Raw genomic sequence first — 107,183 nt, forward strand, 5'->3', positions numbered from 1 at the left:
GTCACTGTCCCCGATTCACCGTTGGACGCCGACGGCATCGATAGCTGGACCCGGGAACGCTTGTCCGCCTACAAGATTCCGCGGATCGTGAAGTTCACCGACGCCCTTCCGAAGGGCGCGACGGGCAAGATCCTCAAGCGATCCATCGACCGCGAATCGCTGCGCGGCGAATCTCGTCGGTGATCGCGCGCCTCGTTCACACCGGCGGCGCGCCGTGGACCAGGCCGATGCCACGCACCCACAGCGTGGACAGGGTGGCCGCGGCCGCGTCGGTGTCGATCTCGGCGTCGGTCTTGGCCCACTGGGCACAGAACTCGCGGACCATGCCGCACAGCGCCGTCGCCGCGTAGGCGGCGTCGATATCGACTGCGGCGAGACGGCTTTCCTGCAGCCGGGTGATCATCTGTGTGGCCCGGTCGATGAACAGTGCGATCTCGGCTTGGAGCAGTTCGTCGATCTCGGGGTTGAGCCCGGCGACCTCACCCCACATGAGCATCAGGCGGGCATGATCGCGGAACGCGAGCACGTAGGCGCGCACCGCCGCTTCGATCGCCTCGACGGCCGTGCGGGGCTCGGTGCCCAGCCGTGAGCGCACCTTCTGGCGCATGTCGGCGATGAGATTCAGCACCACCGCCTGAAAGATCGCTTCCTTGGAGTCGAAGTAGACGTAGAAGGTCCCGTGCGCGACGCCGGCCTCGGTGACGACATCGGCGACCCGCGTTTCCACGAACCCGAGCCGCGCGAAGACCAACTCGGCGGCCTCGATCAGTTTCGTGCGGGTCCGCTCCCCGCGGGCCGTCAATGCCGGCGCATGCTTGCCGGTCCGCGCGTTCACCGATTGCGACACGAGATCATCGTCCCAAACAGGTGCGGACGCCGATGACTACGGGCCCCGCGACCGGCCCCCGCCCGTATCCCCGGGGTCAGTCGAATTCGGCCCGGAGCAGATCGGTGAACACGCCGATCGGATCGTGCCAGCACGCGCTCACCCTCATCGCCGCGCTCGTGCACGCGGGCACGCCGCTCACCCCAGAGCACCTTGCCGTCGCGCTGGATCGGCCCCTCGACCAAGTGACTTCGGCGCTGCACGACGCCGACCGCCACCCCGACCTCGCGGACCCGGTCGCAGTGCGCGGCAACAAGTCCGGCGCCTTCTATGTGGCCGCACGGCCCGATCGCCTCACCACCGCCCAGCGGCGAAGACTTGCCCGGAACGCTTCGTAGATCGCGGGGCCCATGCTGTTACCGCAGAGGGGCGCACCACTCGCGGCGGTAGATGGCCCAATCTTCCGGTGTCGCAGCGAAATCGACGTACAGCGCCACACCGAAGGCCGGTCGCCGAGAGTCATTTCGGCTCAATGCCAATCGGATTGCGCGCACCGCGTTGGCGACCGTCTCCGCCGCGCCGTGATGCCCTGGATCGTCCGCCCAGAAAGCGGGCAGCCCCATCAGCAGGTCGACACTCGCCGGGGTGACCTCGAGCGCGAGCGCGGTCTGCTGAGCGACGTACCCGCCATACAGGGAACCCCACGGCATAGAGGTGTCATACGACATCAGCGCTATCTGATCTACGCGGCGCGCCACGTCGGCGAAATACCCTTGAGACCACCACTTTCCGTGATCGAACACAGTGATTCGGACCGAGTGCAGCCCCGGCAGTGGGTCGATCTGCGGAGCCGACACCGACAGCGGTGCGCCTCGGCTCGCGGTGACGGCGCGCACCTGGTCCAGCAATGTCAGGTAGCCGGACGTGCCCGACCGCACCGGCTCCAGATCGAGGTGGACACCGTCGAAACCGAGGTCGACAACCCTGGTGGCGGAGGCGGTGATGCGGTCGCGGACGGCGGCTTCGTCCAGATGCAGACGTCGAATTCGGGGGCGACGACGTCGCCGAGCCAGGACTGCACCCGTATCCCGGGCAGTGCACGATGTACCGCATCGACGAACCACTGTGCCCGCGGGTGTAATTCGCCGCGCAGACTGCCGTTGTGCTCGAGCGGGCCGGTGTGCACGTAAAGGTCCTTGATGCCGGTGCCGGCCAACGTGGTCACCAATCCAGCCACGTCGGTGTCGGTTTTTCGGCCGTCGACCCAGGCGTGGCCGAGCCACACCGCGTCCCGCCCTCTGGTGCGCGCGTCCGCGCTGGGTTCACCGGCGAACTCGAATCGCAGTGCGACCGCGGCCGCTCCCACCGGAAGCAGCAGCATCGCAAGCACCAGCCCCGCGGCTACCGTGGCGCGGCGCCGCCGCGACCAACCCCGCCACCGAATCCCCGCGCTCAGCAACCAGCCCCGCACTTTTGTCCCTCCCCGAGCCACGACCCGAGCCGCCTGTCTTGCCTGCCGCTCGCCTCGGTCGATCCCGACACTACCAATTCGCGTGAGCCACAACGCAGACCCACGATCGACGGCTGCGGGCTTGTCTCACCGCACAAGAGAGGCACCACTCCACTTCCCTCCGACGACAAAGTCGGTAGCCCCCTTAACATCGAGAGCTGTCCCAGTAGACGAGACTGTCGGTAACAATCAATGCTCCCAGCCACGGCAGCCCGGGGTCTGTCGTGCAGCTGCCATACAGCGCAATTCTTCACCAAGGGCACCGGCGGGACCAGCGCCAACCCCGTCGACAGCCGCGTACGAGCACTCGTCGACGCGGACGGAAAACCGCTGAGATCAGCCACACCCCGAGCAGCGGGAAAACGCAAGCAACAAACCGAACATTTGGGATTTCTCCAGAACCCGTTCCGCAAGTTACTCCCCATTACTACCATTCAGTCAGATCGCGTCACTGTCCCAGTCAGCGACGCGCTATGACCGCGAACAAGGAAGTGGGGGATCGCAACGATGCACTCTCTGTCACGATTGCGCCGCATCAGACCGGTCGCACTGCTCACCGCTGCGGTGATCACCGCGATGATGGTGCCCGGCAGCGCCTCGGCCGATCTGCAATCCGATATCGCCACCGCCGTCCAGGAATTCCTGGATGTCGGGCGCAAATCGGTGCCACGCGCGGATTGCGGACCGGGCTCGATGCCGGAACCCGGTCTCCAGGGCGACGTGCCCGCTGCCGATCGCGACAGCGGACGCAGCACGCAGGGCTACCGGTGCAACATGTCGATGATCGGCCAATTCGCCGGGCGCGGAGCGAGTATCATCTCCGCCAGCTTCGACTACTGCGCCTACATGGGCTCGTTCTTTCCCGGCGACCTGATCGGCGAGGGCCGCGGCGTCCAGGTGCTCGACGTCTCGGATCCGGCCAACCCGCGCCCCACGGTCACCCTCGCCGAACCCGCCATGCTCGCGGGCACGTGGGAGAGCCTGAAGGTCAACGCCGAGCGAAAACTGCTGGTAGGAACCGGCGTCCCGGTCGGCACCGGCGTGGGCTACCTGTCCGTCTACGACATCTCCGACTGTGCGCACCCGCGCCTGCTCAACCCGGGCCCCGGCACCAATCTGCTGATGCCCCTCCCGATCACGACCCACGAGGGCGGCTTCTCCCCCGACGGCCGAACCTACTGGGCATCCGGCATCGCCCCCGGTTTCGTCAGCGCGGTCGACCTCACCGATCCGGCGAGTCCGCGCGTCGTCTGGCAGGGCCTCACCGGCATCGAGGCCCACGGCTTCGGCATCAGCCCCGACGGCAATCGCATGTACCTGTCCGCGCTCGGCGGTTTCACCGTGCTCGACATCAGCGCCGTGCAGCGCCGCGACCCGAACCCGCAGGTGCACCACCTCGGCCGCACCTTCTGGACCGACGGCTGGGCGACCCAGCACAGCATCCCCGTCAGCTACGACGGCAAGCCGTACCTGTTCACTGTCGACGAAGGCGGTTCCGGCGGGGTGAAACTCATCGACGTCGCGAACGACAGCGCACCGAAGGTGGCCAACAAGCTGAAGCTCGAGATCAACCTGCCCCAGCACATCGACGCCAATATCGGCTCTTCGATGGGCGGTTCGGCCTTCTCCTACGAATCGCACTACTGCGCCGCCGACCGGCAGGACGATCCCACGGCGCTCGCCTGCGGCTGGACCTCCTCCGGCATCAGGGTCTTCGACGTGCGCGATCCGTTCGCGGTCCGCGAGATCGCCTACTTCAACCCGCCCGCGCGCACCGGACGCAATCTCGAGCTCTGGAACTCCCCGCACGCGCTGTCCTCGATCATCGGCGTTCCGCTGATGAGCGCACCGCCCGCGGCGCGCGCGGTGCTGGAGGGACAGTTCAACCCGGCCGACGCGCTCACCCCGCGCACCGGACGGCTCGCCTTCGGCGACGTCTCCACCGACTGGTGCTTCTCCCCGCCGGAATGGCGCGGCAACGAGCTCTACGTCGCGTGCTCGGACAACGGGTTCATGGTGCTGCGGCTGGACGACGTGGTGTACACCCCGCCCGCCGACCAGCGTTCGATCGTCGGCTCGTGAGAGTGCCGCGCGGGGCGCGGATCGCCGCGTTCGCCTCGGTCGCCCTGCTCCTGCTGGCGATCGGGGCGGCGCTGCGGCCGCTGGCATTGCCCGAGAAACACACCGCCGCACCGGTACTCGACACCGTCGAGATCGGTTTCGCGCAGGACATGACGGCCCATCACCAGCAGGCGCTGCTGATGACCCAGCGCCTCGATCCGGATGCGGAGCCAACCGTCCGCCGCGTCGCCGAGCAGCTGGCCGACACCCAACGGATCGAGATCGGCACCATGCTGGGCTGGTTGCGCTTGGCCGACGCGTCACCCCTGTCGTCGCGACCGATGACGTGGATGACGAATACCACTGCGGCGCATCAGCATTCGACGTACCCATCGGACGCGCCGATGCTGGGGACGGCGAGCACATCCGAACTCGACGCACTGGCCACGGCGCGGGGCCGTGAGGCCGAGATCCTGTTCCTGCAACTCATGATTCGCCATCACCAGGGCGGGATCACGATGGCCATGGCCGCCGATCGGCAGCTCGACGGCGGGCCGGTCAAAGAGACGGCGCGATCGATGGTGCAGTCCCAGGGCCAAGAGGTCGGCGTGATGAGCCTGCTGCTGACCCAGCTCGGGGGTGAGCTGCTTCCGCAGTGATCGCGCGGCCGCCGTCGGCGCCGTTCGGACCCGCCGGTATCGTCGGTGCCGATAGGGCCGGGAGAGGGTTTGGTGCGGTAGATGATTCAGGTGGACGAGATCACTGTTCCCGAGCACGTCCAAGGCTATCCGGACGTCGCCTTCGGCGGGTTCGTCGCCGGCGTCCTCGCGACTCGCTGCTCCGCTCCGACCGCGCGGGTCGACTTCCGCGCCAAGGTGCCGGTCGGCACACCACTCGCGCTGACGCGCACCGCCGTGAACGGCACCTCCCTCACCGACGCGGAGGGGAAGGTCCTCGCCGAGATCGGCGCGGCGACGCTGTCGCTCGACATTCCGCCCGCGCCGAGCTGGGCCGACACCGAGGCCCTCACGGCGGGCGTCCTCGCGTCGGGCGAACGCCCCGTCACCAACTGCTACGGCTGCGGCGCGGCGTGCGCCCCAGGTCGAGGCCTGCGCTTGTTCCCCTGGGTGCTGCCCGGCCGTGATCTCGTTGCCGCCGCGTGGGTCCCAGACCCGGCGCTGGGCGCGGCGGACGGCATCGTCACCACCGAGAACGTGTGGGCCGCGCTCGACTGCCCCGGCGGCCATGCGGGATTCCTGCTGTCCGGCATGCGCCGCGGCGCGGTCACCGCCGCCCTCACCGCGACGCTGCTGCGGCCCATCCGCGCGGGCGAACCACACATCGCCCACGCCTGGCCGATCGAGCAGGACGGCCGCAAATACACCGTGGGCATCGCCCTCTCGACCGCGGCGGGCGAACTGTGCGCGATCTCCGAAGCACTCTGGATCGAGCCGCGCGACCGGTAGTCGACACCGCCCGCGAAAGGAAAACCCCCGGCCGCGGGGGCCAGGGGTTATCGAACTCGATCAGCGCCGTGTCACAGCGGAGGAAAACCCGCCGAGCCGGTGGCCAGCCAGTTCCAGAAGGCCGCGGCGCGGTTGGTGATCAGGGCGACAATGTCGAGAACGGTGCTTCCCATACTTTCCTTACCTCTCACATTTGTAAATGCTCGCCGACCCGGTTCCGTCGAGCCAGGTCAGAAGTAGTTTTCCCACTCCATGCTGAGCGGCGAGCACTGCCAGTGTGCCAACAGTGTGCCAACGTGCGGGAACCCGCCCCCTTCCCCGGGTCGCGACAGCGCTCTACCCGGCCGGTGCCGATTCTCCACCCATACCGTCGGTTTCGGCCACCAAACCGGCGCCTGCCTCCGCTCACCTCATGCGCAGTGGCGCGTGATACCAACGACCCCAGGTGCCCTAATCGGCCACGCCGCGCCATCGGGGCGCTGGCTGATCGGATCCATCTCCGACGGAACTGCCGCCGTCGGCGCGGGGTGAAGCACGGCCGTTCGCTGACCGACCACGGCCGCGGCTCGGCTTGCTGGTGCGGTTCGGTCCGTTCCGACCGAGGCCAGGCTCGATGGCGGTGCCGAGGTAATCGTTTGCGCGGGGCCAGTTCGGATCTAGTCGAAGGATCGGATGACGCGACCTAGACCACCCGCCCCACAGCACCTCCACACAACACCCACGGAGCCCCCACGACCGCGAACTATCGTGAGTCGTCATGATCAAGATCCGCCCAATCCCCGCGGCGCTTCTCTATATCCTCGGCTCAGTCCTCCTCGGCCCCACCATCTTCCTGGCCGGCTACCTCATCACCCCCGCAAACGGCGACTTCTGCGACGTAGGGGTCCATGGCTCTCGTGAACAACGCGATCGCGACTACACCCTGATCGACACAATCCAAACCACCGGCGCGATTGTCATGCTCCTGCTCGGCGCGCTCGCGCTCACCTACTTGTGGCTCAACCTCCGAAGGGTAGGCCCGCTCCCCATCGCAGTGCTCAGCGCTGGGATCGTGATCATCGCGTCCGGCTACCTCCTGATCCTGAGCGCCGCGCAATACGGAAACCCGAGCTGCTCCTGACCGCTCGGCCGATAGCCCCAGGCGCCCCTATGGACCACCGGCGTAACCCCATCAACGACTCCGCCGTCCAGCTATCCTTGGTCAAAGGCTAGGGGGTTCAGGTGGCCGAGCGGGATTCTCTTGCCGAAACCATCAGGCGCCGTATCGATTACGGCCCACAAGGCGCGATCGGATATCTCGATGTAGGCACCGTCGTCGACGGGCTTCGATACGCCGAGATCCTTCGGAGCGAGGGCGGCACAACTGAGGAGTGGGGGCTGCTCGGTACTCTGCACTGGCAGCGGTTCCAGCATCCCGACGGTGGGCTTCAGCACGATCTCGTCAACGCGATTTGGGCGTTCGCCCACTGTTTCGTATGGGGCGCAGTCGATCTGCCCGAGCAACTGCTTCCGATCCTGGCCGATCAGGTCGAGGGTGAGGCACTCGCGTTCCTCGAGTCGGTCATCGGGTCGGCCGCTGATTCCTCCGATTTCACTGAGGCGGTCGAACTTTGGGAACGCATCCTGAGTGCGACGCCGATCGATCACCCAAACCGAGCTGCGCGGCTGAACAGCATGGGTGGCCTGATGCTGACACGATCAAAGCGGACCGGATCCGAGGAAGACTTCCTTCGTGCGCGCACGCTGTTCGAGGAGGCGATCTCGACACTCTCCCCGGACGATCCGCAGCGCGCCTTCATCCGCAACAACCTCGGCGTGGCACTCCACGACAAATTCGAGCTAACTGGATCGCCGGCCGATCTGGAGCTCGCCATCGAATCCCTGCACGAGGCCGAGACAGTCCTCCCGCTCGACGATCCGTATCGCGCCAGGGTCGTTCCCAACCTGGTGGACGCGCTCGACGCACGGTTCGTCCTGCTCGGCGACGAACGAGATCTGGACGCGGCTATCGAGTTCCGGCGGGAGCGGATCGATCGAACAGATCCTGGTGATCCGGACCGATACCGTCAGTTGGGGAATCTGGGTGCCGCGCTGAATCGCCGGTCCATGATCTCCGGGAGCAGCGCCGACCTCGATGAAGCGATCGACCTGCTGAGTACCGTGATGGCGAATTCCGCCCCGAACCCCCGTGCCGCGGGCAGAAGCGCCCTGCTCAACGATCTCGGGGCCGCGCTCGCGACGCGTGCTAGCCGGATCGACGCTCCAGGAGATCTCGATAGGGCCATCGCACTGTTCGACGAGGCCGCCGCGAGCGCCGACTCCGGACAGTTCCAGACTCTCTGCAATATAGGTGAAGCGCGGACCGATCGCTTTCTGAACCGCGGCGAGATCGATGACATCGACACCGCGGTGCGAGCCTTTCGAGACGCCTTCGCGCTGGACCCGGATCCGTTGTCGCACGCGAGCATTGGTTTGTCCATCGCGCTCTGGCACCGTTACGAACGCCTGGGCGCACTGGACGACCTGAACGCCAGCATCGATCTGCTCGATTCTCGGCTCGACAGCCTCCCCGACGACAACTTCCCACCGGTCGAGGAGCTGGCCAATCTGGGCACGATCCTCACAGCGCGGTTCGAGCACTTGGGCACAGTCCCCGACCTCGATCGTGCGATTCGAATCCACCGACAAGCCGAAACCCTTGCACCCATTGGCCATCCCGCGCGACCGAATGTTCTCAACAGCCTCGGAACAGCTCTCAGAGTGCGGCATCGACGGTTGGCTGTCCGATCCGACCTGGACGAAGCGATTCGATATCTCGTCGAGGCGGTGACCCTTGACACCGGATTCTTGAAGGGACAGATACTGCACAATCTCGCCACGGCACTCGTGTCGCGGTTCACGGTCACAGGCGAGATCGCCGACCTCGACGACTCGATCCGCGGCTATCGGGAAGCTCTGCATTCGGTCGCCGACCGGGACAGACCTGGGATTCTGAGCAGTCTGGGACAAGCCCTCGGCGACCGGTTCAAGCACCTGGGCAATCCCGAGGATTTGGATGCGGCGCTGGCCGCTGGCGCCGACGCCTTGGCCGAAGTGCCCGAAGACCATCCGGAACGATCACGCTTCCTCAACCATCTGGGAAATCTCTTCGAGATCCGATTCGAACGACTGCGCGATCTGGCCGATGCGGATGCCGCGATCCTTCGGCACCGGGAGGCGGTCGCCACCACACCCGACGATCATTTCGAGCGCGCGGGATATCTATTGAGCCTCGGGAATGTGCTCCTGAAGCGATATCAAGTGACACACAATCGCGCCGACCTGGACGCCGCTGTGCGTACCGCGCGCGAGGCTGTCGACCTGGTGCCCGAGGACAGCGCCGAGCGCGCAGCTGTACTGAATCTGCTGTGCAGCACCCTGACCAAACAATTCCAGGAGTCGCACCACCGTAAGGACATCGACGAAGCGGTCACCGCCGCCAGCACCGCAGTGGACTGCACTCCACTCGGCCACTACAACCTCACCGCAGAACTCAATACCTATGCCACTGCTCTTCACGCCCGGTTCCAGCAATTCGGTAATCCCGACGACGCTGCGGCTGCGATGACCGCACTCGAGCGGGCCGTCGCGGAACCCTCCGCGGGTACTTGGGTGCGTATTCAGGTGGCCCACACTGGAGCCGATCTCCTTGCTGTGCACGAACCCGCCCGCGCCGCAGAACTTTTGGCCACCGCGGTAAGTCTCCTGACTGACGTCGCACCGCGTCGATTGAAGCGCGCCCATCAGCAACAGCAGATGGCGGAATTCACCTTCGTGGCCTCGGATGCGGCCGCGCTGCTGCTCGCCGACACCTCCCGTCCCGCCCACGAAAGGGCCAGCCGAGCCCTGGAGACGCTGGAGGCCGGCCGGGGTGTACTACTCAGCCAGACCCTCGAGACGCGCAGCGACATCACCGAACTGCGCGCGGCACACCCAACTTTGGCTGCCCGGTTCGAGGAGATGCGGGACGCGCTGGACACACCCGCCGACCCGACCGCGCCCGCGGAGTACCGCGAGTCGCTAGCGTCCGATTTCGCTCTGCTGCTCAACCAGATTCGCGGACTACCACGCTTCGGCTCGTTCGGGCTTCCTCCGACTGCTGCGCAACTGATCCGCGAGGCAGATCACGGCTCGGTAGTGACGATCAATGTGAGCAGATACCGCAGCGACGCCATACTGCTGACCGGTCACGGTATTCACTCACTCGAATTGCCCGCTCTCACACTGGAGGCGGTCTTCGAGCAGGTACGCGCCTTCCATACGGCTCTGGCTGATTCGCTGGGGGCCGAGTCGTCGATCACGGTCCGGCGCACTGCAGAAGCACGGCTACACGAGGTGCTCGCATGGCTGTGGGATGTCGCCGCCGAGCCGATCATGAATGCGCTGGATCTGACGTCCGCCGGCGAACCGCTTCCCCGTCTCTGGTGGGCACTGAGCGGGCTGCTCGGTCTCCTACCCATGCACGCTGCAGGACATCATGGCGAAGGTGACAATCGCACGGTCCTGGATCGGGCTGTCTCGTCCTACATTCCGACGATTCGCGCGCTCGGCTACGCCCGCCGGATGGTGAAACCTGGCACGAACTCCGACCAGTCACTGATCGTGGCCATGCCGAGCACGCCAGGCACCCTCGACGGCGATCTCCCCTCGGCGCTCGACGAGGCAGCCAAGATAGAGCAGTTGCTACCGCTGCCGATCACCCTGTTCGAATCGAACGAGCCCGCCGATCACCAGGATCGGACCCCGACGGTATCGACAGTCCTGCAGCACTTGACGGACTCTGCATACACCCACTTCATCTGCCACGGCTTCAGCAGCCCCGACGATCCGTCACAGAGCGGCCTGCTGCTCCACGACCACCAAGAGCAGCTGCTCACAGTCGGCAGCCTGGCGGGAACCAGACTCGCCAAGGCCCGGCTGGCCTATCTGTCCGCATGCGACACCGCGCTCAACAGCAATCTGAAGCTCCTCGACGAATCGATACATTTGGCCTGCGCCTTCCAACTCGCCGGATTCCCCCATGTCATCGGGGCATTCTGGGCGATCTCGGACGAGTACTCCGTGGCGGTGGCCGAATCCTTCTACCGCGCCTTGTCCACTGGTGAGGCCGGTCGATTGAATGCTGATCACGCCGCCAGGGCGCTACATCGAGTTGTACGCACCGCCCGTGATCGTTCACCGATGGCTGCCTCGAAGTGGGCCGCATACCTCCACACCGGCGCATGAGCTGTAACTGATACTGCGCGAGCGCGATTCGCGCAGCGCAAGCCAGACCGGTCGACGATACTGGTGCCATCGGATCGGGCGAATCGGAGGGCCGGTGGGGGTCGACATCAGAGTCAAGATCTCGGCCTTCTGCCTTCAACTGGCGGACCCGAGTTTGGAGTCACTGGCGCGTGACGCCGGTCAGTTGGAGATATACACGCGTGCGCGCACAGCCTTGGAATCCGGCACCATCGAGCCGACGCTCGAAGCCGATCTCGATGCTCTGCAAGCGATCGTGCTCGCAGCCACCGGACACGGCCTGTACCCAACCACGCAGCGTGGCTTCGGCTTCCTGCCTGGTGCCGCCCGTGGCCACTCGGCGCAGATATGGGTCTGTCCTCGTGCTGCCTGCGCCGGACGCGGACGAGTTCGCCCCGGCCAACACACTCCCACCTGCAATGCCAGCGGAGAGCCCTTGCAGCCGGAACAACTTGCGCCATGAACGGATTCCTCACCGAGGTGGCCAAACGACTGGCCGAGCGATGGGCTGTTCTCCTGGCCTTCCCCGGGCTCCTCTACCTGGCCACCGTCGCGATCGCGTACACGCTGGGTTGGGGGCACGCGCTGGATATGCGCCGATTGAATGATCAGATCGTCAGGTGGGCACAGGATCCCACCCTACGGTCGGTCGGCGGAAGCATCCTCATCATCGTCGCTACTCTGCTCGGCTCTGTCGCCCTCGGGCTTGCCGCGGCGACGCTGGGACGCGCGGTCTCCTTCGTCTGGACCATGCCGGGGCAACGCCCGCCAGCAGTGTGGCTGACCAGATGGCGACGAAATCGGTCCCAACAGGCCAAACGAGATGCCGACGAGCCATTCTCCAACGCCGACCAGATCCGCGCCGCCATCAGCCGAGCCGATCGCATCAGCCCCTTCGAAGCCGACCGGCCGACCTGGATCGGCGACCGGCTGCTGGCCAGTCGCCTCCGCATCGACCGCGTCTACGGCCTCGATCTCGACGCGATCTGGCCGAGGCTCTGGCTGATCGTCCCCGAAACGACCCGAACCGAACTGAACGGAGCACGCGACGCCTACACAGCATCTGCCCGTCTCATGGGTTGGGCGTTGCTCTACGCGGTGTTGACGTTCCGATGGTGGCCCGCGGCCCCACTGGCCCTGATCATTTCGATCACCGCCCAGGTGCGCGCTCGCGAGGCAACCGCGATGCTGGCCGATCTGCTCGAGTCCACAGTCGACCTGCACGCCCGCGAACTAACTACCCAACTCGGCTTCCCCGACCCCGGCGGGCCAGTGACCACAGACGAGGGCCGAACAATCACATTCCACACTCGAAAATCTCGGTGGGACCCTAATTCACCTGTGTCAGAGTAATCTTCGTATCGGCTCCGTCGCCGGGCAGTCCTCAAGCAGGTAACGATCTTGCCCACGGAGACCTCGATCATCGCGATGATCGAGGCGATGAAAGGGCTGTGCGGTCCGAAGATCAAGAAGTGGTTCGGGAAGCCTGCCAAACCAACGACGACCAGGGCCGCCGCACGGATCATCCGGTGGGTGCGCAGGTCGCGGTGTCCTTTTATCTACGCGCGGTGACGCGCTGCGCCGAGGACCTGGTGGACTTCGACCAATTCATGGCCGACTTCGCCGTGCCGACGGAGGTCGGCCAGGACCTGACACTACTCAGCGTCGAGTATCTCCGTGGCGACACCAGCTTCGACGACGAGATCGCCGAGTTTCTCGACGTTGTGGATGCGCGACTCTAACCAGGGCTGGTGTCGTGGCGTAGTACGACCCGGTATTCCCAGGCATCCCATAGCGGGTGAGTCGCTGAATGTCGTTGATCGATCAGGATTTCCTGGCCGTCGATTTTCCATGCGCTCGGCGGCGAGGCCGGTGCCTTCGAGCAACAGCAGAAGATCCGCGGGGGTGTAGCAACGTCCGAACTGGTCCAGCGCCCGCTGGTCCGACTCCCGCATCTGCGGACGGCCCCACCAACCCGACGCGGTGTCGAAGAAGGTCTTCACCCACTCCACGGGCGACCTCCGACACGTTCGGACACCAGCTGCGGGCGCCAGGAGAATACGGACACAAACCGAGATTCTGTGCTGAATTCGATAACAGCGCTGGCGAATTTCGATGTCGTATGAGCTGGCTGGTGAGTGCGTGGAACCTCGCCCGGCCATCGGCAACGGTGCCGTGCCACCCGAACCGGTCTCGCCCGGTACCTACTCCTGTGCCGGGTTCAGGTGTCGTGTCCGGCGCTGTTCGGCACGGTGGGCGAGCGCGTTGACGATGCGTTGCCAGGCCGGTGAGGCCTCGGAGATCCTGGAAGAGATCAGCTTTCGGGTCGTCGGCAGGCCGGTGTGTTGTTCGTGTTCGATCTCCCAGGCGTCGAGGTCGTCGATGAGCTGGTTCAGGCGGGGATCGTGCGGGTCCCAGTCGACGGAGTGATCGACCGCGAGATACAGGCGCGTCGTCTCGGGGTCGTCGAAGTCGGCGTTCTTGTCGCGGATCCGCTGGGGCATCGAGTTCGGATCGAGTGCTTGCCGCAGGATCCAGGAGTCGCGCTCGAGTCGTACCCGCTGTTCGCTGATCCCGAGACCGCGCATGCGGTTCAGGATGGCGACCACCTCGGGCGGCAGGACAAGCCCTTCGCCGCTTGCCAATTCGGCGATCCGGCCGCGGTATTCGGTGAGCTGGTCGATCTTGCGCTGCAATTCGGCGTCGATATCGGTGATGGCCGTGGCGAATTCGGTGGGCTGCGCGTGCAGCAGCGCGTCGATTCGGGCCAGCGGAACACCGGCGTCGGCGAGGGTTCTGATCCGGATGAGATCCACCGCCGCTTGGGCGCTGTAGCGGCGGTAGCCAGAGGCATCGCGCTCGGGCTCGGGCAACAGGCCGACGTGGTGGTAGTGGCGAACGGTGCGCACTGTCACGCCTGCGGTCGCGGCGAGTTGGCCGATCGTGAGCACCGTCCTCCTCGGGTCTACGCCGAACATGATCGCGTCGAGTCTAGGGGCCGGCAGTGTGGGTGAGCTCAGCGGCGAGTCGCCCGGTCGACGACGTCACGGATCGCCTGGACCACGGCATCGGGGCGGTCGAAGCAGAGCCGATGGTGCACGGTGTCGGAGAGAATGCGTTGTTCCCCGTGCGAGACCGCGCTCACCAGCGCCGCGTCCATTCGCCTCCTGCCGTCATGCATCAACTGCTGCGACTCCGCCTGCTGGGCGGGGTCGGTGCCCAGCACGCTGAGAGCGATCACCGGGACATCGGGAAGGTTCGGCCCCGCCCGCAGCTCGGTGGCCAGTCCGGTCACATTGCTGCGCTCGGCGATGCCGACCCGGATCCATTCGTCACTTTCCTTGGCATCGATCAGCGAGTGCCGGATGTGCTCCGGGTAATCCGCGAGCAACTCGGCGCGCATTTCGCGCAGGGCCGGGCGCAGCTGTTCGAGTTGTTCCAGATCAGGCCCCATCTGCTCGGCCGCGGCCAGCTGCATCGCGGGCGGCATGAAGTCGTCCCAGTCGCGGTGCAGGCCGTCCAACCAGACCAGTCCGGCCACGTCCCGCGGGTACAGCTGCGCGAACCGATGCGCGTAGAAGCCGCCGAGAGAGTGTGGCGCGAGAACGTATGGGGCGGGGATGTGCTGGGCGCGCAGCAGCTCGCGCAGTTCCGTGGCGACCGCGGCGGCAGTCCGCGGCAACGGGAGGGGGTCGCTGTAGCCGGTGCCGCCGCGGTCGTACACCACCGCGGTCGTGAATTGCGAAACCTGTTGCTGGACACCGAGATAGTCCAGACCGACCGCGCTCGCGCCCGGCAGGAACACGACGGCAGGTCCGCCGCTGCCCAACCGATGCACGAACATGCGGCGGCCTTCGACTTCCTGGAACCCACCGACCGGCGGAGCGAGCCGAGCCGAGGGAGTGCTGTTGTTCGTCATGCGACAAGCCTCCAACCCTGACGCACGGTCAAGGTCAACCCTCGCCCAACCAGGTCTACACCGCGAACGCGGGTGCCGCGACATGCCTGTCCGGTGGACAGTAGGTACGCCATGCTTCGGCCGGACGATCGACCGTGGCGCCGACCCAGGCCTTCGACGACGCCGAGGCGGAGGAGCTCTGGCGCTTGCGGATCCGGGAGGGAGTCCTCCTCGCCGACACCCCACTGCTTGCCGTGCAACTCGCCTTCGAGGCAGGCAGCCGACTCGTCGACGTAGCATTCCGCCGCGCCCGCACCGGCGACGAGACCACCATCGCGGAAGCGAGTCGCCTCGTCACCGCGTACCTCGCGACCCACTCGGAAGACGGCAAGGCAGACGCCTGACCTCGTTGCGGGCCAGATCGGCAGTGTGGAACCGTCGGAGTGCGGCCGTCAAGCCGGACAGTCCGGCGCCCACGACGACCGCGTCCACGCTCTCGGGGTTGCCTGCCACGACCATCTCCGTCCTCGAGTCGATCCGCTGGGAATCCGCCTCGCCCTCGTTGCGTGAATTCGAACTCAAATCGAAATCGCAATTGAGATCTACGTCACACTGGCGCGGCGCGCTATAAACACTGACCCGCCAAAAATAGGTATGCCCCGGGCCGATCGACCGTCGCGAAAACACCCCCGCGCAGAAGACGCTGGAGAAACCGTCAGCACCATTTCGCGGAGGTCGCCATGTACTCACCTGATCCGGAGAACACCGGCAGCGTCGGCGACGCCAACGGACCGCGCGTGGCGGACACATTGATGATCCGCCGGTGTACGCGCTGCGAGAAGCTGTTCGCGCCGCTGACCGCCGACTGCTCGTTCTGCGCGGCCGACAGTCTCGAGTGGGTGCCATCGTCGGGCGCCGGGTCGATCGTGTCCTGGCGCGTGGTGGAACGCGCCGCCACCGGAGTGCCTGGCGGACTGATGCCGCTGACGATCGCCATAGTCGAACTCGAAGAGGGGCCGTGGGTCTACACCTCCATCGAGGGAGAAGTCCCGGCGCTCGCGAGTCGCCCGGTGCGTGTGCAATTCCAGCCGTGCCCCTGGGAGGACAGGTTCCCGGTCTTCACCGTCGATGCCGATTCCCGAAGCTCCGGGGACCAACGCAGGTCCCATGACCGCATCGGCGCCCGATCGGAGAAGCATGCGCTCGCCTGACCAACCGCACGCAAAGGTTGGCCATAACGCCTCATGGGTTCGCACCGCGTTGCACCAATGCCACACTCTCGAGACCGGCAAGTCGTTCGATCCGCATTCGAAGTCGGTAGTCGTTTTCGCGATCCGATGGGCCCCGTTCGGCGGCGCCACCACCGAGGAAGTGTTCTTGAATTTCGGCGTCAGCCGTCAGCGGTTCCTGCACATGGTGAGCGATGCGCTCAGCCCGCGACGGTCGGACAATCAAAGGAACCGTCAGCTGAAGAAGTATCTACTGCAATCGCTGAACCTGGCGTGGGGCGCCAATCCCATCCTTCCGCCGCCGTCGCGTATCACCACATAGCGACCCGGAAGGACGGCCCGAGCGAGACCGCAGCCGATTCGCGGCGAGCAGGTTCGCCGCTCAACCACATGTGGTGGCGAATCGGCGTCCCGGTAGTCGTTCGAACAGCCGCGAGCTCGAGTGGGGGACGCACAGTTGCCCCGCAGATCCCGGGAATCTGCGGGGCAACCGGTGCGATGTCAGGCCAGGTCGAACCGGTCCAGGTTCATGACCTTGTCCCACGCGGCGACGAAGTCGCGCACGAACTTCGCTTTCGCGTCGTCGGTGGCGTACACCTCGGCCAGCGAGCGCAGTACCGAGTTCGACCCGAAGAGCAGGTCGACGCGACTGCCGGTCCACTTGGTCTGGCCGGTGGCGGTGTCCTTGCCGACGTACGTGCCGTCGTCGGCGGGGCTCGGCTCCCAGCTCACGCCCATGTCCAGCAGGTTCACGAAGAAGTCGTTGGTCAGCGACTCCGGTGCGTCGGTGAAGACTCCCAGCGGGGACTGCTGGTAGTTGGCATCGAGGACGCGCAGGCCGCCGACCAGGACCGTCATCTCCGGGGCGGTCAGCGTCAGCAGGTTCGCCTTGTCGACCAGCAGGTACTCCGCAGGAAGCTGCGGCGCCTTGCCGAGGTAGTTGCGGAACCCGTCGGCCTTCGGCTCGAGCGCGGCGAAAGACTCGGTGTCGGTCCACTCCTGGGTCGCGTCGGTGCGGCCCGGGGTGAACGGCACCTCGATCTCGACACCGGCGTTCGCGGCGGCCCGCTCGACCGCCGCGACACCGCCGAGCACGACCAGATCGGCGAAGGACACCTTCTTGGTTCCGGTCTGCGCCGAATTGAACTGCTCCTGGACGCTCTCCAGCGCGCGGATGACCCGGATCAGCTCGTCGGGCTCGTTGACCTCCCAGCCGAGCTGCGGCTGCAGACGGATGCGGCCGCCGTTGGCGCCGCCGCGCTTGTCGCTGCCGCGGAACGAGGAGGCCGCGGCCCACGCGGTCTTGACCAGCTGCGCGATCGGCACGCCCGTGGCCAGGATCCGGCTCTTGAGGTCGGTGATGTCGGCGGCGTCGACGAGGTCGTGATCGACGGCCGGGATCGGGTCCTGCCACAGCAGTTGCTCGGCGGGTACCTCGGGACCGAGGTAGCGGGCCACCGGGCCCATGTCGCGGTGGGTCAGCTTGAACCAGGCGCGGGCGAAGGCATCGGCGAACTCGGCCGGGTTGTCCTTGAACCGGCGCGAGATGACCTCGAATTCGGGGTCGAAGCGCAGCGACAGGTCAGTGGTGAGCATGGTGGGCAGACGCTTCTTCGACGAGTCGAAGGCGTCGGGGATGATCGCCTCGGCGTCCTTGGCGACCCACTGGTGCGCGCCCGCGGGGCTCTTGGTGAGCTCCCACTCGTAGCCGAAGAGGATCTCGAAGAAGTCGTTGGTCCACTGGGTCGGCTTGGTGGTCCAGGTGACCTCGAGGCCGCTGGTGATCGCGTCGGCGCCCTTACCGGAGCCGAAGGAGCTCTTCCAGCCCAGGCCCTGCTGTTCGATCGTGCCGGCTTCGGGCTCCGCGCCGACCAGGCTCGCGTCGCCCGCGCCGTGGGCCTTGCCGAAGGTGTGGCCGCCCGCGATGAGCGCGACGGTCTCCTCGTGGTTCATCGCCATCCGGCCGAAGGTGTCCTTGATGTCGACCGCGGCCTTGATGGGGTCCGGCTCGCCGTTGGGGCCTTCGGGATTGACGTAGATCAGGCCCATCTGGACCGCACCGAGGGGCTGCTCGAGCTCACGCGCGCCGCTGTATCGCTGGTTGCCACCGAGCCATTCGGCTTCCGGGCCCCAGTACACATCTTCCTCGGGCGCCCACACGTCCTCGCGGCCGCCCGCGAAGCCGAAGGTCTCGAATCCCATCGACTCGAGGGCGACATTGCCTGTCAGGATGAACAGGTCGGCCCAGGAGATGGCCTGGCCGTACTTCTTCTTGACCGGCCACAGCAGGCGGCGGGCCTTGTCGAGGTTGCCGTTGTCGGGCCAGCTGTTGAGCGGAGCGAAGCGCTGCTGTCCGCTGCCCGCGCCGCCGCGGCCGTCGTGGATGCGGTAGGTGCCCGCGCTGTGCCAGGCCATGCGGATCATCAAAGGGCCGTAGTTGCCGAAATCGGCGGGCCACCAGTCCTGCGACGAGGTCAGGAGGTCGGCGATATCGCTCTTGACCGCCGCCAGATCCAGTGCGGAGAAGGCGGCCTTGTAGTCGAAGCCCGAGTCGAGCGGGTTGCCTTCCACGGTGTTCTGCGCCAGCACCTTCAGGTTGAGCTGGTTGGGCCACCACTCGTGGTTTCCGCCGCCTTGCAGCGGGTGCCGCAGACGTCCGGTGACGGGGCAGCCGCTTGCGGTGGGTTCGGTGTTGGCCTCACCGATGGGCGGGTGTTCTACAGACATGCCGGTCCTTTCGGGGATATGGGGTGAGCAGGCTGTACTCGTTCAGGCGGTACGGCCATCGGCCGTCGAACATGCGGGGCAGCGGCCCCAGTAGATGACCTCTGCCTCGTCCAGGACGAAGCCGTGGGCGTCGGACGCGTCGAGGCAGGGCGCCTCGCCGATCGCGCAGTCGACGTCGACGACCACTCCGCAACCGCGACAGACCAGGTGGTGGTGGTTGTCGCCGACCCGGGTCTCGTACCGGGCGACCGAACCCATCGGCTGGATGCGCCGCAGCAGATCCGCTGCGGTCAGCGCCCGCAGGACGTCGTAGACGGCCTGATGCGAAACGGCACCGACGTTTTCGCGCACCCGGAGGAGAATCGAGTCCGTGTCCGAGTGCGGATGGTCGTGCACCACTCGCAGCACCGCGAGGCGCTGCATGGTGACCCGAAGCGAGGCGTCGCGCAGCATGCGCTCGAAGTCAGGTTTTCTGGACACATTCAAAAACTTTACACACTCAAGATATGACAGTGTTTCGAACGAGCGAAATGTGACCTGCGCCACAGAATTCGACCAAGTCGCAACGAGTGAACGTTCGAAGATGCGGCTGGGCGCGCGGCCTTCCTCCGCGGGCCCGGCCGATCCCTGTTACTCACCCCAAGAGCGTCGTCACCCGAGACCGAAGGGCTGACCCCACAGCGTCACCCAGCTGGTGACGCTCTCGGTCACGATCTCGACGCTGACGAAAGCACGCGCCTGCGCGTAACCACCACAACCGGTCAGGCCGATCGTCTGATCCGCCCAGGACACCGACCCGTTTCCGCCGGAGAACACGTTGTAGACCTTGCGATCTTCGGCGCCGAAGTCGTCGGCCTTCTCTCGGTCGAGGATGTAGAACGACTTCGCCTGCCCCGGGCCGAGCGAAAAGCTCACCGCTCGCGCTCGCGCCGACGCTCGCGTTGCCCTCCCAATCGGAGGCGCCTTCCACGCCACCGCCTGCGCCGCCACCGGCGATATCGACCTGACAACCCACGACGTACCCGGGAACGATGAGACCACCGGCTTCCGCGCCGGTGCCTGTGAGCTCGACCTGGGCGGTGGCCGACACCCAAGCATTGCGGTGCACGGGAGTGGAACCCAGGGAAGGATTGATATCGGCCGACTCACCGACGAGCCGCACCGTCACCACGGTGCCGTCGGAAAGCGTCTTCACCACTTCCCACCGGGCAGCGGAACGAAAGTATCGGCCTCGGCCGTGCTGGTGGCGAACAGGCTGAGCGCGAGACTTGCAGCCGCGCCGAAACTTACCCGCGCAACTGAAAGACCTGATCATCCGCGGCGGCTACAACGTCTACGCCGGCGAGGTGGAGGAGGTTCTGTACGAGCACCCCGATATCGTCGAGGCCGCCGTCGTCGGCGTTCCCGATGATCACTACGGCGAAGAGGTCGCCGCACTCGTCGCCGTGCGGCCCGGGACCGTGGTCACCGTGGACGAGATCTCCGCATGGAGCAGGGCGCGGTTGTCCGCATACAAGATTCCGCGCATCATCCGGTTCGTCGACGAGCTCCCGAAAGGCCCCACCGGCAAGATCCTCGAGCGCGGTATCGACCGAGATGCTCTGCGCAACGCACCCGCATGACAAAGGACCTCGAGACACAACTCGGTGGCCGCTGAACCCCCGACCAGACTGGTCGGCAACAACCGATCGGCATCGTGTCCGATGCCGATCGGTTGCGCAGGCTGCTGATCATCTCAGGCTATATCGGAGGCATCTGCGTTGTCTTACAGCGCCTTTCGAAGGCTCACAGCGCCTTCAAGATGTCCTCGACCCGGTCCTTCGCATCGCCGAAGATCATCGCGGAGTTCTCCCGGAAGAACAGCGGATTCTGAACACCGGCGTAACCTGCGGCCATCGATCGCTTGAACACGACGACATTGTCGGCCTTCCAGACCGTGAGGACGGGCATACCGGCGATCGGGCTCTGCGGGTCCTCCGACGCGGCCGGGTTGACGGTGTCGTTGGCCCCGATGACCAGCACGACATCGGTCTCGTCGAAGTCGTCGTTGATCTCGTCCATCTCCAGGACGATCTCGTAAGGCACCTTCGCCTCGGCCAGCAGTACGTTCATGTGGCCAGGAAGACGGCCCGCGACGGGATGCACACCGAAACGCACGTTCACGTCGCGCTCGCGCAGCTTGCGGGTGAGTTCGGCGACGCCGTACTGGGCTTGGGCAACCGCCATACCGTAGCCGGGGGTGATGACCACGGAGCCGGCCTCGGCAAGCAGTTTCGCGACACCCCCTGCGGTGATCTCACGGTGCTCGCCGTAGTCGGTGTCGCCTGCCGGGCCTGCCGCGATGCCGAAGCCGCCTGCGATCACCGAGAGGAAGGACCGGTTCATCGCCTTGCACATGATGTAGGACAGGTAGGCACCCGACGAGCCGACCAGGGCGCCGGTGATGATGAGCAGGTCGTTGCCGAGCAGAAAGCCGGACGCGGCGGCCGCCCAGCCGGAGTAGCTGTTCAACATCGACACCACGACCGGCATGTCGCCACCGCCGATCGAGGCGACCAGATGCCAGCCGAGCAGCAGTGCGAGCACGGTGATCGCGACGAGCGTCCACAGCTGTGGCTCGATGACGAACCACACGACAAGCGCGGCGAACAGCACCAGCGCACCGACATTCAGAATGTTCTTGCCCGGCAGCATCATCGGATTGGACTTCATTCGTGCCGAGAGCTTGAGATTCGCCACGATCGAGCCGGTGAACGTCACCGCGCCGATGAACACGCCGATCGCGACTTCGGCCGAGTGGATGCCCAGAAGCCCGTCGACGCGAAGGAGATCGGCATCGGCGCCCTGTGGATGGCGCTCGATGTGAAGGTAGCCGTTCCAGCCGACCAGGACCGCGGCCAGACCCACGAAGGAGTGCAGCAGGGCGATCAGTTCGGGCATCCCGGTCATCTCGACGATCCGGGCGCGCCACAGACCGATCACTGCGCCCAGCGCCGTGGCGCCGACCAGCAGAACCAGGCCCACCGGCTCGATATCTCGGCTGATCGCGAGCACAACGGTCGCTGTCAGTGCCACCGCCATGCCGACGATGCCGAAGGTGTTGCCTGCCTTGGCCGTCTCGTGTTTGGCCAATCCGGCCAGCGCCAGGATGAACAGCAACGCTGCGACGATATAGGCCGAGGTGGCAACGGTCTCAACGGAAATCATGGGGATCCATTCCGACTTCGTGGGCAGGCTCAGCTGCGGGAGAACATGGCGAGCATGCGGCGGGTCACCGCGAAGCCGCCGAAGACATTGATGCTTGCGAGCAAGATCGCCGCGCAGGACATCACCGTGATCCACCGATCGCCGTGCCCGATCTGGAGCAGCGCGCCGACCACGATGATTCCGGAGATCGCGTTGGTGACCGACATCAGCGGGGTGTGCAGCGCGTGGTGCACATGGCCGATCACGTAGTAGCCGATCACGATCGCCAAGGCGAATACGGTCAGATGTCCCTGCAGCGCTGCCGGGGAAATCGCGACCAAGCCGAACAGCGCCGCCGCAGCGACCAGAGCGATACCCAGTCGGCGGCCTGCCGACATCGGCTGCTTCGTCGGCGCCGCCTCGATCTGTGCGGTGGGCTCGGTGACGGCGGGCTTGGCGGAGACCGACACCGGCGGTGGCGGCCAGGTGATTTCACCGTCACGAACGACGGTGATGGACCGCTGGATCACGTCGTCGAAATCCAGGACGAGCTGCCCGTCTTTCGCCGGCGTCAGCAACGCGAGCAGATTCACCAGATTGGTGCCGTACAGCTGGGACGCCTGAGCGGGCAGTCGCCCGGCCAGGTCCGTGAACCCGATGATCGTGACGCCGTTGTCCGTCACGATCGCCTGGTCCTTGACGGTGCCTTCGACGTTGCCGCCGTTCTGTGCCGCCATGTCGACGATCACGCTGCCCGGCCGCATCGACGCGACCATGTCCGCGGTGATGATCCGCGGCGCTGGACGGCCCGGGATCAGCGCGGTGGTGATGATGATGTCCACGTCCGTGCACTGGTCGGCGTACAGCTGCGTCTCGCGGGCCTTGTAGTCGTCGCTCATTTCCTTGGCGTAGCCGGTGCTCGACACTTCCGCCTCTGCGGACTCGATCGAAAGGTACTCCCCGCCCAAGGATTTGACCTGGTCGGCGACCTCCGGCCGCGGGTCGGTCGCGCGGACCACCGCACCCAGGCTGCCTGCCGCGCCGATCGCCGCCAGGCCGGCCACACCTGCGCCGACCACGAGAACCTTGGCCGGCGGCACCTTCCCGGCGGCGGTGACCTGTCCGGTGAAGAACCGGCCGAAGGCGTGGGCAGCCTCCACGACCGCGCGGTAGCCCGCGATGTTGGCCATCGACGACAGGACGTCCATCGATTGCGCACGTGAGATCCGCGGCACAGCCTCCATCGCCAGTGCGGTGATCGGCCGCTTGCCGAGGTCTTCGACGAGCTCCGGATCGAGTGCGGCCGACAGGATGCCGATCACCGTGGCGCCACGGTTCATCTCGTCGAGCTGGTAGGTCGCGGGCGCATTGACACCGAGGACGATGTCGGCGCCGCGGGCGTTCCCGATGGAGGCCCCCGCCTCGACGTATGCGTCGTCGGAGAAGGACGCCGCTGCTCCGGCGCCGGCGTCGACGACTACGTCGTATCCGAGCCCGATCAGCCGAGCGACGGTCTCCGGCGTCGCAGACACGCGTGTTTCGCGCGGGCGAGCTTCCCGCAGAACACCGATGATCACCTTGTCAGCTCCCGTCGTGTGCAGGTGAAGAAAGAGAGTGCGGCCCCGGTACCGCGACCAGTTCGGCCAGGCGCGATCGGTGATCGCCACCGGTGCCGAAGGCGAGTTGGTCGGCTTTCGCTCGCTTGAGGTACAGATGCGCAGGGTGCTCCCAGGTCATCCCCATACCGCCGTGCAGCTGGATCGCCTCTTCAGCCGCGTGCACTGCCGCGTCGCTGCAGAACGCTTGCGCCACACTCGCGGCAACAGGTGCGTCGCTGTCTGCCGCGGCGAGCGTGGCGGCGGCGTATCGCGCGGCGGCGTTGGCGGACTCGACCTCCGTGTAGAGATCGGCGAGCCGGTGCTTGAGCGCTTGGAAGCCGCCGACGACGCGACCGAACTGGCGCCGCTCCTTCAGGTAGGCCACGGTCTCGTCGAGGCACCAACGGGCGATGCCGTATTGCTCGGAGGCGAGCAGGGCGGCGCCTGCCGCGAGACCCCGGCGGATCGCCGGTTCGCCGTCGGCGACGACCAACTCGCCACGGACGCCGTCCACTGTGACGTCGGCGAGCTGCCTGGTCATGTCGAGCGAGATCACCGGAGCGATGTCGGCTTCCTCGGCCGAGACCGCATAGACGGCAATGCCATGGGGGCCGGCGGCCGGAACCAGCAGGACATCGGCTTCCAACGCTCCGGCGACACTGGTGATGGTTCCGCTGAGCCGGCCGTCGGCCCCCAGAGCCACCGTGCGTAGCTTCCCGTGCGGAGCCGTGGAGAACGGGAGCACGAGCGCGGCGGTGCGCTCCCCTGCCGCGAGTCCGCCGAGCAGCGAGCTGTCGGTGCCGAGCAGGACGGTGGTGGCAACCACCGCGCTGGTCAGGAAGGGCACCGGCGCGACGAAGCGCCCGAGCTCTTCGAGGACGACCGCGGCCTCGCGGGCCGAAGCCCCCGCCCCACCGCGCTCCTCGGGCACGAGCAGACCGGCCAGACCGAGATCGACGGCGATCTGCTTCCACAGGCTGGCGACTGGCGACCGGTCGCCGTCGTAGAGCGCGGTCACCTCGGCCGAGTCGCAGTGGGAGTCGAGAACTGCACGGACAGCGTTGCGCAGGTCGTCCTCGATATCGGTGTAGAGCAGATCCAGGTCGGTCATCGGGCGACCTCCTTCCAGGGACGGTCCTTGTCCGTTCGAGGCTCGGGAGGCAGCCCGAGAACTCGCTCGGAGACGATGTTGCGCAGGATCTCGGAGGTACCGCCTTCGATGGAATTGCCCTTGGCACGCAGGTATCGGTAGCCGGCGTCACGGCCGTTGAAGTCGACCCGGCCCGGCCGCACGAGGGTCCACTCCGAGTAACGCAAACCGTCCTCGCCGAGAATCTCCAGTTCCAGTCCGGAGAGCTGCTGGGCGACCCGGGCGAAGGTGAGCTTCATCGCCGCGCCCTCCGGGCCGGCCTGCCCCCTGGCCAATTTCTGCCGCAGCCGCACGGCGGCGAGGCGACCGACCTCGGCATCGACCCACAGCCGCAGCAGCCGGTCGTGCAGCTCGGCGGTGCGCCGTTCGGGATGCGTACGCCAGGTCTGCGCGACCACACCGATGATCCCGGACTCGCGGGCGCTGGCTTTGCCGCCGATCGCGACCCGCTCGGTGTTGAGCGTCGCGTTGGCCACCTTCCACCCGTCGCCTTCTCCGCCGAGTCGCTGAGCGTCGGGGATGCGGACGTCGGTGAGGAACACCTCGTTGAATTCGGCCTCCCCGGTGATCTGGCGCAGTGGCCGCACCTCGACACCCGGATCGGTCATGTCGCACAGGAAGTACGTCATGCCACGGTGTTTGGGCACTCCCGCGTCGGTGCGGGCGAGCAGGATGGCGAACTGCGCCAGGTGCGCGCCGGAGGTCCAGACCTTCTGTCCGTTGACAACCCAGCCCTCGCCGTCGCGCACCGCGCGGGTGCTGACGTTGGCCAGATCGGAGCCGGCGCCAGGCTCACTGAAGAGCTGGCACCAGATCTCCTCGCCGGTCCACAGTGGCCGCAGGAAACGGCGCTTCTGTTCCGCTGTCCCGTAGGCGAGGATCGTCGGCGCTGCCATGCCGAGGCCGATGGAGTTGGCCATGGGGTTGTTGTCAGGCGCTCCCGCCTGCTCGAGCATCCTGTCCACCTCGAGCTGCCACGCATGGGGCAGATCGAGCCCACCGTGGCCTTCCGGGAAATACACCCAGGCCAGGCCGGCGTCGTAGCGAGCGCGGAGGAAATCCAGTCGCTCGGTCGTGGCGGGATCGTGGTCGGCGAGGAACTCTTCGACTCTGCGCCTCAGATCGTCGAGCGTCATCGCGCCTCCCGCTGCGTGCGCGAGGTTCTCGGTACCTCGGTACGGGCGTCGTAGGCAAAGTCCATCAGCGATGCTCCTTCAGTGCGGTGAGGCCGGTTTCGAGCAGGGGATGGATCGCGGAGCCGAGGCCGGCGAAGCCCTCGCCCACGGTCTGGTTGTGCAGATAGCGGTAGTGCACTCCCTCGAGGATCGCCGCGAGTTTGAATGCCGCGAGTCCGAGGTAGAACCCGAAGTCGGACATATCGCGGTCACTACCCGCGGAGTACCGGGCGATGATCTCGGCCTCGGTCAAGAAGCCGGGCGCAACGGAGGCATCCGCCACCGTCGCGCTGCTGTCGAGTTCGGCGGCCAGACGCCCGTAGACGAGCATCAACGCCAAGTCGGTCAGCGGGTCGCCGAGCGTGGCCATCTCCCAGTCGATGACTGCCGCGGGGCGGTCGTCGTCATCGGTCAGCACATTGTCCAGCCGGAAGTCGCCGTGCACGATGCCTGCGGCGGACTCCGGCGGGACAAGGGCGGCAAGACGCGAGTGGAGTTCGACAGCCGCGGGCAGGTCGCGCGTGTGAGACGCATCCAGTTGCTTCTTCCACCGGCCCACCTGACGCGCCAGGAAACCTTCCGGCCGACCGAAATCCGCCAGCCCGACCGCCGCCGGATCGACCGCGTGCAGTGCGGCAAGGGTGTCGACGAGACCGGTCGAGATCGCCCGGGTCCGTTCAGGTCCCAGCTCCGTCAGCTCGGTGGCGTAGCGGTACGGCCGGCCCTCGACTCGCTCCATCACGTAGAACGGTGCGCCGAGGACGTCCTCGTCACGGCACATCGCGTACATGGCGGGCACCGGGACGGCAGTCTGCTCGAGGGCCGCCATCACCCGGTACTCCCGCGCCATGTCATGGGCCGTTGCCAGCACATGCCCCAGCGGCGGACGACGGACGATCCACGTCGTGGCGCCGTCGGTCACCTCATAGGTCAGATTGCTCTTCCCTCCGGCGATCACTCGGCCGGTGAGCTCCGAGCCGACGCCGGGAACGGCCGCACGCAGCCATGGCGTGAAGCGCCCGAAGTCGAGCCCGGGGAGTTCCGTCGCGGTTCCCATCACGCCACCACGAACCAGACGCACACCAGCTTGTCGCCGCCCTCGCGCTCGAGTTCGGCGACGCCCTGGAAGACCCTCACGCCTTCGGCCCTCCCGCTATGTAGAGCACCTGTCCGGAGACGAATCCGGCGCCCTCGCTGACGAAGAACGACACGGCGTGCGCGATGTCGTCCGGCACGCCGGTCCGTGCCACCGGGATCTGAGCCGCCGCACCGGCTTTGAAGTCCTCGAACGGGATCCCGACACGTGCCGCGGTCGCGGCCGTCATCTCGGTCTCGATGAAGCCGGGCGCGATCGCGTTGGCGGTGACGCCGAACTTGCCGAGCTCCAAGGCCAGGGTCTTGGTGAAACCCTGCAGGCCGGCCTTCGCCGCCGCGTAGTTGGCCTGGCCGCGGTTGCCCAGTGCCGAGGTACTGGACAGGTTGACGATGCGGCCGAATCCGGCTTGGGTCATGTGCTTCTGGACTGCCCGGCTCATCAGGAACGAGCCGCGCAGATGCACGTTCATCACCGTGTCCCAGTCGTCGGCGGTCATCCGGAAGATCAGGTTGTCGCGGAGGACACCGGCGTTGTTGACCAGCACAGTGGGAGCGCCGAGTTCGGCGGCGACCCGGTCGACCGTGGTCTGCACGGCAGCCTCGTCCGACACATCGGCGCCGATCGCGATCGCCCGGCCTCCGGCGGCCTCGATCTCCTCGACCACTGGCTTGCCTGCGGCCTCGTCGAGGTCGACCACGGCGACGGCCAAGCCGTCCGCGGCCAGGCGGCGGGCGACCGCGGCGCCGATGCCCCGGGCCGCTCCGGTGACGATCGCGGTGGTGGTGGCGGTCACGGGGTTGCCGGTCACGACAGACGCTCCAGAACCATGGCCATCCCCTGACCGCCGCCGACACACATGGTCTCCAGCCCGAACTGCTTGTCGTGGAACCGCAGCGAGTTGATCAACGTGCTGGTGATCCGAGCGCCGGTCATCCCGAACGGATGACCCACCGCGATCGCGCCGCCGTTGATGTTGAGCTTGTCCTCGGGGATGCCGAGTTCACGGGCCGAGCCGATCACCTGCACCGCAAAGGCCTCGTTGATTTCCACCAGGTCGATGTCGTCGATGGTGAGGCCAGCTCGGCGGAGCGCTTGCTTGGACGCTTCGATCGGACCGAGGCCCATGATTTCGGGCGAGAGCCCGGAGACACCGGTGCTGACGATCCGGGCCAGCGGCGTGATTCCCAGCTGCGCGGCCTTGGTGTCGGACATGATCACCAGCGCGGCCGCGCCGTCGTTGAGTGCACAGCAGTTGCCCGCGGTGACGGTGCCGTCGGGGCGGAACACCGGCTTCAGCGCCGACACCGCCTCCAGCGTGACTCCCGCACGGGGACCGTCGTCCGCGCTGACAACCGTGCCGTCGGGCAACGTCACCGGCGTGATGTCGCGAGCCCAGAAGCCATCGGCGATCGCCTTCTCCGCCAGATTCTGCGACCGCACACCGAAGGCGTCCTGCTCCGCACGAGTGATGCCGGTGAGCTGCGCGACGTTCTCCGCGGTCTGCCCCATCGCGATGTACACGTCGGGCAGCAGTCCTTCGGCGCGCGGGTCGGCCCAGGTCGAACCACCGGCAGCGCGCTTCGCCGTGCGGGCCACGGCCTCGGCGAAGAGCGGATTCTCGGTATCCGGCAGACCATCGGCATTGCCCTTGGCGAAGCGGCTCACGGTCTCGACACCGGCCGAGATGAAGACGTCGCCCTCACCGGCCTTGATGGCGTGCAGCGCCATTCGGGTGCTCTGCAGGCTCGAGGAACAGTACCGGTTGACAGTCGTGCCGGGGACCCCGTCGAGACCGGCCAGCACCGCGACGACCCGGGCCATGTTGAAGCCCGACTCCCCGGCCGGCTGGCCGCAGCCGAGCACGAGGTCCTCGACTTCGGCGGGGTCGAGCGCGGGTACCTGAGCCAGCGCCGCGCGAACCATCTGGACAGTCAGGTCATCGGGACGCATCTCCTTGAGCGACCCCTTGCCTGCCCGGCCGATGGGAGAGCGAGCGGCGGCGACGATCACGGCTTCCGGCATCTAGACTCCTTAGATAAATAAGCGCTTGCTTAGCAGCAAGAGTGCAGGAGCCGGAGGCGACCGTCAATAGGAGGTTGCCGATGGACTGCGTTAGCCACCTCACACCACCTCCTCGGTGACATGCGGAATCGAGACGCGATAATGAGCCCGAAATGACCGATACGACCGAACCCCGCGGCGATGCGACTCGCGCTCGGCTACTGGATGCGGCCATCGCCGCGTTCGCCGAGAAGGGCTTCAACGGCACCACCACGCGCGACATCGCCGCAGCAGCGGGAATGAGCCCGGCCGCGGTGTATGTGCATCACAAGTCCAAGGAAGAGCTCCTGTACTTGATCTCGCGGTCAGGTCACGAGGAGACGCTGGACCTGGTGACGAAGGCGGTCGACTCGTCCAGCGACCCAACCACCGCGCTGCACAATGTGATTCACGACTTCGCCGTCCACCATGCCCGCGGACGCACCGGCGCCCGGATCGTGAACTACGAATTGGCGGCACTCACGCCCGAGCACCATGCCGAGATCCGCGGCATTCGCCAGCAGATCGACAAGGAGATTCGCGAGCTCGTCGAGCGCGGTGTCGCGGCAGGCGTCTTCGACACACCCGACCCGCGCATGGCCAGTGTCGCGCTGCTGTCGCTGGGGATCGACATCGCCCGCTGGTACCGCGACGGGGGCGACTGGAGCCCCGACGACATCGCCGACGGCTACGCCGACATGGCCCTGCGCATCGTCGGCGCGACAGACGCTGCGTCAGATCTTCGATGACCGCGACGATGCCGCGCTGGCTCGGCGGGGTCGTGTTCACCCCCGGCCTGATGGCCTTCACCGGCGACATCGGCGACACCGCAGCCCATTCCCATGCCGCCGTGCAAGTTTTGCTCGTCACCGCGGGCGAGGCGACCTTGGTCGACGCCGCCGGGCGCACCGCGGCCGCCGAGCTGGCGATCATCCCGCCAGGGGTGCGTCACGAAGTGCGCGCCGCCCCGGCCACCAAGGGTTTCATCGCCTACCTCGACTCCGGTAGCGGCGTCGGCCGCGCCGCCCTCGCTCGGCTCCGCGGCCTGCCTGCCGATCGCGTCACCAGCTGGATCACCGCGGCGAACCCGCGCACCACAGTGGTTGCGCCGCAGCAGAACTCGGCGATACGGCCGTCGCCCAGGTCCCCGCACCCGGTGGTGGCCGCGGCGCTGCGGGTGGCCGCGGCGTCCGCAGGCGGGCCACCGTCGTTGGGCGATCTCGCTGCCGCCGTGGCGATGTCGCCGAGTCGACTGTCGCATCTGTTCACCGAGCATGTGGGGCTGCCGTACGCGGCGTGGCGACGTTGGACTCGACTGCATCTCGCGGTCGGCACCGTGCGCGCGGGCGGGTCGCTGACCGAGGCCGCGCACGCCGCGGGTTTCACCGACAGCGCTCACTTGACCAAGACGTGCCGCGACCTGTTCGGCATCACCCCCACCGAAGCTCTGGTCGCGACCGGCTGGCGAGCTCCACCCGCCGCGCAGCTCAGCTGATTTCTACAAGCCTCCACCGGGATGCGGCGGCGAGGCTGAATCCATGTCCACAATCGCTCGACCCCTCATCCGCTACGGCTACGCACCGCTCCTGCTACTGGGCATCAACGGCGCCGGAATCGCCTTGGCCGCAAGCGGAGCCAACAAAGCCTGGCTGCTTGCTCTGCTGGTCACCGCTATCGCGTTGTCGTTCGCCGCCGAACGCCTGCTGCCGTATCGGAGCGTCTGGAACAGCTCCCACGGTGACGTCGGACGCGATACCGCGCATACCTTCGTCAACGAAACGCTCATCCTCGCCAGTGTCGCCGCCATCCCGGCCCTGGCCGCGCTCGTCCCCGGTGACGGGATCTGGCCTACCAGTTGGCCGTTCGCCGTTCAGGTGCTGATCGCGATACTGGTCGCCGACTTCGGGATCACTCTCACGCACTACGCCAGTCACAAGGTCGGGGTGTTGTGGCGGTTTCACGCGGTGCACCACAGCGTCACTCGTTTCTACGGTCTCAATGGCCTGATGAAACACCCTCTGCACCAAACCCTCGAGATGACCGCGGGCGTCACCCCGCTGTTGCTGGCCGGGATCCCGGTGCCGGTCGCGTCGGCGTTGTCCCTGGCGGTCGCGGTGCAGCTGCTGCTCCAGCACTCCAACGCCGACTACCGCGTCGGCCCGTTGAAATACGTCTTGGCGCTCAACGAAGGCCACCGCTTCCACCACTTGAAATGGGCGGGCATCGGCGACGTCAATTTCGGGTTGTTCACGCTCATCTGGGATCACCTGCTGCGCACCCACACCTACGACCCCTCCCGCCAATTCAGCAGCGCCGACCTCGGGATGGCCGCCAAACCCGACTATCCCGTCGGCTACCTGGCTCAGCTCGCCGAACCCTTCACTCGTCACGGCGCCTGCACGTCACCTCCGGCGACCCCACCGACGCCTCGGCGATCGACCGTGGCGAGGACACCGTCCAGCTGATCAGCTGAAAGCGACCTCGGATGCCGAGCCCCGTTCTCGGGCTCGGCTTTTCGCAGTCCTGGAAATCCTCATCCTGGCCGCACCCAGTCCGGGATCCATACGTCCTCGGTGGATGTCGTCCGGTACCCGGCCTGAAGGTACTCGAGGAAGTGCGCGAGGACGGGGTGCGGATTGTCCGCTCGCCAGATCACGGAGAGCGGATAGACCGGGGTCGGGTCGACGACGGGGATTCGGCGCAGGCCATAGCTTTCCGGCCAGAGGTATCGGGAGCCTTCGCCGACGAAGGTGGCGAGCTGGGCCGACTCGGCGATTTCGGCTAGGAGCGGTTCGACGCCGAAGCTCGGCCCGATCGTGTCGATGGTGAGCCCGAACGCCGTCGCCAGATCGTGGTAGTAGCCGACCGGCTCGGGGTCGGACATGCCGGGCATCCAGATGCGGTGATCGGTGAGCTCGGCCAAGGTCACGGTCTCGGCGTTCGCCAACGGATGTCGCGGGCCGACCAGCAGCTCGTGCCGGTCGTCGATCACTCGCGAGGACCGCAGTCCGTGCGGAAGGTCAAGGCCTCGTAGGGATCTGAAGGTGGCGTCGAGAGTGCCCGCATCGATCTCGGCCAGCGCCGATGCCGCATCGGCGTGGGTCAGGGTGACGACATCGAGCTCGATGTCGGGATGCTGCTGGTAGAAGGCGTAAAGAACGTTGGAGGGCGCGATCCTGCGGCCGACGACGTCGATCCGAAGAGCCCTTCGCCCCGGCGTCACGGCCGCTGTGACGCGTTCGGCAGCGCGGAGAAGCGCACGCGCATGAGACAGCACCGCTTGCCCGTCGACAGTGAGCCGCGCACCCCGGGCGGTCCGCGCGAAGAGCTGTACGCCGAGCTCCCGCTCCAGGCTCGCCACTCGCCTCGAGGCTCCCTGCTGGGTGATCCCCAGATCGTCGGCAGCGGCTTGGAACTGGCCGGTCTCGGCAACAGCGACGAAAGTACGAACCGCATCGAGATCCACGACGGGAGAACCTACTCCCACAACGACGAGTTGTGGCTCGCCGCTCGCTCTGTTGTTGGTGGCAGCGCCCATCGACCGGCTTCGATCTCCCTGGCAACAAAGCGTTGTCGCACGAGGTGTGAAGCGGAGCGAAGCGAGTGCCGTATATCGGGCGGAAGGCGAAACTGGGCGAGGCCTTCGGGTGGTTGTGGGCCGCCTACGCGGTCAGCGCCTACGGGACCGGGCTCGGGTTCGGAGCCTTCTCCGTCGTTGCCATCACGGTCCTGCACGCAGGCTCGGCGGAAGTGGCGGCCTTGTCGTCGGCCGGGCTCGCGATCGGGGCGCTGCTTGCGGTCCCGCTCGGGCCGTGGATGGAGTTTCGCGCCAAGCGGCCGATCATGATCGCCACGGATGTCATTCGATTCGCGGCGCTGGCATCCATACCACTCGCCTACTGGCTGGGCGTGTTGTCCTTCGCGCAGCTCTTGGTGGTCGCCATCGTCGCCGCGGCGGCGAAAATCGCGTTCGCGGCCGCCAGCGGCGCGTACCTCAGGACCATCGTTGCCGCCGACGGAATTCTGGTGGCCACCAGTCGTTTCGAGTCCACCACCTGGTCGGCCACGATCATCGGACCGCCCGTGGGCGGCGCGGCCATCGGGGTGCTGGGGCCGGTCACCACGCTCGTCATCGATGCGACGAGCTACCTCCTCTCGGCGCTCGGCATCACCGCGATCAGACAACCCGAGCAGCCCCCGAATCCGCGCAAGACCGCGACGCGCCGATGGAGCGACATCGTGGAGGGCTGGCGATACATCCTCGCCCACCGCACGTTGCGGGGATTCTTCTTCAACACGGTATCGGTCAACGGGCTGATCATGGCTACCGAGCCGCTGTTGTCGGTGCTGATGCTCTCCCACCTTCGGTTCCCGGTCTGGCAGTACGGTCTGGCATTCGCTGTTCCGTGTGTCGGTGGCCTGATCGGGTCACGACTCGCCCGCCATATCGCTTCCCGCTGTGGCGAACGGACGGTGTTGCGGGTCTTCGGCACGCTACGTGCCTGCTGGCCACTCGGGCTGGCGTTCATCCAGCCAGGCCTGACCGGGCTTGTGCTCGTGATGGTCACCGAGTTCGGGCTGATCCTCTGCGCGAGCATCTTCAACCCTGTCTTGGCCGCTCATCGGTTGAACAACACCGATACCGATCGCCACGCCCGGGTGCTGGCCGCATGGTCGATCACCACGAGCCTCGGCATCGCCGTGGTCACCGTGCTGTGGGGTCTGCTGGCGCAACTCACCGGGCCACGTCCAGCGATCGCTCTGGCGGGGGTTCTGCTCCTCGGCACGCCGTTCCTGCTGCCGCGGCAGTTCACCTTCACCCCGCCGGAACCGGCCGACCCCACTCCGCCGAGTGAACAGCCGGTCAGCGAGGGGGCGCGAGCATGACTCACGACGACCGGCCGGTGCCGGTGGCCATCACCTCCTCCGGGACGACCGCGTCGCGCCGGAGCGAGATACATAGAATGATCGGGTGACGACTTCTCGTCGCGATGGCGCAGTCGAGCTCGGTCACCCTCTTGTTCGGGTCGCCGCCCGGATGAACGAGCGGGTGACCGAAATCGGCGCGACCATCCGGCGCGAACTCGAGAAAGAAATAGCCGAGCTGCGCGACGACACGCATTCTCTGGGGCTGCTCGGCGCCAGCGTGGAAGCCAATGTCGAAACACTGGTGCATGCGCTGCGCCACGATATTCCGGTCGCGCGCGTCCAGGCGCCCACCGCCGCGATCGAGTACGCCAAACGCCTTGCCCAGCACGATGTTCCGGTCAACGCCTTGATTCGCTCCTACTGGGTCGGGCAGCGCCGGATGAGCGAACTGGTCTTCGCGGAGGTGCGCGCCGCCGACATCGCGGCGCAGCAGCGCCTCGACGTCCTGGAGACCATCACCACGACGCTGCTCGATTACATCGACGCGATCACCCTGCAGGTCGTCGCCGCCTACCAGGGTGAGCGGGAACAGTGGCTGGAGAGCCAGAACAGCCTCCGTGCTCTGGAGGTCCGCGAAGTGCTGACCGGGATGAGCGCCATCGATATCGACGCGGCGACCGTGTCGATCCGCTATCCGCTGCGCTGGCATCACCTCGCGCTGGTGTTGTGGTACCCGGAGCTGAGCACCGACGGTGACGAGCTCCCACGGATGCGGCGGTTTGTGCAGGAGCTGGCCGAAGCGGCGAACACCGAGGCGCGTCCGCTGTTCGCCGCCGCCGATCGGGTCAGCGCCTGGGCCTGGCTGCCCTACCGATCGCTTCCCGCCGACCTGGTCGGCACCGTCCGCAGGTTCGCACGCGACCGGGCGGACGTTCCCTGCTTCGCGATCGGCACGCCCGGCGCCGGGGTCGCGGGCTTCCGCCGGTCACATCGACACGCTCAGGCCGCGCGCGCGGTCGCGCTCGCACGCGGCACGGACCATCCGGCGGTGTTCTCCGCGACCGATCCGGGACTGTCGGCCGCGGCCCTGCTGTGCGGCGACATCGCGGAAGCGCGGGAATGGGTGAGCGACGTACTCGGCGATCTGGCCGCCGACAACGACAACGACGAGCGGTTACGGGAGACCTTGCGGGTGTTCCTGCGCACCGGATCGAGCTACAAGGCGGCTGCCGCGGAGTTGAACCTGCACTCCAATTCCGTGAAATACCGGGTAGCGCGAGCGGTGGCGCGACGGGGTCGACCGATGGACGAGGACCGGCTCGAGGTCGAGATGGCGTTGCTGGCGTGCCAGTGGTACGGGGCGGCGGCATTGCGCCGGGACCCGGCATAGCGCTGTCGCCGGTGACAAACATCCGCGTGGACTTCGTTGCCTCGAGACTATGGCGCGAGCTGCGCGCAGGTCTACCGTTCCGGCATCGACTCTGATCGTAGGCGTCGGCGAAGGAGCCCACGCCCTGCGCCGATCCGATGGCCATCGACAACGCAGCCACGACTCGAAGGCCCGCCATCCGTGACCGCCGCCACGCAACCCGGGCGCCGGGCATCCGCCGCGTACGGAGGAAAGAAATGACGACGACAATCGAGATCGCCGACGAGCTCGCGACTCCCCTGGATCTGCTGCCTGCGACTTCCGAGATCGGCGTCGGCTGGCGCACGCTGCCCGATACGTCGTGGACCCGCACGGCGCTGAGCCTGGCCGAGCAGCCGCGGACTGTCGCCGAACAGGGCGCGCTCGGCCACGAGTCGATGACCATCGCCCCCGGCCGCTCCGCTCGCGCGCCCGCCGCAAGCGACTGGCGCTTCGACGATCCGGTCGGTCGGGACAATCCGCTGTTCGATGTCGAAGGATCCGGAAAGAGTTGATCGTGTCGAATCCGACGAAATCATTTCCCCCGCAATCGAATACGCCTGCCGCCACCGATCTCCGCCAGGAAAAGAAGGGCGACGGAAACTTCCCCGCGCCGAATTCGCGCGGCTGCAAGGACGATATCGCCCCGCTCGGAGCACCCGCGCTCGTTCTGGGCGTCCTGCTGATCGGCGCGGGGATCGCCGCGCTGCTGAGGGTGCGGAGCTGGTCACGCGACTACGGCTCGTTGGTCTACGTCGCCCACTTCCTCTACCTGAGTCTCGCCGGTTCGTTGAGCGTGTGGGGTTTCCGCTTGCGCCGCAGCTCGACCATGCCGAATCCACCGGCAATTCGCCACCGCGCCGTCCGCCAGAGCTGCACGGCGAGTGCCGGGGGGCGATCACCATCGAAATGCGCAGCCGACACCACCGTCACCGTCGTTTGGTGACCACACCTGCGACAGATCTGCGTCAGGTCTCGGCGGTGATCGAGATCGTGACGTTGCCGCGTTTGTGCCCGGTCTCGACGTATCGGTGAGCTTCGACGACCTGATCCCACCGATAGTTGCGGTCGATGACGATGCGCAGCTGTTCGTCTTCGATGAGCTCTTTGACGAAGGCCAGAGCAGCGCGCTTCTCGATCGACATGCCAGGCCGTACCTTCCGGCCGCCACGCAACGCGGTCCATCCGGCGAGCACCCAGTTCCGCAGTCGGGTTGTCGGGACGTAGCAGCCGGTGCGCGTCAAGGCGTCTCGGCATCGTCCGAACGAGCTCGCGGTCACCGTGTCGAAGATGACGTCGTAGGTGTTGCGCCGTGTCGTGAAATCATCTGTGGCATAGTCGATCACGTGGTCGGCGCCCAACGACGCGACCAGCTCCGCGTTCTTGGCGCTGCAGACCGCGGTGACTTCGGCGCCGAAGCGCTTCGCCAGCTGCACCGCATAGGTCCCGATGCTTCCCGATGCACCGTTGATCAGAACGTGCTGCCCCATTCGGACGCGCGCGATATCGCGAAGGAAGTACAACGCCGTCGTCGCACCGTCGACCGCGGCGGCGGCCTGCTCGTAGGTCGTGTTGGCCGGTTTGAGTTCCAAGGATGCCGTTTCCGGCATGCATTTGTACTCCGCGCATGCCCCGGCGCCGAAGCCGGTGAATCCGAATACCTGGTCGCCCGGCACGAATCGTTCGACGTCCGCGCCGACGGCCACGATCTCTCCGGACAGTTCCAACCCCGGTATCCGGAGCTTCCTGCGTGGGCGGCTCAGTCCCAGGACGACCCGGCCCCACAGTGGTCGTCCCCGCCGCATCAGAATCTCGGCCGCGGTCACCGTCGTAGCATGCACCTCGATCAGGACATCACCCAGTCCCGGTACTGGTCGATCGACCTCGCGAAGGGACAGCACGTCCGGGGGTCCGAACTTCTCGTGAACTGTCGCTCGCATTCGCTTCGCCTCATGGCTCGTCAGGGGATGCGCGCTCGAGCAGTACCCGAGCGCTCCGAAATGGTCGAATTCTTACACATGAATCATCTGCACAAATGCCATCGCGTCACGCCGAATATGAGAAGTTCGCTTGCACCGCCGAATGGAGTACATCGGACCGCGGGGTCGACGACGAAGCCGTTTCGCCGTGATCGAATTCGAACAGCGAAGACGCATTTCGCCCGACCGCGGCAGAGCGGCCCTGTCGAGGCGCCGACCGCCGGGTTCCACCGGTCCTGACGCGCTTGCCGTTGCACGATGGGGGCCTATTTGCGCTGGTAAACACGTCTTTGATCGGTCAGCGAGTACGGGCGCACGAGACCGGCGGCCGCGAGATCACGGGTCGATCGGCTCTTGCGGCGGCCCTGCGGGTCCGTCGTATACTCCCTTCATGGCGGATGACCAGTCCTCCATCGAATTCCCCGACGCACCCGTTCTGGTGGTGCAGACGAGGGAACGCGTCTATCGGCTGCGCGCCGGAGGCGCATACAATGTCGGTCGCGATCCGACGGCCGACATTGTTGTGACCGATCCGCGCGTATCTTCGTTGCACGCCGTTCTGGAGCGGGGCTCGGACGGTTGGGAAATAGAGGACGCGGGCAGCCTCAACGGCACCTTTTTCGACGGTCACCGCGTCGAGCGAATGGTGATCGACCGAGACGAGACGTTCCAGCTGGGCCACGCCAAGGATGGGGAGCAGCTGACCTGCTCGGTGGAAGCGCCACCCGCTCACGAATCCGATGGCGATGGTGGTGGCGACACGATGGTCGTCCCCGATCCCGGCTACCGGCTCCACGACGAACCAACCGTCACGAAGTTCGAACCGGGCCTGCCCCGGCGAGTCTCGCGATCGGCACCTCCGGCGGCCCACCCCAGCGCGGTAGTCCAGATCACGTCGGGCTCGCTTCGGATCGGCCGCGCTGCCGACAACGACATCGTCGTGCCCGACCTCATGGTCTCCCGTCACCACGCCGAGCTGCAGGTGATCGGCGAAGGCAAGTACCGGATCGTCGACCTCGACAGCCACAACGGCACCTACGTCAACGGCGCCAGGGTCGAGATCGCCGAGCTTGTCGAAGCCGATTCGATCGGCATGGGACACACCACGTTCCGGCTGGTCGGCGACGAACTGCGCGAGTTCGTCGACACCGGTGACGTGTCGGTCTCGGTGCAGAACCTCATCGTGCGGACGCCGGAGGGCAAGGTGATCATGGACGGGGTGGGCTTCCCCATCCCGCATCGCTCGCTCGTCGGCGTCATCGGGCCTTCTGGGGCGGGTAAGTCGACGCTGCTCGGCGCGATCACCGGGTTGCGGCCTGCGACCGAGGGGACGGTCCGCTACGACGGACGCGACCTGTACACCAATTACGACGAGCTCCGGCATCGAATCGGGCTGGTCCCGCAGGAGGACATCCTGCACAACCAGCTGCAGACCCGGCGCGCGCTGCTCTACGCGGCCGAACTGCGCTTCCCCGGCGACACGCGTAAGGAGGAGCGCGAGCAGCGGGTCGACGAGGTCCTCGAGGAACTCGGCTTGGCGCAACATGCCGAGACCCGCATCGACAGGCTCTCGGGCGGACAGCGCAAACGCGTGAACGTCGCGCTGGAGTTGCTGACCAAGCCGTCGCTGTTGTTCCTCGACGAACCGACCTCCGGCCTCGACCCGGGCCTGGACAAAACGGTCATGGAAATGCTGTCCGAACTCGCGCACGACGGGCGGACCGTCATCGTGGTGACGCACAGCGTGGCCAATCTCGATTCCTGCGACCGCCTGCTGGTCCTGGTGCCCGGCGGCAAGCTGGCCTACTACGGTCCACCCGCGCAGGGGTTGCGGCACTTCGGGCAGCGCACCTGGGCCGAGGTGTTCCAGGCATTCGACCGCGAGGCCGACCGCGACTGGGCCGGCGAGTTCCGGGAGTCGTCGTATTTCCAGCAGTACGTGGCGGTCGGACTGACCGACGAGATCGGCCCGGCGCAGGTGCGCCCACCGGTGCCGCCGCCCGCGCCGCAGTCCAAGCTCAGTCAGCTCAGTACGTTGTGCCGTCGATACCTGGCGGTCATCGCCTCGGACCGAAGTTATCTGGCGCTGCTCGGCGTGATGCCCGTGCTGCTGGGTGGCTTGATCGCCGCGGTGCCGCCGGGCCAGGGGTTCGCCGGGGAGCCGGGAACCAACATCGACGCACCGACCAAGCTCATGATCTTGGCGTTCGCCGCATGCTTCGTCGGCACCGGCAACTCGATTCGCGAGATCGTCAAGGAGCAGACGATCTACCGAAGAGAACGCGCGGCAGGCCTGTCGGCGGGCGTCTATCTGATGTCGAAAATGCTGGTGCTGGGGGTGATCACCACCATTCAGGCGGTGGTGTTGGTCTTGATCGGCACCATTGGCGTGGATATGCCGCCCACAGGGCTGTTCACCTCGGTCGAGGTGGAGCTGATCCTGGCGATGGCGCTGCTCGGTATCACGTCGCTGGCGCTGGGCTTGCTGGTCTCGGTCTCGGTGAACACCTCGGAGAAGACGCTGCCGCTGCTGATCGTGCTGTCGATGGCGCAACTGGTGCTCACTGGCGGGCTGGTGCGGCTCCCCGGCACATTCTTCCTGGAACAACTGTCCTACATATCGCCGTCTCGGTGGGGGTTCGCCGCGGGAGCAGCCACGCTCGACCTCGACACCCTCTCACCGCATGACGGCGCCGCCGACCCGCTGTGGAAACATTCCCTCGGAACGTGGTTCGCCGACATGGGAATCGTCGCTGTCCTGGGCATCGTCTTCCTGGCACTGGCCTGGTACCGCCTGTACCAGCTGCGCCCACGGCGCCGCGGCGCCCCCGCTGCGAGGCTGTGAATCGGGGGAATTCGTCACTCGGCTGTGTCCAACGCAGGAGAGTCGAGGTTCCGATACAGCCGGGTGGGGTCGATGTTCGCCGTCCTCGACAGCCGTTCGCAATTATGGACGAACTCGTCGACGTCATCGACCGGCCGGTTGTCGTCAGCGCTCGGGCGAGCCCGACCGCTCGGTGCTGCCCGAAGCAAGGCTCTCGCACCGGCTCTGTAACGCACGAATCCCCCGGCCGACTCGGTCGACCGGGGGATTCGTTCGTCGCTCAGCGTATTACACGCAAGCCAGCGCCTTGGCCTCGCGGCGGCGGCGGTGCAGGATGGGCTCGGTGTAGCCGTTGGGCTGCTTGGTGCCCTCCAGGATCAGTTCCTTGGCGGCCTGGAAGGCGATGCTGCCCGCGAAGTCCGCGGCCATCGCGCGGTAGTTCGGGTCGCCCGCGTTCTGGCGGTCGACGACCGGGGCCATCCGCTCCAGGCTGGCCACCACCTCGTCGGCGGTGACGATGCCGTGGCGCAGCCAGTTCGCCATCAGCTGGCTCGAGATGCGCAGGGTCGCGCGGTCTTCCATGAGCCCGACGTCCTTGATGTCGGGCACCTTGGAGCAGCCGACGCCCTGGTCGATCCAGCGCACCACGTAGCCGAGGATGGACTGCGAGTTGTTGTCGAGCTCCTGCTGCTTCTCCTCGGCGGTCCAGGTGGGCTCGGCGGCCAGGGGGATCTCCAGGATCTGGTCGACGGTGGCGCGGCGACCGCCCTTGGCGATCTCGGCCTGCCGCTTGAACACGTCCACCAGGTGGTAGTGGGTGGCGTGCAGGGTGGCGGCGGTCGGCGAGGGCACCCACGCGGTGTTGGCGCCCGCCTTCGGGTGGCCGATCTTCTGAACCAGCATGTCGGCCATCAGGTCCGGCATGGCCCACATGCCCTTGCCGATCTGCGCCTTGCCGGGCAGGCCCGCGGTCAGGCCGGTGTCGACGTTCCAGTCCTCGTAGGACAGGATCCACTGCTGGGCCTTCATGTCGGCCTTGCGGACCATCGGCCCGGCCTCCATGGAGGTGTGGATCTCGTCGCCGGTGCGGTCGAGGAAGCCGGTGTTGATGAACACGACCCGCTCCTTGGCCGCCTGGATGCAGGCCTTGAGGTTCACCGTGGTGCGGCGCTCCTCGTCCATGATGCCGACCTTGAGGGTGTTGCGGTCCAGGCCGATGACGTCCTCGACGCGGCCGAACAGCTCGTTGGCGAAGGCGACCTCGTCGGGGCCGTGCATCTTCGGCTTCACGATGTAGACCGAGCCGGTGCGGCTGTTCTTCAGCTCGGTGTCGCCGTTGAGCGAGTGCTTGGCGATCAGCGAGGTGATCAGGCCGTCCATGATGCCCTCGGGCACCTCGTTGCCCTCGGCGTCGAGGATGGCGTCGGAGGTCATCAGGTGGCCGACGTTGCGCACGAACAGCAGCGAACGGCCGTGCAGCGCCAGCTCGGAACCGTCCAGCGCGGTGTAGACGCGGTCCGGGTTCATGGTGCGGGTGAAGGTCTTGTCGCCCTTGGTGACCTTCTCGGCGAGCGTGCCCTTCATCAGGCCGAGCCAGTTGTGGTAGCAGAGGACCTTGTCCTCGGCGTCGACCGCGGCGACCGAGTCCTCGAAGTCCATGATCGTGGTGACCGCGGACTCCAGCACGACGTCCTTGACGCCCGCGGTGTCGGTGCTGCCGATGGGCGAGCTCGGGTCGATCTGGATCTCGATGTGCAGGCCGTTGTGCTTCAACAGCACCGAGCTCGGCGAAGCCGGGTCACCGAGGTAGCCGACCAGCTGCGAGGGGTCGGCCAGACCGATCTCGGTGCCGTCCTCGAGACCGACCTCCAGCTCGCCGTCGACGATCTTGTAGGAGGTGGAGCCGATGTGCGAACCGGTGATCAGGGTGACGGAGTCGTCGAGGAAGTTGCGCGCCCACTCGATGACCTTGTCGCCGCGCACCTTGTTGTAGCCGGTGCCCTTCTCCGCGCCGTTCGCCTCGGAGATGGCGTCGGTGCCGTAGAGCGCATCGTAGAGCGAGCCCCACCGGGCGTTGGCGGCGTTGATCGCGAAGCGCGCGTTCATGACCGGGACCACCAGCTGCGGACCGGCGGTGACCGCGATCTCCGCGTCCACGTTCTCGGTCTCGATCTGGAAGTCGGCAGGCTCGGGGCGCAGGTAGCCGATGTCGGTCAGGTAGCTCTTGTAGGCGGCCTTGTCGTAGTTCGCGCCGGGGTGCTCCGCGTGCCAGGCGTCGAGCTTGCCCTGGATCGCGTCGCGCTCGGCCAGCAGGGCGCGGTTGCGCGGAGCGAGGTCGTTGATCACCTGCTCGGCGCCCGCCCAGAACGCGGCGGAATCTACGCCGGTACCGGGAAGCGCCTCGTTCTCGACGAACTCGTGGAGAACGCTGGCCACCTGGAGCCCGCCGACCTGAATCCGCTCTGTCATCTACTGCCTCACTTCTGAGAAAGCCGGGTGGAAAAGACGGGTTTTATGTTACCCGCCGGTAGGCCCATTCCCTGCGGAGGGCCAGCGCACGCCGAGTGCGTCGGGTGAACGCCAGGGCTGCTCGCGATATTTCGCCACGCCGTGGATCGGGGTCGATCGATCGGCGCGTCACGCGGTGTCGGCGGTCGGCCGAACAACCCCTTGATCCTAACGCTCACCGCAATTAATGTACTGATCGGAACATTTCAGCTGCGAGAGGGGCGCCCATGTCGCTCACCGACAAGGTCGTTCTGGTCACCGGCGGCAGCCGGGGTCTGGGCCGGGAGATGGTGCTCGCCTTCGCCGCCGCGGGAGCAGACGTCGTCATCGCGGGCCGTCGACTGGAGGGCTGCGTCGCGCTGGCCGACGAGGTGCAGAACGCGCACGGCCGCCGGGCGCTCCCGGTCGCCTGCAACGTCAGCGAGTGGGACCGGTGCGACGCGCTCGTCGAGTCCGCCTACGCGGAGTTCGGCCGGGTCGACGTGCTGGTGAACAACGCGGGCATGTCCCTGCTGTATCCCAGCCTCGACCAGGTGAGCGAGGCGATGTTCGACAAGATCATCGGCGTCAATCTCAAGGGCCCGTTCCGGCTCTCCGCGCTCGTCGCGACCAGGATGGCGGCGGGCGAGGGCGGCAGCATCGTCAACATCTCCTCCATCGAGGCCGCGCGGCCGGAACCGCTCGCGGTGCCCTATGCGGCGGCCAAGGCCGGACTCAACGCGCTCACCGCGGGTCTGGCGCAGACCTACGGGCCGAAGGTGCGGGTGAACGCGATCCAGTGCGGACCGTTCGAGACCGACATCGCCAAGGCCTGGCCCGACGAGCTGCGCGCCGCGCTCACCGAGCACAACGCCTTGGGCCGGGTCGGCAGCCCGAACGAAATCGTCGGCGCCGCACTGTACTTCGCCACCGACGCGTCGTCCTTCTGCACCGGGGCCACCCTCGCGCTCGACGGCGGCTGGCGATGACCGACACAGCGCACACGCTCACCATCGAAGGGACATACCTGTGAAAGCACTCACCTACGCCGGGCCGCACGCGATCTCGTTCGGCGAGACCGACGACCCGACGCTGCCCGGCCGGGACGGGGCGATCGTGCGAGTCACCGCGGCCGGAATCTGCGGCAGCGACCTGCACATCTACGCGGGACACGGATTCACGCCCGGCACCGGCTACGGCGTCGGCCACGAGGCGGTCGGCGAGATCGTCGAGCTCGGCCCCGAGGCGCACGGTTTCACGGTCGGCGACCGGGTGCTCGTACCCGCTTCGGCGGGCTGCGACCGGTGCGGGCGCTGCCGGGCGGGCATCGTCGCGGCGTGCGCGCGGCAGCCGCTTCCGGTCGACGCCTGCTACGGGCTCGGCGGTTCGCTGCCGGGGGCGCAGGCGCAGCTGCTCGCGGTACCGCACGCCACGGGGAATCTGGTGCGGCTGCCCGACGCGATCGGCGACGAGGCGGCGATCGTGTTGACCGACAACGCCCCCACCGCCTGGTACGCCGCCCGGCGGGCGCGCGTCGCGCCGGGCGACACCGTGGTGGTGATCGGATTGGGCCCGGTCGGATTGATGGCGGTGCAGTCCGCGTTCGCCATGGGCGCCGCCCGGGTGCTCGGCATCGACCTGGTCTCGGACCGGCGCGCCAGGGCGGCCGAGCTGGGCGCGGAACCGGTCGAATCCGATGATCCGAAGCAGGCCGTGCGCGAGATGCTCGGCGGCGGAGCCGATGTCGCGCTCGAGGCGGTCGGCGCCGACGCGACCATCGCACTGGCGACGAGCGTGGTCGGCCACCGCGGGCGGGTCAGCGTCGTCGGTGTCAGCCAGAATCGGGCCTACCCGTTCCACCTGCCGCTCGCGCAGGTCAAGGAACTCGAGTTCCACATCGGGCTGTGCTCGGTCCAGTACGAACTGCCGGCGCTGCTGAAACTCACCGCCGCGGGCAGACTGCGCCCGGAAGCGGTGGTCTCGCACCGGTTGCCGATGTCGGAGGGGCCCGCCGCCTACCGCATGTTCGCCGACCGCGCCGACAAGGTCTGCAAGACCATCCTGGATCCGTGGCGATGAGCGGCCTCACGCGTCGTCGCGGACGCCCGCCCGCCTCGGAATCGACGGCCGGCGACACACGCGATCGCATCGTTCGCGCCGCCGTGGAACTGTTCGCGGAGAAGGGTTTTCACGGGACGGGCGTCGCCGAGATCGGCGACCGCGCCGATGTGCAACGCGGGGCGCTGTACTACCACATCGGGTCCAAGGAGGAGCTGCTCTGGCAGATCCTGCGCGACTACACCCAGCTCATGCTCGCCGAGGCCGAGCGCATCACGGGCGGCGACGACGACCCGATCACCAAGCTGCGCGAGCTGATGCACAGTCACGTCGAACTGATCGTCGAACACCGCCGCGAGGTCGCCATCCAGTTGCGCGATGTGAGCGCGCTGACCGGTGAGCGGGGCGCGCAGCTTCAGGAGCTGCGCGACCGGATTCAGTCGCACTGGCAGCAGGTGCTCGACGCGGGATACTCCGCGGGCCTGCTGCGCACCGCCGACCACGTGATCACCAACAGTGTGCTCGGCATGCTGAACATGGTGACCTTCTGGTATCGCCCGCACGGCGGCCGCTCCCCCGGCGAGATCGCGGAACTGCTCGCCACCACCGTCCTGGACGGTGTCGTCACCGATCACAACACGAAAGGCTGATCATGGCTTGGGATTTCGAAACCGACCCGGAGTTCCAGCACAAGCTGGACTGGGCCGCCGAGTTCGTCCGCACCGAGGTGGAGCCGCTCGACCTGCTCTACCCGAATCCCTACGACCGCAGCAACACCGAAGCCATGGCGCTGATGCGGCCGCTCAAGGAGAAGGCGAAGGAACAGGGCCTGTGGGCCTGCCACCTCGGCCCCGAACTCGGCGGCCAGGGCTACGGTCAGATGAAGCTGGCGCTGCTCAACGAGGTGCTCGGCACCTCGGTCTGGGCACCGTCGGTATTCGGTTGCCAGGCACCGGATTCCGGTAACGCCGAGATCCTGGCGCACTACGGCACCCCGGAGCAGAAGGCGAAGTACCTGGAGCCGCTGCTGGCCGGTGAGATCGGCTCCTGTTACGTGATGACCGAACCCACTGGTGGCTCGGACCCGACGCTCTTCCGTACCCGCGCGGTGCGCGACGGCGACCACTGGGTGATCAACGGCGAGAAGTGGTTCAACTCCAACGCGCAGTTCGCGAGCTTCCACATCGTCATGGTCGTCACCAACCCGGACGTCAGCCCGTACCAGGGCATGTCGATGTTCATCGTGCCCGCGGACGCGCCCGGCCTCGAGATCGTCAAGAACTTCCACGTGCACGGCTTCAGCGAGCACGAGGGCCATCTGCGCTTCACCGACGTGCGAGTCCCCGCCGACCACCTGCTCGGCGCCGAGGGCCAGGGTTTCATCGTCGCCCAGACCCGCCTCGGCGGCGGCCGGGTGCATCACGCCATGCGCACGGTCGCGTTGGTGCGCAAGGCTTTCGACATGATGTGCGAGCGCGCGGTGTCACGGCAGATGCGCAAGGGTCCGCTCGGCGGCTTGCAGATGACCCAGGAGCGCATCGCCGACAGCTGGATCGAGATGGAACAGTTCCGGCTGCTGGTGCTGCGCACCGCTTGGCGCATCGACAAGGAACAGGACTATCTGAAGGTGCGCAAGGACATCGCCGCCATCAAGGTGGCCATGCCCAAGGTCATGCACGACATCGCCCAGCGCGCACTGCACCTGCACGGCGCCATCGGCGTCAGCGAGGACCTGCCGTTCGTCGACATGATGAACTACGCCGAGGTCATGGCGATCGCCGACGGGCCCACCGAGGTCCACAAGATCACCCTCGCCAAGGAAGTGCTGAAGAACTACGCCCCCGGCGATCCCGTCTACCCGAGCGGGTACCGGCCCGCCCTGCGTGAGCAGGCGCGGGAACTGGTCGCGCGGCGACTGGAGCACGTGGTCGGCAACCTGTAGCCGGACGGCCCGCCGGGACCGTCGTGTCGTGGTCCCGGCGGGATTCGATCTTGGCGAACGGTCCCGGATGGGTCGGGTGCCGTGCCACAATTTCGGAGCAGGTTGTGGGTCGGACGACGAGGGGATTTCCGATCGTGCGTACCGGATATGGCATCGCTGTGGCGCTGCTGGTGCTGGCTCTCGGCGCGAGCGGGTGTGCGGACGAGGACACCGGAGACCGTGACACGACCACGTCGCGGACGACGGCCGTCTCCCCCGAACAGACAGTCACGACCGTTCCCGCGCCGACGCCGCCCGCGACCGCGTCGACGGGCCTGATTCCGAACACCGCCCCACCCATCGTTCGACCGACGACGACCGTCCCCACCGTCGGACCACCGCCGACGGTCCAGCCGTCTGCCCCAGGAAAGACGACCGATAAGGTCGCGCCCCCTACCACGCTCATACCCCAGCCAACCCAGTGACCGCGGCGAGCGACGCGCGCGCCTTCGCGCTGCTTCCCCTGCTCGGCGCCATCGCCTCGCAGGTGGCATTCGTGACCGGCGTGCTCTATTACTTCGGCTGGGCGTACAGCCGGGCTTTCTTCGGACACTTCGGCGTATCCGCAGGAACGCTCGGATTCACGACACAGGACTACGTCCTGTTCAGCGTCGGAGCGATGTTCCTGCCGCTGCTGTCCACCCTGTTCTGGATCCTCGCCTTGCTCGCCGTCCGGAAGCTGCCGGTCTGGCACGCCCTCAAAAGTGGACGTCCGCGCACCACCCTGCGGTGGTACGTCCGCTTGTCCGCCGCGGCGGGCACGCTGTTCGTCGCCGCGGTCGCCGTACTCACCTCGATACCGACACGGTTCGCCGGCCCGCTCGCGGAAGAGGCTCCGTTCTTGCTGATCGCGGGCGCGGCGATGATCGGCTATGCGACCTGGCTGCTGTGGCGGTACCCGGCCGCGCTCGGCATCCGGCGGCCGAGCCGGACGGTGATGCAGGTCAGAACAATCGCGCTCGTCGCGGTCGCCATGATCGGCTACGTCTGGGCCGCCGCCGCCTTCGCGGAGCGCAAAGGCACGGACGACGCTCTGCACCAGGAAGCAGCGCATTTCATCGACCGCCCCGCCATCGTCGTGTTCAGCGTCGACCGTCTCGGCATCGAAGGCGCGGGCACCCAGGTCGGCGAGATGACCGCGCCCAACGAGAAATACCGATACGTCTACAGCGGGCTGTGGCTGCTCATCCGCACCTCGGACCGCTATTACCTGCTCCCGCAGCAGTGGAAAGCCAAGCAGGATCGGGTGTTCGTCATCAAGGACAGCGATTCCATCCGCGTCGATATCGCGCGGAATCCCTAGCCCACCGCGCTCCCCGCTCAGGCCGACATCGAGGACAATTCGGCGCGCGAATCCGAGTACGGCGCAACGGGGCTCAGTTGCAGGACGGCAGGCATCCGGCGGGTCAGCACCGTCGGGCCGGTGAATTCGAGCCGACCGGTGCGCAGCGCGTGCAAGACCGGGATGCGGCCGAGCCACACCTGGTAGAGCGAGCTGACGTCGGAGCGAATGGTGACATCGACCGGATAGCCGGGATCGGTGACGCACACCGAGGGCGCCCCGCGTTCGACAACGATCCAGTAGCGGCGCGGATCGTCGTCGAACCGCACCGCGAGCACCTGCCGGACCCCGGGGAACGAGGAGGTGTCCAGGCGGGTGTGCATCCACCAGACGAGCAGGTCGGCGTCGAGTTCGTCCGGGTCGGGTTCGCCGAAGGTCCAGCGCGCGCCCCAGGCGCCGAGGCCGGACAGGATCGGCTCCAGGTCGCGTCCCGCCTCGGTCATCAGATACCGGCCGCCGATCTTCTCGATCAGGCCCGCGCGCTCGAACTGGCGCAGCCGCTTGGTGAGCAGGGTGCGCGACAGCCCGGGCAGGCCGCGGGCGAGGTCGTTGAAGCGGGTGCTGCCGAGCAGCAGGTCGCGCAGGATGAGCAGCGACCATCGCTCACCGATCAGGTCGAGGGCCCGAGCTATCGGGCAGTACTGGCCGTAGCCCGCCGTCGTTGTCGTCACGCCGCACCTCGCGATTCCGTGGTCCTTCTCGTGGACCGGGTCAGTCCACTTTCTGCACTATTCGGTTATCGCGTGGCTTCGTAGCTTCGAAACATGACCACTACCGCTACCCCCGATGTCATGACGACCGCCGACTGGATCGAGCGCACCCGTTCGATCGGCGAGACCCTGCGCGCCGAGGTCGCCGACCGCGACCGCACCGGCGAGATCTCCGTGGCCGCCTTCGACCTGTTGCGCAGCGCGGGCCTCTCGGCCGCCTTGGTGCCCACCGAGCACGGCGGCGGAGGCGCCACGCACCGCGACATGGGCGAGATATTGCGCGAGCTCGGCCGCCACGATCCGTCCACCGCGGTGGCGTTCGCCATGCACGCGCACCTGGTCGCCACCCAGGTGTGGCGGCACAAGCACGGCGCCGACGCCACCGCGCTGTTCCAGAAGGTGGTCGACGGCGCGCTGCTGGTCAGCACCGGCGCCTCGGACTGGGTGGGCTCCAACGGCCGCGCCGAGCGGGTCGACGGCGGCTATCTGGTGCACGCCCGCAAGGCGCCCGCCAGCGGCTGCGAGGTCGGCACCGTGCTCGTCACCAGCGTGCGCTACGAGGACGGACCGGAAGGCCCGCAGGTGCTGCACTGCGCGATACCGATGCAGGCGCCCGGGGTGAACATCGAGAAGACCTGGGACACTTTGGGTTTGCGTGCGACCGGCTCGCACACGGTGGTGCTGGACGGCGTGTTCGTGCCGGATGCCGCCATCTCCCTGATCCGGCCCGCCGAGGTCTGGCCGCCGCTGCTGAACGTGGTGATCGGCGCGGCGATGCCGCTGGTCCTCGCCGCGTACCTCGGCATCGCCGACGGCGCGGTGCGCACCGCGCTCGATCTGGTGGCCGGGCGCGGCGATCCGCACATCGTGCAGCTGGCCGGTGAGCTGTCCAATGCCCACACCACCGCGGCCGATCTGGTGGAGGCCATGTTCGCCGGCTCGGAGAACCTCGGGTTCGCCAACACCGACGCCTACGCGGCGCGCACCCTCAGCCGCAAAACCGTCGCGGCGGACGCGGTGATCGAGACCGTGCGACTGGCCATCGAGACGGTCGGCGGCGTCGGCTACTCGCGCAGCAGCGAGCTGGAGATGCGCTACCGCGACGTGCACGGCTGCCTGTTCCATCCGCTGCCGCGGGCCAAGCAGACCCTGTTCAGCGGACACGCTCTGCTCGGACACACTCCGCTCGGGTGAAACCGGTCAACGACGCGCCCCTGTTCGGTGATGATGAACAGGGGCGCGATTCGGCTGCGTTCTCGAGATGGAAGCAGGGCGCCATGCCGCGCCCGCACGACAGGAAGGACAGTCATGGCGTCGATGCGCGCGATCGCCCGCTCCCCGCTCACCTGGGTGCTCACGGTCCTGATCGTGCTCGTGCTCGGCGCGGCGCTCGCCTTCTTCGAGCCATGGCGGCTCGTCACGGACACCACCGTCGACGAGGCGGCCCCTACCGTGGTCGCGCCACCCGGCAGCATGCCCCCGATCGACCCGGGGTCGCAGCCGCCGCGCGCACTTGCCACGGGCACCTTCATCTCCCATGAGCACGGCACGTCGGGCACCGTCAGCGTCCTCCAGCTGGCCGACGGCAGCCGGGTGTTGCGCCTGGCGGATCTGGACACCTCCGACGGACCCGACCTGCACGTCTGGCTCACCGACGCACCGGTGCTGGAAGGCAGGGCGGGCTGGGGCGTCTTCGACGACGGTCGCCACACCGATCTCGGCCAGCTCAAAGGCAACAGGGGCAGCCAGAATTACGCCATACCGGCCGATGTCGATCTCACCGTCCTGACCAGCGTCTCGATCTGGTGCGACCGGTTCGACGTGTCCTTCGGCGCGGCCGCGTTGCACGCGGTCTGAAGGCTCGCACCGCCCGAAAAAAATGACCCGACAAACGCGGGTTCCCTGTGCCACCATGTGATTCCACGATGATCGCCCCGATCGGCGGGGCGATCCGACGAGTACCTGGAAGGAGGAGGTGGCCCGTGCATCCGATGATCGCGTATTCGGCGAACAGCAAAGCCGTACAGCGGTTCTCGATCGTCGAGAACGAACAGCCGTCGCGCGGCGACGGCGGCGCGGCAGGCCACCTCCCGGCCGGTCGCTGACCCCACCGGTTCCCGCATCGAGAGCGCCGCGCCGCGCTCCGCCGAATCTTCCACTTCCTCCACGAAACATGGTGATCCCCATGATGTTCCGCCGTGCCGCCGATCCGGCGGCGGTGACCGCCGACAACTGGATACACACGGGCGTCCTCGTCCTCAACGCCTCCTACGAGGCGCTCGACGAGGTCGCCGCCGAACGCGCCGTGGTGCTGCTGATCAGCGGCGCCGCCGAATCCGTCGCTGACAGGGAGCCGTACTTCCCGGTCCGGTCGCGGCATATGGAGATCGCGCTGCCGGAGACCATCCGCTTGCTGCGCTACGTGTACATCGAGCACACCACCCGGGTGCACGACGAGAGTCGCGCCACCCTGGCGGGCGTGCTGCGACGCGACGCGCAGCGGTGCGGCTACTGCGCCGGGTGGGCCCGCACCGTCGACCACATCCGGCCGCGCAGCCGCGGCGGGCCCAACACCTGGAGCAACCTGATCGCGGCCTGCGCCCCGTGCAACACGCTCAAGGCCGACCGCACGCCCGAAGAGGCGGGCATGCGACTGCTGTGGGAGCCGAAGGCGCCCGATCACCTGGCCAAACGGCAGCGCCAGATCTGGAAGCAACTGGCGAGCGCCTGAGAACCGAGAGAGGAGTAAGGATCAATGACCGTCCGAACAGCACCGACCGGGACCGAGTCGACGCTCGCCGACCTGCTGCCGCTCTCGGACACCCGAGGGTGGCACCGGGCCGCGTGCCGTGGTGACCCGAATCACGAAGCCTGGTTCCCCTACCCGTCCCAGGACTTCGACTACGCGCGGGCCATCTGCGCGAGCTGCCCCATCCGAGCGGCCTGCGCCGATTTCGCCGCGGAGACCGGCCAGTCCGGCGTGTGGGGTGGGCACGAGTTCGACCGCGGGCGGATGATCCGCGAATGACCGCCGCGAGCCGCCGACGTACGACAGCGTCGGCGGCTCGCGTGCGTCGCCCGCCGAACTGGTGGACTCGCCGGGCGGGCGAACGGGCGGTGACCATACACTGATCCGCCGTGGGCACTCATCGCAGCGGGACCAGATCTCGAGGTATCAGCAAAGGTCCGGTTATTGCGGTGGTCGCTCTGCTGTTACTCGGGGCCGCGGTTTTCGCCTGGTTCCAGTTCAGTGACCGGGCCGCGGACCGGGACAACGCGGCGGCCGCCGACTGCGTCGAGGGACCCGCGACGCTGTTCGTCACCGTCGATCCCGACCTCGAGGCGCCGGTGCGCGCCATCGCCGACAAGTACAACGCGACCGAGCCGCAGGTGCGCGATCACTGCGCGCGCGTCACAGTGACCGCTCGGCCCTCGGCCGAGATCGCCGAGGCATTCCGCGCGGGCGGCCAATGGAACCCGGCGCTGGGACCGCAACCCGCGCTGTGGATTCCGGATTCCTCGCGCGCCGTCGAGACCATGCGCGTGCCGGGACTCGTTGCGGGCGAACCGAGTCCGATCGCGGGCACCCCGGTCGCGCTCGGCGTGCCCGAGCAAGTGCGCGCCGCACTGGAGAGCGCGCGGATCGCGTGGGGCGATCTGCCTCGCCTGCAACAGGGTTCGCTCGACGAGATCGGCCTGCCCGGCTGGGGTGGATTGCGGCTTGCGCTGCCCCCGGGCGATGCCAGGGTGGCCGCCGCTGTCGCGGTCGGGTCCGCCATAGCCGGTGAGGAGCCGCTGTCCGATGCCGGCGCGCAGTCCGGCCAGGCGGTCGCGGCGATCTCCGGTTTGGCGTCCGGAGCGCCGGAGGCCGCGGATACCGCCACCGCCCTCGCCGCGGTCGCCGATCCGGCTCAGGGCGCGAAGTCCGCCATCCACGCGGTAGTCGCTACCGAGCAGCAAATAGCGGGGCGTCCCGGCGTCGCCGTCTTCCGGCCCGTGGGCACCGCGCCGGTGGCCGATCACCCCGCCGCGCTCATGTCCGGGCCGTGGGTGGATCAGACGCAGAACCTGATCGCCGGACTCTTCGTCGACTATCTGCGCAACCCCGAACAGTCGCCGTTCTTCACCACCGCGGGGTTCACCGCGGTGCCGCCGCCGACCGGTCCCGGCGCGTCCCGCGCCGCGCTGGACAAGGTGCGGGCCACCCTCGCGCACCCGGTGCTCGGTGTGCAGTCCACGGTGTTGCTCGATGTCTCGTCGTCCATGTCGACGGCCGAGGGCACGAGCACCCGGCTGGCGAACGCGCTCGGCGCGCTGCGCTCCACCATGAACGTCATGCCGCCGGACTTCGGCCTCGGCGTCTGGACCTTCGGCAAGAGCCTCGACGGCGTCAACCCGTACCGGGTGCAGGCTCGCACGGGCGCGCTCGCCGACGGCCAGCGCGCGACGATCGATGCCGCGCTGACCGCCGTCCGCGCCACCGAGACCAAGACCGATCAGGCCTACCCCGCGCTGCTCGCCGCCTACCGCAGCGCGGTGGCCGGCTACGCCGAGGGCCGGACCAACTCGGTGCTGCTGATCACCGACGGCCCTGACGACGACTCCGCGCTGACTGGCGCGCAGCTGCTCGCCGATATAGCGGCGGCCGCCGATCCGGACCGCCCGGTGCGCGTCGATGTCATCGTGATCGGCGGCAGCGGCACCGAGACGCTGCAGACCGCCGCCCAGCGCACCGGCGGCAGCTACGTCCGACTGGCCACGTCGAACGATCTGAGCTTCGGCAGCGCGGTGGTCCAAGCCCTGACCACCCCGTAGGGCTCGGTCCGTTCCGACTTGGACGAGCGCGCCGGACGCCATGGCCGAATCGTCCGCATCGACGGTCTCGCGTGCGGTCCGGCGCCGGGGAGATCGAGTACGCCGATCTCCCCGGTCGTAGTGCCCCTCCCTTGTGGCGCAGCCTTTCGATGAGAGCGCGCGCCAGGCCGGATGACTATTCCCGTCCGTCCGGTTCGACACAGACGAGCGCGCCCGACTCCATCGCGACCCAGATCGCGCCGTCGGGGCCGAGCGCCAGACCGTGCGGTTCCGCGCCGGGCAGGTCGAGTTCGCTGATCTCCCCGGCGGTGGTGATCCGCCCGAGCCGGGAGCTCCCCCATTGCGTGAACCACAGCGCCCCATCGGGTCCCGCGATGATCGCGTGCGGACGCGCGCCGCGATCCGGCAGCGGGAACTCCTCGATGGTGCCGTCGACGGTGATGCGGCCGATCTGTCCCGCGCCGATCTCGACGAACCACAGCGCGCCGTCCGGGCCCGCGGCCATGCCGACTGGGTTCGCCTGCTCGGTCAGCAGCGGATACGTGGTGATCGCACCGTTCGAGGTGACGCGGCCGATCGCGTTGGCCTGATTCAAGGTGAACCAGAGCGCACCGTCGGGCCCCGCGGTGATCATCGAGGGCATGCCGTCGACCGGGTAGCGGACGATCGAGCCGTCCTCGGCCAGCCGCCCGATATGGCCTGTTTGGAGTTCGGTGCACCACAGCGCGCCGTCCGGTCCGGCGCACAGACCGTACGGCGCGTCGGCGGCGATGAACGTCAGCGCGCCGTCCGCGCCGATCCGGCCGATGCGGTTGCCGCGGAACTCGGTGAACCACACCGCGTCGTCCGGACCGGTGACGATCACGGTCGGCTGCCCATCGGCCGGGTCGAGGTCGACGGTCTCGACCCGCTCGCCCGTCCATAGGCCGATCGCACCCTGCGCGGCCATCGTGAACCACAGCGCGCCCGCCTTGTCGACGGTCACACCGTACGGCGCACCCGGCGCCTCGATCGTCGTGCGGATCTCAGGCAAATTCGTGCACTCCCTTCTGTTCTCCCTGGAACCGGCGGCGCAACGCGCGGTCGTGACTGACCACGACCACCGCGCCCGGATACTCACCGAGCGCCTGCTCCAGTTCTTCCACCAACGCCAGTGACAGGTGGTTGGTCGGCTCGTCGAGCAGCAGCAAATCGTGCTCGCCCGCGAGGACCCTGGCCAGCGCGAGCCTGCGTCGCTGCCCTTCCGACAGCGCAGCGACGGGCACGTCCAGCGCGCTCCGGTGGAACAGACCTGTCGCCACCAGCGCATCCCGGCCGTGGCCGTAGGCCTGCGCGACCGTCTGCGCCGAATCGAACGCGACTTCTTGGCGCAGGTAGCCGACCCGGCCCTGGGTGCTGCCGTATATCCGGTCCAGCAGCGTCGACTTGCCCGAGCCGTTGGGTCCGTCGATGAGCAGCCGGTCGCGCGGGCCGAGGGTGAGCTCGCCGATCGCGAACGACTTCGCCTGTGCCGCACCGAATCTGCCGCGGAAGCGCAGCGGCTTCGGTGGCGCAGGCACCGGATCGTCGGTCAATCTGCGCAACCGTTCGGCGGTCTGGCGCACCCGCGAGGAGATCGATCTCTGCACCCGTCCCGCGTTGCGGTCGTAGGCCATCTTGTTGTTGTCCTTCATGACCCGGCCCGCCGCGACCCGGTGCGCGGTGGTCGCGGAGAACTCCTCGAGCCGCCGGATCTCGTCCCGCCACTGCGCGTACTCCTGCTCCCAGCGCTGCCACGCCGTCGCCTTGGCGGCGAGGAAACCGGTGTAGCCGCCGCCGAATCGGGTGACGCCGCCGTGCTCGACCTCGATGATCGCGGTCACGACCCGGTCCAGGAAGACCCGGTCGTGCGAGACCACCACGACGGTGCCGCGATGGGCGCGAAGACGGTCTTCCAGCCAGGTCAGGGCGGCGTCGTCGAGATGGTTGGTCGGCTCGTCGAGCAGCAGGATCTCCGGTGACGCCGCCAGCAGGCAGGCCAGCCCGAGCCGCGCCTGCTCCCCGCCGGAGAGGCTCGCCACGGCACGCTCGCGGCCGATGCCCGCGAGGCCGAGGCCGTGCATGGCCTTGTCGACCCTGGCATCGGCGTCGTAGCCGTCCCTGGCTTCGAAGGCGGTGAGCAGGTCGCCGTAGGCGTCCATGTCCTGCGCGGCGGCGGCTTCGTGCATGCGCCGCTCCAGGTCGCGCAGGTCGGCGAGCGCCAGATCGATGGCGTCGGCGACGGTCTCGCCGGTCAGTGTCTGCGCGAGATAGCCGCGGCCGCCTGCCGCGGTGATGGTCACGACGCCCTCGTCGGCGGGTTCGGCTCCGGTCATGACGCGCAGCAAGGTCGACTTGCCCGAACCGTTCTCACCGACGATCCCCACCCGTTCGCCGGGCCGGATCGAGAACGTGACTCCGTCGAGCACACGACGCTCGCCGTAGGACTTCGCAACACCCCGAAGGGTCAGTTGGGTGGTCAGATGCACTCCAATCGCTACTTGTGTAGCTTTAACTTAGCAAGCCGGCCACACTAACGCAACAGGAGTTGTCTTTGGAGACTCGGAAACGTCCCGGCGGCCGCAGCGCGCGGGTACGCGACGCGGTGCGCGCGGCCACCCTGGAGGAACTCGCCGAGCACGGTTACCAGGGCCTCAGCGTGGACGCCGTCGCCCAGCGATCAGGGGTGCACAAGACCACGGTCTACCGCCGCTGGGGCAGCCCAGAAGGACTGATCGCCGACGCGCTCGACTTGGCCGCCGACGAGCCGTGGCCCATGCCCGACACCGGCACGCTCGCCGAAGATCTGCGCGCGCTGACCGAACTCGTCCGCACCGGCTTCGCCGATCCAGAGGCGGGCCCGGTCGCCGCCGCGTTCATCGCCGCCGCCATGCAGAATCCGGCCGCGGCGACCGCGCTGCACGACTTCTATCAGGCACGCCATCGACAGTCGGCCGAGATCGTGCGCCGGGCCGTGCGCCGCGGCGAACTCGACCCCGAGGTCGACGCGGAGCAGGTCGTCCGCTTCGCGGTCGCGCCGATCTTCTACCGGCTGTTCATCTCTCGCGAACCGGTGACGGCGGAGGACGCCCGCCATGCCGCCGACGCGGCCCTCGCCGCCGCCCGCGCCCACGCGCTCTGAACGCTTCCGAATACGCGAAAGGCCGCCGCACCGCGGAACGATCCTCGAGTGCGGCGGCCTGGCTGTACGTCAGTCGGCGTAGGCGTCCAGCGGCGGGCAGGAGCACACCAGGTTGCGGTCGCCGTACGCGCCGTCGATGCGCCGCACCGGCGGCCACACCTTGGCCCTGGCGTGCGCGAGACCCCGTGGGTAGACTGCGATTTCGCGGCTGTACGGGTGATCCCAGTCCCCGACCAGGCTGGCTGCGGTGTGCGGCGCACCGCGCAGCGGATTGTCCTGCACCGGCCAGACACCCGCGCCGACCTGATCGATCTCTTTGCGAATGGAGATCATCGCCTCGATGAAATCGTCCAGCTCGGCGAGGTTTTCACTCTCGGTCGGCTCGACCATCAGCGTGCCGGCGACCGGGAAGCTCATGGTCGGCGCGTGGAAACCGTAGTCCGCCAAGCGCTTCGCCACATCGTCGACGGTGACGCCGGTCCGCTTGCTGATCTCGCGCAGATCGAGGATGCACTCGTGGGCGACCATGCCGTTCTCACCGGTGTAGAGCACCGGGAAGTACTCGTCCAGCCTGCGCGCCAGGTAGTTGGCCGAGGCGATGGCCGAGAGCGTGGCGCGACGCAGGCCGTCGGCGCCCATCATCCGGATGTAGGCCCAGGTGATCGGCAGGATCGAGGCCGAGCCGTACTTCGCGGCTGATACCGCGTGCGAACCGCGTTCCAGCGGGTCGCCCGGCAGGTACTTCGCCAGATGCGAGCGCACCGCCACCGGGCCGACGCCGGGACCGCCGCCGCCATGCGGGATGCAGAAGGTCTTGTGCAGGTTCAGGTGGCTGACATCGCCGCCGAACCGGCCAGGCCGGGCCAGACCGACGAGCGCGTTCAGGTTCGCGCCGTCCACGTAGACCTGGCCACCCGCGTCGTGCACCAGCGCGCACAGCTCGGCCACCTCGTGCTCGTACACGCCGTGCGTGGACGGGTAGGTGATCATGATGCAGGCCAGCCGGTCGGCGTGGTCGGCGATCTTGGCGCGCAGGTCGTCCAGATCGACGTCACCATTGTCGCGGCACTTGACCAGTTCCACGCGCATGCCGACCATGGCCGCCGAGGCGGCGTTGGTGCCGTGCGCGCTGGACGGGATCAGGCAGGTGTCGCGGTGCGTGTCGCCGCGGTCCAGGTGATAGCGGCGGATGGCCAGCAGACCGGCGTACTCGCCCTGGCTGCCCGCGTTCGGCTGCAGGCTCACCGAGTCGTAGCCAGTGATCTCGCAGAGCCAGGTCTCCAGGTCTGCGACGACCTTCAGCAGGCCGGGGGCGTCGTCGACCGGGGCGTAGGGGTGCACCCTGGCGAAACCGGGCCAGGTGATGGGCTCCATCTCCGCGGTCGCGTTGAGCTTCATGGTGCACGAGCCGAGCGGAATCATGCTGCGGTCCAAGGCGATGTCCTTGTCGGACAGCCTCCGCAGGTAGCGCAGCATCGCGGTCTCGGTGTGGTAGCTGGTGAACGCGGGGTGGGTGAGGAATTCGGAGGTACGCGTCTCGATGGCGGAGGCGGGCGCGACGGCGGCGTCGGTGTCCAGCGACCGTGCGGTGCCGAAGGATTCGAGCACGGCCGCGACGTGCGCCGAGGTGGTGGCCTCGTCGCAGGCGATGGCCACGTGATCGGCGTCGACCAGCCACAGGTTGATGCCGCGCGACTTCGCCTTGGCCACAACGGCTTCCGCGCCGCCCGGCACGTGCGCCAGCACGGTGTCGAAGAAGGTGTCGTGCACGACAGCGCCGTCCAGCCCCGCCGCGATCGCCGCCGCGTGCCCGTGCACCCGCCGCGCGATCGCCCGCAGACCGTCGGCGCCGTGGTAGCTCGCGTACATCGCGGCCACGATGGCCAGCAGCACCTGGGCAGTGCAGATGTTCGAGGTCGCCTTCTCGCGACGGATGTGCTGCTCACGGGTCTGCAGCGCGAGCCGGTAGGCGAGATCGCCGTCGGCGTCCACCGAGACGCCGACCAGCCTGCCCGGCAGCTGCCGCGCGTACTGGTTGCGCACCGCCAGATACCCGGCGTGCGGACCACCGAAGCCGAGCGGCACGCCGAAGCGCTGGGTGGTGCCGAAACAGACGTCGGCGCCCTGCTCGCCGGGCGGGGTGATCAGCGTCGCCGCGAGCAGGTCGGCGCCCACCGCGACCAGCGCGCCGCGCTCGTGCGCGGCCGCGATCACGGTCGTCCAGTCGACGATCCGGCCGGACGCGCTCGGCGCCTGCAGCACCACGCCGAAGAACTCGCCCTCCGGCAGCGCCCCGGTGGACAGGTCCGCCTCGACGATCTCGATGCCGAGCGGCTCGGCCCTGGTCTCCAGGATGGTGCGGGTCTGCGGGAACAGGTCCGCGTCGACGAGCAGCCGCGCCGACTTCGACCGGCCCGCCCTGCGCAGCAGCGTCATCGCCTCGGCGGCCGCGGTGGCCTCGTCCAGCATGGACGCGTTGGCCACTTCCATCCCGGTCAGATCCGAGACCATGGTCTGGAAGTTGAGCAGCGCCTCCAGGCGACCCTGGCTGATCTCCGGCTGGTAAGGCGTGTAGGCGGTGTACCAGGCCGGGTTCTCCAGCAGATTCCGCACCAGCACGGGCGGGGTGAGGGTGTCGTAGTAGCCGAGGCCGATCATCGAGGTGGCCACGGTGTTGGCGTGCGCGAGGGCGGCCAGCTCGGTGAGCACCTCGTGTTCGGTGGCCGCGGGCGGCAGCCCGGCCAGCGCGCCCGCGGCGGAGTCGTCGAGGATGCTGGCGGGCAGCGCGACGGTAGCGAGGTCGTCCAGCGAATCGACGCCGACGACGGGCAGGATCAGGGCGAGTTCGTCCCGGTCGGGTCCGATATGACGGTCGGCGAATGATCGAGTCACGGCAGCAGCTCCAAGGTCGGGCGGGTCGAGCCGTGTCGATGGGTAGACGCGGTGTCGACGGGGTACCAGCCCTCCCCCTCTGTCGTGGTGCCTGAGAGATTCGGGCGGCCCGGTCGAAGCCATTCCCTTTCCCCATGGGCGGGCGGCCCTGCGCACGCGCAGACCACCGCTTTCCAGAGGCGCCGAAGCCCGTACGGTCCCTGTTGCCTGAGAGATTGACGGGGAGGTGCTGCTCCTTCGGCGCCCGGTCTGTTCGAGACCGGAACTCTCCCGCACGGCGGCGACGCACCGTCAGTTTATGTCGGCGCGCCGCGAAACGATGCCTCCGCCCGGGTGTCGCCCTCGTCACTCCGCCGCGGCGGACAGCGAAAGGCCACCGTCCCGCGCGGGTGACGGTGGCCTGATGCCGCTCGGTGTCAGCCGGTGGCCCTGTTCATCCGCGCCTTGCGCCGGAACGCCAGCTCGTCCTCCGGACGCTCGGTCGCGGTGCTCGCGCGCTCCGCGGGGAAGTTCGCGATGGCGCCGGTCAGCTCGCGCATGGCGCCGCTCACGGCGATACCGAAGACACCCTGCCCGCCCTGCAGTAAATCGACGACCTCCTCGGGAGAGGTGCACTCGTACACCGAGGTGCCGTCGGAGAACAGGGTGATGCCCGCCAGATCCTGGACGCCCCTGCTGCGCAGATGATCGACGGCGATGCGGATGTTCTGCAGCGAGATCCCCGCGTCCAGCAGCCGCTTCACGATCTTGAGGACCAGGATGTCCTTGAACGAGTACAGCCGCTGACTACCCGAGCCCGCCGCGCCCCGGATGGAGGGCACGACGAGTCCGGTCCTGGCCCAGTAGTCGAGCTGACGGTAGGTGATTCCAGCGACCTGGCACGCGCTCGGCACACGGTAACCGACGAGCTCGTCGGGTACGGAGTCATCCGGGAACAGGCCGGGCTGCACCTCTGAGCCCTCGGTTGAGCCCTCGGTCGGACGGACGTCCGGCCGCCGCACATCCTGCGATTGCTCTGCCACTGACCACTCCCTTGCTCCGCAGACGCCTAGCCTCATCGATGGCCCGGCTCCGTGATGACCAACAACCCGTCATTCCGGACGTGGCCCAACTATCGAGATTACTCCCGTTGATTGTCTCGGGAGCGGCATCGTCGGACCAAACGCGACGCGCGGTAAAAGTCTGTAGCTGTAGTTGAGGTCTAGAAGATTTTCGGAATCCTCAGCTGTCGGTGGCCTTGAAGTCGTCCGGCGACACCGACTCGAGGAACTCCTTGAACTTCTCCACTTCGTCCTCGCGTTCGTCGGGCATCACCAATCCCGCTTCCTCGAGGACCGCTTCCTCGGCGTGAATCGGGCAACCCACGCGCAACGCGATGGCCACCGAGTCGGACGGCCGCGCCGAGATGCGTAGCTCGTTGTCGAAGACCAGATCCGCGTAGAAGGTGCCCTCTTGCAGATCCACGATCCGGACTTCCTTGAGAGTGTGCCCGAGCTCGGTGATCAAGATCTTGATCAGATCGTGGGTCAGCGGGCGGATGGGCGTCACCCCCTCCTGCTCCAGCACAATGGCCGTCGCCTCGGCCTGCCCGATCCAGATCGGAAGGTACCTGTCCCCCGACACCTCGCGCAGCAACAGCACGGGCTGGTTCTGTGGCTGCTCGACGCGGATGCCGATCACGCGCATTTCACTCATGCCCGCGCCTCGCTAACCCTCGGCTCCGGCATGCGCGAAGCACGCTGTGACATGATTCGCTCGCTCATAGCACTGCCTCCCATATTCGCCGGCCGCCCGACCTGACCGCTGCAGAGCACGCCGTACCACGAGTCTAGGCGAACCCATGGCGGTGCTGCGATCGGTGTGCACAGCCGAAATCGGCGTGTTGCCGGGGTGGAACACAGGAGCGGAAGTCAGCTTCCGAGAGAGTTGCGTACCGAGGCTTTCACCAGGCAGGTGTGCAGCGTCAGCGAGAGTGCCGCGAGTTCGCGCACAGTTTCCTCGGCCCTTGCCCGCGCGCCCGCGTCGCGGCTCTTGGCGATCGGCGCGGCGATCTGCGCCAACAGCGCGGCCTCCCGGTCCGCGGCCAGTTTGAAGGCGCGCAGATGCCGTGCCTCCAGGCCGAATTCAGCCATGGCGCAGGCGGTTCTGGCCAACGTGACCGCCTCGCCGTCGAAGAATCCGGCGGCGCCAGGGGTGATCAGGTTGGCCCGGATCAGATCGTTGAGGAACCGCTCATCGATCTCGGCCTGCTCCAGCAGATCCGCTCGGGTGAGCCGGATTTCGTGATCGAAGCGCAACTCGTCCGGCGAGACCTCGCCGGGCACCACGCCCAGCCTGCGCGGCGCGGCCGTCCGCGGGACACGGCCGACCTGCGCGGCGGCGGAGCCGGAATCGGCGCCCGTGATCGGGCCCGATTCCGCACCGCCGGGACGGCCGGAGTGCGCCCGCGCGCGGGCTTCCCGCACGCCGAGCGTGGCCGCTCCGCTGTCGATCGCTTCCAGTTGCTCCTTGATCACCTTCAGCGGCAGGTACTGATCGCGCTGCGCGGTCAGCACGAACCTGAGCCGTTCGCAGTCCGCGACCGAGAACCTGCGGTAGCCGGAGGGCGTGCGCTCCGGCCGGATCAGGCCCTCGGACTCGAGGAACCTGATCTTCGAGATGGTGATGTCCGGGAAGTCGGGTCGCAGTAGGTCGAGAACGGAGCCGATCGACATCCCTCCGCGCGCCCACTGCGCCGCGCCCGTCACAGCGCCGTGCCTTTCACACACATCGGCGCCGTCGTGCTCATAGACTGCCCGCACCCGCTGACGGCTCGTTCACGGCGGCGCGCGGTCCGGTCAGGAACACGAGCCGGAACTTGCCGATCTGGACCTCGTCGCCGTTCTGCAGCTCCGAGGAGTCCACCGGCTCCCGGTTCACGTAGGTGCCGTTCAGGCTGCCCACGTCCACCACCTGGAACGTGTCGTCGTCCTGCCGGAACTCGGCGTGCCGACGGCTGACCGTGACGTCGTCGAGAAAGATGTCACTGTCGGGGTGACGCCCCGCCGAAGTGGTCGGCTGATCCAGGAGGAACCGCGATCCCGCGTTCGGCCCGCGCTTGACGACCAAGAGGGCTGCGCCGACCGGCAGGCCCTCGACCCCTTGGACCGGCTGCTCACCGGTCTGCTCACCGGAGCGCGACGCGTCGACCTCGCTCAGGAAATCCGCGCGGAAGACCGACGTCGTCTCGGCCGCGGTCTCCTGGTAACCCGGGTCTTTGTTCTCGCTCACCGTTTCTCTCCTCCTCGAACCTGATTATCCATGCAAGCAGGTGATGCTTCGCCGACACGACCGGTCGTGTCGCTAGAACACCGGCAGCGGATGCCGGTACATCTGTTGGCTTTGACCGTACCCTGCCGGGGCGTGCCCGTGCAGGGAGAACTAGGAAGGCCGCGTCAGCCCCCGATAACTCCTTGATAACCTGCCGCATCCAGCAGTTCACCCAGCGTGACATCGAGCCCGGCGGCGTCCTCCACCTCGAGCTCGAACAGCCAGCCCGCACCATACGGGTCGGTGTTCAGCGTCTCCGGCGCGGAGGTCAGTTCTTCGTTCACCGCAACGACTTTCGCGGCCAGCGGGGCGTAGATGTCCGAGACGCTCTTGGTGGACTCGACCTCCGCGATGCCCTCGCCCGCGCTCGCCGCCCGGTCCGCGTCCGGCAGCTGCACGAACACGACATCACCGAGCTGCGACTGCGCGTAATCGGTGATGCCGACCCGCACCCGATTCGGGGCGACCCGGCGCACCCACTCGTGCTCTTCGGTGTACCGCAGATCCTCGGGGGTTAGGGGCACTGGGCGTCCTTTCGTAGTGAACGTTGCACGCAACCTTATCGGTTATGGGCGACGGTGCCCCACAGCCGGTATCGCTCGCGCCACCGCAATGGCCTTGCCCGCGTAGAGCACGCCGGTCCAGAGATACACCGCCGTGCCCCAGACCAGGAAGGCCCCGCCGAAGGCCCGGCCGAAACCGGCGAGTGCCCAATCCATCTGTCCGGCAAGCAACCATGGCAGCGCGGACATGAGCGCGAAGGTGGCGGCCTTGCCCAGATAGATGACCTCGGGCGGGTCCAGATCCCGCCGTTTGTAGACCGAGAGCGTGAAGGTCAGCATCAGATCGCGGCCGACGAGCAGCAGCGCGACCCACCACGGCAGCAGGCCGCGGATCACGAAGGCCAGCAAGGTGGTCACCAGGAAGAGCCGGTCCACGAACGGGTCGAGCAGCGCGCCCAGACGGGACCCCTGATCCAGCAGCCTGGCCAGCTTGCCGTCCAGGAAATCGGTCACGCCGCTGGCGACAAGCAGCGCGAAGGCCCAGCCATCGGCCTCCTCGACGAGCAGCAGCCACAGGAACACCGGCACGCCGATCAGCCGCAGCACGCTCAGCACGTTCGGGACGGTGAGGATGCGGTCGTCGAACACGCCACCGCCGGTGTCGGCGCGCTCGCCGGGTTCGGTGGTCCCCGATTCCGTTGTCACACGCCTGTGCTTACCGCACGAGCCCCTGGCGTCGCCATCCGGGCTCGCCGTGGGTTTACGCCACATCGCCCACCCTGAAAGAATGAATATGAAACCATCTCATCATCGATAGATGAGGAGAGGATGTCATGCCCGCATTCGACTACGACGTGGTAGTGATCGGTTCCGGGTTCGGCGGCAGCGTGAGCGCCCTGCGGCTGACCGAGAAGGGCTACCGGGTGGGCGTGCTCGAGGCCGGGCGGCGCTGGACGGCCGACGACCTGCCCAGCACGAATTGGAACGTGCGCAAATCCCTTTGGGCACCGCGCCTCGGCCTGACCGGTCCGCAGCGGATCAGCATTCTGGGCAAATGCGCGGTGTTCTCCGGCGCCGGAGTGGGCGGCGGCTCACTCATCTACGGCAACACCCTCTACGAGCCGCTGCCGAGCTTCTACACCGACAAGCAGTGGGCGCACATCACCGACTGGAAGGCCGAGCTGGCGCCCTACTACGACCAGGCCAAACGGATGCTCGGCGTCGCGCCCAACCCGCGCATGACGCCCGCCGACACCGTGATCAGGGAGATCGCCGACGACCTCGGGGTCGGCGATACCTTCCACGCGACGAACGTCGGAGTCTTCTTCAACGAGTCCGATCCCGGCACCGAGGTCGACGACCCGTACTTCGGCGGCGCCGGCCCGCGCCGCCGCGGCTGCGTGCACTGCGCACGGTGCTTCACCGGCTGCCCGCACAACGCCAAGAACACCACCCCCACCAACTATCTCTACCTGGCCGAACAGGCGGGCGCCGAGGTGCATCCGCTGACCACGGCCACCGTGGTGCGCCCGCTGTCCAGCGGTGGCTACGCAGTGGAGACCGAGCGCTCGGACCGCTGGATCCGCAAACAGCGCAGGACGTTCACCGCCGAGCAGGTGGTATTCGCGGGCGCCGCGCTGGGAACCCAGAAGCTGCTGCACCGGATGCACGACGAGCGGGTGCTGCCCGCGCTCTCGCCCAGGCTCGGCGAGCTGACCCGCAGCAACTCCGAGGCAATCCTCAATGTGGTGAGCCGGACGCGGCGCGATTTCGCCGAGGGCATCGCGATCACCTCCTCCATCCATCCGGAGGCCGACACGCACATCGAGGTCTGCCATTACGGCAAGGGACAGAACGCGCTGTTCCCTATGTCGGTGCCGATCGTGGACGGCGGCGCGTTCCGGTTCCTGCGGTTCCTGCTGGCGATCCTGTTACACCCTGCGGTGTTCCTGCGCAGCCTGAACGCCAGGCACGCGTCGGAGAAGTCGGTGATCCTGCTGGTGATGCAGTCGCTGGACAACTCGCTCACCTCGTTCCGCAAGCGCGGGCAGCTGAAGACGAGGCAGGGCACGGGCGAGCCGAACCCGACCTGGATCCCGCTCGCGCACGACGTCGGCCGCCGCTTCGCGGAGAAGGTCGACGGTGACACCCACGGCCTGATCATGGACGTCTTCGACATCCCGGCCACCGCGCACTACATCGGCGGCTGCGTGATCGGCGAGAGCGCCGAGACCGGCGTGGTCGACCCGTATCAGCGGGTGTTCGGGCATCCCGGCCTGCACGTCGCGGACGGGTCGGCGGTCACCGCGAATCTCGGCGTGAATCCCTCGCTGACCATCACCGCCCAGGCCGAGCGAGCCATGGCCTTCTGGCCGAACAAGGGCCAGGACGATCCACGCCCCGCGCTCGGCGAGCACTACCGGCGCATCGATCCGGTGGCGCCCGTCGGGCCCACCGTCCCCGCCGCGGCGCCGGGCGCGCTGCGCCTGCCGATCGCGCCGGTCGATCCCCCCGTGCCTGCGACCTGAGCCGCGCGGTCTCGGCGTCCGCACGATGCGCGGGAATCGACGGCGGCAGGCTAGCGTGATCCCTCGTGTCGGACAGTGGTGTTGATCTGCGTTCCTACGTCCCCGCCGAGGAGATGCGCGAGCGTGGGCGCGCCCTGCGCGAGCGTGTCCCGGTGACCGCGCGCGACCGCGAGGTCACCGGCACGCGGCGGCCGGAGGTGCTCGAATTCCTGCGCGCCGCACACGCGGACCGGCTCCCGCACCTGGTGCCGCTGCGGGTGGGACGCATGATGTCCGGTCCGTTCACGTTCTACCGCGGCGCGGCCGGACTGATGGCCGCCGATCTGGCCGATGGACCGGTCAGCGGTCTCGACGCGCAGCTGTGCGGTGACGCGCACGCCGCGAACTTCGGCCTCTACGGCACCTCGCGCGGCGAAATCATCATGGACATCAATGATTTCGACGAGACCATCGCCGGGCCGTGGGAGTGGGATCTGGAGCGCCTCGCCGCCAGCCTGGTGCTGGCCGGGCGCGAGTCGGGCGCCGACGAGGACGACTGCCGCAGGGCCGCGCGCGACGCCGCCCGCAGCTACCGGATCGCCGTCGACACGCTCGCGGAGCAGCCTTTCATGGAGTCGTGGACCGCCCTGCCCGACGAATCCGTGATCAGCAGGGCCAAGGCCGACGACCTGCTCGACGACTTCAAGAAGGCGGCCAAGAAGGCGCGCAAGAACAACAGCGCCAAGGTCGCCGCCAAGTGGACCAGGCATCTCGACGACCACGTGACCGATGTCAGCAAGCACCGATTCGTCAGCGACCCACCGGTTCTCACCCCGGTCGAGGACGCCGTGGAGCAGGCCGTCATCGACGGATTGCAACGCTACGGCGATACCCTCGGCGAGTCGCGACGCAACCTGCTGGCCCGATTCGCGGTGTCGGACGTCGCTTTTCGTATCGTCGGCACCGGAAGCGTCGGGCTGCACAGCTATGTCGCGCTGCTGCACGGCAACGACGGCGAGGTGCTGGTGCTGCAGCTCAAGCAGTCCATTCCCTCCGCGCTCGCGCCGTACCTGCCCGCACCCCCGGTGCGCCACGAGGGCGAGCGAATCGTGCAGGGCGCCAGGCTGGTTCAGTCCGACTCCGACATGCTGCTCGGCTGGACGACGCTCGCACTCGGCGGGCGCGAGGTGCCTTTCATCGTCCGGCAGTTCCGCAACTTCAAGGGCAGCATCGACCCGGCCGCGCTGCCCGCGGACGATCTCGACGACTACGGCAGGCTGGCGGGCGCGCTGCTGGCCCGCGCGCATTCGCGATCGCTCGATCCCCGTCTGCTCTCCGGGTATCTGGACGGTGACGAGAGCTTCGACGAGGCCGTCGCGAATTTCGCGGTGCGCTACGCCGATCGCACCGAGGCCGACCACGCCGAGCTCGAACGTGCGGTCCAGGCTGGGAAACTCGCCGCCGAGGTTCCCGAATGACCGGTGCCGCCGGCTTCCAACACGCCGCGTGTCGGTGTTGGCGCGGCGCGCCGCGCGCCATTGCTCGTATCCTGTCCACTGTCGCGTGACGACGTGAAGGGCGGTCGCGAATGCTCGTACGAGTACAGAACCCGGCTGGCACGAATGCCGAACGGGCACTGATCGATTGGCTGCGCACGTGGAAGGACCCGGTGAGCCCGCACGGCGTGGCCACCATCAATTGCAGCCTGTTCCACAAGGACAAGCTGCACCAGTTCGACGCGGTCGTCTGGACGCCGACCAGCTGCGTGGTGATCGAGGCCGAGGCGCTCGTCGCCCGCCAGGACGGCGTGCTGGAGATCCCGCTGAACGGGCCGTGGGCGATCAACGGTGAACCCGCCGCGATGGAGAGCAGGGACAAGCGCACGCCGCTGGAGAAGTCCCGCGATCACACCTTCGCGCTGCAGGACTGGCTGTCCGCCCGCGGCCTCGGGCAGCGCGCGGTGCACGGCGTGGCGCTGGTGGTCCCGCTGCGCGGAGCCGAGCTGCAGATCCAACAGGCGTGGAGCGACCCGAGTTTCGACGTCATCCTCGGCAACGACCCCAGCAGGCTGCGGCACTACTTCGACACGCTCGCCGAGAGCGAGAAGCACCTGTGGACCGCCAACGACGTCGCGGTCGCCTTCCGCGGTCTCGGCATCCTCCCCTATCTACCCGCACCGCAGGAGCTGATCAACGAGGGCTTCATCGGCCCCGTCGACATCACGCTGTGGCACGGCGGCCCGCAGCAGGCCCAGGCCGAGGCGTACGCCGAAGAGCTGGCCCAGCTGGAGCGCGACGCGCGAGGGCCGATCGTCAAGGCTCCGTGGTACAGCCCGTGGAAGCTGTACCCGACCGAGCGCGGCGACATCGACATGGGCCGCGCGCTCATGCGGGCGGTGCTCACGGTCGGCATGGTGGTGGCCATCGCCTGGGTGCTGTGGTTCGTCGTCACCGCGATCCTCACCTACGGGCCGGGCTGATCGCTCGGCGCGCACCGCCCCTGATCAGCTCCGCTCGTAGACGCTCGCGTCGTCGAGCATGGCGGCGCGCAACATCGTCTCCGGCACGCCCATCGCCTCCACCAGCGTCAGCGCGTGCGGGCGCAGCCGGTCCACCAGCTCGTTCACCCCGCGGCGCACCGCCTTCGCGCGCTCGACCGACATGAACCGGTGCATGATGAACCAGGCCGAGTTCTCCTCGAGCATGGTGTAGACGAACAGGTCGCATACGTCGTCGGCGAGCGCCTTGGCGTCCGGGTCCTCGATGTCGCCGATGCCTTCGATGAAGGCTTCCAGCACCAGCCGGTCGATGTGCGCGGCGCCCGCGGCCAGGATGTGGTCCTGGGCGTTGTTGAACGCCTCGAAGGGACCGGTCTCCTCGGCCCGCGCGCGCAGCCGGTGCGCCGCGGTGCGGACCAGGTAGTCCTCGCGGTCGGCGAACAGTTGCAGCTGCACCGAGCGCCGGGACAGGTCGCCCTCGTCGACTCCGTCGTCGCCGCGGTCGCGCAGCGTCTGGATGAGCTGACGCACACCGGAGCGCTTGCGCACCACGTCACCGGCCATGGTGGCGGCGAAACGCACCCAGCCGAGCGCGTCCAGATCGCGGATCTCGTCGGCGTAGGCGGTCAGCAGTTCCTTGGCGACCAGTTGGGTCAGAACGATGTTGTCGCCCTCGAACGTGGTGAACACGTCGGTGTCGCCCTTGAGCGTCACGAGCCGGTTCTCGGTGAGATACCCTGCGCCGCCGCACGCTTCGCGACATTCCTGGATGGCGCGGGTGGCGTGCCTGGTCTGGGCGACCTTCAGGCCCGCCGCGCGCTTCTCCAGCGCGCGCTGCGCGTTCGGCTCCAGATCCTGGCCGGTCTGCACCAGGTGCATGCGGCGAACCAGGTCGTTCTGCGCGAAGGCGTAGGCGTAGGACTTCGCCAGCAGCGGCAGCAGCCTGCGCTGGTGGCTGCGGTAGTCGAGCAGCACCGTCTCCTCACCGCTGTCCGGATCGGCGAACTGCCTGCGCTTCAGCGCGTAACGCAGCGCGATGCTCAGCGCCACGCGCGCGCCCGCGGCCGCCGCGCCGCCCACGCTGACCCGCCCGCGCACCAGCGTGCCGAGGGTGGTGAAGAAGCGCCTGCTCGGGTTGTCGATCTCCGAGCTGTAGGTCCCGTCGGGCGCCACGTCGGCGTAGCGGTTGAGCAGGTTCTCGCGCGGGACGCGGACGTGATCGAAGGTGATGCGGCCGTTGTCGACGCCGAGCAGGCCGCCCTTGAGCCCGTCGTCGGAGGTGGTGACGCCGGGCAGGTCGGCGCCCTGGTCGTCGCGGATCGGCACCAGCAGGCAGTGCACGCCCTGGTTCTCACCGTTGGTGATGAGCTGGGCGAAGACCGCGGCCATCCTGGCGTGCTCGGCGGCGCCGCCGATGTAGTCCTTGCGCGCCGACGGCGTCGGGCTGTGCACCACGAATTCCTGGGTGCCGGGATCGTAGGTGGCGGTGGTCTCGAGGTTGGCGACGTCGCTGCCGTGCCCGGATTCGGTCATCGCGAAGCAGCCGAGCAGGTCCAGCGAGATCAGCCTGCGGATGTACTCACGGTGCCGTTCGGTGCCGAGGTTCTCCACCGCCCCGCCGAACAGGCCCCACTGCACGCCCGCCTTGACCCACAGCGACAGGTCGGCGTAGGCGAGCATCTCCAATCCGGTGACGGCCGCGCCCGGTTCGCCGGTTCCGCCGTTCTCCCTGCGGAATCCGCGCTCGGCGTAGCCGAGGGTCGCGATCACCCGCATCTGGTCCAGCACGCGGGCCCTGGCCGCCTTGTAGTCGAGGTAGGGGTCGCCGGTGAATTCCTGCCCGGTCAATTGGGTTCGGGCCTCCTCGCGGACCGACCCCCATGGTCCATCGAGTGCCGCACGAAGGTGTTCTGCCGTCGTAGAGCTGCTGCCGGTAGCCATGACTTCGACCATAGTCGCCACGTACCACGCGGAATCGAGGCAAAACTCTTGCCCCCGATTGAACACGCGTTTAATATACTGAACATGTGTTCAAGCAACAGCCCGTATCGCAAGGATCCTCCGCGGATCTGACCACGGCGGCCCGTATCAGAGACGCCGCGATCGAAGTCTTCGGCGAGCACGGATTCCAGGTCGGGGTTCGTGCCATCGCGGCTGCGGCAGGCGTCTCCCCCGGACTCGTCAACCACCACTTCGGTTCCAAAGACGGTCTGCGCGCCGTGTGCGACGACCGGGTGCTGGAGCTGATCCGGGACGAGAAGGTCAAGGCGATCACGGCACCCAACGCCGCGTCGGGCATGCTCGCCGCCCTGGCCGAGATCGAGATCTACGGCCCGCTCGTCGCCTACATGGTGCGCAGCCTGCAAGCAGGCGGACCGATGGCCGAGTCGCTGTTCGAGCACATGGTCGCCGACGCCGAGGTCTACATGCAGCAGGCCGTCGACGCGGGGACCGTGAAGCCGAGCCGCGACCACAAGGCCCGCGCCCGATATCTGATGATGCTCAATGTCGGCGCCATCCTGCTGTGGGTGCAACTGCATCGCCGCGACGACGAAAAGATCGATTTCCGCAAGGCGATCCGCGCGATCACCGAAGAACTCACCCCACCGGCCCTCGAGTTCTACACCCAGGGCCTGCTCATCGACACCACCCTGATGGACACTGTCATGAAGGAGCACTGATGTCCGAGGTCATCGAAGCCGAGGATCTGCGTAAGACCTTCGGCCACGTCAAAGCCCTCGATGGGCTGAACCTCACGGTCAGTGAGGGCGAAATCCACGGCTTTCTAGGCCCCAACGGCGCGGGCAAGTCGACCACCATCCGGGTCCTGCTCGGCATCCTGCGCGCCACCTCGGGTCACGCCAGGCTGTTCGGCCGCGACCCGTGGACCGACGCGGTCGGCCTGCACCGCGAATTGGCCTACGTGCCGGGCGATGTCACGCTGTGGCCGTCGCTGTCCGGTGGCGAGACCATCGACCTGCTCGCCAGAATGCGCGGCGGCATCAACACCGAACGCCGCGCCGAGCTGATCGAGCGCTTCGATCTCGACCCGCGCAAGAAGGCGCGCACATACTCCAAGGGCAACCGGCAGAAGGTCGCGCTGATCTCCGCGCTCGCCTCCGACGTGCGGCTGCTGCTGCTCGACGAGCCGACCTCCGGCCTGGATCCGTTGATGGAACAGGTCTTTCGCGAGTGCGTGCACGAAGCGCAGCAGCGTGGCACGACGGTGCTGCTGTCCAGCCACATCCTGTCCGAGGTGGAGGTGCTCTGCGATCGGGTGACCATCATCCGGGCAGGGCGGACCGTGGAGACCGGCTCGCTGTCCGAGATGCGCCATCTCTCGCGCACCGCTATCACTGCCGAATTGCTCGGCGACCCAGGCGATCTCAGCCGGATCGGCGGCGTCGAGGACATCGAGCGCGACGGGTCGACGCTGCGCTGCCAGGTCGACAGCGAGCACCTCGGCGAGCTCATCCGGGTACTCGGCGACGCGGGTGTGCGGAGCCTCACCAGCGCGCCGCCCACGCTCGAGGAACTGTTCATGCGGCACTACCACGTCGACGGCCAGGCGGGCGACACCGCGACGACCCACGGGGAGAAGGTGCGAGCATGACAGCGCGGAGCGATTCGTTGAGGGGTGGCGGCCGGGTGACGGGTGGGCCCACCGCCGTCCACCGCGCCTCTGCCGCACCGCTTTTCGGCGAATCCGCCGATTTCGCGGGCACCTGGCAGTTGCTGCGGCTGTATCTGCGTCGCGACCGGATCGTGCTGCCGCTCTGGTCGCTGCTGATCGGGTTGATGCCCGCCTTCCAGGTGGTCAGCATCAAGGACCTGTACACCACCCAGACTCAGCTGGACGATTTCGCCCGGACCACCGCCGACAGCCCGGCCCTTGTCGCCATGTACGGGCCGGTGTTCAGCACCGAGCTGGGCTCGATCGGCACCTGGAAGGCCGGCGCGATGTACACGATGATCGCGATCGCGACCATCCTGACCGTCATCAGGCACACCAGGGTCGAGGAGGAGACCGGTCGCGCGGAACTGGTCGGCGCCACCAGCATCGGCCGCTTCGCGGGGCTCACGGCGGCGCTCACGCTGACCTTCGGCGGCGCGCTGATCGCCGGAATCTCCTGCGCCGCTTCGCTCTACGCCGCCGACCTGCCCGCGGCGGGTTCGCTGGCCTTCGGCGCGGCGCTCGCCGCGTCGGGCATCGTGTGGGCCGCGATCGCCGCGGTCGCCGCCCAGGTGAGCGCCGGTGCGCGGGTCGCGCGCGGCGTCGCGTTCGGGACACTGGGCGCTGCCTTCGCGCTGCGCGCGGTCGGCGACGCGGGCAACGGCGTACTCTCCTGGTTCTCGCCGATCGGCTGGTGCCTGCAGATCCGCCCCTACGCCGACGAACGGTGGTGGGTGCTGCTTCCGCTCGCCACGGCCGCCGTGCTGGCGACCGGCGCCGCCTACGCCCTGCTCGCCTCGCGCGACACCGGCTCCGGTCTGCTCGCCGAACGGCCGGGCCCCGCCGCCGCGGCGCCGCGACTCTCCGGCCCCGTCGCGCTGGCCTGGCGTCTACAGCGCGGCACGCTGCTGGTCTGGACGGTGGGCTTCGGCCTCTACGGTCTGCTGATCGGCGGCGCGGTGAACAGCGTCAGCGACATGCTCGACGACAGCGGCACCATCACCGATCTGGTCACCCGCATGGGTGGTTCGGAGAGCCTGGAGGAGTCGTTCATCGCGTACGCGCTCGCCATGCTGGCCGCCGCGGCGTCCGCGTTCTCGATCTCCGCGGCGTTGCGCCTGCACGACGAGGAGGCCAGCCAGCGGGCCGAGGCCACGCTGGCGGCCGCGGTCGGCCGGACCCGATACGCGTTGAGCCACATCGCTTTCGCGCTGGCCGGCCCCGCGCTGGCGCTGCTCACCGCCGGGCTCGCGATCGGTGTCGTCTACGGTCTCACCACCGGTGATCTCGGCGAGAAGCTGCCGGAATCGCTGGCCGCCGCGGCCGTGCAGGTACCCGCGGTCTGGGTGGTCACCGGCATCACGATCGCGCTCTTCGGGCTCGCGCCGCGCTACACGCCGGTCGCCTGGGGCGTGCTGAGCGGCATGGTCGTGCTCTTCTTCGTCGGCTCGCTGAACGGGCTGCCGCAGTGGATGGTCGACCTGGTGCCGTTCGTGCACCCGCCGAAGCTTCCGGGCGCGACGTTCGAGGCGACGCCGATCCTGTGGTTGCTGGGCACCGCCGCCGTCCTGCTCACCGTCGGCATCGCGGCCTACCGCCGCCGTGACCTGCGCTGACCCGACACCGTGCGCCGCCGCTCGTTCGCGGGCGGCGGTGCACGCGTCTCAGCGCCGGTCGATCCCGGTGAGCCCCAGTTTGCCCGCCAGCCGCTCGAGATAAGCGCGGACCTCCTCGGCGTCGCGGTCCGGCAGACCGAAAACCGCCTCCGTCACGCCGAGTTCGGCCCACTGCGCCAATTGCGCGGCATCGTGCCGCCCCGCCAGCGCGACGATCTCCGGGGTCTCGGTACGTCCGTGTTCGCGCCAGATCCGGTGCAGCAGTTCGATCTTCTCGCCGAGGCCTTCCTCGGTGGGTGTCGTGATCCACCCGTCGGCGTTCTTGGCGAGCCAGGCGAACGACTTCTCCCCGCCCGCCGCGCCGAGCAGCACGGGGATGCGCTTCTGCGTCGGCTTCGGCCATGACCAGCTCGGACCGAAGCTCACGAACTCGCCGGAGAAGCTCGCCTCCTCCTCGCTCCAGATCGCGCGCATCGCGTCCAGGTGTTCGCGCAACACCGTGCGCCGCTTGTTGGCGGGCACCCCGTGGTGGGCGAGTTCGTCGGTGTTCCAACCGAATCCGACGCCGAGGCTGACCCGTCCGCCGGACAGGTGGTCCAGCGAGGCGATGGCCTTGGCCAAGGTGATCGGGTGGTGTTCGGCGGGCAGCGCCACCGCGGTCGAGAGCGTGATCCGTTCGGTCACCGCCGCGGCCGTGCCCAGCGCGACCCAGGGATCGAGCGTGCGCAGGTAGCGGTCGTCGGGCAGGCTGGCGTCGCCGGTGCGCGGATGCGCCGCCGCGCGCACCACCGGAATGTGCGTGTGTTCGGGGACATAGAACGAATCGAAGCCGGCCCGCTCGGCTGCCGCGGCGGCGTCGGCGGGCGTAATGCCCCGGTCACTGGTGAACAACACGATCCCGTACCGCATCGCACGCACTCCCATCGCCAGAAATTAGAACAAGTTCTACCACCTTTCACCGCGCCGCACCATGGTCTTGCGCCCCGCGCACGCGTGCTGACAGGCGCGGATGCCGGACCCGCACCGCGACAACTATGGTCGCGGGCATGGGTCTTGACGCGCTGCCGGGAGGAGACAACACGAATCCGCGAGCCGATCACCCCGGCTGGCGCAACAGGGTGTGGCCACGCCGGGCCCCGCATCTGCCCGGCGTCAGCGAGGCCGTCGGGCTGCTGGTGGCCGACCGGCAGGCCACCGCCGACACCATCGTGGCCGCGCCCACTCCCCTGCAACCGATCGACCTCACCGACGACGCGAGGGTGGCCGAGGTGCTCGATCTCGCCGTACGCGCCGGAGAGGTGGTGCTCGCGTCGGGCACCGGCGTCATGGACACCACCACCCAGGTGCGTTTCATCGCGGCCACCTACGGCCTGGCCCGCTGCGATGTCGACGTCACCTACGACTCGATCCGCATCTGGGCCGACCGCGGCCCGCTGCTGCCGCCCGCGAGCACGATGCGCGTCGTGCAGTATCGCGCGCTCGACTTCACCCGGCTGGCCGCGGTGGACCGGCTCACCCGGCGCATCCGCACCCAGGTGGTCGCGCCCGAGGACGCGCGCGCGTCCCTCGACGCCATCACCTCCGCACCACACCCGTACCACCGCTGGACCGCGACGTTCGGCTGGTCGCTGCTCGCCGCCGCCATCGCCGCGCTGCTCGGCGCGGGCATCGTCGTCGCGGCGCTCAGCTTCGCCACCACCGCGGCGATCGACCGGACGAACCGGGTGCTGAACCGCTACGGGTTGCCGTTCTTCTTCCAGCACATGATGGGCGGACTCATCGCCGCGGTCCCTGCCATCGTGCTGTCCACCCTCGCCGAACCGCTCGGCTTCCACGCGGATCCCACGCTGATCATCGCGGCGGGCATCACCGTGCTGCTCAGTGGTCTGCAATTGGTCGGTTCGGTGCAGGACGCCATCACCGGGGCGCCGATCACCGCGACCGCGCGGCTGCTCGAGGTGGTGATGATGACCGGCGGCATCGTCGCGGGCATCGCGCTGGCGCTGCGTCTGGCGCAGGTGGTCGGCGCCACCGTGCCGTCCATCGATATGACCTCGGGTCGCGACATCACCGATCTGCCGGTCAAGATCGCCGCGGGCGCGATCGCGGCGCTGGCCTTCGCGCTCGCCTGCTACGCCGAGAAACGCGCGCTGGCCGCCGCGGCGTTCGGCGGCGCGGCGGGCGCGATCAGCTATCTGCTCGTCCAGCACGCCGGATTCGGTCCGGTGATCTCCTCCGGGGTGGCCGCCACCCTGGTCGGCATGGCCGGTGGTCTGATGGCCCGCCGCGCGCTGACGCCGCCGCTCGTCGTCGCGGTCGCGGGCATCACGCCGCTGCTGCCGGGTCTCAGCGTGTATCGCGGGCTCTACGCCATGCTCAGCGACGAACCGTTGCTCGGCTTCGATCAGCTGCTCGCCGCATTCGGCATCGGCTGCGCGCTGGCCGCGGGTGTGACGCTCGGCGAATGGTGCGACCGCTCGCTGCGCCGTCCGCGGATTCTCAGCCGTTTCGGTTCGCTCCGACGACCCATCGTCCGGCGCAGGCGGCGCGCGAATCCCGCACACTGATACCCTGCCGCAACTCGGGTGCGGCGAAACCGGCGAACCGGTATGGTCTGTGCGGTTAGTTAGGGTAGCCAAACAAGTGGGCTGCCGCAGGCGACGGTGAGGTGGTTCGGAATGTCGGAAGCAGTACCTTTCTCGGCACGCATCCAGTCCGCCACCGCGCGTCAGCACGCGGAGGCGGAGAACTCCTCGTTCATCAGCGACATGCTCGGCGGCGCGCTCGGCATCGACTCCTACCACCGCTACACCGGCCAGCTGTGGTTCATCTACCGCGCACTGGAGCAGCGCTGGCCCGAACTGGCCGACGACAGCGTCGCGGGCCCCTTCATCAAGCCGGAGCTGGCCAGGACCGCCGAACTCGAGCGCGACCTCGTCGCCCTGCTCGGCCCGGACTGGCGCGCCCAGCTGCGGGCGCTGCCCGCCACCGTCGCCTACGCCGAGCGCATCGAGGAGTGCTCGCGCGACTGGCCCGCCGGGTACGTCGCCCACCATTACACCCGCTATCTCGGCGACCTGTCCGGCGGTCAGGTGATCCGGGGCACCGCCGAGAAGCTGTGGGACCTGCCGCGCCGCGGCGACGGGGTCCGCTTCTACGTCTTCGACGGCATCGCCAATCCGGCCGCCTTCAAACGCGAATACCGGGCCCTGCTCGACGACCTGGCGGTGGACGAGCTCGAGCGCAGGCGGGTGCTCGAGGAATGCCAGCGCGCCTTCGACTACAACTCCGCGATCTTCGCCGAACTCGCCGCGGAGTTCCCGGCGCGCCGCCCGTCCTGACGGTCAGTAGGCGCCCTCGCCGCGAGCGACCGCGCCGATGGTCTTGGCGATGAGCAAGAGGTCGAGCACCATCGACCAGTTCTCCACGTAGGAAAGATCCAGCCGCACCGAGTCTTCCAGCGAGAGATCCGATCGGCCGCTCACCTGCCAGAGCCCGGTGATGCCCGGCTTGACCAGCAGCCTGCGCCGCATCTCGCCGTCATAGCTGTCGACCTCGCGCTGCACCTGCGGACGCGGGCCGACGACGCTCATCTCACCGCGCAGCACGTTGAGGAACTGCGGCAGCTCGTCCAGACTCAACTTCCTGATCACCCGCCCGACCGGCGTCACCCGCGGATCGTCCCTCATCTTGAAGAACACCGGGTTGCCGCCGTTGGCCTCGATCAGCGCGGACACGGTGCGCTCCGCGTCCTGGTACATGCTGCGGAACTTGATCATCCGAAAAGGCTTGCCGCCGCGCCCGATCCGCTCCGAGAGGTAGAACACCGGCCCGGGGCTGGTCAGTTTGACCGCCAGGGCGATGGCCAGCAACACCGGCGCGATCGCCAGCAGCACGCCCGCCGCGAAACACGCGTCGAAGACCGCCTTTCCGGTCGACTTGGCCCGGTCGTACTGCGGTTTGGCGATGTGCAGCATCGGCATTCCCGCGACGAGCCGGTTCGTCAGCCGGGTACCGGAGATGTCGACCACGCCGGGCGCGACGATCAGCTCGACGCCGAGCGGATCGAGTTCCCATGCCATCCTGCGCAATTCGACCGGACCCAGGTAGTCCGTCGCGGTGACCGCGACGGTGTCCGCACCGCTGCGGCGCACCGCCTCCAGCACCGAGCGATCGTCGCCGACGACGGAGAAGCTGCGGCCGGATGCCCGCAGCGCGTAGCGCCCCGTCGTGGCGACCCCGTCCGGAATGCACACGCCCACCACGCGATAGCCCGAATCCGGGTCTCGGGAGAACGCGCTCGCCATCGCCTGCGCAGCCTCCGGGGCGCCGACCACGAGCACCGAGGTCAAGCACTCCGCGCGATCGCGGCGCCTGACGCGGGTGTGCCAGCGCCAGCCCAGCCTGCTGGACATCAGTCCGAGCAGCCCGAGCGGCAGTGCGATCGCCAAATAGCCACGCGCGAAATCGATCTGGACGATCAGCGAGACGATGGCCACGGCGCCGAACAGGCGCAGCGTTGCCGAGACCAGCCGCCGGTATTCCTCGGTTCCCGAGCCGACCACCTGCGGCGAGCGGGTGTTCCCGGCGGCGAGGAACAGCGCCCAGGTCGCCGCGAGCGCCACGGAAACGACCGTATAGCCGATCTCGTAGGACAATCGCCAGGCCAGCGGCGGCGCCGCGGGCCCGCCGAACCTGATCACCTGCGCCAGACCGACCGCGCCCGCTATCACTAGCAGATCCGTTGCGGCCAAGTGCTTCACGTAGTCGGCTTGCCAGCGTTCCCGCTCGGAACGCGGCGGGATGTGCGACGGTCCGGATATATCGAGATCGTCGCTGCCCGTGAGCTCGTAGCTCATGGAACACACACCTCCCCCTGGGAGAGAATTCGTTGCTCCCGATCCCTGTCGATCGGTCCCCCGCAGTCCCGCATCGGCCGTCCCGGGGTGTTCGGTCATTCGACGGCCAACAGCAGATTGTTACAGAACTCGAAACGGCGCACATATCGAATGCCAAGGGTCACACTGTATTCCAGAGAATAGCCGACGAACTTCCGGTCGGTTTCGCCCCCGAATCGGAAATCCGGCCCGATCGGAATATTACGGCAGGTAGCGCACTCGAGTTGCTTTCGAATCGAAACGGGCGACCGGGGGGCCGATCGCGTCAACCCCCGATAGCGGACTCGATGCCCGCCCGCGACACGCCGAGAGACGTGTCCGTAAACCGCTATCTCACAGTCGATTTCATCAGCCATACGGGGGCAGTTGGTTGTAACGTCTCACTGGATCGCCTCGCCGCCTGAGGCGTGCCGGCCGCCTGCCGGGCGATCCGATCTCTCAGCAGAAGGTGGGTCTGCATGCGTTGTCGTCTGTGTGATTCCGCGCGCCTTTCGAGCGTGCTCGACCTCGGCGCGACACCGCCGTGCGAGAAATTCCTCGCGGTGGACGAACTAGATCTGCCCGAACCCGCCTATCCGCTCCATCTGCGGTTGTGCGAGGACTGTCTGCTCCTGCAGATTCCGGCCTTGATCACGCCCGAGGACACATTCACCGAATACGCTTATTTCGCTTCGTATTCCGAAAGTTGGGTGCGGCACGCTGAAAGATTCGTTTCGCACGCCGTCGAACGGCTCGGCCTCGGACCCGAATCCTTCGTCGTGGAGGCCGCGAGCAACGACGGCTATCTGCTCAGGCACGTGGTCGCCGCGGGCATCCGCTGCCTCGGCATCGAACCGTCGGTGAACGTCGGCGCGGCTGCCCGCGCACTGGGCGTGCCGACCGAAACCCAGTTCCTGGACGAGGATTCGGCGGCGAAGGTGCGCGCGGTGCACGGCCCTGCGAACCTGGTCGTCGCCAACAACGTCTACGCGCACGTGCCCGACCTGCGCGGCTTCACCCGTGCGCTGCGCGAGCTGATGGCCGACGACGGCTGGCTGACGATCGAGGTACACCACGCGGCGAACCTGGTGCGGCTCGGGCAGTTCGACACCATCTATCACGAGCACTTCCAGTACTACACCGTGTTGTCGGCCCAACGCGCACTCGCCACAGCTGGGCTCACCGTCGTCGACGTGGAACTGCTTGCCACACATGGTGGTTCGATCAGACTGTGGGCTCGGCCCGAGGCGGCGGCAGGCGCGCCCGGTGAACGCGTCGCCGCGGTGCTGCGCGACGAAGCCGCGGCCGGGCTGCACGACCCCGACGGCTACCGGGATCTGGCCCCGCGCGCCGCGCATGTGCGTCAGGAGCTGTTGCGCTATCTGCTCGCCCGGCGCGCCGAAGGCAAAAGGGTGGTCGGCTACGGTGCGCCGGGCAAGGGCAACACCCTGCTCAACTACTGCGGCATCCGCCCCGATCTGCTCGAGTACACCGTCGACCGAAATCCCTACAAGCTCGGCCGTTTCACGCCCGGCACGCGCATCCCGATCCACCCGACCGAACGTATCGATGCCGACCGGCCGGATGTGGTGCTGGTGCTGCCATGGAATCTGGAGACCGAGCTGACCGCGCAATTGCGCCACGTCGCCGACTGGGGCGGCGAGCTCGTCTACCCGCTGCCGACCGTGCATCGCGCCGACCTCACCAGCGCGACCCCAGACGACGACGCGGACCCGTCCACCGCCGCGGCGTCCACCGACAACGACTTCGAACACTTCACGGGGAGGCACGCGCGATGAAAGTTGTGCTGTTCTGCGGCGGCTACGGGATGCGGATGCGCGACAGCTCCGACGACATGATCCCCAAGCCGATGCAGCTGGTCGGTCCGCGACCGCTGCTCTGGCACGTGATGCGCTACTACGCGCACTTCGGCCACAAGGAGTTCATCCTGTGCCTCGGCTACGGCGCCGAGCACATCAAGAACTTCTTCCTCACCTACGAGGAGTCGGTCTCCAACGACTTCGTCATCCGCGAGGGCCGCGTGGAGTTGCTGCGCAGCGATATCAGCGACTGGTCCATCACCTTCGTGGACACCGGCGTGGAATCGGCCATCGGCGAGCGGCTGCGACGCGTACGGCAGTACATCGGCGAGGACGAGGTGTTCCTGGCGAACTACGCCGACGTGCTGACCGACGCGCCGCTGGACGAGATGATCGCCAGGTTCACCGCCTCCGGCGCGGCGGCCTCCATGATGGTCGTGCCGCCCCAATCCTCGTTCCACTGCGTCGATCTCACCCCGACCGGCGAGGTCAAGGACATCATGCCGGTCGCGAGGATGCCGCTGTGGGAGAACGGCGGGTACTTCGTGCTCACCCAGGAGGTGTTCGACCTGCTGCCACCCGACGGCGACCTGGTGGCCGACGCCTGCGGCGCGCTGGCCGGGCAGGGCAGGCTGTTCGGGTACCGGCACCTCGGGTTCTGGAAGCCCGCCGACACGTTCAAGGAGCGCGCCGAACTCGACGCGGGCTACCGCGCGGGCGTGCGGCCGTGGATGGTCTGGGAACCCGCGTGATCCCTCTGATCGTCGCGCCCGTCGCCGAAATCGCGGTGCTCGGCGCGCACTGCGACGACATCGCGATCGGCATGGGCGCCACGCTGCTCACCCTCGCGCGCCGCCGTCCCGGCCTGCGGGTGCGCGCGCTGGTCCTGTCCGGCGGCGGCACCGAACGCGAGGCCGAGGAGCGCGCCGCGCTCGCCGATTTCTGTCCCGGCGCGGCGCTCGCGCTCACCGTCCTCGACATCCCGGACGGTCGCGCGCCCGCGCACTGGGACCGAATCAAGAACGCGCTGGCGGACTTTCGCGCTGGCTGTGCGCCGGATCTGGTGTTCGCGCCGCAGCGCGGCGACGCCCACCAGGATCACCGGCTGCTCGCGGAGCTGACGCCCACCGAGTTCCGCGACCACCTGGTGCTCGGCTACGAGATCCTCAAGTGGGAGACCGATACGCCCCGCCCCACCGTCTTCCAGCCGGTCGCCGTCGATCTCGCCGAGGAGAAGGCGCGGCTGCTGCACAAGCACTACCCCTCCCAGACCGGGCGCGACTGGTTCGACGAGGCCGCGTTCACCGGCCTGTCCCGGCTGCGCGGCGTACAGAGCCGCAGCGGGCACGCGGAGGCATTCGTATTGGACAAGGCCGTCGTCGAGCTGGGAGGCAACTGAACATGCGGGTACTGCTCACCGGACACCAGGGTTATCTCGGCACCGTCATGGCGACGGTGCTACGCGCCGCGGGCCACGACGTGGCCGGACTGGACTCCGGGTTCTTCGCCGACTGCGTGCTCGGCGCGCTGCCGGGTGATCCGCCGGGCTCGTCGGTCGACCTGCGTGACGTGTCGGCCGAGCAGCTGACCGGATTCGACGCGGTGGTGCATCTGGCGGCCCTGTCCAACGATCCGCTGGGCGCGCTGGCGCCCGAGATCACCTACGACATCAACCATCACGCGTCGGTGCGGCTGGCCCGGTTGGCGAAAGCGGCAGGCGTGCGCCGGTTCCTGTACGCCTCGACCTGCTCGGTGTACGGCGCCGCGGGCGAGGACCTCGTGACCGAGGACGCCCCGCTGCGCCCGATCACCCCGTACGCGGAGAGCAAGGTGCGCGTCGAGGACGATGTCGCGGCGCTCGCCGACTCCGGCTTCTCGCCCGTATTCCTGCGCAATGCCACGGCTTTCGGCTTCTCGCCGCGACTTCGGGCCGACATCGTGCTGAACAATCTCGTCGGCTACGCCGTGCTCACCGGCGAGGTGAAGGTGCTCTCCGACGGCACGCCGTGGCGGCCGCTGGTGCACGCGCGTGACATCGCCGCCGCGTTCGCGACCTGCCTCACCGCGCCGATCGACGCGATCCACACGCGCGCGTTCAACATCGGCACCGAGGAGAACAATCTGACGGTCGCCGAGATCGCCGAGGCCGTGGTAGCCGCTGTGCCCGGCTCCCGGCTGCTCGTCACCGGGGAGAACGGCGCCGATCCGCGCTCCTATCGCGTCGATTTCTCCGCCGCGCGCGATGCCATCGGATTTCGCGCCGAGTGGACCGTGCCCGCGGGCGCGACCGAGCTGTACCGCGAGTACACCGCGAGGGGGCTGACCAGTGCCGACTTCTTCCACCGTTTCACGCGACTGCCGCACCTGCGCAAGCTGTGCGACTCCGGGGTGCTCGACGCCTCGCTGCGCCGGATCGGGACAGCGGCCGCCGCGCAGACTTGATCGGACGCGCCGCAGGGTCGTCGGCTCAGCGCGCCGCGGGACGCTGCCAGACGGCGCGCAGCAGCTGTTCCCAGCTGCTCGCTGCCGCGTCGCGCGCCGAGACCTCGGTCACCGCGAGGGGCCAGGCGATGCCGAGGTCGGGGTCGTCGTAGGCGACGCCGATGTCCTCGGCCGGGTCGTGCGGCCGATCGATGCGGTAGCAGACGTCGGCCGTCGCGGTGAGGGCCTGGAATCCGTGCAGGAAGCCCGGCGGCACGTACAGGTGGTGGAAGTCCTTGTCGTCCAGCCGAAATGCCTGCTGCGCGCCGAAGGTGGGCGAGCTGGGCCGGATGTCGACGAGCACGTCGTGCACCGCGCCGTGCGCGCAGCGGACCAGCTTGGCCTCGCCGCGCCCGGAGCGGCCGTGCATGCCGCGAATCACGCCGCGCGCGGAACGGGATTGAGAGTCCTGGACGAACGCGGCCGCGGCGCCCGGCGCGCCGAGCCGCTCGTCGAAGGCCTCGGCGTCGAAGGTCCGGGTGAAGAAGCCCCGAGCGTCGTGGAACGGCTGCGGAACGAGCAGCAGGACGTCGGCGAGCTCGGTCTGCTCGATACGCACGGGGTCATCGTGCCATGAGAGAGGGGAATCCGGCATGAGTTCCGAGCCGGGGAATCTCTGCCGCGGCTGCGCGAGTGCGGCGCTGCGCCCGATACTCGATCTCGGGAAAGTTCCTGCGGCCGACCATTTTCCGAGTGCGCAGAGCCCGATCGATCCCGACGAGGCCGGACATCCGCTGCGCATGGACTACTGCGCCGCGTGCGGACTCGCCCAGCTCGCCGAGGACGACACCGTCACCGCGGAACCGAGGGGCGTGGAGCCGCGGGCGCTGCGCGATCAGGCGGCCGACGCGGTCGCCGCGGTGGCGGCGGCCGGGCTGCTGACCGGACACACCGCGCGCGAATTCGGCAGCCCGCACGGCGGCACCTGGCTACCGCTGCTCGCCGCGCGCGGCTTCACCGAGACCGTGGCCCCGGCAGACATGGTGCTGGACTGCTTCGGGATCATGCACGAGCCCGATCAGCGGGCCGCGTTCCGGCGGCGCGCGGCCGCGACCGCGCCGCACGGCGCACTGCTTGTCCAGTACCACTCGCTGGCCACCATCGTGTCGGCCTGCCAATGGAACGCGTTGCGCCACGGGCACTTCGCCTACTACTCGCTGACCGCGCTGCGGGGACTGCTGCACGAGGTCGGCATGAGCGCGACGCACGCCTGGACCTTCGACCTCTACGGCGGGACCGTGCTGCTGCGCGCGGTGCACGGCGCGGCGGCACCGCACGATTCGGTCCGCACCGTGCTCGACAGCGAAGCGCCCCACGTCGATCCGGGCGCGCTGCCCGCGCTCCAGCGCACTGTCGACCGGCACGCGAGCGCGTTGCGCCGATGGCTGGAGGACCGGGCCGAGCGCGGATTTCGCGTCTACGGATACGGCGCCGCGTCGCGGGCGGTCGCCCTGTTCAGCCTGGCCGGGGCGCACCGCGGCCTGATCGCCGGGGTGGCCGACGCCTCCCCCGCCAAGCAGGGGCGGCGGATGCCGGGAACCGACATCCCGATCGTCTCCCCGCGCGAACTCGTCACGGCGCGACCGGATCTCGTGCTCCTGACGCTACCCGATCTGCTGGCCGAGGTGCGCGCGGCCTACCCGGAACTCGACGGCCGCTGGGTGGTCGACGGGCCGTCCGGACCGCGGGAAGGAGGCACCGGGACAGCGATCGTTACCCGCGCCCCAACGTGATTCGTTGTCGCAGGGCCGCGTTCATTCCGTATGACAAGTATTCACGCAGCGAAGGATTTTGATGATCAACCTCAACCTGCCTCCTCGTCGGGGCGTCCGCGCCGTCGCGCTCGCCTCCGTCCTGGCGGCCGGGCTGGTCTTCGGGAACGGTTCCGCCGCGGCGGTAATCGACAGCAGCAATACCGTCGTGGACCGCCAGGACCGCGCGGTGGAAGCCATCCAGGCCGACACCCGCATCGATTTCGTACCCCCGCTGGACGGCAACCCGCTCACCAGGGAGTGGTTCCACCACGGGGAGGCGGCTTTCAAGGTCTCCGGTCCGCACGCCGAGGACTGGAAGGGCCGGATCACCATCGGCTATCAGGTCGGGTTTCCCGCCACGCTGAACGGCAAGATCCGCTTCGAGTATTCGACACCGGGCCTCGGCGTCGATCTCGGCGGCGGTGACGGCGCGTTGCTCAAGATCGACGGCTTGATCCCTCGGCTCGGTCTCCAGCTGGAGGTCGGTTTCGGGCCGGGTATCCAGACGATCGAATGCGCGAGCGGCGAGATCTCCGGCACGTCGGGCTTCATTCGCATGTCGGGCTTCCACGGCACCGTCACCGGCGTTGTCGGGCCGACCAATATTCGCCCGTTCGTGATGATCGTCGGCGCGAACGGCGACACGGTGATCACCTACGGCAGGCTCTGGACCATCTGAGCCCGCCGCAGGCCGCCCGGATCAGACCAGCAGATCCGGGCGGTTCCGCACGGTCGCCAGCGTCCGCACGCGCAGCCGGTGCAGCGCCGCCTTCGCCAGCCTGGTGTCCCCGGCCAGCACGTCCCCGCGGTGCACCAGTTCGGGATAGTCCTGCGCGATCCGGTGGTGGAATCGGTACATCTCCGTCAGCTTGCTCACCGTCGAGGACCGGCTGCACAGGTTGAACGACGAATTGCGCCAGGCGGCAAGGATCTCCGTCATCCCGAAGAACGCGCCGAACGAACCGACCCTGGCGAACAGATCGACGTCCATCGGAAACACCAGATCGCCGCGCAGTCCGCCGACCTTGTCGTAGTGCTCGCGGTAGAACATCGCCGCCGCGGTCGGTCCGAAGTCGGCGGGCCCGCGTCGCACGATGGTGCGCGCCAGCACGCGCGGGGTCTGCCTGCCGAGCAGTCCCGCGAGGCCGAGCCCGGACTCCATGACCTCCCCCGCTTCGTCGATCACCTCGAACCGGCTCGACGAGATGGCGATCGAGCGGTCCGCCATCACCGCCAGCTGCGCGGCCAGCGCGCCGGGCCGCAGCACGTCGTCGGCGCAGACGACCTTGACCAGCGTGCCGGTCGAGGCGGTGATGACCTTGTCCCAGTTCCGGCCGATCGGTAGCACGGTGTCGTTGCACAGCACCCGCACCCGGGGATCGTCGACGGAGCGCGCCACCTCCCCCGTGTCGTCGGTGCTGGCGTTGTCCAGCACGACCAGTTCGAAGTCCTCGTCCTGTGCGAGTACCGAATCCAGCGTGGCGGCCAGCGTCCGCCCCGAGTTGTACGCCGGAACACACACCGACAGCGATGCCATGTCAGCCCCCTAGCCGTCGACCCGGGCGACCGGGCCGTTCTCCACCAGCCTGAACACCCGCTCCAGGCCCGCCCTGCTTGCTTCGATCTGCTCGACGGCCTTCTGCTGCAACGGATCACGCAGCTCGGGAGCGGCTGCCCACTGCTCGTCGATGGCCTCGCGCAGCGCCGTGTCCAGGTCGGGGTCGTCCAAGTGCACCACCCGCAGTCCGGCGCCGAACATGCCGGCCAGACCGTGGAATTTGTCGTCGTAATACTCCGAGGCGGTGATGCCGACCGCCGGAATGCCTTGAGACAGCGCGAAAACCGCCAGGTGGTAGGCGCTGGTCACCAGCACGCGGCAGCGGGCGACCTGCCTGGCCACGTCCTGCGGGCTGCCGCCGCGTCCGACCGGCGACCTGCGCCGGACCGCACCCGTCAGCAGCGGCAGCGTCGAGCGGCGGTCCTCGGAGGCGTACTCGGAAATGATCAGCGGCATCAGTCCCGCGTCCAGCGCCGCGGCGCGGTCACGGACCACCCGGCCCAGCGTCTCCCGCGCCGCCGCGCCGACCGGCGCGTACTCCGCGACCCGCAGGCACAGGCCGAGGTCGGCGCCGATGCGGGCGTCGCGCAGCCGGTAACCGAATTCCACCGCGTCGTCGCCGGTGACCATCGTCTGTTCCGGCGCGACGCCGAGCCGCGCCAGCAGTTCCGGTCCGCGCCTGCGCTCGCGCAGCGCGACGAAGTCCACTCCCGACAGCACCTCGGCGGCGCGATCGAGCAGGCCCCGATCGCGCAGCGGGCCTAGACCCTGGCCGACGAGCGCGGTCGGAATGCCTTGGGAACGCGCCTTTTCCAGGAGATCGAGGGTGCGGTGCGCCTGGTACTTGTCGACGTCGGTCATGTACCCGCCGCCGAGGGCGAGCACCAGCGAGGCCTCGGCCACCGCCGCGGGGACCTCCGCCCGCGGCTCGGGCGCTTCGGGCTCGGCGACGGCGGTCGCGGCCTCGGCGCGCAGCGCGCGGACCCGGTCCTTGGGTCCGTCGGTGGCCGCACGCCAGCGCAGCGCGGCAGGTCCGATCAATTTCTTTGCGGCCGTGCGGGATACCCGGCCCATCCAGCCGCTGGAACCCCAGGACCAGTCGGGTCCGCTGATGGGTTCCGCCTCGGGAAGCAGCGCGCGCAGCACCGCGGGCTGGTGAGTGAGCACCCCGATGCGCGCGTGCGGCCAGCGAGCGCGCAACCGTTCGACGGTGGTGACCATCATGGCGATGTCACCGCGATTGCGCAGCCAGTACTCACCGTTCTCCACGAGCACGCGAATATCGCGCTCGGCAAGGGTGACTCGCTCGGGCACAGAACTACCGATCCCCACTGTGTCAGTCCTCCCGCTGGTCCCCCGCGGGTCGGCTCGTGCCGAGCACGAACTCGCTGTGCAATCTACCCCACGCCACCCGCCACGGCCAGCGTTCACGATGCCACGCCGAGGACGCCTCCGTGTCCTAGACTGTTGCGCGGGAAGCGAGTTCGGCCGGACGATGCGCGCGACCGGTGCAGGGAGTAGGGGGCCGTGTGACGGCAGGGACGGGGTCACTGCGTGTGCACATGACCGGGTCCGAATGGTTCACCGCGGAGCCGGGTGGACTCAACCGATACTTCACCGAGCTGTTCCACGCGCTCGCCCGCAGACCGGAGGTCGCGGTGTCGGCGGCAGCTTGGGGCGCGACCGGTGACGACGATCCGCCCGGAGCCCGATCCTGGGGCGCGACAGGGGGTTCCACCGTGCGGCGCGCCCGCGTCGCGTTCCTGGATCGAGCAGCGCTGCGTCGCGCCGCCGTGCTGGATCGTCACTTCTGCCTCTACGGGCCCGCTGCGATCGGCGGGCGGGGGCGGCTGCCGCTGGTGGTGCATTTCCACGGCCCTTGGGCGGCGGAGAGCAGGCTCACCGGGCAGCGTGAGCTCGCGGCCAAGGCGAAGTACCTGATCGAACGACTGCGTTACGCGGGCGCGGACCGATTCGTGGTGCTGTCCAACCATTTTCGCGAGGTGCTCGGCGCGGACTACCGGATACCCGAGGAGCGGATCGCGGTGATCCCGCCGGGGGTCGACCTGTCCCGTTTCCGTGCCGCCCCGCCGCCCGCGGACGCGCCGACCCGCACCGTCCTGTGCGTGCGCAGGCTGGAACGCCGCATGGGCATCGATACGCTGCTGCGCTGCTGGCCCGGTGTGGTGGCCGAGCGTCCGGACGCGCGCCTGGTGATCGTCGGAACCGGCACGGCGGAAAGGGAATTGCGCACCATGGCCGCCGGGGCGGGCCTCGGCGACTCCATCGTGTTCGCCGGGCACGTGGCCGACGAGCGGCTCGCCGAACTGTACGAACAGGCCGCGCTCACGGTCGTGCCGACCACCGCGCTCGAGGGTTTCGGACTGATCGCGCTGGAGTCCCTCGCCGCGGGCCGGGCGCCGATCGTCACCGACTGCGGCGGGCTTCCGGATTCGGTTCGCGGGCTCGATCCTTCGCTGATCGTCCCGGCGGGCGCGGCCGACGAGCTGGGCGCGCGCATCACCGCCGCGCTGCACGGCGCGGTGCCGACCCCCGAGCGCTGCCGTGCGCATGCGGAAACCTTCTCGTGGGACGTCACCGCGCAGCGCCACGTGGCGATGTACCGGACGATCACATGACGATCCGGGCGGTGTTCCTCGCGCACACGGCGGTTCCCTCCGGCGCCGAACTGGCCACCCTGCGACTGGTGTCCGCGCTGCGCGCCGAGCGGCTCGCCGAGGTCGCCGTGATCTACACGGAGGACGGTCCGATGGTCGAGCGGACGCGGGCGCGCGACGTCGACGCGCGCGTGGTCCGCGGCGCGTTCGACAGCCGCGCCATGACGATCGGGTCCGGGCCGCTGCGGCTGCTGGCGGGCGCGCTCGCGCTGCTGCGCCTGGGCTGGACCCTCGGCGCGCACCCGGCGATCGGGCAGGCCGACGTGCTGGTCGCCGAGAGCACCAAGGCGCTGGCGATGGGCGCGGTGGCGGCCCGGCGCGCGGGCATACCCCTGGTCTGGCAGGTGCACGACCGGATCGCGGCCGACTACTTCGGGCGGCTGCCCGCGCTCGTCGTCGGCCTGCTCGGGCGGGCTGTGGCACAGGGCTTTCTGGCCAACAGCCGAACCACGCTGGCCACGCTGCGCACCGGCCGGCGCCCGGCCGAAGTCGCCTATCCCGGAGTCGAACTCGGTGCCGCACCGGACCGCGCCGCCCAGCGCGACCCCGCCGAGACGGTGGTCGCCGTATTGGGGCGGCTCGCCCCGTGGAAGGGACAGGACGTGCTGTTGCGCGCGGTGGCCGCGACGAGGATCCGGCCGCGCCGGGTGCTGCTGATCGGCGGCGCCTTCTTCGACGAGGAACCCTTCGCCACCGAATTGGACCGGCTCGCAGCGGATCTCGCGCTCCCCGTGACCCGCACCGGTCACGTCGACGACCCGCGCCCGTACCTGTGCGACGCCGACATCCTGGTGCACTGCTCGGTGCTGCCCGAACCGTTCGGTCAGGTCGTCGTCGAAGGCATGCACGCGGGCTGCGCCGTGATCGCCTCCGGCCCCGGCGGTCCCGAAGAGATCGTGCGCACGGGCGCCGACGGTCTGCTGGTGCCCGGCGGGGACGAATCGGCGCTCACCGCCGCGCTCGACACCCTCATCGGCGATCCGGACCTGCGCACGCGCCTGGCCGCGGCGGGGCGCGGGCGCGCCGCGGATTTCGACGTCGCCGTCACCGCCCGATCCGTCGCCGCCTTCCTCGGCCGGATCGTCCAGCGCCGGGGCGCCGCCCATGTCTGAGGCGCGGTATGCCGCGGACCACGCCGGTGCGGGCGGCGCGCATCGCAGGGACGACGAGGCGCGCGGGCCGTCCGGCGGCGGCGCGCACCGCTCGCAGGGGTTGCTCGCGGTGCTGCGCGATATCGGGTACGTCAGCTTCGGCAAGTACGGCCAGTACGTCATCACGGTGGTGACGGTGCCGCTCATCGCGCGCGTACTCGGCACGCACGGACTCGGCCTGCTCGCGATCGGCATGGCCGCCTATTACCTCGGCTCGCTGCTGGTGGACCTCGGCATCACGTCGTTTCTCGCCGCGCGGGTGCACGACACCGCCGAAGACCGCGAGGACCGGCGCGGCTACGTCAACCAGCTGCGCGGCGACTACCTCGCCATCCGCGCCACCGGCCTCGCGGTGCTCGGCGCCGTGCTGGCCGCCGGCCTGGCGGTCGGCGTTCCGGAACAGGCGGACATGATCCTGCTCGGCCTTGTCGCCGGCGGATTCTCGTCGACATCGGAGGACTGGCTGCTGATCGGGCAGGGCCGGTTCGGCACCTCGACCGCGTATCAGGCGGTGGGCCGGATCGGGTATCTGATTCTGCTCGTGGTGCTGCTGCCCCGGCTGCCGCACGCGTACGTCGCGCTGCTCTGCCTGCTCGTGTCCTCGGTACCGACCGTGACGCTGACCTGGTGGGACGCGCTGCGCACCTACGGCAGGCCCGCGCGGCCGCGACTGGTGCGGTCCGTACTGCGCACCGGCGCACCGGTACTCACCTCGCGGTTGCTGATCACGTCGTACGGTCAGGGCGCGCCGGCGGTCTACGCCGCGGTGCTCGACGCGGCGGCGCTCGGGCTGTACTCCGCGGGCGATCGGCTGGTGCGGGCGATCCAATCGATGCTCGACCCTATCGGCTTCGCGCTGCTGCCGCGCATGGCCCGCCGCAGCGCCGACCACCGCTTCTGGCGGCACGCGCTGCAAGCGCTCGCGGCGGCAGTGTGCGTGGCGACGGTGGCGGCCGCGGCGGTGTGGCTGGCCGCGCCCGTGCTCGTCCACCTCGTGTTCGGCGACAAGTTCACCGGAGCCATCGGGCTGTTGCGCGTCGAGGTGCTGATATTGCCCGCCACCACGGTCACCTCGTTCGTCACCACCGCGGTGCTTCCGGTGCGGCAGGACACCACCGGCGTGCTGATCGGCGCGGTGCTCGGCACCTGTGTGGCCGCCGCGGCGCTGGCCATCGCGTTCCGCACACACTCGGTGTGGACGCTGGTGTACGGCTCGGTGGTCGTCGAATGCACCGTTGCCGCCTGGTATCTCGCGCGCGTGCGCAGGCTGATCGTGCGCGAGCGAACCCCGGCGGCGAGCTCCGATCCGGCCGTGGTGATGATGCGCGAGGAGGGCGGCGCTTGAGGATCCTCTATGTCGGCGACGATTGGATCGGCAGCAATGCCCGCTCACTGGCCGACGGCTTCCGCCAAGCCGGGCACGAGGTGCTCGTCGTCGACTCCACGCCCGTGACGCTGCCCGCGCGGCTGTCCCCGCCGTGGCTCTACGCCAAGGCGGCGCGGCGGCGCGCGCCCTGGGCCGTCGAGCGGCTGCACACCGAGATCGACAGCGCGGCAGCGGCTTTCCGCCCGGATCTGCTGTTCGCGTTCAAGTCGGTGCACCTGGACCAGCGGCGGCTGCTGGCCACACCCGCGGCCCGCCGCGTGCACTACAGCCCCGACGACGTCGCCAATCCGGAGAACATCACCCCCGATTACCTGGCGCACGAACCGGACTGGGATCTGGTGGTGACCACCAAGCGGCACAACGTCGCCGAGCTGCACGAGCGCGGCGCCCGCGCGGTCGCTTTCGTGCGCAGCGCCTACGACCCGGCCTGGCATCACCGCGCGGCGCGGCGCGGCCGACGTGAATTCCTGGCCGGTTTCGTCGGCGTGTGCCGTCCGGACCGCCGCGCCGACCTCGTCGCATTGGCGCGAAAGTACGGCGAGCGCATGTTGATTCGCGGACCGGGCTGGCGACGAGTGCCCGAATTGCGGTCGACGGGGGCGGTGGTGGCGGGACCGGTATACGGGCAACACTATTCGGCGGTGATCGCCACGGTCACCGCCAACCTGGTGTTGCTCAACTCCGACAACCGCGACACCCACACCTGCCGCACCTTCGAAGTGCCCGCGGCGGGCGGGCTCTTCGTCGGCGAGCGCACCGACGAGCACGCCGAACTGCTGCGCGACACGGCCGAGTGCTTCCTGTTCACCGACACCGCCGAACTGCACGAGATCCTCGACTGGTGCGCGGCCAACCCGGAGCGGGCCGCCGCCGTCGCCGACGCCGGGCACCGCAGGATCGTCGAAGGCGGCCACCGCTACGTCGACCGGGCGCGGGAGATCCTCGCCGCGCTGGAGGCTCAGGTATGAACGAGCGCAGCGAGCGAACAATGTGCCAGCCCGCCGGAGGCATGCCGGAGCCGAGCGCCAGCGAGGCTCGGGCATGAATCCGGTCGCCGAACTCGCCGCCGTCGCGGGGGCGCTGCTCACCCTGGTCGTCGCGGCCGCGTGGATTCCCGGTGTGGTGCGGGTTTTCGTGATCGCCCAGGCGGCGTTCTGGTCGCTGTCCTACATCGCGCGGCCGCTGGTGTTGCTCGCGGTGCGGCCGCAACCGCACTACGGCGACAACGTGCCCGACCCGCGACTGGCCGAGCTCGGCTACGACCGCGGCATCGCTCTCGTTCTCGACCACGTCGTGTTCGGACTGTGGGTGTACGCCGCGCTGGTGGTGGCCTACGCGGTGTGGGCCCGCAACCGTCCGCCTGCCGCGCCCGCCTTGGCAGGCGACCCGGATCTGATACCCACGCTGGTCACCATGTACGCGCTCGGCCTGCTCGGTCGCGCCGCCGCGGTGGCCACCGGCGCGGTCGGCAACGCAGGCGATGTCACCAGCGCCAACCCGATCCTGAGTTTCGTCTCGATCCTCGCCACGGTGGCGTCGCTCGGTCTCATCGTCTTCGCGCGCCCGGCGCGACCCGAGACCGCCGCCCTCGTCGTCGGCGCGCTGCTGGCCGGGGAGCTGGCCTGGACCGCGGTGGTGGAATCGAAGACGCCGATCATGGGCGCGGCGATGGCCGTCGCGATCCGCTTCGCCCTCTCCGGGTGGACGCGGGCCAAGGCGTTCGGCGTCGCCGGGATCGGTGTGCTCGGCATCGGCGGGTTCGGCTGGCTGCAATCGTTCAAGACCACCGAGCTCGCCAAAGCCGAAGCGGCGCTGATCGATTCGGACTACCCGACGGGCATGCGTCCCTTTCTGAGCATCCTGCGCCGGTTCGACCTGCTCGAGGCCGCCACCGACGCCTACCTGCACGGTCCCGGCTACTGGCTGACGCCGGGCGAGGTACTGAACAACGCGGTCCTCAGTCTCGTGCCCGCCCAACTGCTCGGCACCCAGAAGTTCCAGTCCGGCACCGCGTGGGCGCAGGACGTGCGCGGCGCCTCGGTCGACATGAGCAAGGTCTCGGTCTCGCTGGCCGAGGGAAATCTCAACGAGGGCTATGTGCTCGGCGGCTACACGGGCGTACTCGTCTGCGCGCTGTTCACCTTCGCGCTGCTGCTCGCCTGGGCGCGGGCGCTGTCCTCGCGGCTGTTTCCCGTCGTGGTGCTCGGCCTCGCGATCACCGGCTCCTCCGCGCTGTTCGAACGCGGAATCCTCGGCAGCATGGAGAACCTCGGCAAGTTTCTGCAGGCCGCCGTGCTGGCCTGGTTCATCCACGCGGTGGTCACCGAGGTGCGGCGCCGCACCCGGCACGCGCCACCGCAGGTCGTCGTTTCACCCGTCGTAGCGTAGGGAAAAGAGGTTCCTGGCAATGGGATTGACCGAATACTGGCGGATCGCGCGCCGACGCTGGCTCGTCATCGCCGGGGTGGCACTGGTGTGCCTCGCGGCGTCGGCGGTCTATCTGCGCGGCCAGCCGACCACCTATTCGGCCTCCAGCAGCATGTACGTGTCGATGGCGACCGGCACCTCGGTGAACGACTCCTATCAGGGCGGGTTGGCGGCTCAGCAGCGGGTGCGGTCGTACCTGGACCTGGCGACCAGCGTCACGGTGGCGGAACGGGTCATCGACGATCTGAGCATCGACATGTCCGCCGACGAACTGCGCGGCAAGATCACCGCCACCTCGCCGCCCGCCACCACCCTCATCGTCATCTCGGTCAGCGACGGCAACGCCCAGCGGGCGCGCGATCTCACCAACACCGTCGTCGCGCACTTCCGCAGGCTCATCGACGAATTGGAGACCATCGAACGCGACGCCGCGCCCGCCGCCCGCGTCGCGGTGGTGGACCGGGCGGAGCTGCCCACGTCACCCTCCGGACCGCAGTCCGGGCGCGTTCTGGCGCTGGGTCTGCTGGCCGGGCTCGCGCTCGGCGCGCTCGCCGCGTTCCTGCGCGATCGCACCGACCGCACGCTGCGCACGTCCAACGATCTCGAGGCGCTGCTGCCGGTGCCGATCTTCGGCATCATCGACGAGGGCAGGCCCGGCGCGGCCGACGAGACGCGCAGGATGCGCACCCGGCTGCTGCGCGAAGGGCACACGCACGCCATCCAAGTGACCAGCCTTTCCCCCCGTTCCGAACCGGAAGTCGCACTGGCACTGGCGAAATCGTTCGCCGACACCGGACGCTCGGTGGTGCTCGTCGACGCCGACACCTCCGGCCGTGGCGGATCGGAGCGATTCGCGACCGGACATGGGCAGGGGCTGGCCGCTGTGCTGCGGGGCGCGCCCGCCGCCGAGGCGCTGACCGGATGGCCGGAGACGGGCCTCACCGTGCTCCCCCTCGGCGACACCGACCTGCAAACGGCGGATCTGCTCGCGTCCGAACGGTTCGCGGGCGTGCTGGCCGAGCTGCGCGCGGATTTCGAGCACGTCGTCGTGCAGACCGCCCCGGTCGCCGCGGCCGCGGACGCCATCACGGTGGCGCCGCTGTGCGAGCGGACGCTCGGCGTGGTCGAACTCGGCGCGACCACGGCACCCCAATTGCGTGGCGCGCTCGCCACATTCGGCTCCGAGCGGCTCACCGGCGCGGTAGCGTACAGCAGGCCGGGCAACCGCTTGCAGCGGCTCGTGGGAAGGCTGCGGAGATGACCGACGACGGCCTCGGCCGACGACGATTACTTGCCGCGTCGCTGGGCGCCGCGGTGTCGGTGCCGCTCGTCGCGGCCTGCGCCGATCCTGAGACGCCCGGCATCGGATTCCGTTCCCCGCACGTCACCGACGCGCCCGCGGCGCGCAACGTGCGCGATTTCGGCGCGATCGGCGACGGGGTGGCCGACGACACCGCGGCCATCGCCGCCGCGGCCGCGGTGCAAGGCATGCCGCTGGTCCTCTATCTGCCCGCGGGCCGCTACCGGGTGACGGCCTGGCCGCCGATGGCGGACTACGCCACCGTCCTCGGCGACGGCGGCGACGTCTCGCTGATCGTGTGCGAGACCGACACCACGCTGATCTCGCTGCGCCAACGCAATCGGGTCCGGTTCGCGCGGCTGGGCATCTACGTCTCCGGGCCGCGCGCGACCGCCGTCGAGCTGTCCGAGTGCTTTCGCTGCTCGTTCGACTCGGTGGTGATCCGCGGCAACCATCTCAGCGGCAACCACCCGCGTTTTCTCGAGCAGCGCGGCGTGGTGCTCGAGGACAACACCGGCGGCACCTCCTTCGTCAACTGCGACATCAACAATTTCGGTTTCGGCATCGTCACGTCGTGCATCCAGAACTACGTCACCTCCTCCAAGCTGACCAGCAACTACGTGGGTGTGCTCGGCACCGGCAACGATCACAACGCCGGACTCGCGCTCAGCAACGTCGAATTCGTCTCCGACAGCGATCCGCGCACCACCGCGCGGCACATCGATGTCGACGGCGCGGCCAACGACTGGTGGCTGACCAATGTCTGGTTCGAGGGCGCCGCCACCGCGCTGGCGATCGGGCGGCGTGAGCGCGGCGGGCCCGCGCAGTTCGGCATGGTCAACTGCAAGGTCGCGGCGCGTGAGGTCTGTCTCGAGCTGGCCTACTGCCGCCAGCCCTATCTGGCCAACGTGCAGTTCGACAAAGATCTCGACAGGCATCCCATCGAGGTGCGGGTGGATCGCACCGGCTGTCCCGAAGGCACCGCGGTGAACCTGATCTCCAGCGCCTCCGACGATCTCGAGCCTGGGCTGTTCCCGGACGGCTGGACCGTGATCAGCCGCGACAGCCTGCACACGCCCCGATTCGACGGCACCCTCGTCGGCCGGGCAGGCCGCAGCGACGCCGACATCTTCCAGGCGCAGACCAGTGATGGGACCGTCCGCTCGGCGGTGCTCTCCAACGGCGCGTGGCTGTCCGACCATCCCGACGCGGGCGTCGTGCTCAAGGACGCCGCGGGCGGCTATTGGCGATTGTCGGTGGCCACCGACGGCGCGCTACGGACGAAGTCCCTCGGCCGCCAGCGACCCAAGGAGTGATCCCGTGTCCGACAAGCAGCCATCGCTGTCGCGCATCCGGCTCGGTCCGGTGGTCCTGCACGGCGCCACCGTGGTGCTCCGCCCGCCCCGGATCGCCGATCACGGGCAGTGGCGCCGGATCCGGTTGCGCGATCGGAGCCAGATCGAACCGTTCTGGTCGAGCTCCCCGCTGGAGTGGCACGAACGGCACACCGCGAGACTGTGGGTGCGCGAATGCCTGGCGGTACGCGAGGAGTCGCGCGCCGGGCGGCGGGTGGCGATGGTGATCGAGGTGGACGGCCGTTTCGCCGGACAGGTCGAGCTGATCTCGATCGACACCGGAACGGGCAGTGCGGAACTCGGCGTCTGGGTGGACTCGGAGGTGGCCCGGCACGGCATCGGCGGTCTGGCGGTGGCGATGGTGCTCGACTTCGGTTTCGGGCCGGTCGGATTGCAGCGCATCACCGCACCGATCTCACCCGCCAACGTCGCGACCGCGAGCGGAGCCGTCCGGCTCGGGTTCCAGCGCGAGGCCATGATGACCCGCTACTTCGACGCAGGGGGCGCCCGGCGCGATCACGAACTGTGGGCGCTCACCGCCGCCATGGTCCCGCCGGGTGGCTTCGCCGCCGCCTGGGTGCGCGGGCACCGCGCCGACCGTTCGGCGCCGAGGCCCCTGCCGCCGACCGCCGAGCGCACCGGCCCACCCATCGACACGGGCACCGTGATCGCCGCCGCGGCACGGCATTACGCGGGACGCGTGCTGCACCTGATGGATCCGCTGCGCGCCCCGCGCGTGCCGTCGCTCAGCGACCGGGACCAGCCGCGCGTCGTCCTGCGCAAGCGGCGGCTCGCGGACGGCCGGCAGTGGCGTGCGGCCCGGCTGCGGGCCAGGGCGGCACTGGACCCGAATGCCGAAGCGCCGCATTCGACGTGGGCGGACGCGCACACCCGGGGGCACTGGCTCCGCGAGGTGCTGCGGTCCAGACCCGGGCTGCGTTCGACGGCGGGCCTGGTGCTCGCCATCGAAGTGGACGGCGCCTACGCGGGCGAGTGCCGCCTGTTCGATCTGGACATGTTCGATCGCAACGCGCGCATGTTCGTCTGGACCGATCCCGCGCTCGGCGGCGACACGGACCGGGTGCGCACCGCCGCCACTCGGCTGCTCGTCGCCTACGCCTTCGACGCGCTGGGGCTGTGCCGCATCGCCACCGCGATCGAACCGCAGGACCGCGACGCAGCGGCCGTCGCCGCCCGGATCGGCATGGTGCGGGAGGGCAGGATGAGCCGGTTCGTCGGGGCCACCGGCCGCCGCGCCGACCACGATCTGTGGGCGGTCACGGTTCCGGACGACACGGCGTCGCCCCGGACGTAGAGTTGTGCGCAGAATCCTTCGCGCGCAACCACTTTCACTGTGCGCGCGATCGCACGGGGAAGCCAGGAGATCGGTATGGAGCACCGCACGGCTGAGGAACCGGCCCCGCGACATCGCGGGTTCACGCGCAGCAACGAACTCCAGGCGCGCCTGCACGACCTGGTGCCGGGCGGCGCGCACACCTACGCACGCGGCCCCGACCAGTACCCGGAGTCCATGGCGCCGATCCTGGTGCGCGGCAGCGGCTGCCGGGTCTGGGACGCCGACGGCAACTGCTACATCGAATACGGCATGGGCCTGCGCTCGGTCACCCTCGGCCACGGCTACCGTCCGGTGCTGGACGCGGTGGCGGCCGCGATCGCCGACGGCGTCAGCTTCAGCCGTCCCACCGAGCTGGAACTGCTTGCCGCACAGGACTTCCTGGATCTGGTCCCCGGCGCCGACATGGTGAAGTTCGCCAAGAACGGCTCCGATGCCACCACCGCGGCCGTCCGGCTGGCTCGCGCCGTCACGGGGCGCACCGTGATCGCGGTCTGCGACCAGCCGTTCTTCTCGGTGGACGACTGGTTCATCGGCACCACGCCGATGGCCAGCGGCATTCCCGCCGCCGCGGTGGCCGAGACGATGCGGTTCCGCTACAACGATCTCCCCTCGCTCGCCGCGGTCCTGGAGACCGAGGCCGTCGCCGCGGTGGTGATGGAGGCGGCCACCGCCCTCGCCGAACCGGACCCCGGCTTCCTGGAAGGCGTGCGCGAACTCTGCGACCGGCACCGCACCCTGCTCGTCTTCGACGAGATGATCACCGGATTCCGCTGGTCGGCGGGCGGCGCGCAGGCGGTGTACGGCGTGCGGCCCGACCTGTCCTGCTGGGGCAAGGCCATGGGCAACGGTTTTCCCATCTCCGCACTGGCGGGCAGGCGCGAGCTGATGGAGCTGGGCGGCCTGCGCACCGACCGGGAGCGGGTGTTCCTGCTCTCCACCACGCACGGCCCGGAATCGTCGTCGCTGGCGGCCTTCCGCGCGGTGGTGCGCGAGTACGCGACCGGCGATCCCGTCGCCCGTATGGAACACGCGGGGCGGCTGCTCGCCGACGGGGTGAACGCCGTCGCCGCCGAACTCGGCATCGCCGAACACCTCGAGGTGCTCGGCAGGCCCTCGTGCCTGATCTTCGCCACCCGCGACGCCGACGGCGAGCCGTCGCAGGCCTTCCGCACGCTGTTCCTCCAGGAACTGCTCGAGCGCGGTGTACTGGGCCAGTCCTTCGTCACCTCCGCGGCGCACACCGAAGACGAGGTGGCGCAGACGATCTCGGCCTGCCGTGAGGCGGCGATCGTCTATCGCAAGGCGATCGAGCAGGGCAGCGTCGACGGACTGCTGCACGGCAGGCCCGTCGCCCCCGCACTGCGCAAACACGCCGAACCGCGCCGGATCGACACCGGGCAGGCGGGCGCGTGACCGAGCCTCCCGCGCCGCGAACCGTCACCGCACCGCGTATCGCGATCGTCCACGAACGCTTCACCGAATACGGCGGCTCCGAGGCGGTGGTCGCCGAGCTGCACGAAACCTGGCCCGGCTCCGAGGTTTTCGCCCCGATCGTCGATCCGGAGGGCATCCGTCCGCCGCTGAGCCGCGTGCACGACACCTGGCTCAGCCGCGTCCACGCGGCCACCGGGCGGCGCTCGCACGCCCCGCTGTTGCCGCTGGCGCCGCGCGCACTGCGCGGCCTGCCGCTCGACGGACGGTTCGACGCCGTCGTCATCAGCCACCACGCCTTCGCCACCCAGGCCGCGTTCGCGACCGAGGCGCCGACCATCGCCTATGTGCACAGCCCGGCTCGCTGGGCCTGGGAGCCCGGCTTCCGCGCCCAGGAGGCGGGCGGGCCCGCGGGCCGGTTCGCTCTCACGGCTCTCGGCGCGCTGGCCCGCCGGTGTGAGACGCGCGCCGCGCCGCGCCTGACGCACGTCATCGCCAACTCGCATGCCGTCGCCGACCGCGTCCGCGAGTGGTGGGGGCGGCCCGCCACGGTGATCAATCCGCCGGTGGACATCCACCGCTTCACCCCCGATCCCGCGGTGGCGCGCGAGGACTTCTTCCTCTTCGCGGGCAGGCTCGTGCCGTACAAGCGGCCCGACCTGGCGATCCGCGCCGCACGGCGGGCGGGCTGCCGCCTGGTGATCGTCGGCGGCGGACGCTTCCGCGCACACCTCGACACGCTCGCGGGGCCCGAGACCACCTTCCTCGGCCCGGTCTCGGACGAGGTCTTGCAGGACATGTACCGGCGTTGCCGCGCGCTGCTCATGCCCGGCATCGAGGATTTCGGCATCATCCCGGTCGAGGCGATGGCCTGCGGCGCGCCCGTGCTCGCCGTCGGACTCGGCGGCGCGCTGGACACCGTCCGGCCCGGCGTCACGGGCGGCTACGTCGAACCGGGTCCCGACGACGCGGTGACCGCCGCCCTCGCCGCGGCCATGACGGATTTCGACCCGGCCGCCTACGATCCCGCCGAAATTCGCGCGCACGCCACCACATTCGCCCCGGCGGCGTTCCGCGCTCGGATAGCCGACGCCGTCGCGAGCATTCTGGTCAATTGACCAAGTGAGCCGGACGGTTGCCCGAAAGGAACCGCCACACCGGGTAACTAGAAAGACCTGTAACACATACCGTTTGACCTGGGGTGACGGTGAGCATTCCCACACGGCGGTCGACGCCGATCAGCTTGCCCCGCCGACGCTGAACCGATTACAGTTTCCTATAAGTCAGGACGAAGGTGTTCCTACTTTCGGCCCGACCGCTGTCACCGGGGGCCGATTCGTTGACTCCGCATTCACCGCCGCATGCCGGATCAATGGTGCGCGACAACAGGTTCGAGTGAACAGCAGGAGGGACGATGGTCTCGTACATCGTGACGGGCGGAACCGGATTTCTGGGTCGACGGGTCGTGCAAGGGCTGCTGGATACCGATCCCGAAGCGATCATCCACGTGCTCGTCCGCGCCGAATCGTTAGCCAAGTTCACGGAATTGGCCGAGGGCTGGCACGGCGGCGAACGCGTCTTCGCCCTGGTCGGCGATCTCACCGCCGAGCGGCTCGGCCTGCGTGATCAGGCGCCGAAGGCCGATCACGTGATCCATCTGGGCGCGGTCTACGACATGACCGCCGACGAACACACCGCGCACGCCGCCAACGTGGCGGGCACCCGCTCGGTGATCGCGCTGGCTCGAGAGCTCGACGCGGTGCTGCACCACGTGTCCTCGGTCGCGGTCGCCGGCGACCACAAGGGCAAGTTCTTCGAGGAGGATTTCGACCTCGGCCAGAACCTGACCTCCCCGTACCACCGCACCAAATTCGTCGCTGAACAGCTGGTTCGCGAGTCGCGCGGGGTGCGCTGGCGGGTGTATCGACCGGCGATCGTGGTCGGCGACTCCCGCACCGGCGAGATGGACAAGATCGACGGCCCGTACTACTTCTTCTCCGCCATCGCCAAGCTCGCGGCCCTGCCGTCCGACCTGCCGATGCCGCTGCCCGACCTGGGCGCCACCAACATCGTCCCGGTCGACTACGTCGCGGCGGCCATGGTGGAGCTGGTGCGCAAGTCCGGCCTCGACGGCCGCACCTTCCACCTGGTGAACCCGCGGCCGCAGCCGTTCGACGCCGTGTACGGCGCACTCGCCGCGGCGGCGGGCGCACCCGCAGGCATCGGCCCCGTGCCGGGCAGCGGGCTGGCGCTGCACGGTCTCGCGCAGCTGCCCGGCGTGCCCGCGGTCCGCGATTTCCTGTTGGCGCAGTTGGGAATTCCCCCGGAGGTCGCGCCGCACACGTCCTTCTCCTCGGAGTTCGTCTCGGACTCCACGCAGGCCCAGTTGCGCGGCAGCGGCTTGTCGGTGCCGTCGTTCGAGAGCTACGCCGCGCGGCTGTGGCAGTACTGGCGCGCGAACCTGGATCCGAACCGGGACCGCCCGGCCGACAGCGGCGACCCGCTGTCCGGACGGATCGTGCTCATCACCGGAGCCTCCTCCGGCATCGGCCTGGCCACCGCGCACGCCGTGGCACGGCGCGGCGCCACCGTGCTCATGGTGGCGCGCGGCCGCGCCGACCTGCTCGCCGCGGCCGAGTCGGTGCGCGCGGAAGGCGGGGCGGCGCATACCTATCCGTGCGACATCACCGACCCCGAGGCCGTCGACGGCCTGGTGAGCGCGGTGCTCGCCGACCACGGCCACGTCGACTACCTGGTGAACAACGCGGGCCGCTCGATCCGCCGTGCGGTGGCGAACTCCACCGACCGGATGCACGATTTCGAGCGGACCATGGCGGTGAACTACTTCGGCGCGGTGCGGCTCATCCTCGGCCTGCTGCCGTCGATGCGGGCGCGGCGTTTCGGTCACATCGTCAACATCTCCTCCATCGCGGTGCAGACCAAGGTCCCGCGCTTCGCCGCCTACGTGGCCAGCAAGTCGGCGCTGGACAACTTCAGCGAGATCGCCGCCGTCGAGAACCGGGACGCGGGCATCACCTTCACCTCGGTGCGGATGCCGCTCGTGCGCACCCCGATGATCGCGCCGACCGACCTGTACCGCTCGCTGCCGGTGCCGGATCCCGACCGGGCCGCGGCCATCGTGGTGCGGGCGCTGGAGGACCGGCCGCACCGCATCGACACCCCGGTCGGCACCTTCGCCCAGGCGGTCGATCTGCTGATGCCTTCGGTGAAGCGCACGATCATGCATCAGGGCTTCCGCATGTTCGGCGAATCGCATGCGGCACAGGGCGTCTCGACCGAGGTCCCGGTTTCCCCCGGCGCCGCGGAGGACAGCTCGGGGCGCGGCCCGCTCACCCTTCTCGCGCCGGTGCTGCTGCCGCTGATGGCACTGCCGAACCCGGCGGCCAAGGTCGCGCGGGTGGTGCCCGGCCTGCAGTGGTAGACCGGGCCGCGGCTCAGCGGATGTGCGTCAGCTTGTCCGGATTGGTGACCGAGTAGATGCCGCGCACGGTGTCCTCGGCGGTCACGTCCAGCACGACGACGGCCAGCGGGGCGTCGCCGTCGAAGAGCACCGCGCACGGATCGGTGCTGACGGCCCGGTACCGAACCCGGTAGCCGGGCCGCAGCCCGCGCGCCACGTCGGCGAACAACCGCGCCACCGCGCCCGCTCCGTGCACCGGGCGCAGGCTGGTCGCGGGGCCGCGCTCGCCGCCGTCGGTCCACAGTGTGACGTCGGGGGCGAGGACGGCGAGCAGGTCCTCGAGGTCGCCGCCCATCGCCGCTTCGACGAACCGTTCGGTCACCCGGCGCCGCGCCTTCGGATCGGCGTGCCCGCGCGGACGACGGGCTTGCGCGTGACCGCGGGCGCGGTGCGCGATCTGGCGCACCGCCGCCGGTGTGCGCCCGAGGATCTCGGCGATCTCGGTGTGCGGGTACCCGAACACCTCGTGCAGCACGAACACCGCGCGCTCCAGCGGGGTCAGCGATTCGAGGAGCACCAGCAGCGCCATCGAGAACGCCTCGGTGCGCACCACGCGGTCGGCGGCGTCGGGCTCGGGTTCGATCTCGCGCACCACTGGCTCCGGAAGCCATTGTCCGACATAGGTTTCCCGTCTCCGGATCATCGCGTTGCGCCGCGCGAGCGCCTGATTCACGGCCACCCGCACCAGGTAGGCGCGCGGGTTGGCGATCTCCTCGGCCGACAGCGCCGTATTGCGCGGCGCCAGCGACAGCCAGGTCTCCTGTAGCACGTCCTCGGTGTCGGCGACGCTGCCGAGCATCGTGTAGACCACCGAGAACAGCAGCTCGCGGTGTCGCACGAACACTTCTGTCGCGGCATCGGTATCCATGGCGCTGGCGCCCGCGGGCCGGTGTTCCATCACATCTCCCTGTCTACGCTCGCTCGTCTCGAGCATGAGAGGGCCGCGCCGCATCGGGGTGTGACGCGGCGCGGCCATCGAGTGATCCATCTCACTCGAATGTCACACTCGCGCCTCTCCCGCGACTCCTGAGGTCCGTACGCGGCGCCCTGCCGCCGAGAACGAAGGAGAGCACCCATGCGCACCGTGATTCGCGACGTCCGACTGTTCGACGGGGAGAAGACCAGCACCGACGCCACCGTGCTGATCGTCGACGACCGCATCGCCGACTACGACGGCGGCACCGCCGACATCGAGATCGACGGCGCGGGAAAGACCTTGCTGCCGGGATTGATCGACGCGCACACCCACGTGTTCGGCGACGACCTGGCCGAGGCGCTGCGCCACGGCGTCACGACCGAACTGGACATGTTCTGCCTGCCGAATCACCTCCCCGCCCAGCGGGCGCTGGCCGCCGAGCGGGACGACGTCGCCGACTTCCGCAGCGCGGGCACCCTCGCGACCGCGCCAGGCGGACATCCGAGCCAGCTGCTCACAGCGCCCGGGATGGACGCGCTCGATGTCGCGCCGTTCGACACCATCGAGCGCCCGGATCAGGCCGAGGATTTCGTGCGCGCCCGCATCGCCGAGGGCGTGGACTACCTCAAGATCGTCGTCGACGACGGGGCGGTGCACGGCACGCGGCTTCCCGTGCTCGGCGCGGACACCGCGGCGGCGCTGGTCACCGCGGCGCACGCGGCAGGGTTGCGCGTCCTCGCGCACGCCGTCACCGCCGCCGAGGTGCGCATCGCACTGGACGCGGGAGTCGACGGGCTCGCGCACGTGTGGACGGACGAGGACACCGCGCTCGTCGATCGCGTCGCCGCGCAGGGTGTCTTCGTCGTCTCCACGCTGGTGTACTTCGCCGCGATCGGCGATCCGTCGGCACAGGCACCGGACTGCGCACGGACCGGAACACTCGACGGCGCCACCCGGGTCGCGCGCGCACTGCACCGCGCGGGCGTTCCGCTGCTGGCCGGTACCGACGCCACGCCGTTCGTCCCCGCGCACGGCGTCGACCTGCACACCGAACTGCGCATGCTCACCGAGGCGGGACTCACGCCGGAGCAGGCCCTCGCCGCGGCGACCAGCCTGCCCGCCCGGCATTTCGGGCTCGCCGACCGCGGCCGGATCGCGCCGGGGCTGCGCGCCGACCTGCTGCTGGTCGACGGAGATCCCACCACCGACATCACGGCGACAACCGCGCTCGCGGAGGTCTGGCGGCGCGGCGTGCGCCGGGCCCGCTGATCCCGCTTCATCCTTCCGGTAGGAGAATTCGTGACCGAATCCCTTGCTCCGCCCCGCTTCTGGCCACTGGCGCTGTTTCGAGCCTGCACCGCCGTCGCGGCGCTGCTCGTGCTGAGCCAGGCGCTGCTGGCGGGCGAGTTCTTGTCCGGGCACTTCGAGGCGCTGGCGGCGCACGGCCGCAACGGCGGCATCGTGGCGCTGTGCATGGTGCTCCAAACGGTCGGCGCGATCCTGTTGTGGCGCTTGGGCTCCGGCCCTTCGTGGCCGGTGCGGACCGGTGTCGTGCAGACGGCCATCGCGGGTGCGCTCATCCCGCTGGGTGAACAGCGGATCCTCGCGGTGCATGTGCCGCTGGCCGTGGGGCTGTCGATCGGCACCGCGCTGCTGACAGCTTGGGCGTGGCGGTGGCGTCCGTGAACCGAATGAGCCGACGCGGATTCCTGGCGGCCGGGGCGGGCCTGGGCGTTGCGGCGACCTTGGGCGCGGCGGGCGTCCGGGGCGGCCTGCTGCTCACGCCAGGACAACCCGGCCGCGCGCTGCCGAGCGCGGCGCCCCTGCCACCGGCCTTCCAGGCGCCGCTGCCCGTCCCCGCCGTCCTCGCACCGGTGCGCAGCGACGCGGAAGCGGACTACTACGAAATCGTCCAGCGCGAAACGGATCTGGAGATCCTGCCCGGTCTGCGGACACCGGCCTGGACCTACGGCGGAAGCTTTCCCGGTCCGACCATCCTGGCGCGATCCGGCCGTCGGTCGGTGGTGCGCCACCGCAACGAATTACCGCACCCGGTGGTCGTGCACCTGCACGGCGGGCACACCCCGGCCGACAGCGACGGCTACCCGATGGACGTCATCCTCCCGCACGGTGCGGCCGCGGCCACGAGCGTGCACCACGGCGGCCACGGCGCACCTGCGGCCGGGTACACGATCTCCCACGGCGAGCGCGACTATCACTATCCGAACGACCAACGCGCGGCGACACTCTGGTATCACGACCACCGGCACGGCTTCACCGGTCCGGCGGTCTGGCGCGGACTCGCCGGGTTCCACCTGATCACCGACGACGAGGAGGCCGCGCTCGGGCTGCCCACCGGCGACCGCGACATTCCACTGATGATCGCCGATCGCTCGTTCGCCGAGGACGGTTCCTTCGCCTATCCGCAAGCCGATCCGGCGCTGCACACCCCCGGCGTCACCGATGCGTACATGAACGGTGTGCTCGGCGACGTCGTGCTGGTCAACGGCGCACCGTGGCCGCGCCTCGAGGTCGATCCGCTGCACTATCGGTTCCGGCTGTTGAACGGTTCCAACGCCCGCCGCTATCGCCTGGCGCTGGATCCGCCGCCGGGCGGTGGCGGGTTCGTCCAGATCGGTAGCGACGGCGGGCTTCTCGAACGACCCGTCGCCCACGACACGATCGACCTCTCCCCCGGCGAACGGGTCGACGTCGTCGTGGATTTCGCGCTCTACCGTCCGGGAACGCGGGTGCTGATGCGCAACGAGTTCGGGACCGGACGCACCGCCGAGGTCATGTGCTTCGACCTCACCGGGTCACCGCGGCGCGACGACAGCACCGTCCCCGAGCGGCTGAGCCGGATCGCCGCGCTGGACCCGAGCGCGGCGGTCGCGGTGCGCACCTTCCATTTTCAGCTGCGCGAACACGGCTGGGCCGTCAACGGCAGGCTCTACGCACCGGGCGAGCCGCTGGCCAGGCCGAAGCTCGGCTCGGTCGAGATCTGGCGTTTTCTCACCGATTTCCACCACCCGGTGCACGTCCACCTCGATCCGTTCCAGGTGATCGGGCGCAACAACCGCGCACCCGGCCGATTCGACGCGGGCTGGAAGGACACCGTCGACCTGCGTCCCGCGGAGGCGGTCGAGGTCGCGGTGCGCTTCACCGACTATCCCGGCCCGTTCATGCTGCACTGCCACAATCTCGAGCACGAGGACATGGCGATGATGGCCGACTTCGTCACCGAATGACCCGAATTCGGTTCGTGGACAGCAGCATTCACTGCGGCGAGCGTGCACACAAGTGTCGGGGGGGGGGGGGTGGTCCAGCTCTACCCC

The 107,183-nt window shown here is 68.7% G+C and carries 97 protein-coding genes, 2 pseudogenes and 1 riboswitch (1 of these 100 running past the window's edge); of the genes and pseudogenes, 61 read left to right on the forward strand and 38 right to left on the reverse strand.

What is annotated here, in order from left to right; genetic code table 11:
- A protein-coding gene (locus tag AC3EO7_RS16095) for a class I adenylate-forming enzyme family protein (RefSeq protein ID WP_431970333.1) crosses the window boundary here: on the forward strand, positions 1-183 show its end. 1,317 nt of this gene lie to the left of the window's left edge; only the last 183 of its 1,500 coding nucleotides appear in the window; its start codon lies beyond the left edge, outside the window; the stop codon is at positions 181-183.
- 13 nt (positions 184-196) lie between these two features.
- Here AC3EO7_RS16095 and AC3EO7_RS16100 read toward each other — a convergent pair whose 3' ends face one another.
- Positions 197-847: a TetR/AcrR family transcriptional regulator gene (locus tag AC3EO7_RS16100; RefSeq protein WP_431970334.1), complete on the reverse strand. Its 651-nt coding sequence runs from the start codon at positions 845-847 to the stop codon at positions 197-199.
- 104 nt (positions 848-951) lie between these two features.
- Between AC3EO7_RS16100 and AC3EO7_RS16105 the strand changes: the two genes are divergently transcribed.
- Positions 952-1,224 carry a hypothetical protein gene (locus AC3EO7_RS16105; RefSeq protein WP_435591611.1) on the forward strand — a complete coding sequence of 91 codons (273 nt, stop codon included), beginning with the start codon at positions 952-954 and terminating at the stop codon, positions 1,222-1,224.
- A gap of 18 nt (positions 1,225-1,242) precedes the next feature.
- On the opposite strand, the gene AC3EO7_RS16110 is transcribed toward AC3EO7_RS16105, so the two are convergent.
- A complete protein-coding gene (locus AC3EO7_RS16110; RefSeq protein WP_435591612.1) occupies positions 1,243-1,764 on the reverse strand; it encodes a hypothetical protein in 522 nt (173 codons plus the stop codon).
- Complete coding sequence (locus AC3EO7_RS16115; protein ID WP_435591613.1) at positions 1,737-2,207, reverse strand: hypothetical protein; 471 nt, start codon at positions 2,205-2,207, stop codon at positions 1,737-1,739. The genes AC3EO7_RS16110 and AC3EO7_RS16115 overlap by 28 nt, the downstream gene beginning before the upstream one ends.
- Before the next feature lie 636 nt (positions 2,208-2,843).
- Here AC3EO7_RS16115 and AC3EO7_RS16120 point away from each other — a divergent pair.
- The 4 genes from AC3EO7_RS16120 (at position 2,844) to AC3EO7_RS16135 (ending at position 6,983) form a co-directional block, all read left to right on the forward strand.
- Positions 2,844-4,418 (forward strand): LVIVD repeat-containing protein, encoded by a 1,575-nt coding sequence (locus AC3EO7_RS16120; protein ID WP_435591614.1) that lies wholly within the window; start codon positions 2,844-2,846, stop codon positions 4,416-4,418.
- 2 nt (positions 4,419-4,420) lie between these two features.
- A complete protein-coding gene (locus AC3EO7_RS16125) occupies positions 4,421-5,056 on the forward strand; it encodes a DUF305 domain-containing protein (protein ID WP_435591665.1) in 636 nt (211 codons plus the stop codon).
- A gap of 81 nt (positions 5,057-5,137) precedes the next feature.
- A complete protein-coding gene (locus AC3EO7_RS16130; protein ID WP_435591615.1) occupies positions 5,138-5,863 on the forward strand; it encodes a PaaI family thioesterase in 726 nt (241 codons plus the stop codon).
- A gap of 757 nt (positions 5,864-6,620) precedes the next feature.
- Complete coding sequence (locus AC3EO7_RS16135; RefSeq protein ID WP_431970339.1) at positions 6,621-6,983, forward strand: hypothetical protein; 363 nt, start codon at positions 6,621-6,623, stop codon at positions 6,981-6,983.
- Positions 6,984-7,054: 71 nt separating this feature from the next.
- On the opposite strand, the gene AC3EO7_RS16140 is transcribed toward AC3EO7_RS16135, so the two are convergent.
- Positions 7,055-7,510: a hypothetical protein gene (locus AC3EO7_RS16140; RefSeq protein ID WP_435591616.1), complete on the reverse strand. Its 456-nt coding sequence runs from the start codon at positions 7,508-7,510 to the stop codon at positions 7,055-7,057.
- Positions 7,511-7,702: 192 nt separating this feature from the next.
- A complete protein-coding gene (locus AC3EO7_RS16145) occupies positions 7,703-8,323 on the reverse strand; it encodes a hypothetical protein (RefSeq protein WP_435591617.1) in 621 nt (206 codons plus the stop codon).
- Positions 8,324-8,335: 12 nt separating this feature from the next.
- On the opposite strand from AC3EO7_RS16145, the gene AC3EO7_RS16150 reads away from it, so the two are divergent.
- Positions 8,336-11,128 carry a CHAT domain-containing protein gene (locus AC3EO7_RS16150; RefSeq protein ID WP_435591618.1) on the forward strand — a complete coding sequence of 931 codons (2,793 nt, stop codon included), beginning with the start codon at positions 8,336-8,338 and terminating at the stop codon, positions 11,126-11,128.
- 160 nt (positions 11,129-11,288) lie between these two features.
- On the opposite strand, the gene AC3EO7_RS16155 is transcribed toward AC3EO7_RS16150, so the two are convergent.
- Positions 11,289-11,483, reverse strand: coding sequence for a hypothetical protein (locus AC3EO7_RS16155; RefSeq protein ID WP_488186273.1), 195 nt, complete (start codon positions 11,481-11,483; stop codon positions 11,289-11,291).
- A gap of 122 nt (positions 11,484-11,605) precedes the next feature.
- On the opposite strand from AC3EO7_RS16155, the gene AC3EO7_RS16160 reads away from it, so the two are divergent.
- Positions 11,606-12,499 carry a hypothetical protein gene (locus AC3EO7_RS16160; RefSeq protein ID WP_431970342.1) on the forward strand — a complete coding sequence of 298 codons (894 nt, stop codon included), beginning with the start codon at positions 11,606-11,608 and terminating at the stop codon, positions 12,497-12,499.
- Positions 12,500-12,675: 176 nt separating this feature from the next.
- Positions 12,676-12,888 carry a hypothetical protein gene (locus AC3EO7_RS16165; RefSeq protein ID WP_435591620.1) on the forward strand — a complete coding sequence of 71 codons (213 nt, stop codon included), beginning with the start codon at positions 12,676-12,678 and terminating at the stop codon, positions 12,886-12,888.
- A gap of 462 nt (positions 12,889-13,350) precedes the next feature.
- Here AC3EO7_RS16165 and AC3EO7_RS16170 read toward each other — a convergent pair whose 3' ends face one another.
- Both AC3EO7_RS16170 and AC3EO7_RS16175 read right to left on the reverse strand, forming a co-directional pair.
- A complete protein-coding gene (locus tag AC3EO7_RS16170; protein WP_435591621.1) occupies positions 13,351-14,124 on the reverse strand; it encodes a MerR family transcriptional regulator in 774 nt (257 codons plus the stop codon).
- A 38-nt stretch (positions 14,125-14,162) separates the two neighbouring features.
- Positions 14,163-15,065: an alpha/beta fold hydrolase gene (locus AC3EO7_RS16175; protein WP_435591622.1), complete on the reverse strand. Its 903-nt coding sequence runs from the start codon at positions 15,063-15,065 to the stop codon at positions 14,163-14,165.
- 134 nt (positions 15,066-15,199) lie between these two features.
- On the opposite strand from AC3EO7_RS16175, the gene AC3EO7_RS16180 reads away from it, so the two are divergent.
- The 3 genes from AC3EO7_RS16180 (at position 15,200) to AC3EO7_RS16190 (ending at position 16,595) form a co-directional block, all read left to right on the forward strand.
- Positions 15,200-15,448: a hypothetical protein gene (locus AC3EO7_RS16180; protein ID WP_431970346.1), complete on the forward strand. Its 249-nt coding sequence runs from the start codon at positions 15,200-15,202 to the stop codon at positions 15,446-15,448.
- A 336-nt stretch (positions 15,449-15,784) separates the two neighbouring features.
- Entirely contained in the window at positions 15,785-16,255 is a 471-nt protein-coding gene (locus AC3EO7_RS16185) for a Zn-ribbon domain-containing OB-fold protein (protein WP_431970347.1), read from the forward strand.
- Positions 16,242-16,595: a hypothetical protein gene (locus AC3EO7_RS16190; protein WP_431970348.1), complete on the forward strand. Its 354-nt coding sequence runs from the start codon at positions 16,242-16,244 to the stop codon at positions 16,593-16,595. Before AC3EO7_RS16185 ends, AC3EO7_RS16190 begins: the two co-directional genes overlap by 14 nt.
- Before the next feature lie 179 nt (positions 16,596-16,774).
- On the opposite strand, the gene katG is transcribed toward AC3EO7_RS16190, so the two are convergent.
- The 3 genes and pseudogenes from katG to AC3EO7_RS16205 form a co-directional block, all read right to left on the reverse strand.
- The gene (katG, locus tag AC3EO7_RS16195) at positions 16,775-19,000 is read right to left on the reverse strand and encodes a catalase/peroxidase HPI (protein ID WP_431970349.1); all 2,226 of its coding nucleotides are present in this window, start codon (positions 18,998-19,000) and stop codon (positions 16,775-16,777) included.
- A gap of 42 nt (positions 19,001-19,042) precedes the next feature.
- The gene (locus AC3EO7_RS16200) at positions 19,043-19,453 is read right to left on the reverse strand and encodes a Fur family transcriptional regulator (RefSeq protein ID WP_431970430.1); all 411 of its coding nucleotides are present in this window, start codon (positions 19,451-19,453) and stop codon (positions 19,043-19,045) included.
- A 198-nt stretch (positions 19,454-19,651) separates the two neighbouring features.
- Positions 19,652-20,254 (reverse strand): annotated as a pseudogene (locus tag AC3EO7_RS16205) (MspA family porin).
- A gap of 41 nt (positions 20,255-20,295) precedes the next feature.
- Between AC3EO7_RS16205 and AC3EO7_RS16210 the strand changes: the two are divergent.
- Positions 20,296-20,622, forward strand: a pseudogene (locus tag AC3EO7_RS16210) (AMP-binding enzyme); the annotation flags it as partial.
- A 163-nt stretch (positions 20,623-20,785) separates the two neighbouring features.
- Here AC3EO7_RS16210 and pntB read toward each other — a convergent pair.
- The 7 genes from pntB to AC3EO7_RS16245 all read right to left on the reverse strand — a co-directional run bounded on the left by pntB (position 20,786) and on the right by AC3EO7_RS16245 (position 29,227).
- Positions 20,786-22,207, reverse strand: a complete 1,422-nt coding sequence (gene pntB / locus AC3EO7_RS16215) for a Re/Si-specific NAD(P)(+) transhydrogenase subunit beta (RefSeq protein ID WP_435591623.1) — start codon at positions 22,205-22,207, stop codon at positions 20,786-20,788.
- 29 nt (positions 22,208-22,236) lie between these two features.
- The gene (locus AC3EO7_RS16220) at positions 22,237-23,763 is read right to left on the reverse strand and encodes a Re/Si-specific NAD(P)(+) transhydrogenase subunit alpha (protein WP_431970351.1); all 1,527 of its coding nucleotides are present in this window, start codon (positions 23,761-23,763) and stop codon (positions 22,237-22,239) included.
- Positions 23,764-23,767: 4 nt separating this feature from the next.
- Entirely contained in the window at positions 23,768-24,895 is a 1,128-nt protein-coding gene (locus AC3EO7_RS16225) for an acyl-CoA dehydrogenase family protein (RefSeq protein WP_431970352.1), read from the reverse strand.
- A complete protein-coding gene (locus AC3EO7_RS16230) occupies positions 24,892-26,070 on the reverse strand; it encodes an acyl-CoA dehydrogenase family protein (protein ID WP_431970353.1) in 1,179 nt (392 codons plus the stop codon). The genes AC3EO7_RS16225 and AC3EO7_RS16230 overlap by 4 nt, the downstream gene beginning before the upstream one ends.
- Positions 26,071-26,134: 64 nt before the next feature.
- Entirely contained in the window at positions 26,135-27,166 is a 1,032-nt protein-coding gene (locus AC3EO7_RS16235; RefSeq protein ID WP_431970354.1) for a phosphotransferase family protein, read from the reverse strand.
- A gap of 76 nt (positions 27,167-27,242) precedes the next feature.
- On the reverse strand, positions 27,243-28,013 hold the full coding sequence (fabG, locus tag AC3EO7_RS16240) for a 3-oxoacyl-ACP reductase FabG (RefSeq protein ID WP_431970355.1): 771 nt from the start codon (positions 28,011-28,013) through the stop codon (positions 27,243-27,245).
- The gene (locus tag AC3EO7_RS16245; RefSeq protein ID WP_431970356.1) at positions 28,010-29,227 is read right to left on the reverse strand and encodes an acetyl-CoA C-acetyltransferase; all 1,218 of its coding nucleotides are present in this window, start codon (positions 29,225-29,227) and stop codon (positions 28,010-28,012) included. The genes fabG and AC3EO7_RS16245 overlap by 4 nt, the downstream gene beginning before the upstream one ends.
- Before the next feature lie 152 nt (positions 29,228-29,379).
- Between AC3EO7_RS16245 and AC3EO7_RS16250 the strand changes: the two genes are divergently transcribed.
- The 3 genes from AC3EO7_RS16250 to AC3EO7_RS16260 are packed head-to-tail and all read left to right on the forward strand — an operon-like array spanning position 29,380 to position 31,710.
- Positions 29,380-29,994 carry a TetR/AcrR family transcriptional regulator gene (locus AC3EO7_RS16250; RefSeq protein WP_431970357.1) on the forward strand — a complete coding sequence of 205 codons (615 nt, stop codon included), beginning with the start codon at positions 29,380-29,382 and terminating at the stop codon, positions 29,992-29,994.
- A complete protein-coding gene (locus AC3EO7_RS16255; protein ID WP_435591624.1) occupies positions 29,991-30,740 on the forward strand; it encodes a helix-turn-helix domain-containing protein in 750 nt (249 codons plus the stop codon). Before AC3EO7_RS16250 ends, AC3EO7_RS16255 begins: the two co-directional genes overlap by 4 nt.
- A 43-nt stretch (positions 30,741-30,783) precedes the next feature.
- On the forward strand, positions 30,784-31,710 hold the full coding sequence (locus tag AC3EO7_RS16260; protein ID WP_435591625.1) for a sterol desaturase family protein: 927 nt from the start codon (positions 30,784-30,786) through the stop codon (positions 31,708-31,710).
- 68 nt (positions 31,711-31,778) lie between these two features.
- Here AC3EO7_RS16260 and AC3EO7_RS16265 read toward each other — a convergent pair whose 3' ends face one another.
- Positions 31,779-32,711, reverse strand: coding sequence for a LysR family transcriptional regulator (locus tag AC3EO7_RS16265; protein ID WP_431970360.1), 933 nt, complete (start codon positions 32,709-32,711; stop codon positions 31,779-31,781).
- A gap of 137 nt (positions 32,712-32,848) precedes the next feature.
- Here AC3EO7_RS16265 and AC3EO7_RS16270 point away from each other — a divergent pair, with 137 nt between their 5' ends.
- From AC3EO7_RS16270 to AC3EO7_RS16285, 4 genes are all read left to right on the forward strand, one after another.
- Positions 32,849-34,132, forward strand: coding sequence for an MFS transporter (locus AC3EO7_RS16270; protein ID WP_435591626.1), 1,284 nt, complete (start codon positions 32,849-32,851; stop codon positions 34,130-34,132).
- Between the two features lie 85 nt (positions 34,133-34,217).
- Positions 34,218-35,504: a PucR family transcriptional regulator gene (locus tag AC3EO7_RS16275; RefSeq protein ID WP_431970362.1), complete on the forward strand. Its 1,287-nt coding sequence runs from the start codon at positions 34,218-34,220 to the stop codon at positions 35,502-35,504.
- Between the two features lie 236 nt (positions 35,505-35,740).
- Positions 35,741-36,037, forward strand: a complete 297-nt coding sequence (locus AC3EO7_RS16280; RefSeq protein WP_431970363.1) for a hypothetical protein — start codon at positions 35,741-35,743, stop codon at positions 36,035-36,037.
- Positions 36,038-36,039: 2 nt separating this feature from the next.
- Positions 36,040-36,468 (forward strand): hypothetical protein, encoded by a 429-nt coding sequence (locus AC3EO7_RS16285; RefSeq protein WP_435591627.1) that lies wholly within the window; start codon positions 36,040-36,042, stop codon positions 36,466-36,468.
- A gap of 22 nt (positions 36,469-36,490) precedes the next feature.
- On the opposite strand, the gene AC3EO7_RS16290 is transcribed toward AC3EO7_RS16285, so the two are convergent.
- Positions 36,491-37,462, reverse strand: coding sequence for an NAD(P)-dependent alcohol dehydrogenase (locus AC3EO7_RS16290; RefSeq protein WP_435591628.1), 972 nt, complete (start codon positions 37,460-37,462; stop codon positions 36,491-36,493).
- A 430-nt stretch (positions 37,463-37,892) separates the two neighbouring features.
- On the opposite strand from AC3EO7_RS16290, the gene AC3EO7_RS16295 reads away from it, so the two are divergent.
- On the forward strand, positions 37,893-40,346 hold the full coding sequence (locus AC3EO7_RS16295; RefSeq protein ID WP_431970366.1) for an FHA domain-containing protein: 2,454 nt from the start codon (positions 37,893-37,895) through the stop codon (positions 40,344-40,346).
- Between the two features lie 267 nt (positions 40,347-40,613).
- On the opposite strand, the gene AC3EO7_RS16300 is transcribed toward AC3EO7_RS16295, so the two are convergent.
- Complete coding sequence (locus AC3EO7_RS16300; protein WP_435591629.1) at positions 40,614-42,794, reverse strand: malate synthase G; 2,181 nt, start codon at positions 42,792-42,794, stop codon at positions 40,614-40,616.
- A 266-nt stretch (positions 42,795-43,060) separates the two neighbouring features.
- Here AC3EO7_RS16300 and AC3EO7_RS16305 point away from each other — a divergent pair, with 266 nt between their 5' ends.
- The 5 genes from AC3EO7_RS16305 (at position 43,061) to AC3EO7_RS16325 (ending at position 48,154) form a co-directional block, all read left to right on the forward strand.
- A complete protein-coding gene (locus AC3EO7_RS16305; protein WP_435591630.1) occupies positions 43,061-43,801 on the forward strand; it encodes an SDR family NAD(P)-dependent oxidoreductase in 741 nt (246 codons plus the stop codon).
- 40 nt (positions 43,802-43,841) lie between these two features.
- Positions 43,842-44,891 (forward strand): zinc-binding dehydrogenase, encoded by a 1,050-nt coding sequence (locus tag AC3EO7_RS16310; RefSeq protein WP_435591631.1) that lies wholly within the window; start codon positions 43,842-43,844, stop codon positions 44,889-44,891.
- Positions 44,882-45,520, forward strand: coding sequence for a TetR/AcrR family transcriptional regulator (locus tag AC3EO7_RS16315; RefSeq protein WP_431970370.1), 639 nt, complete (start codon positions 44,882-44,884; stop codon positions 45,518-45,520). The genes AC3EO7_RS16310 and AC3EO7_RS16315 overlap by 10 nt, the downstream gene beginning before the upstream one ends.
- 2 nt (positions 45,521-45,522) lie before the next feature.
- Entirely contained in the window at positions 45,523-46,812 is a 1,290-nt protein-coding gene (locus AC3EO7_RS16320) for an acyl-CoA dehydrogenase family protein (protein WP_435591632.1), read from the forward strand.
- A gap of 460 nt (positions 46,813-47,272) precedes the next feature.
- Positions 47,273-48,154 (forward strand): hypothetical protein, encoded by an 882-nt coding sequence (locus tag AC3EO7_RS16325; RefSeq protein ID WP_431970372.1) that lies wholly within the window; start codon positions 47,273-47,275, stop codon positions 48,152-48,154.
- A 17-nt stretch (positions 48,155-48,171) separates the two neighbouring features.
- Here AC3EO7_RS16325 and AC3EO7_RS16330 read toward each other — a convergent pair whose 3' ends face one another.
- Positions 48,172-48,864 carry a winged helix-turn-helix transcriptional regulator gene (locus AC3EO7_RS16330; RefSeq protein ID WP_435591633.1) on the reverse strand — a complete coding sequence of 231 codons (693 nt, stop codon included), beginning with the start codon at positions 48,862-48,864 and terminating at the stop codon, positions 48,172-48,174.
- Positions 48,865-48,957: 93 nt separating this feature from the next.
- Between AC3EO7_RS16330 and AC3EO7_RS16335 the strand changes: the two genes are divergently transcribed.
- The 6 genes from AC3EO7_RS16335 (at position 48,958) to AC3EO7_RS16360 (ending at position 53,718) form a co-directional block, all read left to right on the forward strand.
- The gene (locus AC3EO7_RS16335) at positions 48,958-50,097 is read left to right on the forward strand and encodes an acyl-CoA dehydrogenase family protein (protein ID WP_435591634.1); all 1,140 of its coding nucleotides are present in this window, start codon (positions 48,958-48,960) and stop codon (positions 50,095-50,097) included.
- A gap of 114 nt (positions 50,098-50,211) precedes the next feature.
- Positions 50,212-50,760: a DM13 domain-containing protein gene (locus AC3EO7_RS16340; RefSeq protein ID WP_435591635.1), complete on the forward strand. Its 549-nt coding sequence runs from the start codon at positions 50,212-50,214 to the stop codon at positions 50,758-50,760.
- 125 nt (positions 50,761-50,885) lie between these two features.
- Positions 50,886-51,008 carry a hypothetical protein gene (locus AC3EO7_RS16345; RefSeq protein ID WP_435591636.1) on the forward strand — a complete coding sequence of 41 codons (123 nt, stop codon included), beginning with the start codon at positions 50,886-50,888 and terminating at the stop codon, positions 51,006-51,008.
- 80 nt (positions 51,009-51,088) lie between these two features.
- Positions 51,089-51,634, forward strand: coding sequence for an HNH endonuclease (locus AC3EO7_RS16350; RefSeq protein WP_435591637.1), 546 nt, complete (start codon positions 51,089-51,091; stop codon positions 51,632-51,634).
- A 24-nt stretch (positions 51,635-51,658) separates the two neighbouring features.
- Entirely contained in the window at positions 51,659-51,931 is a 273-nt protein-coding gene (locus tag AC3EO7_RS16355; RefSeq protein ID WP_435591638.1) for a WhiB family transcriptional regulator, read from the forward strand.
- A gap of 170 nt (positions 51,932-52,101) precedes the next feature.
- The gene (locus tag AC3EO7_RS16360; RefSeq protein ID WP_431970379.1) at positions 52,102-53,718 is read left to right on the forward strand and encodes a VWA domain-containing protein; all 1,617 of its coding nucleotides are present in this window, start codon (positions 52,102-52,104) and stop codon (positions 53,716-53,718) included.
- Positions 53,719-53,893: 175 nt separating this feature from the next.
- On the opposite strand, the gene AC3EO7_RS16365 is transcribed toward AC3EO7_RS16360, so the two are convergent.
- Both AC3EO7_RS16365 and AC3EO7_RS16370 read right to left on the reverse strand, forming a co-directional pair.
- Positions 53,894-54,751: a Vgb family protein gene (locus AC3EO7_RS16365; protein WP_435591639.1), complete on the reverse strand. Its 858-nt coding sequence runs from the start codon at positions 54,749-54,751 to the stop codon at positions 53,894-53,896.
- Complete coding sequence (locus tag AC3EO7_RS16370; protein WP_435591666.1) at positions 54,744-56,219, reverse strand: ABC-F family ATP-binding cassette domain-containing protein; 1,476 nt, start codon at positions 56,217-56,219, stop codon at positions 54,744-54,746. Before AC3EO7_RS16370 ends, AC3EO7_RS16365 begins: the two co-directional genes overlap by 8 nt.
- Before the next feature lie 71 nt (positions 56,220-56,290).
- On the opposite strand from AC3EO7_RS16370, the gene AC3EO7_RS16375 reads away from it, so the two are divergent.
- A complete protein-coding gene (locus tag AC3EO7_RS16375) occupies positions 56,291-56,878 on the forward strand; it encodes a TetR/AcrR family transcriptional regulator (protein ID WP_431970381.1) in 588 nt (195 codons plus the stop codon).
- A 69-nt stretch (positions 56,879-56,947) separates the two neighbouring features.
- Here AC3EO7_RS16375 and gcvP read toward each other — a convergent pair whose 3' ends face one another.
- From gcvP to AC3EO7_RS16410, 7 genes are all read right to left on the reverse strand, one after another.
- Entirely contained in the window at positions 56,948-59,770 is a 2,823-nt protein-coding gene (gene gcvP / locus AC3EO7_RS16380) for an aminomethyl-transferring glycine dehydrogenase (RefSeq protein ID WP_435591640.1), read from the reverse strand.
- 184 nt (positions 59,771-59,954) lie between these two features.
- A riboswitch (glycine riboswitch) is annotated at positions 59,955-60,053 on the reverse strand.
- Between the two features lie 133 nt (positions 60,054-60,186).
- Positions 60,187-60,771: a MerR family transcriptional regulator gene (locus tag AC3EO7_RS16385; protein ID WP_431970432.1), complete on the reverse strand. Its 585-nt coding sequence runs from the start codon at positions 60,769-60,771 to the stop codon at positions 60,187-60,189.
- A 220-nt stretch (positions 60,772-60,991) separates the two neighbouring features.
- Positions 60,992-61,465 (reverse strand): bifunctional nuclease family protein, encoded by a 474-nt coding sequence (locus AC3EO7_RS16390; protein ID WP_141811267.1) that lies wholly within the window; start codon positions 61,463-61,465, stop codon positions 60,992-60,994.
- 215 nt (positions 61,466-61,680) lie between these two features.
- Positions 61,681-62,484 (reverse strand): transcriptional regulator FtsR, encoded by an 804-nt coding sequence (gene ftsR, locus AC3EO7_RS16395; RefSeq protein ID WP_435591641.1) that lies wholly within the window; start codon positions 62,482-62,484, stop codon positions 61,681-61,683.
- A 70-nt stretch (positions 62,485-62,554) separates the two neighbouring features.
- Positions 62,555-63,040 carry an oxoglutarate dehydrogenase inhibitor Odhl gene (odhI, locus tag AC3EO7_RS16400; RefSeq protein ID WP_431970384.1) on the reverse strand — a complete coding sequence of 162 codons (486 nt, stop codon included), beginning with the start codon at positions 63,038-63,040 and terminating at the stop codon, positions 62,555-62,557.
- A gap of 164 nt (positions 63,041-63,204) precedes the next feature.
- Positions 63,205-63,603 (reverse strand): glycine cleavage system protein GcvH, encoded by a 399-nt coding sequence (gene gcvH, locus AC3EO7_RS16405; RefSeq protein ID WP_431970385.1) that lies wholly within the window; start codon positions 63,601-63,603, stop codon positions 63,205-63,207.
- A gap of 42 nt (positions 63,604-63,645) precedes the next feature.
- Positions 63,646-64,287 (reverse strand): CDP-alcohol phosphatidyltransferase family protein, encoded by a 642-nt coding sequence (locus AC3EO7_RS16410; RefSeq protein WP_431970386.1) that lies wholly within the window; start codon positions 64,285-64,287, stop codon positions 63,646-63,648.
- A 128-nt stretch (positions 64,288-64,415) separates the two neighbouring features.
- Here AC3EO7_RS16410 and AC3EO7_RS16415 point away from each other — a divergent pair, with 128 nt between their 5' ends.
- From AC3EO7_RS16415 to AC3EO7_RS16425, 3 genes are all read left to right on the forward strand, one after another.
- Positions 64,416-66,110 carry a GMC oxidoreductase gene (locus tag AC3EO7_RS16415; protein WP_435591642.1) on the forward strand — a complete coding sequence of 565 codons (1,695 nt, stop codon included), beginning with the start codon at positions 64,416-64,418 and terminating at the stop codon, positions 66,108-66,110.
- Between the two features lie 65 nt (positions 66,111-66,175).
- Positions 66,176-67,567 (forward strand): DUF2252 domain-containing protein, encoded by a 1,392-nt coding sequence (locus AC3EO7_RS16420; RefSeq protein ID WP_435591643.1) that lies wholly within the window; start codon positions 66,176-66,178, stop codon positions 67,565-67,567.
- A 110-nt stretch (positions 67,568-67,677) separates the two neighbouring features.
- Positions 67,678-68,568 carry a nuclease-related domain-containing protein gene (locus AC3EO7_RS16425; RefSeq protein WP_435591644.1) on the forward strand — a complete coding sequence of 297 codons (891 nt, stop codon included), beginning with the start codon at positions 67,678-67,680 and terminating at the stop codon, positions 68,566-68,568.
- A 24-nt stretch (positions 68,569-68,592) separates the two neighbouring features.
- Here the strand turns inward: AC3EO7_RS16425 and AC3EO7_RS16430 are convergent, their stop codons facing one another.
- Positions 68,593-70,527, reverse strand: a complete 1,935-nt coding sequence (locus AC3EO7_RS16430) for an acyl-CoA dehydrogenase family protein (protein WP_435591645.1) — start codon at positions 70,525-70,527, stop codon at positions 68,593-68,595.
- Between the two features lie 86 nt (positions 70,528-70,613).
- Here AC3EO7_RS16430 and AC3EO7_RS16435 point away from each other — a divergent pair, with 86 nt between their 5' ends.
- Genes AC3EO7_RS16435 through AC3EO7_RS16445 form a run of 3 tightly spaced genes read left to right on the forward strand, consistent with a single transcriptional unit; the run spans position 70,614 to position 73,875 of the window.
- The gene (locus tag AC3EO7_RS16435; protein ID WP_435591646.1) at positions 70,614-71,267 is read left to right on the forward strand and encodes a TetR/AcrR family transcriptional regulator; all 654 of its coding nucleotides are present in this window, start codon (positions 70,614-70,616) and stop codon (positions 71,265-71,267) included.
- A complete protein-coding gene (locus tag AC3EO7_RS16440) occupies positions 71,267-72,199 on the forward strand; it encodes an ABC transporter ATP-binding protein (protein ID WP_435591647.1) in 933 nt (310 codons plus the stop codon). Before AC3EO7_RS16435 ends, AC3EO7_RS16440 begins: the two co-directional genes overlap by 1 nt.
- On the forward strand, positions 72,196-73,875 hold the full coding sequence (locus AC3EO7_RS16445; protein ID WP_435591648.1) for an ABC transporter permease: 1,680 nt from the start codon (positions 72,196-72,198) through the stop codon (positions 73,873-73,875). Before AC3EO7_RS16440 ends, AC3EO7_RS16445 begins: the two co-directional genes overlap by 4 nt.
- A gap of 48 nt (positions 73,876-73,923) precedes the next feature.
- Here the strand turns inward: AC3EO7_RS16445 and AC3EO7_RS16450 are convergent, their stop codons facing one another.
- Positions 73,924-74,784: an LLM class F420-dependent oxidoreductase gene (locus AC3EO7_RS16450; RefSeq protein ID WP_431970434.1), complete on the reverse strand. Its 861-nt coding sequence runs from the start codon at positions 74,782-74,784 to the stop codon at positions 73,924-73,926.
- Between the two features lie 233 nt (positions 74,785-75,017).
- On the opposite strand from AC3EO7_RS16450, the gene AC3EO7_RS16455 reads away from it, so the two are divergent.
- Both AC3EO7_RS16455 and AC3EO7_RS16460 read left to right on the forward strand, forming a co-directional pair.
- Positions 75,018-76,442, forward strand: coding sequence for a threonine/serine exporter family protein (locus AC3EO7_RS16455; protein ID WP_431970435.1), 1,425 nt, complete (start codon positions 75,018-75,020; stop codon positions 76,440-76,442).
- A 111-nt stretch (positions 76,443-76,553) separates the two neighbouring features.
- Complete coding sequence (locus AC3EO7_RS16460; RefSeq protein WP_431970393.1) at positions 76,554-77,216, forward strand: biliverdin-producing heme oxygenase; 663 nt, start codon at positions 76,554-76,556, stop codon at positions 77,214-77,216.
- Positions 77,217-77,219: 3 nt separating this feature from the next.
- Here AC3EO7_RS16460 and AC3EO7_RS16465 read toward each other — a convergent pair whose 3' ends face one another.
- Complete coding sequence (locus AC3EO7_RS16465) at positions 77,220-78,734, reverse strand: sugar transferase (protein ID WP_435591649.1); 1,515 nt, start codon at positions 78,732-78,734, stop codon at positions 77,220-77,222.
- A 497-nt stretch (positions 78,735-79,231) separates the two neighbouring features.
- Between AC3EO7_RS16465 and AC3EO7_RS16470 the strand changes: the two genes are divergently transcribed.
- Genes AC3EO7_RS16470 through AC3EO7_RS16485 form a run of 4 tightly spaced genes read left to right on the forward strand, consistent with a single transcriptional unit; the run spans position 79,232 to position 83,014 of the window.
- Positions 79,232-80,551, forward strand: coding sequence for a methyltransferase domain-containing protein (locus AC3EO7_RS16470; RefSeq protein WP_435591650.1), 1,320 nt, complete (start codon positions 79,232-79,234; stop codon positions 80,549-80,551).
- Positions 80,548-81,324 (forward strand): glycosyltransferase family protein, encoded by a 777-nt coding sequence (locus tag AC3EO7_RS16475; RefSeq protein WP_435591651.1) that lies wholly within the window; start codon positions 80,548-80,550, stop codon positions 81,322-81,324. Before AC3EO7_RS16470 ends, AC3EO7_RS16475 begins: the two co-directional genes overlap by 4 nt.
- The gene (locus AC3EO7_RS16480) at positions 81,321-81,971 is read left to right on the forward strand and encodes a PIG-L deacetylase family protein (protein WP_431970398.1); all 651 of its coding nucleotides are present in this window, start codon (positions 81,321-81,323) and stop codon (positions 81,969-81,971) included. Before AC3EO7_RS16475 ends, AC3EO7_RS16480 begins: the two co-directional genes overlap by 4 nt.
- A gap of 2 nt (positions 81,972-81,973) precedes the next feature.
- On the forward strand, positions 81,974-83,014 hold the full coding sequence (locus AC3EO7_RS16485) for an NAD-dependent epimerase/dehydratase family protein (RefSeq protein ID WP_431970399.1): 1,041 nt from the start codon (positions 81,974-81,976) through the stop codon (positions 83,012-83,014).
- 25 nt (positions 83,015-83,039) lie between these two features.
- Here the strand turns inward: AC3EO7_RS16485 and rfbC are convergent, their stop codons facing one another.
- Positions 83,040-83,612: a dTDP-4-dehydrorhamnose 3,5-epimerase gene (gene rfbC, locus AC3EO7_RS16490; RefSeq protein WP_431970400.1), complete on the reverse strand. Its 573-nt coding sequence runs from the start codon at positions 83,610-83,612 to the stop codon at positions 83,040-83,042.
- Between the two features lie 34 nt (positions 83,613-83,646).
- On the opposite strand from rfbC, the gene AC3EO7_RS16495 reads away from it, so the two are divergent.
- Entirely contained in the window at positions 83,647-84,786 is a 1,140-nt protein-coding gene (locus tag AC3EO7_RS16495; protein ID WP_435591652.1) for a class I SAM-dependent methyltransferase, read from the forward strand.
- Positions 84,787-84,847: 61 nt separating this feature from the next.
- Entirely contained in the window at positions 84,848-85,486 is a 639-nt protein-coding gene (locus tag AC3EO7_RS16500) for an MspA family porin (RefSeq protein WP_431970403.1), read from the forward strand.
- A gap of 21 nt (positions 85,487-85,507) precedes the next feature.
- On the opposite strand, the gene AC3EO7_RS16505 is transcribed toward AC3EO7_RS16500, so the two are convergent.
- Both AC3EO7_RS16505 and AC3EO7_RS16510 read right to left on the reverse strand, forming a co-directional pair.
- A complete protein-coding gene (locus tag AC3EO7_RS16505; RefSeq protein WP_435591653.1) occupies positions 85,508-86,344 on the reverse strand; it encodes a glycosyltransferase family 2 protein in 837 nt (278 codons plus the stop codon).
- A gap of 9 nt (positions 86,345-86,353) precedes the next feature.
- Complete coding sequence (locus tag AC3EO7_RS16510; RefSeq protein WP_435591654.1) at positions 86,354-87,679, reverse strand: polysaccharide pyruvyl transferase family protein; 1,326 nt, start codon at positions 87,677-87,679, stop codon at positions 86,354-86,356.
- Positions 87,680-87,927: 248 nt separating this feature from the next.
- On the opposite strand from AC3EO7_RS16510, the gene AC3EO7_RS16515 reads away from it, so the two are divergent.
- The 11 genes from AC3EO7_RS16515 to AC3EO7_RS16565 all read left to right on the forward strand — a co-directional run bounded on the left by AC3EO7_RS16515 (position 87,928) and on the right by AC3EO7_RS16565 (position 102,893).
- The gene (locus AC3EO7_RS16515; RefSeq protein WP_435591655.1) at positions 87,928-89,004 is read left to right on the forward strand and encodes a glycosyltransferase family 4 protein; all 1,077 of its coding nucleotides are present in this window, start codon (positions 87,928-87,930) and stop codon (positions 89,002-89,004) included.
- On the forward strand, positions 89,001-90,155 hold the full coding sequence (locus AC3EO7_RS16520; RefSeq protein ID WP_435591656.1) for a glycosyltransferase family 4 protein: 1,155 nt from the start codon (positions 89,001-89,003) through the stop codon (positions 90,153-90,155). The genes AC3EO7_RS16515 and AC3EO7_RS16520 overlap by 4 nt, the downstream gene beginning before the upstream one ends.
- Positions 90,148-91,539, forward strand: a complete 1,392-nt coding sequence (locus tag AC3EO7_RS16525) for a lipopolysaccharide biosynthesis protein (RefSeq protein WP_431970408.1) — start codon at positions 90,148-90,150, stop codon at positions 91,537-91,539. Before AC3EO7_RS16520 ends, AC3EO7_RS16525 begins: the two co-directional genes overlap by 8 nt.
- The gene (locus AC3EO7_RS16530) at positions 91,536-92,549 is read left to right on the forward strand and encodes a CgeB family protein (RefSeq protein ID WP_431970409.1); all 1,014 of its coding nucleotides are present in this window, start codon (positions 91,536-91,538) and stop codon (positions 92,547-92,549) included. The genes AC3EO7_RS16525 and AC3EO7_RS16530 overlap by 4 nt, the downstream gene beginning before the upstream one ends.
- Before the next feature lie 73 nt (positions 92,550-92,622).
- Positions 92,623-93,969 carry a hypothetical protein gene (locus AC3EO7_RS16535; RefSeq protein WP_431970410.1) on the forward strand — a complete coding sequence of 449 codons (1,347 nt, stop codon included), beginning with the start codon at positions 92,623-92,625 and terminating at the stop codon, positions 93,967-93,969.
- A 19-nt stretch (positions 93,970-93,988) separates the two neighbouring features.
- A complete protein-coding gene (locus tag AC3EO7_RS16540) occupies positions 93,989-95,269 on the forward strand; it encodes a Wzz/FepE/Etk N-terminal domain-containing protein (protein ID WP_431970411.1) in 1,281 nt (426 codons plus the stop codon).
- Positions 95,266-96,624, forward strand: a complete 1,359-nt coding sequence (locus tag AC3EO7_RS16545; protein ID WP_435591657.1) for a glycosyl hydrolase family 28-related protein — start codon at positions 95,266-95,268, stop codon at positions 96,622-96,624. The genes AC3EO7_RS16540 and AC3EO7_RS16545 overlap by 4 nt, the downstream gene beginning before the upstream one ends.
- A 4-nt stretch (positions 96,625-96,628) precedes the next feature.
- Positions 96,629-97,978, forward strand: coding sequence for a GNAT family N-acetyltransferase (locus AC3EO7_RS16550; RefSeq protein WP_435591658.1), 1,350 nt, complete (start codon positions 96,629-96,631; stop codon positions 97,976-97,978).
- A 75-nt stretch (positions 97,979-98,053) separates the two neighbouring features.
- Entirely contained in the window at positions 98,054-99,433 is a 1,380-nt protein-coding gene (locus AC3EO7_RS16555) for a glutamate-1-semialdehyde 2,1-aminomutase (RefSeq protein ID WP_431970414.1), read from the forward strand.
- The gene (locus AC3EO7_RS16560) at positions 99,430-100,569 is read left to right on the forward strand and encodes a glycosyltransferase (protein WP_435591659.1); all 1,140 of its coding nucleotides are present in this window, start codon (positions 99,430-99,432) and stop codon (positions 100,567-100,569) included. Before AC3EO7_RS16555 ends, AC3EO7_RS16560 begins: the two co-directional genes overlap by 4 nt.
- A 296-nt stretch (positions 100,570-100,865) precedes the next feature.
- On the forward strand, positions 100,866-102,893 hold the full coding sequence (locus tag AC3EO7_RS16565) for an SDR family oxidoreductase (protein WP_431970416.1): 2,028 nt from the start codon (positions 100,866-100,868) through the stop codon (positions 102,891-102,893).
- Positions 102,894-102,906: 13 nt separating this feature from the next.
- Here the strand turns inward: AC3EO7_RS16565 and sigJ are convergent, their stop codons facing one another.
- Positions 102,907-103,830, reverse strand: coding sequence for an RNA polymerase sigma factor SigJ (sigJ, locus tag AC3EO7_RS16570; RefSeq protein ID WP_435591660.1), 924 nt, complete (start codon positions 103,828-103,830; stop codon positions 102,907-102,909).
- Positions 103,831-104,007: 177 nt separating this feature from the next.
- Here sigJ and AC3EO7_RS16575 point away from each other — a divergent pair, with 177 nt between their 5' ends.
- From AC3EO7_RS16575 to AC3EO7_RS16585, 3 genes are read left to right on the forward strand one after another with little or no spacing between them, the layout of a single operon-like run.
- A complete protein-coding gene (locus AC3EO7_RS16575) occupies positions 104,008-105,117 on the forward strand; it encodes an amidohydrolase family protein (protein WP_435591661.1) in 1,110 nt (369 codons plus the stop codon).
- A gap of 30 nt (positions 105,118-105,147) precedes the next feature.
- Positions 105,148-105,534 carry a hypothetical protein gene (locus AC3EO7_RS16580; RefSeq protein WP_435591662.1) on the forward strand — a complete coding sequence of 129 codons (387 nt, stop codon included), beginning with the start codon at positions 105,148-105,150 and terminating at the stop codon, positions 105,532-105,534.
- 5 nt (positions 105,535-105,539) lie between these two features.
- Positions 105,540-107,096 carry a multicopper oxidase family protein gene (locus AC3EO7_RS16585; RefSeq protein WP_435591663.1) on the forward strand — a complete coding sequence of 519 codons (1,557 nt, stop codon included), beginning with the start codon at positions 105,540-105,542 and terminating at the stop codon, positions 107,094-107,096.
- The last annotated feature ends 87 nt before the right edge of the window (positions 107,097-107,183 follow it).

This window comes from Nocardia sp. bgisy118 (assembly GCF_057708605.1).

Coding starts and splice junctions, on each gene's coding strand:
- AC3EO7_RS16115 (WP_435591613.1), bottom strand. CDS start 2,207: ATGCTGCTGCTTCCGGTGGGAGCGGCCGCGGTCGCACTGCGATTCGAG.
- AC3EO7_RS16120 (WP_435591614.1), top strand. CDS start 2,844: ATGCACTCTCTGTCACGATTGCGCCGCATCAGACCGGTCGCACTGCTC.
- AC3EO7_RS16130 (WP_435591615.1), top strand. CDS start 5,138: ATGATTCAGGTGGACGAGATCACTGTTCCCGAGCACGTCCAAGGCTAT.
- AC3EO7_RS16135 (WP_431970339.1), top strand. CDS start 6,621: ATGATCAAGATCCGCCCAATCCCCGCGGCGCTTCTCTATATCCTCGGC.
- AC3EO7_RS16160 (WP_431970342.1), top strand. CDS start 11,606: ATGAACGGATTCCTCACCGAGGTGGCCAAACGACTGGCCGAGCGATGG.
- AC3EO7_RS16170 (WP_435591621.1), bottom strand. CDS start 14,124: ATGTTCGGCGTAGACCCGAGGAGGACGGTGCTCACGATCGGCCAACTC.
- AC3EO7_RS16175 (WP_435591622.1), bottom strand. CDS start 15,065: ATGACGAACAACAGCACTCCCTCGGCTCGGCTCGCTCCGCCGGTCGGT.
- AC3EO7_RS16185 (WP_431970347.1), top strand. CDS start 15,785: ATGTACTCACCTGATCCGGAGAACACCGGCAGCGTCGGCGACGCCAAC.
- AC3EO7_RS16190 (WP_431970348.1), top strand. CDS start 16,242: ATGCGCTCGCCTGACCAACCGCACGCAAAGGTTGGCCATAACGCCTCA.
- katG (WP_431970349.1), bottom strand. CDS start 19,000: ATGTCTGTAGAACACCCGCCCATCGGTGAGGCCAACACCGAACCCACC.
- AC3EO7_RS16200 (WP_431970430.1), bottom strand. CDS start 19,453: ATGCTGCGCGACGCCTCGCTTCGGGTCACCATGCAGCGCCTCGCGGTG.
- pntB (WP_435591623.1), bottom strand. CDS start 22,207: ATGATTTCCGTTGAGACCGTTGCCACCTCGGCCTATATCGTCGCAGCG.
- AC3EO7_RS16225 (WP_431970352.1), bottom strand. CDS start 24,895: ATGACCGACCTGGATCTGCTCTACACCGATATCGAGGACGACCTGCGC.
- AC3EO7_RS16230 (WP_431970353.1), bottom strand. CDS start 26,070: ATGACGCTCGACGATCTGAGGCGCAGAGTCGAAGAGTTCCTCGCCGAC.
- AC3EO7_RS16235 (WP_431970354.1), bottom strand. CDS start 27,166: ATGGGAACCGCGACGGAACTCCCCGGGCTCGACTTCGGGCGCTTCACG.
- AC3EO7_RS16245 (WP_431970356.1), bottom strand. CDS start 29,227: ATGCCGGAAGCCGTGATCGTCGCCGCCGCTCGCTCTCCCATCGGCCGG.
- AC3EO7_RS16250 (WP_431970357.1), top strand. CDS start 29,380: ATGACCGATACGACCGAACCCCGCGGCGATGCGACTCGCGCTCGGCTA.
- AC3EO7_RS16255 (WP_435591624.1), top strand. CDS start 29,991: ATGACCGCGACGATGCCGCGCTGGCTCGGCGGGGTCGTGTTCACCCCC.
- AC3EO7_RS16260 (WP_435591625.1), top strand. CDS start 30,784: ATGTCCACAATCGCTCGACCCCTCATCCGCTACGGCTACGCACCGCTC.
- AC3EO7_RS16280 (WP_431970363.1), top strand. CDS start 35,741: ATGACGACGACAATCGAGATCGCCGACGAGCTCGCGACTCCCCTGGAT.
- AC3EO7_RS16290 (WP_435591628.1), bottom strand. CDS start 37,462: ATGCGAGCGACAGTTCACGAGAAGTTCGGACCCCCGGACGTGCTGTCC.
- AC3EO7_RS16295 (WP_431970366.1), top strand. CDS start 37,893: ATGGCGGATGACCAGTCCTCCATCGAATTCCCCGACGCACCCGTTCTG.
- AC3EO7_RS16300 (WP_435591629.1), bottom strand. CDS start 42,794: ATGACAGAGCGGATTCAGGTCGGCGGGCTCCAGGTGGCCAGCGTTCTC.
- AC3EO7_RS16305 (WP_435591630.1), top strand. CDS start 43,061: ATGTCGCTCACCGACAAGGTCGTTCTGGTCACCGGCGGCAGCCGGGGT.
- AC3EO7_RS16320 (WP_435591632.1), top strand. CDS start 45,523: ATGGCTTGGGATTTCGAAACCGACCCGGAGTTCCAGCACAAGCTGGAC.
- AC3EO7_RS16335 (WP_435591634.1), top strand. CDS start 48,958: ATGACCACTACCGCTACCCCCGATGTCATGACGACCGCCGACTGGATC.
- AC3EO7_RS16340 (WP_435591635.1), top strand. CDS start 50,212: ATGGCGTCGATGCGCGCGATCGCCCGCTCCCCGCTCACCTGGGTGCTC.
- AC3EO7_RS16350 (WP_435591637.1), top strand. CDS start 51,089: ATGATGTTCCGCCGTGCCGCCGATCCGGCGGCGGTGACCGCCGACAAC.
- AC3EO7_RS16355 (WP_435591638.1), top strand. CDS start 51,659: ATGACCGTCCGAACAGCACCGACCGGGACCGAGTCGACGCTCGCCGAC.
- AC3EO7_RS16390 (WP_141811267.1), bottom strand. CDS start 61,465: ATGAGTGAAATGCGCGTGATCGGCATCCGCGTCGAGCAGCCACAGAAC.
- ftsR (WP_435591641.1), bottom strand. CDS start 62,484: ATGTCGATCGGCTCCGTTCTCGACCTACTGCGACCCGACTTCCCGGAC.
- AC3EO7_RS16415 (WP_435591642.1), top strand. CDS start 64,416: ATGCCCGCATTCGACTACGACGTGGTAGTGATCGGTTCCGGGTTCGGC.
- AC3EO7_RS16425 (WP_435591644.1), top strand. CDS start 67,678: ATGCTCGTACGAGTACAGAACCCGGCTGGCACGAATGCCGAACGGGCA.
- AC3EO7_RS16430 (WP_435591645.1), bottom strand. CDS start 70,527: ATGGCTACCGGCAGCAGCTCTACGACGGCAGAACACCTTCGTGCGGCA.
- AC3EO7_RS16440 (WP_435591647.1), top strand. CDS start 71,267: ATGTCCGAGGTCATCGAAGCCGAGGATCTGCGTAAGACCTTCGGCCAC.
- AC3EO7_RS16445 (WP_435591648.1), top strand. CDS start 72,196: ATGACAGCGCGGAGCGATTCGTTGAGGGGTGGCGGCCGGGTGACGGGT.
- AC3EO7_RS16450 (WP_431970434.1), bottom strand. CDS start 74,784: ATGCGGTACGGGATCGTGTTGTTCACCAGTGACCGGGGCATTACGCCC.
- AC3EO7_RS16460 (WP_431970393.1), top strand. CDS start 76,554: ATGTCGGAAGCAGTACCTTTCTCGGCACGCATCCAGTCCGCCACCGCG.
- AC3EO7_RS16465 (WP_435591649.1), bottom strand. CDS start 78,734: ATGAGCTACGAGCTCACGGGCAGCGACGATCTCGATATATCCGGACCG.
- AC3EO7_RS16470 (WP_435591650.1), top strand. CDS start 79,232: ATGCGTTGTCGTCTGTGTGATTCCGCGCGCCTTTCGAGCGTGCTCGAC.
- AC3EO7_RS16475 (WP_435591651.1), top strand. CDS start 80,548: ATGAAAGTTGTGCTGTTCTGCGGCGGCTACGGGATGCGGATGCGCGAC.
- AC3EO7_RS16485 (WP_431970399.1), top strand. CDS start 81,974: ATGCGGGTACTGCTCACCGGACACCAGGGTTATCTCGGCACCGTCATG.
- AC3EO7_RS16495 (WP_435591652.1), top strand. CDS start 83,647: ATGAGTTCCGAGCCGGGGAATCTCTGCCGCGGCTGCGCGAGTGCGGCG.
- AC3EO7_RS16500 (WP_431970403.1), top strand. CDS start 84,848: ATGATCAACCTCAACCTGCCTCCTCGTCGGGGCGTCCGCGCCGTCGCG.
- AC3EO7_RS16505 (WP_435591653.1), bottom strand. CDS start 86,344: ATGGCATCGCTGTCGGTGTGTGTTCCGGCGTACAACTCGGGGCGGACG.
- AC3EO7_RS16515 (WP_435591655.1), top strand. CDS start 87,928: ATGACCGGGTCCGAATGGTTCACCGCGGAGCCGGGTGGACTCAACCGA.
- AC3EO7_RS16520 (WP_435591656.1), top strand. CDS start 89,001: ATGACGATCCGGGCGGTGTTCCTCGCGCACACGGCGGTTCCCTCCGGC.
- AC3EO7_RS16525 (WP_431970408.1), top strand. CDS start 90,148: ATGTCTGAGGCGCGGTATGCCGCGGACCACGCCGGTGCGGGCGGCGCG.
- AC3EO7_RS16535 (WP_431970410.1), top strand. CDS start 92,623: ATGAATCCGGTCGCCGAACTCGCCGCCGTCGCGGGGGCGCTGCTCACC.
- AC3EO7_RS16540 (WP_431970411.1), top strand. CDS start 93,989: ATGGGATTGACCGAATACTGGCGGATCGCGCGCCGACGCTGGCTCGTC.
- AC3EO7_RS16545 (WP_435591657.1), top strand. CDS start 95,266: ATGACCGACGACGGCCTCGGCCGACGACGATTACTTGCCGCGTCGCTG.
- AC3EO7_RS16555 (WP_431970414.1), top strand. CDS start 98,054: ATGGAGCACCGCACGGCTGAGGAACCGGCCCCGCGACATCGCGGGTTC.
- AC3EO7_RS16565 (WP_431970416.1), top strand. CDS start 100,866: ATGGTCTCGTACATCGTGACGGGCGGAACCGGATTTCTGGGTCGACGG.
- sigJ (WP_435591660.1), bottom strand. CDS start 103,830: ATGGAACACCGGCCCGCGGGCGCCAGCGCCATGGATACCGATGCCGCG.
- AC3EO7_RS16575 (WP_435591661.1), top strand. CDS start 104,008: ATGCGCACCGTGATTCGCGACGTCCGACTGTTCGACGGGGAGAAGACC.
- AC3EO7_RS16585 (WP_435591663.1), top strand. CDS start 105,540: ATGAGCCGACGCGGATTCCTGGCGGCCGGGGCGGGCCTGGGCGTTGCG.